109 protein-coding genes (2 of these 109 cut by a window edge) are annotated in these 113,433 nt (G+C 65.8%); 39 read left to right on the top strand and 70 right to left on the bottom strand.

The genetic code is table 11. The features are described from left to right. On the bottom strand, nt 1–579 hold the 5' portion of the coding sequence (locus E7T09_RS03575) for a bifunctional oligoribonuclease/PAP phosphatase NrnA (RefSeq protein WP_136387736.1). Its footprint begins 432 nt before the window's first position; the window shows 579 of its 1,011 coding nt (coding positions 1–579); the start codon lies at nt 577–579; its stop codon lies beyond the left edge, outside the window. A 74-nt stretch (nt 580–653) separates the two neighbouring features. On the opposite strand from E7T09_RS03575, the gene E7T09_RS03580 reads away from it, so the two are divergent. From E7T09_RS03580 to aceA, 3 genes are all read left to right on the top strand, one after another. After that, nucleotides 654–1,316, top strand: a complete 663-nt coding sequence (locus E7T09_RS03580) for a hypothetical protein (RefSeq protein ID WP_136387737.1) — start codon at nt 654–656, stop codon at nt 1,314–1,316. A 73-nt stretch (nt 1,317–1,389) separates the two neighbouring features. Then, nucleotides 1,390–2,007 (top strand): HAD family phosphatase, encoded by a 618-nt coding sequence (locus tag E7T09_RS03585; RefSeq protein WP_240741595.1) that lies wholly within the window; start codon nt 1,390–1,392, stop codon nt 2,005–2,007. A 230-nt stretch (nt 2,008–2,237) separates the two neighbouring features. Then, nucleotides 2,238–3,548 carry an isocitrate lyase gene (aceA, locus tag E7T09_RS03590; RefSeq protein ID WP_136387739.1) on the top strand — a complete coding sequence of 437 codons (1,311 nt, stop codon included), beginning with the start codon at nt 2,238–2,240 and terminating at the stop codon, nt 3,546–3,548. Between the two features lie 64 nt (nt 3,549–3,612). On the opposite strand, the gene cdd is transcribed toward aceA, so the two are convergent. Together cdd and E7T09_RS03600 are read right to left on the bottom strand one after the other, a co-directional pair. Further along, nucleotides 3,613–4,062, bottom strand: coding sequence for a cytidine deaminase (cdd, locus tag E7T09_RS03595; protein ID WP_136387740.1), 450 nt, complete (start codon nt 4,060–4,062; stop codon nt 3,613–3,615). Beyond that, the gene (locus E7T09_RS03600) at nt 4,059–5,393 is read right to left on the bottom strand and encodes a hemolysin family protein (RefSeq protein ID WP_136387741.1); all 1,335 of its coding nucleotides are present in this window, start codon (nt 5,391–5,393) and stop codon (nt 4,059–4,061) included. Before E7T09_RS03600 ends, cdd begins: the two co-directional genes overlap by 4 nt. A 314-nt stretch (nt 5,394–5,707) precedes the next feature. Between E7T09_RS03600 and E7T09_RS03605 the strand changes: the two genes are divergently transcribed. Beyond that, nucleotides 5,708–6,715 (top strand): MDR family oxidoreductase, encoded by a 1,008-nt coding sequence (locus E7T09_RS03605; RefSeq protein ID WP_136387742.1) that lies wholly within the window; start codon nt 5,708–5,710, stop codon nt 6,713–6,715. A 44-nt stretch (nt 6,716–6,759) separates the two neighbouring features. Here E7T09_RS03605 and E7T09_RS03610 read toward each other — a convergent pair whose 3' ends face one another. Continuing rightward, nucleotides 6,760–8,862, bottom strand: a complete 2,103-nt coding sequence (locus tag E7T09_RS03610; protein ID WP_136387743.1) for a S8 family serine peptidase — start codon at nt 8,860–8,862, stop codon at nt 6,760–6,762. A gap of 185 nt (nt 8,863–9,047) precedes the next feature. On the opposite strand from E7T09_RS03610, the gene E7T09_RS03615 reads away from it, so the two are divergent. Then, nucleotides 9,048–9,563 carry a metal-binding protein gene (locus tag E7T09_RS03615; protein ID WP_136387744.1) on the top strand — a complete coding sequence of 172 codons (516 nt, stop codon included), beginning with the start codon at nt 9,048–9,050 and terminating at the stop codon, nt 9,561–9,563. Between the two features lie 69 nt (nt 9,564–9,632). On the opposite strand, the gene E7T09_RS03620 is transcribed toward E7T09_RS03615, so the two are convergent. Beyond that, a complete protein-coding gene (locus E7T09_RS03620) occupies nt 9,633–10,370 on the bottom strand; it encodes a YkgJ family cysteine cluster protein (protein WP_136387745.1) in 738 nt (245 codons plus the stop codon). Nucleotides 10,371–10,404: 34 nt separating this feature from the next. Between E7T09_RS03620 and E7T09_RS03625 the strand changes: the two genes are divergently transcribed. From E7T09_RS03625 to E7T09_RS03650, 6 genes are all read left to right on the top strand, one after another. Further along, the gene (locus E7T09_RS03625; protein ID WP_240741596.1) at nt 10,405–11,412 is read left to right on the top strand and encodes an HD-GYP domain-containing protein; all 1,008 of its coding nucleotides are present in this window, start codon (nt 10,405–10,407) and stop codon (nt 11,410–11,412) included. 25 nt (nt 11,413–11,437) lie between these two features. Beyond that, on the top strand, nt 11,438–12,286 hold the full coding sequence (locus E7T09_RS03630; protein WP_136387746.1) for a phosphotransferase: 849 nt from the start codon (nt 11,438–11,440) through the stop codon (nt 12,284–12,286). A gap of 22 nt (nt 12,287–12,308) precedes the next feature. Continuing rightward, on the top strand, nt 12,309–12,932 hold the full coding sequence (upp, locus tag E7T09_RS03635; RefSeq protein WP_136387747.1) for a uracil phosphoribosyltransferase: 624 nt from the start codon (nt 12,309–12,311) through the stop codon (nt 12,930–12,932). Nucleotides 12,933–13,006: 74 nt separating this feature from the next. Then, nucleotides 13,007–14,155: an MraY family glycosyltransferase gene (locus E7T09_RS03640; RefSeq protein WP_136387748.1), complete on the top strand. Its 1,149-nt coding sequence runs from the start codon at nt 13,007–13,009 to the stop codon at nt 14,153–14,155. Beyond that, on the top strand, nt 14,152–15,288 hold the full coding sequence (wecB, locus tag E7T09_RS03645) for a non-hydrolyzing UDP-N-acetylglucosamine 2-epimerase (RefSeq protein ID WP_136387749.1): 1,137 nt from the start codon (nt 14,152–14,154) through the stop codon (nt 15,286–15,288). The genes E7T09_RS03640 and wecB overlap by 4 nt, the downstream gene beginning before the upstream one ends. 3 nt (nt 15,289–15,291) lie before the next feature. Beyond that, a complete protein-coding gene (locus tag E7T09_RS03650; RefSeq protein WP_136387750.1) occupies nt 15,292–16,212 on the top strand; it encodes a diacylglycerol kinase family protein in 921 nt (306 codons plus the stop codon). Between the two features lie 111 nt (nt 16,213–16,323). On the opposite strand, the gene asnS is transcribed toward E7T09_RS03650, so the two are convergent. The 5 genes from asnS to E7T09_RS03675 all read right to left on the bottom strand — a co-directional run bounded on the left by asnS (nt 16,324) and on the right by E7T09_RS03675 (nt 21,471). After that, complete coding sequence (gene asnS, locus E7T09_RS03655; protein WP_136387751.1) at nt 16,324–17,667, bottom strand: asparagine--tRNA ligase; 1,344 nt, start codon at nt 17,665–17,667, stop codon at nt 16,324–16,326. Between the two features lie 137 nt (nt 17,668–17,804). Further along, nucleotides 17,805–18,542 carry a triose-phosphate isomerase gene (gene tpiA, locus E7T09_RS03660; RefSeq protein WP_136387752.1) on the bottom strand — a complete coding sequence of 246 codons (738 nt, stop codon included), beginning with the start codon at nt 18,540–18,542 and terminating at the stop codon, nt 17,805–17,807. Continuing rightward, nucleotides 18,539–19,711 (bottom strand): phosphoglycerate kinase, encoded by a 1,173-nt coding sequence (gene pgk / locus E7T09_RS03665; protein WP_136387753.1) that lies wholly within the window; start codon nt 19,709–19,711, stop codon nt 18,539–18,541. Before pgk ends, tpiA begins: the two co-directional genes overlap by 4 nt. 78 nt (nt 19,712–19,789) lie before the next feature. Further along, on the bottom strand, nt 19,790–20,782 hold the full coding sequence (gap, locus tag E7T09_RS03670) for a type I glyceraldehyde-3-phosphate dehydrogenase (protein ID WP_136387754.1): 993 nt from the start codon (nt 20,780–20,782) through the stop codon (nt 19,790–19,792). Nucleotides 20,783–20,919: 137 nt separating this feature from the next. Next, nucleotides 20,920–21,471, bottom strand: a complete 552-nt coding sequence (locus tag E7T09_RS03675) for a YceI family protein (protein ID WP_136387755.1) — start codon at nt 21,469–21,471, stop codon at nt 20,920–20,922. Between the two features lie 161 nt (nt 21,472–21,632). Between E7T09_RS03675 and E7T09_RS03680 the strand changes: the two genes are divergently transcribed. Continuing rightward, the gene (locus tag E7T09_RS03680; RefSeq protein WP_136387756.1) at nt 21,633–23,045 is read left to right on the top strand and encodes an aspartate kinase; all 1,413 of its coding nucleotides are present in this window, start codon (nt 21,633–21,635) and stop codon (nt 23,043–23,045) included. A gap of 4 nt (nt 23,046–23,049) precedes the next feature. Here the strand turns inward: E7T09_RS03680 and E7T09_RS03685 are convergent, their stop codons facing one another. Continuing rightward, the gene (locus tag E7T09_RS03685) at nt 23,050–23,766 is read right to left on the bottom strand and encodes a phosphatase PAP2 family protein (RefSeq protein WP_136387757.1); all 717 of its coding nucleotides are present in this window, start codon (nt 23,764–23,766) and stop codon (nt 23,050–23,052) included. A 264-nt stretch (nt 23,767–24,030) separates the two neighbouring features. On the opposite strand from E7T09_RS03685, the gene E7T09_RS21795 reads away from it, so the two are divergent. Then, nucleotides 24,031–24,198 carry a hypothetical protein gene (locus tag E7T09_RS21795; RefSeq protein ID WP_168734679.1) on the top strand — a complete coding sequence of 56 codons (168 nt, stop codon included), beginning with the start codon at nt 24,031–24,033 and terminating at the stop codon, nt 24,196–24,198. 149 nt (nt 24,199–24,347) lie between these two features. On the opposite strand, the gene uvrC is transcribed toward E7T09_RS21795, so the two are convergent. The 6 genes from uvrC to E7T09_RS03715 all read right to left on the bottom strand — a co-directional run bounded on the left by uvrC (nt 24,348) and on the right by E7T09_RS03715 (nt 31,225). Next, nucleotides 24,348–26,201: an excinuclease ABC subunit UvrC gene (uvrC, locus tag E7T09_RS03690; RefSeq protein WP_136387758.1), complete on the bottom strand. Its 1,854-nt coding sequence runs from the start codon at nt 26,199–26,201 to the stop codon at nt 24,348–24,350. A 142-nt stretch (nt 26,202–26,343) separates the two neighbouring features. After that, the gene (locus tag E7T09_RS03695) at nt 26,344–27,549 is read right to left on the bottom strand and encodes a Gfo/Idh/MocA family protein (RefSeq protein ID WP_136387759.1); all 1,206 of its coding nucleotides are present in this window, start codon (nt 27,547–27,549) and stop codon (nt 26,344–26,346) included. Beyond that, on the bottom strand, nt 27,546–28,577 hold the full coding sequence (locus E7T09_RS03700; protein ID WP_370293680.1) for a dipeptide epimerase: 1,032 nt from the start codon (nt 28,575–28,577) through the stop codon (nt 27,546–27,548). The genes E7T09_RS03695 and E7T09_RS03700 overlap by 4 nt, the downstream gene beginning before the upstream one ends. Then, nucleotides 28,574–29,440: a C40 family peptidase gene (locus E7T09_RS03705; RefSeq protein ID WP_136387761.1), complete on the bottom strand. Its 867-nt coding sequence runs from the start codon at nt 29,438–29,440 to the stop codon at nt 28,574–28,576. The genes E7T09_RS03700 and E7T09_RS03705 overlap by 4 nt, the downstream gene beginning before the upstream one ends. 76 nt (nt 29,441–29,516) lie before the next feature. Continuing rightward, entirely contained in the window at nt 29,517–30,518 is a 1,002-nt protein-coding gene (locus E7T09_RS03710) for a dipeptidase (protein WP_136387762.1), read from the bottom strand. Next, a complete protein-coding gene (locus E7T09_RS03715; protein WP_136387763.1) occupies nt 30,515–31,225 on the bottom strand; it encodes an HAD family phosphatase in 711 nt (236 codons plus the stop codon). The genes E7T09_RS03710 and E7T09_RS03715 overlap by 4 nt, the downstream gene beginning before the upstream one ends. Before the next feature lie 187 nt (nt 31,226–31,412). Between E7T09_RS03715 and E7T09_RS03720 the strand changes: the two genes are divergently transcribed. Beyond that, the gene (locus E7T09_RS03720; protein WP_136387764.1) at nt 31,413–32,561 is read left to right on the top strand and encodes an alanine--glyoxylate aminotransferase family protein; all 1,149 of its coding nucleotides are present in this window, start codon (nt 31,413–31,415) and stop codon (nt 32,559–32,561) included. A 97-nt stretch (nt 32,562–32,658) separates the two neighbouring features. Here the strand turns inward: E7T09_RS03720 and E7T09_RS03725 are convergent, their stop codons facing one another. Next, nucleotides 32,659–33,363 carry a metallophosphoesterase gene (locus tag E7T09_RS03725; protein WP_136387765.1) on the bottom strand — a complete coding sequence of 235 codons (705 nt, stop codon included), beginning with the start codon at nt 33,361–33,363 and terminating at the stop codon, nt 32,659–32,661. Nucleotides 33,364–33,435: 72 nt separating this feature from the next. Between E7T09_RS03725 and lnt the strand changes: the two genes are divergently transcribed. Continuing rightward, nucleotides 33,436–34,902, top strand: coding sequence for an apolipoprotein N-acyltransferase (gene lnt, locus E7T09_RS03730; protein WP_240741597.1), 1,467 nt, complete (start codon nt 33,436–33,438; stop codon nt 34,900–34,902). A 6-nt stretch (nt 34,903–34,908) separates the two neighbouring features. Here lnt and E7T09_RS03735 read toward each other — a convergent pair whose 3' ends face one another. After that, nucleotides 34,909–35,877 (bottom strand): tyrosine-type recombinase/integrase, encoded by a 969-nt coding sequence (locus E7T09_RS03735; RefSeq protein WP_136387767.1) that lies wholly within the window; start codon nt 35,875–35,877, stop codon nt 34,909–34,911. A gap of 194 nt (nt 35,878–36,071) precedes the next feature. After that, the gene (locus tag E7T09_RS03740) at nt 36,072–37,064 is read right to left on the bottom strand and encodes a diacylglycerol kinase family protein (protein WP_370293682.1); all 993 of its coding nucleotides are present in this window, start codon (nt 37,062–37,064) and stop codon (nt 36,072–36,074) included. Nucleotides 37,065–37,101: 37 nt separating this feature from the next. On the opposite strand from E7T09_RS03740, the gene E7T09_RS03745 reads away from it, so the two are divergent. From E7T09_RS03745 to aspS, 3 genes are all read left to right on the top strand, one after another. Beyond that, complete coding sequence (locus E7T09_RS03745; protein ID WP_136387769.1) at nt 37,102–37,479, top strand: IPT/TIG domain-containing protein; 378 nt, start codon at nt 37,102–37,104, stop codon at nt 37,477–37,479. Between the two features lie 108 nt (nt 37,480–37,587). Continuing rightward, nucleotides 37,588–38,934, top strand: a complete 1,347-nt coding sequence (gene hisS, locus E7T09_RS03750; protein WP_136387770.1) for a histidine--tRNA ligase — start codon at nt 37,588–37,590, stop codon at nt 38,932–38,934. Then, nucleotides 38,931–40,664: an aspartate--tRNA ligase gene (gene aspS / locus E7T09_RS03755; protein ID WP_136387771.1), complete on the top strand. Its 1,734-nt coding sequence runs from the start codon at nt 38,931–38,933 to the stop codon at nt 40,662–40,664. The genes hisS and aspS overlap by 4 nt, the downstream gene beginning before the upstream one ends. 93 nt (nt 40,665–40,757) lie before the next feature. Here aspS and E7T09_RS03760 read toward each other — a convergent pair whose 3' ends face one another. The 7 genes from E7T09_RS03760 to rho form a co-directional block, all read right to left on the bottom strand. After that, on the bottom strand, nt 40,758–41,486 hold the full coding sequence (locus E7T09_RS03760) for an alpha/beta fold hydrolase (RefSeq protein ID WP_240741599.1): 729 nt from the start codon (nt 41,484–41,486) through the stop codon (nt 40,758–40,760). 11 nt (nt 41,487–41,497) lie between these two features. After that, nucleotides 41,498–42,247 (bottom strand): alpha/beta fold hydrolase, encoded by a 750-nt coding sequence (locus E7T09_RS03765; protein WP_136387773.1) that lies wholly within the window; start codon nt 42,245–42,247, stop codon nt 41,498–41,500. Between the two features lie 133 nt (nt 42,248–42,380). Next, a complete protein-coding gene (pdxT, locus tag E7T09_RS03770; protein ID WP_136387774.1) occupies nt 42,381–43,007 on the bottom strand; it encodes a pyridoxal 5'-phosphate synthase glutaminase subunit PdxT in 627 nt (208 codons plus the stop codon). Further along, nucleotides 43,008–43,898 carry a pyridoxal 5'-phosphate synthase lyase subunit PdxS gene (pdxS, locus tag E7T09_RS03775; protein WP_168734680.1) on the bottom strand — a complete coding sequence of 297 codons (891 nt, stop codon included), beginning with the start codon at nt 43,896–43,898 and terminating at the stop codon, nt 43,008–43,010. Between the two features lie 60 nt (nt 43,899–43,958). Next, the gene (locus E7T09_RS03780; RefSeq protein WP_136387776.1) at nt 43,959–44,369 is read right to left on the bottom strand and encodes a two-component system response regulator; all 411 of its coding nucleotides are present in this window, start codon (nt 44,367–44,369) and stop codon (nt 43,959–43,961) included. After that, nucleotides 44,366–45,772 carry a M23 family metallopeptidase gene (locus tag E7T09_RS03785; RefSeq protein WP_136387777.1) on the bottom strand — a complete coding sequence of 469 codons (1,407 nt, stop codon included), beginning with the start codon at nt 45,770–45,772 and terminating at the stop codon, nt 44,366–44,368. The genes E7T09_RS03780 and E7T09_RS03785 overlap by 4 nt, the downstream gene beginning before the upstream one ends. Before the next feature lie 28 nt (nt 45,773–45,800). Then, complete coding sequence (gene rho / locus E7T09_RS03790; protein WP_168734681.1) at nt 45,801–47,078, bottom strand: transcription termination factor Rho; 1,278 nt, start codon at nt 47,076–47,078, stop codon at nt 45,801–45,803. A 690-nt stretch (nt 47,079–47,768) separates the two neighbouring features. Between rho and ileS the strand changes: the two genes are divergently transcribed. Then, nucleotides 47,769–50,969, top strand: a complete 3,201-nt coding sequence (gene ileS / locus E7T09_RS03795; RefSeq protein ID WP_136387779.1) for an isoleucine--tRNA ligase — start codon at nt 47,769–47,771, stop codon at nt 50,967–50,969. 20 nt (nt 50,970–50,989) lie between these two features. Here the strand turns inward: ileS and E7T09_RS03800 are convergent, their stop codons facing one another. After that, complete coding sequence (locus E7T09_RS03800; RefSeq protein WP_136387780.1) at nt 50,990–51,832, bottom strand: DegV family protein; 843 nt, start codon at nt 51,830–51,832, stop codon at nt 50,990–50,992. Between the two features lie 209 nt (nt 51,833–52,041). Here E7T09_RS03800 and bshA point away from each other — a divergent pair, with 209 nt between their 5' ends. Further along, nucleotides 52,042–53,166 (top strand): N-acetyl-alpha-D-glucosaminyl L-malate synthase BshA, encoded by a 1,125-nt coding sequence (gene bshA / locus E7T09_RS03805; protein ID WP_168734682.1) that lies wholly within the window; start codon nt 52,042–52,044, stop codon nt 53,164–53,166. Nucleotides 53,167–53,286: 120 nt separating this feature from the next. On the opposite strand, the gene E7T09_RS03810 is transcribed toward bshA, so the two are convergent. From E7T09_RS03810 to sucC, 3 genes are all read right to left on the bottom strand, one after another. Further along, nucleotides 53,287–53,853, bottom strand: coding sequence for a hypothetical protein (locus tag E7T09_RS03810; protein WP_136387782.1), 567 nt, complete (start codon nt 53,851–53,853; stop codon nt 53,287–53,289). 125 nt (nt 53,854–53,978) lie between these two features. Further along, nucleotides 53,979–54,884: a succinate--CoA ligase subunit alpha gene (gene sucD / locus E7T09_RS03815; protein WP_136387783.1), complete on the bottom strand. Its 906-nt coding sequence runs from the start codon at nt 54,882–54,884 to the stop codon at nt 53,979–53,981. After that, nucleotides 54,884–56,047 carry an ADP-forming succinate--CoA ligase subunit beta gene (gene sucC, locus E7T09_RS03820; RefSeq protein WP_136387784.1) on the bottom strand — a complete coding sequence of 388 codons (1,164 nt, stop codon included), beginning with the start codon at nt 56,045–56,047 and terminating at the stop codon, nt 54,884–54,886. Before sucC ends, sucD begins: the two co-directional genes overlap by 1 nt. Nucleotides 56,048–56,247: 200 nt before the next feature. Between sucC and E7T09_RS03825 the strand changes: the two genes are divergently transcribed. The 3 genes from E7T09_RS03825 (at nt 56,248) to E7T09_RS03835 (ending at nt 58,426) form a co-directional block, all read left to right on the top strand. Continuing rightward, on the top strand, nt 56,248–57,297 hold the full coding sequence (locus E7T09_RS03825) for a Xaa-Pro peptidase family protein (protein WP_136387785.1): 1,050 nt from the start codon (nt 56,248–56,250) through the stop codon (nt 57,295–57,297). 2 nt (nt 57,298–57,299) lie between these two features. Continuing rightward, nucleotides 57,300–57,827 (top strand): RlpA-like double-psi beta-barrel domain-containing protein, encoded by a 528-nt coding sequence (locus tag E7T09_RS22510; RefSeq protein ID WP_136388468.1) that lies wholly within the window; start codon nt 57,300–57,302, stop codon nt 57,825–57,827. A gap of 131 nt (nt 57,828–57,958) precedes the next feature. Continuing rightward, nucleotides 57,959–58,426 carry a YbjN domain-containing protein gene (locus E7T09_RS03835; RefSeq protein WP_136387786.1) on the top strand — a complete coding sequence of 156 codons (468 nt, stop codon included), beginning with the start codon at nt 57,959–57,961 and terminating at the stop codon, nt 58,424–58,426. Nucleotides 58,427–58,564: 138 nt separating this feature from the next. On the opposite strand, the gene pepF is transcribed toward E7T09_RS03835, so the two are convergent. Further along, entirely contained in the window at nt 58,565–60,373 is a 1,809-nt protein-coding gene (gene pepF / locus E7T09_RS03840; RefSeq protein ID WP_136387787.1) for an oligoendopeptidase F, read from the bottom strand. A gap of 88 nt (nt 60,374–60,461) precedes the next feature. Between pepF and E7T09_RS03845 the strand changes: the two genes are divergently transcribed. Next, nucleotides 60,462–61,682: a sugar efflux transporter gene (locus E7T09_RS03845; protein WP_136387788.1), complete on the top strand. Its 1,221-nt coding sequence runs from the start codon at nt 60,462–60,464 to the stop codon at nt 61,680–61,682. A 140-nt stretch (nt 61,683–61,822) separates the two neighbouring features. Here E7T09_RS03845 and trpA read toward each other — a convergent pair whose 3' ends face one another. Genes trpA through E7T09_RS03875 form a run of 6 tightly spaced genes read right to left on the bottom strand, consistent with a single transcriptional unit; the run spans nt 61,823 to nt 66,323 of the window. Then, nucleotides 61,823–62,623: a tryptophan synthase subunit alpha gene (gene trpA / locus E7T09_RS03850; RefSeq protein ID WP_136387789.1), complete on the bottom strand. Its 801-nt coding sequence runs from the start codon at nt 62,621–62,623 to the stop codon at nt 61,823–61,825. Then, the gene (gene trpB / locus E7T09_RS03855) at nt 62,620–63,870 is read right to left on the bottom strand and encodes a tryptophan synthase subunit beta (protein WP_136387790.1); all 1,251 of its coding nucleotides are present in this window, start codon (nt 63,868–63,870) and stop codon (nt 62,620–62,622) included. Before trpB ends, trpA begins: the two co-directional genes overlap by 4 nt. 59 nt (nt 63,871–63,929) lie before the next feature. Continuing rightward, entirely contained in the window at nt 63,930–64,835 is a 906-nt protein-coding gene (gene gluQRS / locus E7T09_RS03860) for a tRNA glutamyl-Q(34) synthetase GluQRS (protein WP_136387791.1), read from the bottom strand. 49 nt (nt 64,836–64,884) lie between these two features. Further along, nucleotides 64,885–65,400: a hypothetical protein gene (locus E7T09_RS03865; RefSeq protein ID WP_136387792.1), complete on the bottom strand. Its 516-nt coding sequence runs from the start codon at nt 65,398–65,400 to the stop codon at nt 64,885–64,887. Further along, complete coding sequence (locus E7T09_RS03870; RefSeq protein WP_136387793.1) at nt 65,376–65,672, bottom strand: hypothetical protein; 297 nt, start codon at nt 65,670–65,672, stop codon at nt 65,376–65,378. Before E7T09_RS03870 ends, E7T09_RS03865 begins: the two co-directional genes overlap by 25 nt. A gap of 12 nt (nt 65,673–65,684) precedes the next feature. Beyond that, entirely contained in the window at nt 65,685–66,323 is a 639-nt protein-coding gene (locus tag E7T09_RS03875; RefSeq protein WP_136387794.1) for a ParA family protein, read from the bottom strand. 46 nt (nt 66,324–66,369) lie between these two features. On the opposite strand from E7T09_RS03875, the gene E7T09_RS03880 reads away from it, so the two are divergent. Both E7T09_RS03880 and E7T09_RS03885 read left to right on the top strand, forming a co-directional pair. Then, entirely contained in the window at nt 66,370–66,600 is a 231-nt protein-coding gene (locus E7T09_RS03880; protein WP_136387795.1) for a hypothetical protein, read from the top strand. 72 nt (nt 66,601–66,672) lie between these two features. After that, nucleotides 66,673–67,503: a PIG-L deacetylase family protein gene (locus E7T09_RS03885; protein WP_136387796.1), complete on the top strand. Its 831-nt coding sequence runs from the start codon at nt 66,673–66,675 to the stop codon at nt 67,501–67,503. A gap of 165 nt (nt 67,504–67,668) precedes the next feature. Here E7T09_RS03885 and E7T09_RS03890 read toward each other — a convergent pair whose 3' ends face one another. The 4 genes from E7T09_RS03890 to E7T09_RS03905 are packed head-to-tail and all read right to left on the bottom strand — an operon-like array spanning nt 67,669 to nt 71,736. Beyond that, a complete protein-coding gene (locus E7T09_RS03890) occupies nt 67,669–68,259 on the bottom strand; it encodes a transcriptional regulator (protein WP_136387797.1) in 591 nt (196 codons plus the stop codon). Beyond that, nucleotides 68,256–68,453 (bottom strand): hypothetical protein, encoded by a 198-nt coding sequence (locus E7T09_RS03895; RefSeq protein WP_136387798.1) that lies wholly within the window; start codon nt 68,451–68,453, stop codon nt 68,256–68,258. The genes E7T09_RS03890 and E7T09_RS03895 overlap by 4 nt, the downstream gene beginning before the upstream one ends. 13 nt (nt 68,454–68,466) lie before the next feature. Beyond that, complete coding sequence (locus E7T09_RS03900; RefSeq protein WP_168734683.1) at nt 68,467–68,865, bottom strand: DUF3208 domain-containing protein; 399 nt, start codon at nt 68,863–68,865, stop codon at nt 68,467–68,469. Nucleotides 68,866–68,880: 15 nt separating this feature from the next. After that, the gene (locus E7T09_RS03905; protein ID WP_136387800.1) at nt 68,881–71,736 is read right to left on the bottom strand and encodes a hypothetical protein; all 2,856 of its coding nucleotides are present in this window, start codon (nt 71,734–71,736) and stop codon (nt 68,881–68,883) included. 165 nt (nt 71,737–71,901) lie between these two features. On the opposite strand from E7T09_RS03905, the gene E7T09_RS03910 reads away from it, so the two are divergent. From E7T09_RS03910 to E7T09_RS03925, 4 genes are all read left to right on the top strand, one after another. Beyond that, on the top strand, nt 71,902–72,606 hold the full coding sequence (locus tag E7T09_RS03910; protein ID WP_136387801.1) for a tetratricopeptide repeat protein: 705 nt from the start codon (nt 71,902–71,904) through the stop codon (nt 72,604–72,606). Nucleotides 72,607–72,829: 223 nt separating this feature from the next. Next, entirely contained in the window at nt 72,830–73,711 is an 882-nt protein-coding gene (locus E7T09_RS03915) for a PhzF family phenazine biosynthesis isomerase (protein ID WP_136387802.1), read from the top strand. Between the two features lie 69 nt (nt 73,712–73,780). Continuing rightward, nucleotides 73,781–74,575: a Cof-type HAD-IIB family hydrolase gene (locus E7T09_RS03920; protein ID WP_136387803.1), complete on the top strand. Its 795-nt coding sequence runs from the start codon at nt 73,781–73,783 to the stop codon at nt 74,573–74,575. A gap of 63 nt (nt 74,576–74,638) precedes the next feature. After that, the gene (locus E7T09_RS03925; RefSeq protein WP_136387804.1) at nt 74,639–76,132 is read left to right on the top strand and encodes a S10 family peptidase; all 1,494 of its coding nucleotides are present in this window, start codon (nt 74,639–74,641) and stop codon (nt 76,130–76,132) included. 38 nt (nt 76,133–76,170) lie between these two features. On the opposite strand, the gene recQ is transcribed toward E7T09_RS03925, so the two are convergent. The 5 genes from recQ to E7T09_RS03950 all read right to left on the bottom strand — a co-directional run bounded on the left by recQ (nt 76,171) and on the right by E7T09_RS03950 (nt 83,398). Continuing rightward, nucleotides 76,171–78,366: a DNA helicase RecQ gene (gene recQ / locus E7T09_RS03930; RefSeq protein ID WP_136387805.1), complete on the bottom strand. Its 2,196-nt coding sequence runs from the start codon at nt 78,364–78,366 to the stop codon at nt 76,171–76,173. Nucleotides 78,367–78,424: 58 nt separating this feature from the next. Then, nucleotides 78,425–79,339, bottom strand: a complete 915-nt coding sequence (locus E7T09_RS03935; RefSeq protein WP_240741600.1) for a hypothetical protein — start codon at nt 79,337–79,339, stop codon at nt 78,425–78,427. Nucleotides 79,340–79,432: 93 nt separating this feature from the next. Beyond that, the gene (locus E7T09_RS03940; RefSeq protein WP_136387807.1) at nt 79,433–79,972 is read right to left on the bottom strand and encodes a GNAT family N-acetyltransferase; all 540 of its coding nucleotides are present in this window, start codon (nt 79,970–79,972) and stop codon (nt 79,433–79,435) included. A 248-nt stretch (nt 79,973–80,220) separates the two neighbouring features. Next, entirely contained in the window at nt 80,221–82,002 is a 1,782-nt protein-coding gene (gene typA, locus E7T09_RS03945) for a translational GTPase TypA (protein ID WP_136387808.1), read from the bottom strand. A 151-nt stretch (nt 82,003–82,153) separates the two neighbouring features. Next, complete coding sequence (locus E7T09_RS03950; protein ID WP_240741601.1) at nt 82,154–83,398, bottom strand: AI-2E family transporter; 1,245 nt, start codon at nt 83,396–83,398, stop codon at nt 82,154–82,156. Between the two features lie 176 nt (nt 83,399–83,574). Between E7T09_RS03950 and E7T09_RS03955 the strand changes: the two genes are divergently transcribed. Then, a complete protein-coding gene (locus E7T09_RS03955) occupies nt 83,575–84,360 on the top strand; it encodes a TerC family protein (RefSeq protein ID WP_240741602.1) in 786 nt (261 codons plus the stop codon). A gap of 128 nt (nt 84,361–84,488) precedes the next feature. Beyond that, nucleotides 84,489–86,135, top strand: a complete 1,647-nt coding sequence (locus E7T09_RS03960) for a methylmalonyl-CoA mutase family protein (RefSeq protein ID WP_136387810.1) — start codon at nt 84,489–84,491, stop codon at nt 86,133–86,135. A gap of 57 nt (nt 86,136–86,192) precedes the next feature. Here E7T09_RS03960 and glgC read toward each other — a convergent pair whose 3' ends face one another. Together glgC and miaA are read right to left on the bottom strand one after the other, a co-directional pair. Then, nucleotides 86,193–87,434: a glucose-1-phosphate adenylyltransferase gene (glgC, locus tag E7T09_RS03965; RefSeq protein WP_136387811.1), complete on the bottom strand. Its 1,242-nt coding sequence runs from the start codon at nt 87,432–87,434 to the stop codon at nt 86,193–86,195. A gap of 129 nt (nt 87,435–87,563) precedes the next feature. After that, the gene (gene miaA, locus E7T09_RS03970) at nt 87,564–88,475 is read right to left on the bottom strand and encodes a tRNA (adenosine(37)-N6)-dimethylallyltransferase MiaA (RefSeq protein ID WP_136388470.1); all 912 of its coding nucleotides are present in this window, start codon (nt 88,473–88,475) and stop codon (nt 87,564–87,566) included. Nucleotides 88,476–88,515: 40 nt separating this feature from the next. Between miaA and E7T09_RS03975 the strand changes: the two genes are divergently transcribed. From E7T09_RS03975 to E7T09_RS03990, 4 genes are all read left to right on the top strand, one after another. Beyond that, nucleotides 88,516–88,914, top strand: coding sequence for an Hsp20/alpha crystallin family protein (locus E7T09_RS03975; protein ID WP_136387812.1), 399 nt, complete (start codon nt 88,516–88,518; stop codon nt 88,912–88,914). A gap of 103 nt (nt 88,915–89,017) precedes the next feature. Then, nucleotides 89,018–89,221, top strand: coding sequence for a hypothetical protein (locus tag E7T09_RS03980; RefSeq protein WP_136387813.1), 204 nt, complete (start codon nt 89,018–89,020; stop codon nt 89,219–89,221). A gap of 465 nt (nt 89,222–89,686) precedes the next feature. Then, nucleotides 89,687–90,034, top strand: a complete 348-nt coding sequence (locus tag E7T09_RS03985) for a hypothetical protein (RefSeq protein WP_136387814.1) — start codon at nt 89,687–89,689, stop codon at nt 90,032–90,034. Nucleotides 90,035–90,090: 56 nt separating this feature from the next. Next, nucleotides 90,091–90,363, top strand: coding sequence for a hypothetical protein (locus tag E7T09_RS03990; RefSeq protein ID WP_136387815.1), 273 nt, complete (start codon nt 90,091–90,093; stop codon nt 90,361–90,363). A 67-nt stretch (nt 90,364–90,430) separates the two neighbouring features. On the opposite strand, the gene E7T09_RS03995 is transcribed toward E7T09_RS03990, so the two are convergent. Then, nucleotides 90,431–91,072, bottom strand: coding sequence for a hypothetical protein (locus tag E7T09_RS03995; protein WP_136387816.1), 642 nt, complete (start codon nt 91,070–91,072; stop codon nt 90,431–90,433). Nucleotides 91,073–91,335: 263 nt separating this feature from the next. Here E7T09_RS03995 and E7T09_RS04000 point away from each other — a divergent pair, with 263 nt between their 5' ends. Together E7T09_RS04000 and E7T09_RS04005 are read left to right on the top strand one after the other, a co-directional pair. Then, nucleotides 91,336–91,947, top strand: a complete 612-nt coding sequence (locus E7T09_RS04000; RefSeq protein ID WP_136387817.1) for an SOS response-associated peptidase — start codon at nt 91,336–91,338, stop codon at nt 91,945–91,947. Next, complete coding sequence (locus tag E7T09_RS04005) at nt 91,947–92,375, top strand: hypothetical protein (RefSeq protein ID WP_136387818.1); 429 nt, start codon at nt 91,947–91,949, stop codon at nt 92,373–92,375. The genes E7T09_RS04000 and E7T09_RS04005 overlap by 1 nt, the downstream gene beginning before the upstream one ends. A 24-nt stretch (nt 92,376–92,399) precedes the next feature. On the opposite strand, the gene E7T09_RS04010 is transcribed toward E7T09_RS04005, so the two are convergent. From E7T09_RS04010 to E7T09_RS04055, 10 genes are all read right to left on the bottom strand, one after another. Then, complete coding sequence (locus E7T09_RS04010; RefSeq protein ID WP_136387819.1) at nt 92,400–92,624, bottom strand: hypothetical protein; 225 nt, start codon at nt 92,622–92,624, stop codon at nt 92,400–92,402. Nucleotides 92,625–92,648: 24 nt separating this feature from the next. Then, nucleotides 92,649–93,239, bottom strand: a complete 591-nt coding sequence (locus E7T09_RS04015; protein ID WP_136387820.1) for an integrase repeat-containing protein — start codon at nt 93,237–93,239, stop codon at nt 92,649–92,651. A gap of 83 nt (nt 93,240–93,322) precedes the next feature. Continuing rightward, nucleotides 93,323–94,009, bottom strand: a complete 687-nt coding sequence (locus tag E7T09_RS04020) for a prepilin-type N-terminal cleavage/methylation domain-containing protein (RefSeq protein WP_136387821.1) — start codon at nt 94,007–94,009, stop codon at nt 93,323–93,325. Next, on the bottom strand, nt 94,006–94,452 hold the full coding sequence (locus E7T09_RS04025; RefSeq protein ID WP_136387822.1) for a type II secretion system protein: 447 nt from the start codon (nt 94,450–94,452) through the stop codon (nt 94,006–94,008). The genes E7T09_RS04020 and E7T09_RS04025 overlap by 4 nt, the downstream gene beginning before the upstream one ends. A gap of 3 nt (nt 94,453–94,455) precedes the next feature. Further along, on the bottom strand, nt 94,456–94,929 hold the full coding sequence (locus E7T09_RS04030; protein WP_136387823.1) for a Tfp pilus assembly protein FimT/FimU: 474 nt from the start codon (nt 94,927–94,929) through the stop codon (nt 94,456–94,458). Further along, nucleotides 94,929–96,464, bottom strand: a complete 1,536-nt coding sequence (locus tag E7T09_RS04035; protein ID WP_136387824.1) for a hypothetical protein — start codon at nt 96,462–96,464, stop codon at nt 94,929–94,931. Before E7T09_RS04035 ends, E7T09_RS04030 begins: the two co-directional genes overlap by 1 nt. Nucleotides 96,465–96,956: 492 nt before the next feature. Then, nucleotides 96,957–97,739, bottom strand: coding sequence for a hypothetical protein (locus E7T09_RS04040; protein ID WP_136387825.1), 783 nt, complete (start codon nt 97,737–97,739; stop codon nt 96,957–96,959). A 196-nt stretch (nt 97,740–97,935) separates the two neighbouring features. After that, nucleotides 97,936–98,664, bottom strand: a complete 729-nt coding sequence (locus tag E7T09_RS04045; protein WP_136387826.1) for a hypothetical protein — start codon at nt 98,662–98,664, stop codon at nt 97,936–97,938. 114 nt (nt 98,665–98,778) lie between these two features. After that, entirely contained in the window at nt 98,779–99,504 is a 726-nt protein-coding gene (locus E7T09_RS04050; protein WP_136387827.1) for a hypothetical protein, read from the bottom strand. Between the two features lie 159 nt (nt 99,505–99,663). After that, on the bottom strand, nt 99,664–101,622 hold the full coding sequence (locus E7T09_RS04055) for a choice-of-anchor L domain-containing protein (protein ID WP_136387828.1): 1,959 nt from the start codon (nt 101,620–101,622) through the stop codon (nt 99,664–99,666). Nucleotides 101,623–101,988: 366 nt separating this feature from the next. Here E7T09_RS04055 and E7T09_RS04060 point away from each other — a divergent pair, with 366 nt between their 5' ends. Further along, on the top strand, nt 101,989–102,654 hold the full coding sequence (locus E7T09_RS04060; protein ID WP_136387829.1) for a hypothetical protein: 666 nt from the start codon (nt 101,989–101,991) through the stop codon (nt 102,652–102,654). A gap of 93 nt (nt 102,655–102,747) precedes the next feature. Here E7T09_RS04060 and E7T09_RS04065 read toward each other — a convergent pair whose 3' ends face one another. From E7T09_RS04065 to E7T09_RS04110, 10 genes are all read right to left on the bottom strand, one after another. After that, nucleotides 102,748–103,173 (bottom strand): response regulator, encoded by a 426-nt coding sequence (locus E7T09_RS04065; RefSeq protein WP_136387830.1) that lies wholly within the window; start codon nt 103,171–103,173, stop codon nt 102,748–102,750. Nucleotides 103,174–103,194: 21 nt separating this feature from the next. Then, on the bottom strand, nt 103,195–103,431 hold the full coding sequence (locus tag E7T09_RS04070; RefSeq protein WP_136387831.1) for a hypothetical protein: 237 nt from the start codon (nt 103,429–103,431) through the stop codon (nt 103,195–103,197). 367 nt (nt 103,432–103,798) lie between these two features. After that, nucleotides 103,799–104,188 carry a hypothetical protein gene (locus E7T09_RS04075; RefSeq protein ID WP_136387832.1) on the bottom strand — a complete coding sequence of 130 codons (390 nt, stop codon included), beginning with the start codon at nt 104,186–104,188 and terminating at the stop codon, nt 103,799–103,801. Nucleotides 104,189–104,435: 247 nt separating this feature from the next. Next, nucleotides 104,436–107,135 carry an HYR domain-containing protein gene (locus E7T09_RS04080; protein ID WP_168734685.1) on the bottom strand — a complete coding sequence of 900 codons (2,700 nt, stop codon included), beginning with the start codon at nt 107,133–107,135 and terminating at the stop codon, nt 104,436–104,438. Between the two features lie 1,163 nt (nt 107,136–108,298). Beyond that, the gene (locus E7T09_RS04085; protein ID WP_136387834.1) at nt 108,299–108,694 is read right to left on the bottom strand and encodes a hypothetical protein; all 396 of its coding nucleotides are present in this window, start codon (nt 108,692–108,694) and stop codon (nt 108,299–108,301) included. Between the two features lie 26 nt (nt 108,695–108,720). Next, on the bottom strand, nt 108,721–109,434 hold the full coding sequence (locus E7T09_RS04090) for a hypothetical protein (RefSeq protein WP_136387835.1): 714 nt from the start codon (nt 109,432–109,434) through the stop codon (nt 108,721–108,723). Further along, complete coding sequence (locus E7T09_RS04095; protein ID WP_136387836.1) at nt 109,431–111,152, bottom strand: hypothetical protein; 1,722 nt, start codon at nt 111,150–111,152, stop codon at nt 109,431–109,433. The genes E7T09_RS04090 and E7T09_RS04095 overlap by 4 nt, the downstream gene beginning before the upstream one ends. Next, nucleotides 111,149–112,930 carry a hypothetical protein gene (locus E7T09_RS04100; protein WP_136387837.1) on the bottom strand — a complete coding sequence of 594 codons (1,782 nt, stop codon included), beginning with the start codon at nt 112,928–112,930 and terminating at the stop codon, nt 111,149–111,151. The genes E7T09_RS04095 and E7T09_RS04100 overlap by 4 nt, the downstream gene beginning before the upstream one ends. Further along, the gene (locus E7T09_RS04105; protein ID WP_136387838.1) at nt 112,914–113,234 is read right to left on the bottom strand and encodes a hypothetical protein; all 321 of its coding nucleotides are present in this window, start codon (nt 113,232–113,234) and stop codon (nt 112,914–112,916) included. Before E7T09_RS04105 ends, E7T09_RS04100 begins: the two co-directional genes overlap by 17 nt. A 154-nt stretch (nt 113,235–113,388) precedes the next feature. Next, nucleotides 113,389–113,433 carry the final stretch of a hypothetical protein gene (locus tag E7T09_RS04110; protein WP_136387839.1) on the bottom strand. Its footprint extends 480 nt past the window's final position, so the window shows 45 of its 525 coding nt (coding positions 481–525); its start codon lies off the right edge, out of view; the stop codon is at nt 113,389–113,391.

The raw sequence follows: 113,433 nt of genomic DNA on the forward strand, positions 1-113,433 counted from the left end.
GGCCAGCAGACGGCCCGCGCAGGTGAAGGTATCCGGCGTGACGCTGCTGAACCGGAAACTTCCCGTATCGGTGTTCAGCCCGAGCATCAACGGGGTGGCGATGCCCTCCGTCCATGGAATGTTCATGGCGTCGATCACGTCGGCGACAATCATCGCCGTGGCCGGGCGCGAGGGATCGACCACCAGGGCGGTGGCCGCCCGGCGGTTTGTACCGTGGTGGTCGATGTTCACGACAGGGCCAGCGAACTTAGAGAGTGGCGCTCCGGCGACCCGCACCGGATCGTTGTTGTCCACGTCCAGCACCACGACCATGGCCTCCGGCGGGAATGTGTCCAAGGAAGCACTGATCTCCGTGGGCCCGACCAGAAAGGCAAGGTACCGGGGCACGTCCATCGGGGCGACCACCTCTCGTCCGACCGAACGCAGGGCGCGGGCCAACCCCAGGACACTGCCCAGCGCGTCGCCATCCGGGTTTTCGTGGGCGAGGAGCACCAGCGGGCCAGTGTGTGCTCCGAGGGCGTCCGCCACGGCGCGGACGTCGGCGGAATAGGTGGCGCTGGAGGTGTTGCTGGCAGTCATCGTGCCGAGTATAGGGGCACTCCCCGACGGATCCTGTCGCAACTCACACCGCTGCCAGACGCTAGTCTTCGGAAGTGACGTTCACGCTCAACCTGGCAGGTCTCACCGACGAGGAGCTGCATGCTCTTCTCGGCGACGACCGGGCTCTGGCCGCCCTGCCGGACGTCAGTCGCGCCAGACTCAGTGGACGCCCGGTGCCCGGCCCCGAACTTCCGGATCGCCTTGTGTTCACTCCGCTCCACATGGATGTGCCGGGGTCGACGCCAGACCAGACCCGCGTGATCGCACAGTATGAGGCCGAGCTCGTCGGCCATGGTGCCACCGCGCTCCCCGGTATATGGCACCAGGAGACCACCTCTGTGTCCATGCAGCCGTATGGAATCAACGACGACACTGCGCTCCTGGTGCGCTGGAATGAACGGGATCCAGCGGCGGGTGTGGGACTGCACGTGCTCACGTGGCTGCGTGATCAGGCGAGTGGCAGCAGCGCCGTCCTGACGGTCAGTCGCTCGGCTGGGCTTGTCCCGGCACCGAGCGAGCTGATTGACGTGCACGTTCACCCCGGCGTATCGGGGGAGCGACTGCTGGAACTTCACGCGGGGCATGTCCTGCGTCATGGCCGAACCCGCCGGCTTTCGGCAGACGGAGCCTGGTGGGAGCCCTGGCAGGCGCTGTACGAGCTGAACCTCGTGACGTGGCAGAGACGGGGGCTGCTCCTCTCTCCAAGGATGGCCTGACCGCGCCACCGTATCTTGTGCCATCTGAACAGCGGCTGGATCGGTGTACTGGGATTCCACCAGAATGACCCCCATGAGCGATGGAACCAGGGGCACCCGGCATGTGGCATTCGACTGGGGCGGCGTCTTCACGGTAGGCACCTTCGATGGTCGCAGCACCCAGAATGTCGCCGACCGCACGGGCATCCCTGTGGAGCGCATCAGGGACAGCTACTTTCGCCATGTCAGACAACTGGAGGTGGGGGCCTGGACACTCCCGCACTTCTGGGAGGTCATTCAGGCAGAAACCGGCGTGTCGATGCCATACGAGGAGTTCGAGCCGCTGTACCTGGGCAGCATCCACGACAACGGCCCGATGTATGCCTCTCTGGCCGCTCTGCCTCCTCACGTTCACGTTGGCCTGCTGAGCAACAACTATCCCGTGGTGAGCGACCATCTCCGGAAGGATCCCAGGTTCGCGCGGTTTGACGCCCTGGTGTTCAGCAATGAACTCGGGCATAAGAAGCCCTCGCCGGAGAGCTTTGCTGCGCTGGCTGACGCGATGGGCCGGCCCGCCGAACACGTCGCGTTTGTCGACGATGTGCAGGAAAACATCGACGCGGCTGAACGCGCTGGATTTCACGGCCTGCTGTATCACCACGAGCGGCATGCCGAATTCGAAACTGACCTGAGCGCCTGGCTCGCTGGTTGAGCGCCTTAGAAGAACACGGCTGGAACTAAACACATTTTTATTTACAACTGGATATGATACGTTGCGCTGGACATCTGTGTACCTGAATAACTGGTGTACTTTCCTCTGTGGGAAGTACACCATCACTTTCGGTCGCCAACGGGCTGCACACTGCTCGTACCAGCCCAACCGCCTATCCCTTCATCCCTCGCACGGATGAGGACAGCCTCTCACACCCCCAGGAGACCACCATGACTCCAACGCCCCGCACCCCCGCCGAGATCCTGGAGAAGACCTGGCAAACCGAGGAACGCTGGCACGGCATTAAACGCAATTACTCCGCCGATGAGGTCGTGAAACTGCGGGGCAGCCTGCCGATCGAGCACACGCTCGCCAAGCATGGCGCGAATAAACTCTGGCGCTCCATGAAAGAGGAGCCGTTCGTGAATGCGCTCGGGGCCTTGACCGGCAACCAGGCCATGCAGCAGGTCAAGGCTGGACTCAAGGCCATTTACCTGAGCGGCTGGCAGGTCGCTGGCGACGCGAACAATGCGGGCCAGATGTACCCGGACCAGAGTCTGTACCCGGCCAGCAGCGTGCCCGACGTGGTCAAGCGGATCAACAATACCCTGCGCCGTGCGGATCAGATCCAGCACTCGGAGGGCCGGGCCGACATCGACTACATCGTGCCCATCGTGGCCGACGCCGAGGCGGGTTTCGGCGGGCCCCTGAACGCCTTCGAGCTGATGAAGGCCATGATCGAGGCGGGCGCGGCGGGCGTGCATTTCGAAGATCAGCTCGCCAGCGAGAAGAAGTGTGGTCATCTGGGCGGCAAGGTGCTCGTCCCGACCAGCCAGTTCATCCGGACCTTGAACGCCGCCCGCCTGGCTGCGGACGTGAGCGGCGTGCCCACGGTGTTGATTGCCCGAACCGACGCCGACGCGGCCAACCTGCTGACCAGTGATATCGACGAGAACGACCGGCCGTTCTGCACTGGTGACCGGACTCCTGAAGGCTTTTACTACGTCCGGCCAGGTATCGAGCAGGCCATCAGCCGTGCCCTGGCCTATGCGCCGTACGCCGACGTGATCTGGTGTGAGACGAGCATCCCCAATCTGGCCGACGCGCAGAGGTTTGCTGACGCTGTCCATGCAAAGTTCCCTGGAAAACTGCTCGCGTACAACTGCTCCCCGAGTTTCAACTGGAAGAAGAACCTCGATGACGAGACCATTGCGAAGTTCCAGGTGGAACTGGGCAGGATGGGCTACAAGTTCCAGTTCATCACCCTCGCCGGATTCCACAGCCTCAACCACAGCATGTTCGAACTCGCCTACGGCTACGCCCGGAACCAGATGAAATCCTTCGTGGATCTTCAGGAGAAGGAGTTCGCCGCGCAGGAGCGGGGCTTCACGGCCGTCAAGCACCAGCGCGAGGTCGGGACAGGATATTTCGATCTGGTCGCCCAGGCCGCCGGGGGAGGACAGAGCAGCACCACGGCCCTTGCCGGCAGCACCGAGGCCCAGCAGTTCGGGCACAAGGAACTGGCCGCCGCGCACGACTGAGCCGCACGGAAATGCTGAGAGGGAGAGCGATGCGGCTCTCCCTCTCAGTGTGTGCCCATTCGGTTCAGGGCGTGCCGACCTCATGGCCGTCGTCGCGTTGCTCGAGCCGGAACCCGTGCGGCAGGAAGTCCCTCACCAGCCCACTGACGATGTCGCCGTGCTGGTTCACGCAGACAACCCTCGCTTCGGGTGCAAACTCGAACAGCACCTGACGGCAGGCTCCACACGGACTGGCGGGCGGCGTGGCCTCGGAGTACACCACGACGTCCGTGAAGGAGCGCTGCCCGGCCGTGGCCATGGCCTGCACGGCGCTCTGCTCGGCACAGCGGCCCAGACCGTAACTGGCGTTCTCGACGTTCACCCCCTGAAAGACCTGTCCGTCGGTTGCGCGCAGGGCGGCCCCCACGTGAAAGCGGCTGTAGGGCGCATACGCGCGGACGAACGCCTGTTTTGCCAGGTCGAGCAGCTGTGGATCGGGCTGAAGGCCAAGGGCGTTATCGGATGTGCGGGTCATTCCTCGGCCACCTCGAGTTCTAAGGCGTCGTCTGTATGGGCGGAGTGTCGTTCGACCAGAACCCTCGTCACCCGGCGCTGGTCGGCCTCCTCCACGGTGAAGGCCCAGCCTGCCCGCGTGAAGGTCTGTCCAATCTCGGGAATGTCACCGAAGTGATCGGTCATGAAGCCGGCGAGCGTGTCGTATTCCGCGTCGCCATCCTCGATGTCGGTGCTCAGGCGCTCCTCCACCTGGTGGATGGTGAGGCTGGCGTCCATCAGGTAGCGGCCCTCGCCCAGCACCTCCACCTGCGGGAGTTCCTCCTCGTCCGTCTCGTCGTAGATCTCACCTACGATCTCCTCGAGGGCGTCCTCCAGCGTGACCAGACCAGTCGTGCCGCCGAACTCGTCCACGACGATGCTCAGGTGACTTTTCTTCTCGCGCATCTTGGCGAGCAGATCCTTGATCTTCATGCCTTCCGGAACGAAGAATACGGGCCGCATGATTTCCGAGATGGTCGTGTGGTCGAGCTGGTCGAGGTGCGCGAGCATGTCGCTGGTGTGCGCGATTCCCACGATGTTGTCCGCCGTGTCCTGATACACCGGCACACGGGAGTACGCGTGCTCGGTGTTCAGTTCCAGCAGCCGCCGCAGGGGTGACGCGCCGTCCACGACGATCATGTCCACGCGGGGCGTCATGATCTCGCGCACCGTCGTGTCGGACAGGTCGAACACGTTGTAGACCAGTTCCTTCTCGGAGTCCTCCAGCACGCCCTCCTGACTGGAGGCCGAGACGATCATGCGGATTTCCTCTTCCGAATACGCCGTGTGGTGCCCGGCCACGGCCTTGAGCCCGAACAGCCGCAGTACGCCGCCGCCCAGCGCGTTCAGTCCCATGATCACCGGACGGAAAATCGCGGTGAAGGCGATCAAGGGGCGCACCAGCGTCATGGACAGTTGCTCGCTGCGCTGCAAGGCCGCCGACTTCGGCACGAGTTCCCCCAGCACGATGTGGAAGGTCGTCGCCAGGATGAAGGCGATGGTGAATGCCAGGGGCCGCTGGTACACCTCGGGCAGGCCCCGGAGCAGCGGTTCGGCGAGATGTTCGATGGCCGGCTCGGAGACGAACCCGATCAGCAGGCTCATCATGGACACGCCCAGCTGCACCGCGGCGATATACAGGTCGAGCCGCCCGAGCACCTTCTGCACGGCCTTCGCCGTGGCGTTGCCTTCCTCGACCAGCTGGTCGATACGGGTGCGGCGTACACTGACCAGCGCGTACTCCACGGCCACGAAATAGCCGTTGAACAAGACCAGCACCAGCAGGGCCAGAATACCTATGTAGTCATTCATGAATGGGCGCGCTCCGTACTCGCGCCCCGGCCGTCCGCGTGGCACATGCTGCCCGCGCCCGCGTCAGCGGGATCGCGTCGGCGACCGGAAATAGTGACCGCCACAGCAAAAACGCCGCCCGCAGGCGGAGTTCACCGGGCGTTGTTGCAGAGCCAGAACTGGGAGGCTCCATAGCAGCACCGAGTGTAACACGTGAGAGTGGATGATTCGCCGCCCTGTTCCGGAGGAGGGGACATGAGGCCCTGGGCAAAGCGCGCTACCGTGCTCCTCAGAGCCAACCCGTGTGCAGCATCCCGAACCCAGGAGGTTCCCTCATGACGTCATCCGAGCGGCCCGAGACCTACCGCGCCCTGCGTGTCCTGAAAGACGATGCGGGCATCCACGCCGAGTTCCAGACCCTGCCGGTCGGTACCCTCCCCGAGGGAGACACGCTCGTCGCCGTCACGCATTCGAGCCTGAACTACAAGGACGGGCTGGCAGTGGCCGGGAAGCCCGGTGTGCTCCGCACGTATCCCATGACCCCCGGCATCGACCTCGCGGGCACCGTCCTGCAAGACGACACCGGCGCGTATGCGGCGGGCACGGCCGTGATTCTCACGGGCTGGGGCATCGGCGAACGACAGGATGGCGGATACGCGACCCTGGCCCGCGTAAGGTCCGGGTGGCTGGTGCCGGCCCCCGAGGGCACCGATGGCCAGTGGGCGATGGGCATCGGAACCGCCGGGTTCACCGCCATGCTCGCCGTGATGGCGCTCGAAGACCATGGCCTCACTCCAGGTGACGGCGAGGTGCTGGTCACGGGTGCGGCCGGAGGCGTAGGCAGTACCGCTGTCGCGCTGCTGGCCGCCGCCGGACACACCGTGGTGGCCAGCAGCGGCCGAACAGGGGAGACGGAGTACCTGAAGGCGCTGGGCGCGTCCACAGTGATCGGTCGTGACAACGTGAGCGGCCTCACGCGGCCACTGGAAAAGGAACGCTGGGCGGGCGTGGTGGATACGGTTGGTGGAGCCACCCTCGCCGCCGCCTACGCCTCCACCCGTACGCACGGCAGTCTGGCCGTATGTGGCCTGGCCGGGGGCAGTGCCCTCCAGACGACCGTGTTTCCGCTCATTCTGCGCGGCGTGAACCTTCTGGGGATCGACTCGGTGACCTGCCCCACCCCGCGCCGTCGGGCGGCCTGGGCCCGGCTCGCCCGCGACCTACCCGCCGACCGTCTTGCGAGCGTGACCCAGGTGCGCGGACTGAGCGAGGTGCCCGCCCTGGCGCCCGAGATTCTCGCGGGACGGATCCGAGGACGGACGGTGATCGACGTCACCCGCTGAGCGGGGTGTCCAACCGGATCTCTATCCGCGCCGAATGACCGACCTCACTTCGGGATCAGGTCGCCTACGTCGGCGGCCGGAGTGTCCGGCCCGAGCGTGACGGACTGCTCGGCCCGGGGTTCCGCCGTCTCCCCGTATACCCCGTTTCCATCGCGGTCACGGCCACCGATCACGCGGTAGGTGCCGCTCCCCAGATACGCCGAGAAGCGCCCCAGGGCGTCCAGTTTCGGCTGGAAGACCAGCCCGCGGGCGTCCTGAAGCCGCAGGCCCAGCGTGTCGCTCACGGCGGGCGCCCCGAGCGCCGCCGCCGCGTTGATCATGCCGTACCCGAACTGGTCGTCTCGGCCTGCTGCGCCCAGGTCGGTGGCCGTGGAGGTCAGTCGCGCCAGTGTGGCGGCGGCGCCGGAGGTCACGCCCTTGCTGAGCAGCAGCGCCGCCAGGGCCGAGACCTGGGGCGTGGCCTGACTCGTGCCGGCCTCGACCTCATAGTTCGGCAGGTTCTTCACGTAGTCCCAGCCGGTCGACACGATCGCGTCCACGAAGGGTTCCAAGGTGCCGTCGCCCTGCGGATCCCAGCGGACGCCGTTGTAGTACGTGGCGTCCTGGAAGTAGTCCGTGCCACCGGGCGCAGAGAGCTGCACCTGCGGGTAGGCGTTCGAATACGTGGCTCGGCGCGGCGCACTGCCACCCGAGAGCGTTACGCTGCCCACCGCCACGGCGCCCGGGCACGCGGCCGGGTAGTACGGCGTGGTGCCGTACCCGTTGCCGGACGCCACGAACACCAGGGAACCGGCCGCGACGGCGTCGGCCACGGCGTCGCACATCGGCTGCGCCTCGGTGGCGCTGATCTCACCGCCCAGACTGAGGTTGATGACCTGGGCCGGATGGGGATTGGCATACGCCTTGCCGTCGAGCGTCACGCTCTGGCCTGCCGCGTAGCGGACGGCGACCGCCACCTGGGCGATATCCGTGTTGCCCTCGGCATCGATGGCGCGGATCGGCAGGATCTTCACGGTCGCGGTGTTCGTCGCGCCGATCACACCCGTGTGGCTGCACGTGGCGCAGCCGGTGGTCGCGCCGTTGTCTCCCCAGCGGGCGGCAATGATCCCGGTCACGTGCGTGCCGTGGCTGCCCAGCGTGCGTCCGGGAGTCCGGGGATCGGTCGGGTCGGTGTCCGGGCCGTCACCGTCGCCGTTGCCGGTTTCCGAGGTGTCGACCGTGGCCTCCAGCACGTCCAGCGCGCCCTCACCGGCTGTCCACAGGCGGCCCTGCAAGTCCGGGTGGTCGTAGCGGACACCGCTGTCCACCACGGCGACCGTGACCGCCTTCGTGTACGGATGATCCTGCATGTCGCGCCACACGGCGGGGTAGCCCAGCAGGCGGTAGGCCCACTGGAGCGGCGCAAACTGATCGGTGGGTTCGACCGCTGCGGCCAGCGGGGTGGACGTAGCCTGGGTGCGCAGCACCGCGTTCTCTGTGACGCTCAGGACATCCGGATCGCGCTGGAGGACCGTGGTCGCCCTGGCAGGATCGCTGACCTGCACGACGGAACTGCGTGCGCCGAGTGGGCGGGCACGCTGCACCCCGATTCCGGCGGCCCTCAAGGTGACCGTGGCCCGTCGTTCCAGATCGCTGAAGATTCCCTGCGCCTGTAGGCCCGCCTCTGGAGGAGTCCGGTATGTGACGATCAGACCGTGAGACGCGTGCGCGTCAGCACTGGCCTGCGGCGGCGCGAGGCGAGTATCCACGCCTTGGACGGCAGCCGTGGCGAGCACCCGCCCGGTCAGCGTGTACTCGTCGGCCGTCACTGGCCAGCTGGTTTTCCCCGTCCGGCCACCGGGGTCTGTCCAGCTCACGGTCAGGGCGCCCGACAGGGTGGGCAAATCGGCGGCCAAAGGCGTGCCGACCGCGCGGTCGACCGTCACGTCGAAATCCACGTCGCCGGTGCCCGAGCTTGCGGAGAGGTTCACCCAGCTGGGCTTGGCCGTGATCGACCAGGAGCCCTTGTACCCGATCGAGACCGGAACCGTGATGTTCTTGCCGACCGGCACGGCGTACCGCCCCGGTCCGCCGGACGAGAACAGCTGACAGCCGCTGAGCAGCACGGTCAGGAAACCGGCAGTGACCGGCAAGGCGCATCGGAGCATTCTTCCAGCATGGAGGATTCAAACTGATGCCGGATGAACCTTACCCACAGCGACACCTGAAGGGGGGCGGGTACCGAGAGTGAGGCGCCGGCGCTGCCGGTTCCCACCCGTTCGAGCTGCCTCGGAGTGCCGTGAGGTGCGCTGGTTGCGGTGACACGCGGCTCCGGCGCTGGCACAATGTCCGGGTGCCGAGCGGCCGCGTTCACAACCTCATCAACATCGCGGCCTTCAGCGTGGTCTCTGGAGCGGCCCTGACCGCTTCACGACAGCACGTGGTCGTCATCACCCCAGCGCAGGCCCTGGCGTTCACGCTGGGATTCGCGGTCGGCACCTTCCTGCTCTCGCCGGACCTCGATCTGGCCGAGGGGAAAGTGGACAGCAAGCGGCACTGGGGCATCCTCGGCGTGCTGTGGGTGCCGTACGGCCTGCTGTTCAGCCACCGGGGCCTCTCGCACTCGTGGGTGCTGGGGCCGCTCACCCGGCTGGCGTATGTGGCCCTGATGACCGCGCTGATCGTGGGGCTCCTGCGGTACGTGGCGCCGGGCATTCCACTGCCGGGCGTGCCCGAGCCGGTGAGTCTGAAAGTCGTCCTGCCGGTCGTGGCGGGGTATTACCTGAGCCAGTGGCTTCACCTGATCGCCGACGGGGTTCGGCCGGATCACGGCATGAAGCGGAGCCTCCGCAAGGCGCGACGCCGGTAATCGGTGGGAACGTGACGCCAGCCGAGATGGTCACCGCCCGGTGACGGCAGCTTGCCTGTGTCCTGGCGGTCACCCGATCTCGAGCACCGTGGCGTGCGCCAGACCCCGCTGCTTCGCGGCGTTCCAGGCGATCCGGGCCTCGCCTGACCCGACCGCGTTCATGAAGGCCGCGTCGCCGGCCAGCGTGGTCAGCACCCAGAAGTCTCCCCAGACCTGGAGCCCCCAGCTGTCCTGCATGGCGCGGGCGGCTGCCGTCCAGACCGGCTCCGAGAGGTGCTCCAGGGGCGCGATGAAGTGCCATTCCCCGTCCGTGCCGGGCGTCCGCGCCACCTCGCGGTGGTATTGGGCGCGCTCGCGATCCGTCATGGCCTCCAGCGTGCCCACCGCGCAGTACACGGCGGGAAACGCACTGAACGTATCGCGGCAGCGTGTCGGCCGCACTTCATACGCCGTGCAGGCCCCAGTGGCCCGGTCGAGGAGGGGGCAGAAGCCGACCTCTGTGCGGTGCGTCAGCACGTACGCCTCGTCGGACGGGGCCGTGCGGGCGTTGGCGATTACCGCCCTGGCATGCTCGGCCATTCCTACGAGCTGCGCGGGAATCAGGGCGTCTCGCGTGACCAGGGCCTCGGCCAGGCTCACGCGCACGGGCATGTTGCAGCAGCCGGAACAGCCGGCCGCGCAGTACACCCGCCCACCTCGGGCGGCGTATCCGGCGAGCCATTCTCCCGCGCGCCGGCCGTACCGCGCGTAGGCCCGGATCACGGGTCGGGTCACCGTGTCGTGGCGGCCAGGGGGCGTGGTGGTCATGCTGCGCAGAGTAGCGTGCGTATACTGAACGCACGTGTTCGGACGCCGCCAGAAACCCCCTCCCCCGACGAGTCCATCCGAGCCCCGCGTGGGCCCGGTGGAGACGTACGACGCCACGCGTGTGCTGGCCGAACTGCTGGCCAAACCCACGCAGGAGGGTGTCCTGGAGGCTGCGCTCGTGCATGCGGCCCGGCTGCTCGGTGGAACCGTATCGGCGTACGCCATTGTCCGGCGGGGCCAGGATCGGGTGGGAGCCGTGCATGGGTACTCCAAGGCCCTCATGGGCCTCGCCCTGAGCGGACCGTGGTCGTCGCTGCGGACCCGGCTGCTCTCCACCGGATCGCACGAGCTGTACGAGCAGAATTCCCCGGAAATCCAGGCGCTGCTCACGGAGTGCGGGATGCACACGGTCGCGCTGTCGCTGGTTGTGCCGATCAGTGACCGGGGCCGGTACCTGGGGGCCATGGTCTTCGACCGCACCGGCACGGAGGGCGTCACGCCGACTGCGCAGGAGGCCGTGACCCACTGGGCCGCCGCGATCGCGCCCGTGCTCGGCATCCTCGACAGCCGGGAGGACTGGAAGCAGGCGGCCCGGCAGATCACCAGCGCCGTCGTCGAGGCCGTCGAGAGCCGAGAATTCGATGCTCTGGGGCACGCACAGCAGGTGGCGGCCATCAGCCTGAAGCTCGGCGCGCAGATCGGACTGGCCGACCGGGAACTCGAAGAACTGTGGTACGCCGCGACCATGCACGACATCGGCAAGATCCACGGCGAGGCGGGACACGCCCTGGTCGGCGCGAACTTCCTGCACGGTGTGGGGCACCTGTCCGAGGCCCAGCGCGCCATCCGGCACCACCACGAACGCTGGGATGGCCAGGGCGAGCCCGACAAGCTGACGGGCGAGGACATTCCTCTGTACGCCCGGATCGTCGCGGTGGCGAATGCCTATGTCCGCCTGGGCGGACTGGAACGCGTCCGGGCCCAGGCGGGGCGTGGACTGGATCAGCGGATCGTGTCCCAGCTGGAGAAACTCGACCTGTGAGCAAGCCGTCCGGTCGAGGCCCGGCATGTCCCGCTTGAACGTGCCTCCGGAGGCGGGTCGACCTGAACCCACGCCCCGCTTCCCGGAACTGGAGGCGCGCTACGGCGCGCTGGTGCCCATGGATTCCGGGATGCAGAGCCGTGTGTACGCGGCCCAGGCAGGCGAGGTCGTGGTGAAGGTCTACCGCAATCAGCGGGGTGACCACGCGCGCGAGGCCGAGAACCTGCGCCGTGCCGGCATGGGTGACTGGGTAGTGGATGTCGTGCAGCTCGACGGCATCGAGGCCCTCATCATGCGGCGCTTCCCGGGGCGGCCCCTGCGTACCGAGGACGTCCCCCACGCCCTGCCCAGCCTGCGCGCGGCCATGGACACCCTGCACCGGGACACGCGCGGCACCGTCGATCTGGCCAAGGTGGAGCAGCGCCTCCGCCGTTTCCGGAGCGCCCTGTCGGCCTTTCCGCTCGAAGACCTGTTTGCCGCCGTCGAAGGGCCGCTCGAGGCAGGACATCTGGTGCACGCCGCGTCGTTCTGCCACCTGGATCTGTGGCACGACAACATATTGATCTCGCCGGCCGGCGAGGTGCTGCTGATCGACTGGACGAAGGCCGGGTACGACGATCCGCTGCGCGACCTGGCGCTGCTCAAGACCGGCACGCTCGACCTGTTGCCCCCCGACGACGCCCTGAGCGCCGCCCTGTCGTTCCTACCGGGGGCCGAGCGGGCCACCCTAGCGCGCTACCGGGCGTATATCGCCATGACGACCCTGCATGACCTGTACTGGTTCCTGATGAACGAACCCTACGAGTTCGAGGCCCAGCGGGCGCGGAAGGTTCCGCGCGCCCGGCATGTCCTGGCCCGGCTGCCCGGGCATTAAACCCAGGCGGTATCGTGGGCGCATGGTTACCGTCGTCGCCCATCCGCTCGTGCAACACAAGCTCTCGATCATGCGTGATGAACAGACGGGCGTGAAGGAATTCCGCGAGCTGGCCGCAGAACTGAGCCTGTTGCTGGCCTACGAGGCCATGCGTGACCTGGAGACCGAACCGCACACCCTGAACACGCCGCTGGTCACCGGCGACTTCCCCATGCTGACCGGCAAGAAACTCGCGCTGGTCGCGATCCTTCGCGCGGGCCTGATCATGACGGACTCGATCGTGCAACTCGTGCCGGCGGCGAAGGTCGGTCACATCGGCCTGTACCGCGATCCGCAGACGCTGCAACCCGTCGCGTATTACAACAAGCTGCCTGCCGACATCGCGGAGCGGCGGGTCTTCCTGACCGATCCCATGCTCGCCACGGGCGGCAGCGCCAGCGCGGCCATCGCCAGCCTCAAGGCGGCGGGCGCGACCAGCATCAAGCTCATGAGCATCCTGGCTGCTCCCGAGGGGATCGCCGTGATCGAACGCGACCACCCGGACGTGGAGATCGTGGTGGCCGCCGTGGACTCGCACCTGAATGACCACGGGTACATCGTGCCGGGCCTGGGCGACGCGGGCGACCGCATCTACGGCACCAAGTGACCTGAGGCCCTGAATCGGGCTGCACCTTCCGCATGGCGCGGCGGGTCGGGCCAGCCCGTAGAATCCCTTCAGATATGGATTTTCTGCATGCGCTCGTCGCGCCGCTGGGGATCGCCGACCCGCTGGGCCGGGGGTTCCTGAGTGTCGTCCTGACCTTCGTGACCGCCTGGGTGTTCACCTGGCAGTTCATTCCGCGGCTGCGTGACTTCGCCGTGCAGGCGGGCTGGGCAGACCAGCCGAATGCCCGCAGACTGAACACGGAACCCCTCCCGAATGCCGGTGGACTGGCCATCTACGCGGGCTTTCTGGTCAGCGTGATCGTGGCCTGGGCGCTGAGGCCCATCGTGGTCGAGATCGTGAACATCCAGGTGCTCGCGATCCTGCTGGGCGCGTCGCTGCTGGTTCTGGTGGGCTTCATCGACGACCAGTTCGGGTTGTCCCCGGCCTTCCGGCTGCTGGTGCAGACGCTCGCGGCCGTGCTGCTCGTCGTCAACGGCCTGAAGATCGATTTCAACGCCATCCCCTTCCTGCCGGTGCTGCCGCCGGGCCTGAACGGCCCCCTGAGCACCCTGCTGACAATCCTGTGGATCGTGGGCCTCACGAACGCCGTGAACCTGATGGATGGCGTGGACGGTGTGGTGGGCGGCGTGGGCTTCGTGGTGAGTGCCGTCCTGCTCGCCACCGCCGCGCAGTTTCCGGACAGGGCGGCCGCCGTCGTGTTGCTGGCCGGTCTGGCCGGGGCCGCGTTGGGCTATCTGCGGCACAACTTCAACCCCAGCCGCATCATCATGGGCGATGCCGGGGCATACCTGTTCGGCTACACGCTCGCGGCTGTGAGCCTGCTCGGCACGCTGAAGTTCAGCGCCGGGGCCAGTCTGCTCGTGCCGCTGATCGTGCTGGCCCTCCCCGTGCTCGACACCACCCAGGTCGTGATCGGTCGCCTGGCGCGCGGAATCCGCAACCCCCTGGGCCACCCGGACAAGACCCACATCCACCACCGGGTGCTCGCCCGGACGTCGAGCGCCCGCCGCACGGCCGTGATCCTGTGGATCGTGGCCCTGCTGTGCGGCATGACCGGCATGGCGCTTCAGGGCGTGCATCTGCCCGTGATCCTCGCCACTGGGGTGGGCGTGGCGCTGTCGCTGTGGTTCGTGGCCTACCGACGCATGCGGGCCCTGAACCTGACCACCCCTACGTCCGACGCGAAGGAATCCGACCTATGACTGACCGCATCATCGTGCTGGCGTTCGGCACCCGCCCCGAGGCGACCAAGATGGCGCCCGTGTACCGCGCCATCGAGGCCACCACAGGACTGCGGCCCATGATCCTCTCGACCGGCCAGCAACGCCAGATGCTCGACGGCGCGCTGAACGTGTTCGGCCTCATCCCGGACAGGGATCTGAACGTCATGACCGACCGGCAGACCCTCGCGGGCCTCACCGCGCGCATCGTGCCCGAGGCCGGACGGACACTTCAAGAGATGGGGGCGGACATGGTGCTGGTGCACGGCGACACCAGCACGAGCTTCTGCGTGGCGCTGAGTGCCTTCTACGAGGGTATCCCCGTCGGCCACGTCGAAGCGGGCCTGCGTTCCGGCAGCCTGAAAGAGCCCTTCCCGGAGGAGGCCAACCGCCGACTGACCGGCGTGCTCTCCACGCTGGACTTCGCGCCGACGGCCGGTAGCAAGGCCAACCTGCTGCGTGAGGGTAAGGCCGCAGGCGGCATCTTCGTGACCGGTCAGACGGCGGTGGACGCCGTGCGTGAGGTCGCGGGCCGGGTGCCGCTGCGGCCCGAATGGCAGGCCCGCTTGGACGCCGGGCAGCGCCTGGTGACCGTCACCATGCACCGCCGCGAGAACCAGCCCACCATGCTCGAGATGGCCGCCGCCCTGGCCCGCGTGGCCGCCGCGCACCCGGACGCGCACTTCATCTACCCGGTGCACCTGTCGCCCGCCGTGCAGGAGGCCGTTCGCCCTGCCCTTGGCCCGGTGCCGAACTTCGAGCTGATCGATCCGCTGGACTACAGCGACATGGCCCCCCTGATGGCCGCGTCGGTGCTGCTCGCCACGGACAGCGGCGGCCTGCAGGAGGAAGGCGCAGCCCTGGGTGTGCCTGTGGCCGTCCTGCGGAATGTCACCGAGCGCCCGGAGGGGCTGGAGGCCGGTGTTCTGAAACTCGCCGGAACCGATCCCGAGCGGCTGGAGGCGGTGCTGAGCGGCCTGCTCTCGGATGCCTCGGCGCTGGACGCCATGCGTCGTGCCCGCAATCCCTACGGGGATGGGCTGGCCTCCGGCCGGATCGCTCAGGCCATCGCATGGCACTTCGGCCTCACCGAGCGCCCTGCTGACTGGAGCTGAGCCATGACCGTGGCCGCAGTCCCGCGCATGTATGCGGTCGTGCTCAACCCGCAGGCTGGAGGTGGAGCCGCCGCGCGCGCCTGGCCGTCTCTGCGCGTCGAACTGGAAGCGCGCGGTCTGCCCTATGTCCTGATTCAGGAACCGAGCGGCGAAGCCGCGTTGGCCCGCGTGAAGGCTCTGGAGGCCGACGTGGCCGTGCTCGCCGTGGGTGGAGACGGTACCGTTGGAGCGCTCCTGCCGGCCATCGTCGGGACTGGGCGGCCCCTGGGCATCCTGCCTCTGGGCACCGGGAACGACTTTGCCGGCATGCTCAGGCTCCGTCCCGGACAGCTTGGCCCGGCCCTCGACCGGCTGCGTTACGCCCCCCGCCTCGTGGATGCACTGGAAGTCACCATCGAGGCAGGTGAGCAGCAGGGTCGCCATGCGGTGCTGCTGAACGGCCTCGGCATGGGCTTCGATGCCCAGGTCGCCGCGACGATGGCCAGCGCTCCGTCCCGGTTGCAGGGCTTCTCCCGCTATGCGTGGGCCGCTCTCGTGACGGTGCGAGAACTGTCCCTGACGCCAGTCACCATCACGATGGATGGCGCCCTGCTCTATGACGGGCCGAGCGCCCTGGTGGCCGTCATGAACGGCACCCGCTACGGGGGAGGGTTCCAGATCAGCCCGGACAGCGACGTGCGGGACGGGTTGATCAACGTCCTGGCCAGCCGAAACGTGACGCGCCTGGGGATGATTGACCTGATGGGCCGTGTTCTACGGGGCCGGCACCTGAATCACCCACTCGTCCGTGCGGGCGTCGGTAAAGAGGTGGTGGTGTCCTGGGCTTCGCCCGTCGATCTACACCTGGACGGGGATCTGGCCGGGAAGGTTTTGCGCCTGCGCGCCCGCGTTTTGCCAGCATCGGTCACGCTGTTGAATGCCTGAAGAGGGAGCAGACAGGCCCATACCCTGAATTTCAATAACTGGATATGAATATTCTGATGTACCCGGAGGGCCGGAGGCGTGTGCCGCACCCCGGCCCAGTTCCTCATATCCTCAGGGCCGCATTCTGGTCAACATGCGCGGGAAGGGAATGGCCTCGCGGATGTGGTCGATTCCGGTGATCCACGCCACAACACGCTCCAACCCCATCCCGAAGCCGGCGTGCGGCACGCTGCCGATCCGGCGCAGATCCAGGTACCAATCGAACGCTTCCAGCGGCAAGCCCTCGTGCTCGATGCGGGATTTCAGCAGGTCGTAATCGTGGATGCGCTCGCTTCCACCGATGATCTCGCCGTAGCCGTCGGGCGCGATCATGTCGTCGCACAGCGCCACGCGCGGATCAGCCGGATCGGGCTGCATGTAGAACGCCTTGATGGCTGCCGGGTACTTCTCGATAATCACCGGTCGGTCGAAGTGATGTCCCAGGATCGTCTCGTGCGGCGCGCCCAGGTCGTCGCCCCATTCGACAGGCTGCACGTCGTCCTGCACGTTCGGGGGCAGGTCGCGGGCCTCGATGTGCTGCCGGACGATCTCCAGCGCTTCGGTGTACGTCACTCGCGGGTAATTCCCCTCGGCGGCTCCCCTCAGTTTGGTTTGATCCCGGCCCAGCAGTTCCAGTTCCGTCTGGCAGCCGTCCAGCACGCGCCGCACGATGAATGACACGAAGCGTTCCTGGAGATCCATGTTCGCGATGTGATTACTCGGCGCGACTTCCGGTTCGACCATCCAGAATTCCAGCAGGTGCCGGCGCGTCTTGCTCTTCTCGGCACGGAAGGTCGGCCCGAAGGTGTAGACCTTGCCGAACGCGAACGCGCCCGCCTCGGCATGAAGTTGTCCGGTCTGGCTCAGGTAGGCCTTGTCCTCGCCGAACAGGTCGATCTCGAATAGTTCGGTCGTTCCCTCGGCGGCGTTCGGTGTGAAGAACGGCGCATCGAACCGCACGAAGCCCTCGCCGTGGAAGAAGTCTACGATCGCCCGCTGGATCGCGTCCCGAACGCGCATGATGGCCCACGGGCGGCGGTGCCGCAGCCACACGTGCCGGTGATCCATCAGAAACTCGATGCCGTGTTCCTTGGGGGTGATCGGATACTCGCCGTGGTTCTCGCTGACGGGGGAGAGGTCACGCACCGCAAGTTCCACACCGCCGGGCGCACGGTTGTCGGCCCGCACTTCTCCTGTGATCGTGATCGCCTGCTCCTGCATCAGGCGTTTCGCGGCCTCGAAGACCTCCTCGGTCACGTCTCCCTTGAACACCGTGCCCTGCACGAAGCCGCTGCCGTCACGGAGTTTGAGGAAATGAATCTTGCCTTTTCCGCTCTTGTCGGTCAGCCAGGCATGCAGGGTCACGGTCTCGCCGACGTGCTGTCTGAGCTCGTGGATGGTGGTGTGGAGGGTCATCGGGCGCCAGTATAGGAGAGTGCCCGAAGGGAGAGAAATAAGGGGAAACAAAAAATTCACGAGCACGGAAAATTGTGAATATATTCACTAGACGGGGTTGCGGGATACCCCGCCAGTAGCGACGGGGCAGGAGTAGTTCAGGCGTCTTTGAGCGCGTCGTTCATGCCGAGCACGTCAGCGACTTTCAGGCTCGCGCCACCCACCAGGGCGCCGTTGATGTTCGGCTTCGCGCAGATGCTCGCGATGTTGTCCGGCTTCACGCTCCCGCCGTACAGCACGCGAATCTCCGACGACTTCTTGCCGTAGCGTTCCTCCAGTGCGGAGCGGATGGCCACGGCAAGTTCCTCGGCATCGTCTGCCGTGGCGGTCTTCCCGGTGCCGATCGCCCACACGGGTTCGTAGGCAATAACGACATCCGAACCGACGCCTTCTAGGCTGCCGTGCAACTGCGCCAGGGTGTAGGCGACCTGTTGGCCCTTCTCACGCACGTCGAGCTTTTCGCCCACACAGACGATGGGCAACAGACCATTCGCCTGCACCAGTTTCGCCTTGGCGGCCACCACGTTGTCTGTCTCGCCGTGGTAGTCGCGCCGCTCACTGTGCCCGACGACCACGTATTGCACGCCCACATCGGCGAGCATGGCGGCGCTGGTCTCGCCCGTGTACGCGCCGGACTCGTGTGCCGAGACATCCTGCGCGCCCAGACCCACGCCGGCAGGGAGGTTCGCGGCCAGGGTGGAGATCGTCACGAATGGGGCCATTACGGCCAGCTCCGCATTGCCTTCCTCGTAGCGCTCGCCCAGTTCCGCCGCCCAGCTGCGGGCCTCGCTGGGGGTCTTGTTCATCTTCCAGTTCAGGGCCAGGAGGTTCCTCATTTCATCGCCTCCACGCCCGGCAGCGCCTTGCCCTCCAGCAACTCCAGGCTCGCGCCGCCCCCGGTGCTGATGTGGCCCACGCGGTCTGCTTGGCCACTCTTGTTGATGGCACTGACCGAATCCCCGCCGCCGATCACGCTGTAGGTGTCCGGCCCGAGATCCGCCACTGCCTTCGCGATGGCGTTCGTGCCGCCCGCGAACTTCGCGAACTCGAACACGCCCATCGGGCCGTTCCAGAAGACCGTCTTCGCCCCCTTCAGGGCCGCGGTGAACGCCGCCTGGCTGTCCGGGCCGATGTCCATGCCCTCCCAGTCGTCCGGGATGGCGTTCGTGGGCACCACGCGCGTGTTCGCGTCGTTGCTGAAGGCGTCCCCGACGAGCGTGTCGGTGGGCAGCACGATCTTGCCCGCGTACTTGTCCAGCAGTTCACGCGCCTTGTCCAGGAAATCGTCCTCGTGGATGCTCTTGCCGATCTTGCCGCCCTGGGCCTTCACGAAGGTGTAGGCCATGCCGCCGCCGATCAGCATGCGGTCGACCGTGGGCAGCAGATTCTCGATGACCAGCAACTTGTCGCTGACCTTCGCCCCGCCAATGATCACCACATAGGGCCGCTCCGCGCCGTCCAGCAGCTTGCCCAGCGCGTCCACTTCCGTCTGGAGGAGGGTGCCCGCCGCGTGCGGCAGCTTCCCCGCCACGCCGCTGACCGACGAGTGCGCCCGGTGCGCGCTGCCGAAGGCGTCCAGCACGAAAGCGTCGCCCAGGCGCGCGAACTTCTCGTTCAGCTCCGGGTTGTTCTTCTCCTCACCGGCACTGAACCGCACGTTCTCCAGCAGGGCCACTGCACCCTCAGGGAGGGCCTGCACGGCGGCCAGGGTCTCGTCGCTGTCCGCCGTGCCACCGATAAAGGTCACGGGGCGGCCCAGCACCTTCTCCAGCACCGGCGCGACGGGACGCAGGCTGTACTTGTCCTCCGGGCCGTTCTTCGGGCGACCGAAATGGCTCAGCAGGATCACGTTCCGCGCTCCGGCATCCAGCAGCGCCCGGATCGTCGGCAGACTGGCCGTCACGCGCGTATCGTCCTGCACCACGCCCTCTTTCACGGGAACGTTGTAATCCACGCGCACCAGCACGCGCTTCCCCTTCACATCGAGTTGATTCAGGTTCTGCATGTGTCCTCCGTAGTAAAAAGTTGATGGTTGATAGGTGATGGCAACACCATCCGTCTATCAACCATCAACTGTCGGCGTTCAACCCTTGTCAGACACAAGTTGCGTCAGGTCGGCGATGCGGTTGCTGTAGCCCCACTCGTTGTCGTACCAGCTGAAGAACTTCACCAGGCTGCCCATCGCCATGGTCAGGCCGCCGTCGATGATCGCGCTGTGCGCGTTGCCGACGATGTCCTGAAGCACGATAGGATCCTCGGTGTACTCGATGATGCCCTTGTGGCTGCCGTCAGCGGCGTCCTTGAAGACCTTGTTGACCTCGGCCACGGTCACGTCGCGCTTCAGGATCACGACCACGTCACTGATCGAGCCGACAGGCGTGGGCACGCGCAGCGAGGTGCCGTCGAACTTGCCCTTCAGGGCCGGGTAGACCTGCGACACGGCCTTGGCGGCGCCGGTGCTGGTGGGAATGATGTTCACGGCGGCGGCGCGGGCACGGCGCAGATCGCTGTGCGGCAGATCCAGCACGCGCTGGTCGTTGGTGTAGCTGTGCACGGTCGTCATGATGGCCTTCTCGATGCCGAAGGCCTCGTCGAGCAGCTTCATGGGCGCGCCCAGGCTGTTCGTGGTGCAGCTGGCGTTGCTGATGATGTTGTGTTTGGCGGGATCGTAGTCCTGCTCGTTCACACCGAGCACGATGCTGATGTCCTCGTTCTTGGCGGGCGCGGTGATGATGACCTTTTTCGCGCCGCCTTCCAGGTGCTTGCTGGCCCCCTCGCGGCTGGTGAAGATCCCGGTGGACTCGATCACGATGTCCGCACCCAGCTCGCCCCACTTGATGTTGGCGGGGTCACGTTCTGCCAGGGCGTGGATCTTCTTGCCGTTCACCGTGAGGCTGTCTTCGTCGTATTCGACCGTGCCGTTGAAGCGGCCGGCGGTGCTGTCGTACTTCAGGAGGGTGGCGAGGGTCTTGTTGTCGGTCAGGTCGTTGATCGCGACCACCTCGACGCCGCGCGCTTCGAGAACCCGGAACACCAGACGACCGATGCGGCCAAAGCCGTTAATGCCTACTTTCATGTGTGCCTCCAGTCCTGGGGCCCTTCCACCGGTGGGAAAGCTCACCCCGCATGCTCCACTCTACGCCGAAAGGATGAATGGGTATTCGTGTCCTCTGGACACCAAGCTAGCCAGCCCGGCGCGTGTCAGAGAGCAGCTCAGCGGGGAGGGAGCAGCGTGAACGACACATTCACGGTCACGACATTGCTGGAGTTCGGGTAATTCACGCCGAAATCGTGCGGATTGAACTTAAACTGCGTGGCCACGTTGATCTGCCCACCGACCAGCGTGGCCTTGACCGGCGCATTGATGCTGAGGGTCGTGGCCTTCACAGTAAGCTTGCCGACCACCGTGGTCTCGAGCGTCACCCCCTCAATCAGCCGCCCGCCGGGGATGCCGTCCAGAACGAAGGTCGCGTTGGGATGATGGGCCGCGTCGAGGGCACGTTCACTGCGCGCATCGTTGTCTCGCAAGCCGATACCCGTGTTGAGGTTCACGACGGGAACCGTCACCGTGCCCTGTGATCCGGCCAGAGCCTCCGGGTCGAGGACGACGCTGGCCGTGACGCCGGGAATGGTGCCTCGCACCGTCACGAACAGCACCCGGTGCTCGAAGGTGGCCGTCCCGGCCTGCGCCGAGTAAAAGACTGGGACGGCAAGGGTCGAACTCAGGGTGCACAGGGCCAATAGAACGCGCAGGCGGGACGACATGGCTCAAGCATGGGGCCATGGGGTGAGAGGATGGACGTCTGGCAGGGGAGGAATGTGCAACCAATATAATCCGCACTTGCCTGATTAATCGTGAAAGTATTCACTAATCATTTGACCAGACCACGCGATCTGCTTGAATATCCGCCCGCCATACTGATTCCATGAGTGACACCCTTCTCGTCATGAAGTACGGCGGTACGAATATGCAGGATGCCCGCGCCATCCGTCACAGCGCGTCGCTGGCCGCCCGCAGCCTCCACGAAGGTGTGCGCGTGGTTGTGGTCGTGTCGGCCATGGCCGGTGTAACGAACCAGCTGCTCCAACTGGCCGACGCGGCGCAGTCCGGGGACATCGCCCGTGCCAATGACGAGATCGCCGCGATGCGCACCCGTCATTTCACGGCCGCGCAGGAGCTCGGCGCGGCCCCCGACAGCGACACGGTGCGTGAACTCCGGGAGATGCACGAGACCCTGCGGCAGGCCGTCTACGGCGTGTACCTCCTGCGCGAACTCACGCCCCGCAGCCGCGACCTGATCGTGGCGTTCGGCGAGAGGCTCTCCGCTCCGCTGATGGCCCTGGCCCTCGAGCAGCAGGGCCTGCGCGCCCATCATCTGACCGGCGGCGAGGCAGGCATCCTCACCGACATGCACTTCGGGAATGCCCGACCTCTGCCCGGCACCTACGCGCGCATCAAGGATCGCCTGAGCGGCCTGCTGAGCGCGGGCGTGACCCCGGTGGTCTCCGGGTTCATGGGGGAGACCGAGAAGGGCGCCATCACGACCCTGGGGCGCGGTGGCACGGATTTCAGCGCCACGATCATCGGCAAGGCGCTGGGGGCCACCGAGGTCTGGGGCTGGAAGGACGTGGACGGCGTGATGAGCGCCGATCCCCGGGTCGTCAAGGACGCCCGTAACATCGACGTCCTCAGCTACGGCGAGGTCATGGAACTCGCGTACTTCGGCGCGAAGGTGCTGCACCCCCTGGCGGTCACGCCCCTGCAGGACAGCGGTATTCCGCTGCGGCTCAAGAATTCCTCCGATCCGGATTTCGCCGGGACGCTCGTCCAGGCCCACCCGCGCGACGAGGCGGGGCACCCCGTCAAGGCCGTGACGGCCATCCGCAACGTCAGCATCATCAACGTGAGCGGCGCGGGCGTGCTCGGCATCCCAGAAGTCATCGCCAGCGTGTTCGACGCGATCGCCCGCGAGAACGTGACCCTGCTGATGGTGTCGCAGAGCTCCAGCATGAGCAACGTGTCGCTGGCGGTACAGACCGTGGATGCCGAGCGTACCCTGAACGCGCTGCGCGCCGGGGTGAGTCTGGAACTTCAGGTCGAGCAGCAGAACGACGTGGCCGTTCTGGCTATCGTGGGCAGCGGCATGCGCGGACAGAAAGGCGTATCGGCGCGTCTGTTCACGGCGCTTGCCGCACAGGACGTGAACATCCTCATGATCTCCCAGGGCAGCAGTGAGCTGAACATCAGCGTGGCCGTCGAGGCGGGCCATGTTGACGCCGCCACCCGCTCCGTCCACGCCGCCTTCAACCTGGGCACGCCAGTCAACGCGGCCGGCTGACCTCCTAGTTTCCCTCCGCTGACGTGGTCTGCGCTGGGCTCGCGGGTGGCACTGGTGTGGCCAGCACCGTCCAGCGCCGCCGCACCACCAGATACAGGCCGACCACCCACGCCACACTGAACAGGAAGCCCACCATGACATCCGTGGGGTAGTGCACGCCGAGGTAATTCCGGCTCACGCCGATCAGGACGGCCCAGGCCACGCCAAGCACCATCACCGGCCAGCCCCAGCGGCTCTTCCAGAACACCAGCCCGAGGGCGATTCCAAACGCTGCATTCGCCATGGTGTGACCGCTGGGGAACGAGTAGCCGGGTTCGATCAGCACAGCCACCAGCTGATCCGGTCGAGGCCGCTGGAAGGCCACCTTGGCCAGCACGTTGATAAGCGTCGCACCGGCTAGCGCCAGTACAAGAAACCACGCATGGGCGTGACTGCGGTATTTCGCAATCAGGGCTGCGACGATCACCGTGATGACGGGTAGCACGCCCACGCCGCCAATCACGGCCAGATCCCTCGCGATCCGGGTCAGGGCCGGGGTGCGGTGAGCGGCGTACCATGCGAGGATTGCCTGATCCCAGCGGTAGCCGCCTTCGCGGAAGATCTCATCCGTGAAGTGCGCCACTAGGATCAGGGGCAACAGAACCCCGAGCAGCACCAGCAGCACCAGCCGCCAGTGCAGGCGCAGCAGCGGAAAGAACACGGAGCGGATCTGCGCGGTCATGCCGCAATTACACACGACCGGCCCGTACGGGCACTTGGTGCTTCGTTCACGGTCTCGGGTGTGGCCCGGGTGCTGAGCGGTGAAGGCCGACCAGGACACCAACAACGCGCGGTCGGGCTGGCGTATGCCGGCTAAGCCACCCGGCTCACTGCATGCTCAGCCACCCCGCGCATGTGCTGGGGAGGGGGTCGGGAGCACCATGGGCACAGGAAGGAAGACCGAGCACGGATGCCACAGCGGCAGCGGCTTCACCCGGAGCAGACCATGAATTCCAACGCCCACCTGCACCTCGCCCAACAGCGTGCCGAACACCTCCGGCAGGAAGCCCGCCAGGATCACCTGGCCCGTCTGGCCCTGGCCGCCCGGCCCGCCGCTCCCGAACGGCCGGCCCACGACCTCCGGGCGCTGCTGGTTCGACTGCACCTCGCATGAGCACCCCCGCCTCCCAAACCACCGCCTGCGCTGATCCGCAGGCGGTTTTCAGTGGGCCGGGGTTGCTGGTTCAGACCTGGGGTTCCACGCTGGGGCACTCACGGGAGACGCGTATCAAGAGACGACCTGACTCCAGCCGACATTCAGGTTCACTCCGTGATCGGCGTTAGATTCGCTTCGCGCTGCGTCAGGAACGATTTCACGCTCTGGGCGGCGCGGCCCGTCATGCCCGGCACGGCCGCAATCTGATCCACGCTGGCCGATGCCAGATCCTCCAGGCTGGTGAAGTGCTCCAGCAGCGCGTCCCGCCGCTTCTGCCCGATGCCCGGCAGGTCGTCGAAGACGCTACGCAGCATTGTCTCGCCGCGCAGTTTGCGGTGGTACGTGACCGCGTACTGGTGCACCTCGTCGCGCACGCCGATCAACATGCGCAGCGCCGGGTGCGTGTGCGGCAGCAGCAGTTCACGATCCGTGCCGATCTCGGTGCCGCTGTCCAGCCACCACTGCGCTCCATGGCGACCGGGCAGGATCAGGCGCTCCTCACGCTTGGCCAGGCCGACCACCGGCACCTGCACCTCGGCTTCTTTCAAGGCGTCGAGCGCGGCGTTCACCTGACCGCGCCCCCCGTCAATCAGCAGCAGATCCGGAAGCGGCAACTTGTCCGACAGGCTGCCCGTGAACCGACGCACGATGGTCTGTTTCATGCTGGTGTAGTCGTCCGGATGGTCGAGGCCCTTCACCTTGAACCGGCGGTGCTCGCCCCGCCGGGCACGGCCGCCCTCGAAGACGACCATACCGGACACGATATTCGTGCCGAACAGGTTGCTGTTGTCATAGCCCTCGATCCGCCAGGGCCGGTCGGGCAGCGCCAGCACCTCCCGCAGGCTGTCCAGACCGGGATGGTCGCCCCGCCGCTCCAGCAGGGCCAGTTCGCTCTCCAGCCCGGTGCTCGCGTTTCGCTGCGCCATCTCGACGAGATCGACCTTGTCGCCGCGTTTCGGCGTCCTCATCTCGATCCTGCGGCCGGCTTTCTGGGACAGGAATTCGCTCCACAATGGCGCGTCCTCGAACCCCTCGGGCAGCAGGATCAGGGGCGGAACGTGGGTGGCCTGCGTGTAGTAGTCCTGAACGAATGCTTCCACGACTTCACCCAGGGTGCCGTCCTCCGCATTCGTGAGGAACCGTTTGTCGCGTCCCACGACCCGCCCGGCCCGCATCCGGAAGAGCTGTACCATGGCATATTCGCCCGCCTGCGCTACCCCGAGGAAATCGAGATCCGTTTCGTCGCTCACGAAGGCGTGCTGCTCGGTACCGAAGAGTTTCTCCACGGCCTGTACCCGGTCACGCAGGCGCGCGGCCTGCTCAAAATCCTGCCCCCTGGCCGCCTGCGCCATATCGACCTTCAGCCCGGCAATCACTGGCGCAGCCCGCCCCTCCAGCAGGGTTCGGACATCGTCTACGACGCGTCTGTACGCGTCTGGCTCAGCGCGATCCACGCATGGGCCCAGGCAGCGGCCCATGTGGAAGTTCAGGCAGGGACGGGCCTTCTTCTGCATGGGCAGGCCGCTGTTCTTGCGTAGCGGGAACATCGTGTCGATCAGGTGCTTCACCCGCCGAACCGCCGAGGCGTCCGGGTACGGGCCGTAGTACTGCGCGCCGTCCTTGATGACGCGGCGCGTGACGACCAGCATGGGGAAGGGCTCGTTCGTCAGTTTCAGGAACGGGTAATGCTTGTCGTCCTTGAGCAGCACGTTGTAGTGCGGACGGTGCTGCTTGATGAGGTTGGCTTCCAGGACGAGCGCCTCGACCTCGTTGCGCGCCGTGATGAATTCCAGCGTTTCCGCCAGAGCGGTGAATTTGCCGCTCTTGCCGCCTGCCTTGAAGTGCTGCATGACCCTAGAGCGCAGGTTGATTGCCTTGCCGATATAGATCGGTATGCCGCCCTTGCGGAAGATGTACACGCCTGGACTGGCGGGCAGCACGGGCAGGTCGTCGAGATGCACCCGGCCAGCATAGAGGAATACCTTGTGCAAGACGGGGTTTTGCAGCACCAAGCGGATCGAGAAGAACCTCAATGGGGCAATTATTTCACGATGGCGTAGAATCGTGAATTATTTCACTAATAGGTACTATAACCCCATCGTTTTATAGATTTACAACGGATCCATTCAGGCGAGCCCGTTCTGCCGCGAAGGCCATGCGATGCGAGTCGAGCGACACTGACAGGGGAGAGGGCCATGGCGCCTCGCCACGGAGGGCGCTCAGCCATGACGACACCAGGGCAATATCGCCGCCGCCATGGTTGCCGCTGGCTTCAACCGTCCAGGTGCGGCTGTGGCCAGTCCGGAACTCATGGTGCTCGAGTTCTCCGCGTTCCATGTGGCCACGCAGCTCGCCGAACGGCCCGACGAGTTTGAGGGTGCGGGTGTTGTCGTGGGTGAAGGCAGTGACCGTGAGCTGCGCGGTCAGGCCACCCTGGAACCCCACGGTGACCGCCTGGTGATCGACCACCGTGTTGCGTCCGGCATACACACACTCGCCGTAGGGACCGCTCGCGAGGGCCTCCTCCAGACTGTGGCCCCCGGCAACCAGCACCGTGACGGGCCAGCGATCCGTTGGTCGGCTGCGATAGAAGCGCCGGGCATCAAAGGGGCAGTCGGCCACCGGGCAGGTCACGCACCGATCCGATGCTCCAGCTGGCGCGTTTTCCGGGCGGAAGTGATTCAGGCCGCCCACACTGCTTACCGTGACGGGGGGGCTGCCCGCGTACCAGCGCAGAAGATCCAGATCATGGCAGGACTTCGCGAGCAGGAACGGGGCCGCCGGTGGACTCGCACGCCAGTTTCCCCGCACATAGGAGTGCGCATAATGCCAGTAGCCGACGTTCTCCGTCCAAATCATGCCGATCAGTGGCCCCAACACGTCGGAATCCACGACCCGGCGGATGTCCTGGAAGAACGGCGTGCTCCGGAGCACGTGGCAGACCGTGACCGTGCCGCTTGAGGCCGCTTCGGCCTGGAGGATCACGTCCAGTTCGGTTTCTTCCAGACAGATGGGTTTTTCCAGCAGGACGTGGTACCCAAGTTGCAGGGCCTGGAGACACGGCTCCACATGCAGATGATCGGGCGTGGCGATGACAACTGCATCCGCGACCTTGCCAGCGTTGAAGAACTCGTCCCAGTGCGCGAAGCACGCGCCATCCGGGACATCGAACCGCCGGGCGACTTCGGCCAGGCGATCCGGGCGGGGATCGACCAGCGCCACAATCTGGGCCCCCTGTTTCGTCAGGTGCGTGGCGTACACGTCCGCGCCCCGGTTCCCACACCCGATGACCGCGATCCGGGGCGTCATGCCCGCTCGACGCCCCAGCCGGGCTTCGTCGGCCGGGTGAGGTGCCCGGCTCGCCACTCCAGCCCCGTGAAAGGATCCTCCGCGAGCAGCAGGGCTCCATCCAGATCGGCCCAGTCGCACAGGCCCGCGAGGTGTGCGGCGGCGCTGATGCCGAGGCTGCTCTCGATCATGCAGCCCATCATCACGCTCAGACCGTGCGCGCGGGCCAGCCGCACGGCCCGCAACGCCTGGAGAGGCCCGCCGAGTTTCGCGAGTTTGAGGTTCACGCCGTCGAAGGCGCGGGTCAGGGCCAGCAGATCCGAGACATGGTGGAGGCTCTCGTCAGCCACCACCGGCATGGGCGCGCGCGCCCGCAGCTCCGCATGACCTTCGAGATCAGCCGCGGCGAGCGGCTGTTCCAGCAGTTCCACCTTGGCGGCATCAAGCACGCCCAGCATGCGGCGGGCGCGGGCGCGGGTCCACGCGGCGTTGGCATCCACCCGCAGGGTCACGTCCGGCACCTCCTCCCGCAGGGCTTCTAGAATGGCCTCGTCACGATCCGTGCCGAGCTTCACCTTTAGGATGCTGTATCCGCGTGCCACGGCCTCCCTGGCCTGGGCGCGCATGGACGGCAACTCGCCCAGCGACACGGTGTAACTGCTGTCCGGAATGGGGGAGGGCGTGAGGCCCAGCAGCCGCCACACGGGCTGGTTCACACTCCGCGCGCACCATTCCAGCGCAGCCATCTCCAGCGCGCACTTCACGCTCGGATGGTCGTGCGGCATCAACGCCGACAGCCGGGCCGTCAGCCCGTCCCACTCCCACGGATCCTGCACGGCCGGGGCGAGCAGCGGAAGGATGGCCTCGACGGTGCCGCGGGTCTCGCCGTAGAAGGCGTTCGGGGCCGCCTCGCCCCGCCCGACCTGTCCATCTAGATTCAGCGTGACGATGGTGCGCGGGTACACCAAATGCGTCCAGCGGGCGATGCCGAAGGGCTGCGCCGTGTGCAGCTCCAGCGTTTCCCAGCTCAGGTCGTGGGCTGTCGTCACGCCAGCCACCGGCCATACCCAGTCAGGCTGCCGGCCAGTCGCCGCCCGTAGTCGCCCTCGCCCAGCGTCTCGATGGTGACCCGCATGTGCGTCGCGTTCGTGTGGATCATGCGCCGTGCGTCTAGCATGAGGCCCACGTGACCGGGAAAGAACGCCAGGTCGCCGCGTGCCGGTTCTTCCACCGATGCCAGCGCGTGTGCCTGCTGATCCGCATCCCGTGGCAGGGCCCGGCCGACCGCGCCGTAGACAAGCTGCGTCAGGCCCGAACAGTCCAGGCCCCACGCGCTTCGGCCTCCCCACACGTAGGGCGCGTCCAGGAATCGCAGGGCCAGATCCACCGGATCGTGAACCTGCAGCGGCGTCAGCACGACCTCCTGAACCCACGCCTCACTGCCGTCGGGCAGGAGCACGGGCACCCAGTGCCGGTGGGCGTCCTCGACGATCTCACCGTCAGCCCGGCCCAGCAGACTGCCCAGACTCAGCTCGGCGCGGATGGGCTGACTCACCTTCGGCCCGGCGAACGCGTGACCCCGGAGCGCCGTCACCTTCAGGGTCGGCTGGGTACGAGCGGTCAATTCGTTCGCGCGTGCCCAGCCCAGGTACCGGTCGTGACCCGTCCGGGCACGCACCCAGCCGTCCGGGCCGTCCCAGAGCACCTCGACCGGCTCACCCGGGAGGGCCTCGGTCACCTGGGCCGCAGCGTGTTCAGGCGCCGCTTTCAGGGAGACGCGGGCATTCCCGGCCTGCATGGGCTGGGGGGCCACAAACGTCCACTCGGATTCCGTGAGGTGGTCGCGCAGGCTGTCCTCGGCCACCCGGTGGTGTTCGTCGTAGGCGTGCTGGCGGGGATCGAGCTCAGTCATGACGTTCACCAGGGTAGCGCGGACCGGGCTGAGGCGACTCCTCCGACGCTGACCACCGGTCGTGATGCCGGGACGTCTAGAGGTTCTCCTGCAGCCAGCGGGCCCAGTTTCCGCCCGCCACGCCCGCACGCGCCAAGGCAGGCAGGAGATCGAGCACCGAGGGGACATCCCGGTACGACTCGATCCCCAGCGGCGTCTTATCGGCGCCGAAGCCGCCGTCCATGTCGGTGCCCAGGGCCACGTGATCCCACCCGATCAATTCAGCGTAGTGCCGGGCGTGTTCGGCGAGGGCTTCCAGCGGCACCCGCTGGTGATCGGGGATACCGGCCCGCAGAAAGCGGCTGAGGTACACCAGGCCGATTACGCCGCCCGTCGTGGCGATGGCGCGGGCCATGTCGTCCGTGAGATGCCGGTTACCGGGCACGAGTGCGCGGGCGTTGCTGTGCGACGCGATCATGCGCGGCCCGAGGTCTCCAGCGTCCCAGAACGACGCGTCGTCCAGGTGGGAGGCGTCGAGCGTCACGCCGAGCTCCTGCATTGCCTTCACCAGGTCGCGTCCAGCGGGCGTGAGCGGCCCTGGCGCATCGGTGCCCCCAGCATACCGCGTGGCTCCCCAGGCCAGACCCACGATCTTCACGCCGCGCTCCACCCACCACGCGAGATCGTCCGGTGACCGCACGGGATCGGCTCCCTCCATCAGCAGCACCACGCCCAGTGGGGCCTCGGATTCCGCGATGTGGTGGGTCACCTCCGCGCCGCTGGTCAACAGACGGATCCATCCGGCGTCCTGCCAGCGGTGGTACTGGTCGAGCTGCGCCGTAGCCTGCGCGTGGGCACCCTCGGCATCCGTGTAGCCGCCCGGCATGGTCGGCGTCAGGGGTGCCGCGAAGAGGGTGCCCAGGCACACGCGAAGGCCAGCCTGCCGCAATTCAGGAAAGGTCACGGTCGCCAGCTGGTCGGGCACGGGATCGGCGGCCCGCAGCTGCCCCACCGTTCCCGTGAGGTCGCGGCCCAGGCCGGCGTTGAAGGCGAGATCGAGGTGACCATCGATCAGGAGTCGATTCGTGGGGTCGGTCATTGGCCCACAGCTTCCCAGCGTGCGTCCACGATGTCCAGCACCTCGGCCAGCGAGTGGATGGCGTCACCGTCCTGGCCGCTGAGATCAATCAGCCGGGCCTGCATTCCTACGGCGCGTGCTGCGGCGACGTTCTCGGCTTTGTCGTCGATGAACAGGATCTCCCTGGGTTCGACCCCGAGGGTGGCCGCCGCATGGTGATAGGCGCCCGGCTCCGGCTTGTGGATGCCGACCGCACACGTGGCGATGGCCACGTCGATCAGGTCCGCCAGCCCGACCGCGACCAGCGTCCGGTCGATGCTGGGCAGCGTGTTGCTCAGGACGCCGATCTTCAGCCCCCGGGTTCGCAGTGCCGAGAGTACATCCCGCGCACCAGAGACCGGTTTCATGTACGCCTCGTACGGGAACCGGGCCAGCCATTCCGGCGCAGCGTCGGCCGGGAGCTCCAGGCGCCGGGTCAACTCCCGACCGTACTCTGACCAGAAGGCCTCCTCTTCGCTCAGAGTCCGGAGGTGCCACCACGACGACTCGCGGTCAGGCGACGTGTGATCGGCCCAGACGGCGGCCAGGACATGCCCCACATGGCTGGCGTCCAAGCCGTAGCGTGAGGCGGCCCACCGTGCAGCGTCGCGGTACACCGCCTGGTCAGTGTAGGCGATGGTGTCATCCCGGTCGAAGAGCACGGCCCGGAGGCCTGAAAGCGCGGTCATATCCGCATGCTAGGAAATTTCCGTCACCCGTAAGCTCACTAACCTTCACCAAACTCCATGGATAGGCTCGCGCAATAATTATACATGTCTTGGCCATTTGACGCCACATAATCGCAGACATGAGCAAAATCGAGCCTATCTAAGCAATCGAATTGCTCTACCCATCTCAATGGGCTATGCTTGCCCCATGTTCGACGACCTGCACCTCGACCACATTCTCCTCACCCCTGGCCCCACGCCCATTCACCCGAGGGCACAACAGGCCATGATGCGCGGCATGCTCGGCCATATGGATCCCGAGGTCTTCGCCCTGAACCGCGAAATTCAGGATGACCTGCGCGTCATGTACGGCACGGAACCCGAAGCCTTCACCGCCGTGCTGGCCGGCACCGGCAGCCTGGGCATGGAAGCCGGGTTCGCGAACCTCGTGGAGCAGGGCGATGAGGTGCTCGTCTGCGCGAACGGTTCCTTCGGCCGCCGCATGGCCGAGATGGCCGCCCGCTACGGAGCCCGCGTCCGCCTCGTCACCGCCCACCTGGGCGAGGCCATCCGCCCGGAAGACGTCGCGGCCCACCTCGACGGCGTGCAGATGGTCGCCATCGTGCACGGGGAGACCAGCACCGGCGTCCTGAACCCGGTGCCCGAGATTGCCGAACTCGTGAAGGGCAGCGGCGCCCTGCTGACCGTGGACGCCGTGACGACTGCGGGAATGGAACCGTTCTGTATGGACGCCTGGAGCGTGGATTATGCGTACACGGGCGCCCAGAAGTGCCTGTCCGCGCCTCCCGGCCTCGCTCCCGTCGCGATCAGCGAGCGGGCATTTGCCCGGTACAGTGCGCGCCGCACGCCCACGCCTTTGTGGTACTGCGATTTCGAGGGCCTGCGGGATTACTGGGTCGAACACACCTACCACCACACGGTGCCCGTGAATCTGCACTACGCCTTCCATGCCGCCCTCCGCGCCGCTCTGGAAGAAGGCATGCCCGCCCGCCAGCAGCGCGTCCAGGAAGTCGGTACGGCCATCCTCGCCGCCCTGACTCCGCTGGGCTTCAGCCACTACGTGAAGCGTCCGGAAGATCGCCTGCCGACCGTGCTCGCCCTGCGACTCCCCGACGGCCTGGACGACGTGGCTGTCCGCAAGGCCCTGCGCCAGCGCGAGATCAGCGTCACCGGCGGTCTCGGCCCCACCGCGGGCGTGATCTGGAGACTCGGCCTGATGGGTGAGGCGGCCCGTCCCGCACCGTACCAGGCCCTGATGCGGGCCCTCGAGGACATCCTGGGCGAAACCGGACTGGTGCGCCGCTTCGACGAGTCGCTGGAAGCCGTCGTGGCCTGACCTCAGCCCCCGCACGTCGTGAACCGTCCCGACATCCACCCGTTCAGATGCCTGACGGGTGGATGTCCTTGTGCCGACGGTATGGCTGGCTCTGCCCTCAGCCCATGCGTCCGGTCTTGATCACATCCGCGATCACGGGCGGCAGGTTCCACGCCATGATGTCGAACGCACTCGACGCGAAATCATATGTGACCTTGTGGAGCGAGACTTTCGGTTTGCGCCCGATACAGTCCACGATCGCGACATCCGCGCCCGGCTCGTGATTCAGCGTGAGCCCGACGCTGCCCGGATCGACGTAGGTCGTTTCACCGATCGTCCGCACGAACGGCACGTGTGAGCCGCCCACCACGACCACCCGCGCGGCCAGACTGTCGGCCAGCGCTTCCAGTTCCCGCTCGTTCGCCATCAGATCCAGGCGGATCTCGGGGTCGTGCGGACTGCCGTGGAAATACCGCACCCGTCCGATCGGCGTGGTGATCCGGCCGCCGGGAGGCAGGCGGCGCAGGAAATCCATCTGATCCGGCGTCAGCATCTTCTTCGTCCAGACGAGCACCTGATCGGCCACACCTTTGCGGTCGTTGCGGTCGCCCAGGTCGATCGCGACCCGCATGTCGCTGGAACCCAGTCCCGTGGCCCAGCCCTCGCGTTTCACGAAGTCGATCACGGGGCCGGGGCTGGCGCCGTAGCCGACCAGGTCCCCCACGACCACCACCTGGTTGACGATATTGTCGGTCAGGAACCGTTTCACGGCAGTGAGTGCGTGAATGTTCCCGTGAATGTCACTGATGAAGGCCACTCTCAAGGTAGGCGCATCCTAGAGCATCCACGTCCACCTGACCGCGTCCTCACGGCCACACCCCCTATCATGGCGGGCGTGCCTGCCCTGAGCGCCCCCGTGACCGCCGCCCTGCTCGGCGTGCTGCTGGCCCTGTGCAGCGTTCCGCTGCCGTGGAGTGGCGTGGCGTTTCTTCCTCTGGCGGGCGTGCTGTGGTACGCCGCGCAGGGTCGGGAAGCGCAGCATGTCGCCTCACGGATCTTCTGGTCCGGCGTGGGGCTGTTCACGGTTCACCTGTGGTGGCTGACGACCTTCCTGAACAAACTGCTCGGCACCGGCACCGGCGCGCTCGCCCTCTTCCTGTTTCTCCTGGAAGGAGCGTTCCTGGCCGTCATGGCCTACCCGCTCGCCCGCTGGATCCGCGACCCGGCCGCGCGCACCTGGGCCCTCGCGGGCGGATGGGTGATCCTCGAGTGGCTGCGGTTCCTGGGCCCGCTGGCCTTCCCGTGGCCCACCCTGGGCTCGACGCTGCTGCCGACCGCCGCCATTCAGATCGCCGATCTAGGCGGCGTGCTCCTCGGGAGCGTCCTGGTCACGTTCACGGCCGCGAGTCTGGCCTCGTTCGCCCTGTCCCGGACGCCCTGGGGCAGAGGACGACCCCTCGTCCTCGCGGTCGTCGCCTGGGTGGTGGCGCTCGGCTATGGCCTGACCCGCACCGCCGGTGTCGGGCCCGTCCAACCGATGATGGTGCTGCGAACTCCCTTCGATTCCTTCGGGCGGGCCACGGGCTCCGTCAGTCCCGAGGAGCAGGAACGGCAGCAGCGCGTGGCCTCGCAGCAACGCCAGCCCGGCGAAGTCGTCGTGTGGAGTGAAACGGCCCTGACGGCACCCGGCCGGCCGGCGTTCCTGCCGGGCTTCATCGGCCCAGGCATCAGCGGCGTGGGGTCTGGGAGCAGCCAGCCGGAATTCAACGCTGTGGCCGCCATCGACGCCACGTCACATGCCACCAGCTGGAGCGACAAGAGCAAACTGGTGCCTTTCGGGGAGTATTTCCCCCTCTACCGGCCGCTGCACCCGCTGTACGCCATCATCGAGAACGCCATTCACATCCAGCTCGGCGGAGTCGAGGAAAGCGCCGATCCACGCCCCCTGTCGCTGAACGGTGTCCGCTACGGCGCGTACATCTGTTACGACTCCGTGTTCCCGGCGGTCGCCCGCACGCTCGTCCGGCAGGGCGCGCAGGTGCTCGTGAATCCCAGCAACGACGGCTGGTACGACGGCTGGGGTGTCCTCCAGCACTACAACATGGGCCGCATCCGTGCCATCGAGACCCGGCGCTGGCTGGTTCGCAGTGTCAACCGGGGCGTGGCGGGCAGCATCAACGACCTCGGACAGCCTGTGCGGATCGTGGGCGCAGGGGAGACCATGCAGGTGCTCCACGTCCGCCCGCACCTCCTGAACGGCACGACCCTCTACCTGCGCCTTGGCGACGCCCCCGCTCTGATCCTTGCGGCCCTGATGATCCTCTTCGGCCTGCGCGTCGACGCGCAGGCCCGGCGCTGGTGAGCGAGCCTACCGGAAGCCCTCGACCACATCGTTCAGGTCATCCTCGGGCACTTCCACGTAGCGCCGGGTGGTGTCCACCTGCTCGTGACCCAGGAATCCGGCCACGCGCGTGAAGTCCTTCGTGGCCGCATAGAGCTGCGTTCCCGCGTACTTCCGTCCGGCATGAAAGCCCCGGAATTCGTGGGAGACCCCAGCCCGGAGCGCGACCTTCTGCAGGCGTTCGTAGGCGCTGGAATACGCCCGGAACGAGATCACATGGCCGCTCGGCGCGGGAACGTCCTCCTTATGGGTGACCAAAGCTTCCTTCAAACGGGCACTCAAGGGCACGACCCGCGCCTTGTCGCCCTTGCCATGCGTGACGCGTAGGCGTCGGCCAGGAAGATCGAGATCGACCCATTGCACCGCCAGGGCTTCCGCGATCCGCAGGCCGCCGTGTGCCATGAGCAGCAGCAGCACCCGTTCTTGGGCGTCCGCCTCGGCCAGCATGGATTGAATGAAATCCGCACGGTATGGAGGATTCTTGACGATGCCCTTCGTCCGGTCTTTGGGCCGACGGACATCCGAGAACGGATCGGCATCTGTGGCGCCCGCCCAGCGCAGCGCCCGGTATAGGGCTGAGGCGGCAGCCACGCGGGCCATGACCGTGGCGGGTTTCAGTCCGGCGTCCGAGAGCGACGCTACGAACATGGAGGGTTCCCGGCGTCCTGGATGCAGCAGGTTCCAGGCGTGGGCCGCCGCGTGCTCGACAAGCACCTCGACACCCTTACGGTAGGCCCGCAGCGTATGCGGACTGAGGCGGACACCCGCGCTCGTATCGCTGGTCAGGAAGGCCTGGGTCAGGTTCCACAGGTCGGTGACGTCCTTGTCACGCGCGGCCACGGTCGCCCTCACACGCAGGGCCTCGTCGCTGAGGCCGGTGAAGGTGCGGGCCTGGCTCAGGCGGTCGCCGGTATAGGGTGTCAGCTCGCTAGACATCTGTTCCGATGATAACATGCCTTATCAACGGAGGTTGATCAGCTAGCTTAGACCCGAGGAATGGAGCCCGGTGGATGAACTCCAGGATCTGTACCCCTCGGGCGAATTCCGAGGCCCCTTCCTGGCCTTCCTGTGAGCTTGCCATAAAAAGAGCGCCCTGGACGATGAATCCAGGGCACCGGGAACGCAGATTGTCAGGTGGTGAGCTGTTCCACCGTGCTCGGCGTCAGGTACCGGACAGCTCCAGGAAGAATCCGGGCGGTGAACGGCGTGGTTTCCTCGTGCAGTTCGCCGTCGTACTGGAGCGGGAACGGTTCGGCGGAATGAACCGTCACTTCCTTGGCCTCGAGGGTTTCCAGATTGCCCTTGAACAGCGGATCGCCGAGGTTCAGTTTCGACCGTACGGAATCGATGATGTTCGGCACCAGGCGCAGGAGGTTGCCCGCCTGCATGAGGATCACCGTGAAGCGACCGTCGCTCGGACTGATGTCGGTGGTGATGGGCAGCCGGAAGTTGGCCATACCAAAATTCGCGACCATCACGCCGATGCCCTCGAACTCGCGGTGCTGGCCGTCGATGGTGAGCGTGAAGGTGGTCTTCTTCGGGTTGAGCTGCTTCATGGCGCTCATGACATATGCGAGCGCGCCGAACTTGTCCTTGAGTTCCTCGCTGTCCCGGATCATGGCGGCGTCGGCCCCGGCGCCGGTGAGCATGGCGAAGCCCTTCTTCTCGTCGCGCACCTCGACCTCGCCGAGATCCACACGAACCGAGTGACCGGTCGCCACCACCAGCGCGAGTTCGCGCGGTGTGGTTGGCAGATCGAGGTTCTGTGCGATCAGGTTCGCCGTTCCGGCCGGATAGGCCAGCAGAGGAACGTTCTTGTACCGGCTGGCGTACGACACGGAACTGACCGTGCCGTCACCACCGGCCGCCACGACCGCATGGAAGGATTCGATGTCCTGCACGTACTCACTCATGGGTTTGTCTGGGGTCAGTTCCCGTTCTGTCAGGTCTGCTCCGGCCTCGCGGAGAAGCCGGTTGAACTCGGGGAGACCGCTGTCGCCGTTCCCGCTCTTGGGGTTGAAGATCACGAGAATCCGCTTTCCGGTCATGGCAGGAATGGCGACCTGAGGTGCTGCTGGGGTGGCCGAACTTCCGGCGGTGGGGGGGGGCGTTTGACCGGTCATGTCAAAGGTCATTAGACTGCCGGTGGAGGCTGTTGCTATGCTGCGTTTCTTTGTTGCTCCTTTACTGTTCGCCGGGGTGCTCGCATCCTGTGCGCCACGCCAGCAGACCCAGACCGCCGAGCAGATGGTGACGGTCACCCCCATGCTCGTGAAGGTCTCAGAAGCAGGAGCCAGGGGCGGGAAAGTGACCATCCAGGGCCGGTTCCTGGGCGGCCCCGGCATCGGAAAGGTTCGTCTTGGCGCGAACGAGACCGGTCAGGGCGGCTTCGTCTTCCCAGCGTCGGCCGTCGTCTCCTGGACGGATACCGAGATCGTGCTGACGATTCCCTCCGACGCACCCGTGGGGGGAAGCTGGCTGTTCGTCGAGGTCGGCGGCAAGCAGTCCACAGGCCTGCCGTACAGCGTCAGCCAGTAACCGGCTCACTCCCTTCCGGAGGGCGGCCACGGCGCAAGTCGGGCCGCCCTCTCCCCTGCCGCGCCCCACGGACGGCCGCCCTGGCCTGCGCGGTACACTCCTTTGGTTATGGCGATTCAGCGGCCCAAGGGTACTCAGGACCACCTGCCGGATGGCAGTCCGAAACTCAGTCTCGATACGCGGGCAGCCGCCTTTCAGCATGTGCAGGACACAGCCCGGCAGGTTCTCACACGGGCTGGAGCGCAGTTCATCACCACCCCGGTCTTCGAGGAAGCAGACCTCGTTAAGCGCGGCGTGGGGGGCAGCACGGACATCGTCCGCAAGGAGATGTTCACCGTCTATTACTTCGGGGATCACGGCGGCTTCATCCTGCGCCCAGAGGGCACGGCCGGCATCGTCCGCGCGTACCTCCAGAACGGTCTCAAGCAGCTTCCCGCGCCCTTGAAACTCTGGACGCACGGCCCGATGTTCCGTGCGGAAAACGTCCAGAAGGGCCGCCTGAGACAGTTCCATCAGGTGGATTACGAGGTGCTCGGCAGCACCGATCCGCTGGTGGATGCCGAGGCGATCTTGCTGATGGTGGAGGTGGTGAAGGCCCTGGGCCTGACCGGCGTGCGCGTAAAACTGGGAAGTATCGGTGACCCCGCTGACCGGGACACTTACAACGCCTACCTGCGCGACCTGTTCGGCACGCACGTCGAGCGGTTGTCGGACGACTCGAAGGATCGGCTGGAACGCAATCCCATGCGGATTCTCGATTCCAAGAGTGCCGGGGATCAGGTGTTGATCGCGGAACTGGGCGTGAAGCCCATGCTGGACTTCCTCGGTAACGACGCGCGTGAGCACTTTCAGGCCGTGCAGAAGTACCTGGACGCCTGGGACGTGGCGTATGACGTCGACCCGAGCATCGTGCGCGGCCTGGACTACTACCGCCGGACGGCCTGGGAACTGCACCACGAGGGCGTTGGCGCGAAGTCGGCGCTGGGTGGCGGAGGGCGCTATGACGGTCTGGCTGAGCAGCTGGGCGGGCCGCTGGTACCGGGGATCGGCTGGGCCTTCGGTATCGAGCGGCTGCTCCTGGCCATGGAAGCCGAGGGGCTGGACATTCCAGGGCTGGGCGGGCCGCTGTTGTATGTGGTGGCGCTGGACGATGAGTTTGTGGGTCACGCGGCGACTGTGGCCATAACGGCCCGGCGTGTGGCGCGGGCCGAGTTCGCCTACCGTGCCGTGAAACCGGGGAATGCCTTCCGGGATGCGGAGAGGCGCGGGGTGCGGCTCGTCGCCCTGATCGGCTCAGACGAGGCACAGCAGAACGTACTGAGCATCAAGAACCTTGCCACGGGCGTTCAGACGACCGTCGCGACCCACGAACTGAACGCCTTCCTCTCGGAGCAGCTTGAACACACCGGTTCAGCCGTGGCGCCCAACTCGGCCGTCGCGCAGGAGAATGCATGAAACGCACCGCTTACATCGGCCAGCTCACGCCCACGCATGCTGGGCAGACTGTGACCCTGCAGGGCTGGGTGAACCGCCGGCGTGACCTGGGCGGCCTGATCTTCCTGGAACTCCGTGACCGCAGCGGGCTCGTGCAGGTGCAGGTGGAACCGGACTCTCTGGCCTTCGCGCAGGCGGATCAACTGCGGGCCGAGTATGTCGCCGAGATCGAGGGCGTGTATCAGGCGCGTCCGGAGGCGCAGCGCAAGGGTGGCAGCGCCGATTACGAGGTCATCGCTGGCCGGGTTCGGGTACTGAACACCGCGAAGACGCCGCCCTTCGAGCTGGACAGGGGCGACAGCGTGGCCGAGGATATTCGCCTGAAGTACCGCTACCTGGATCTGCGCCGTCCGGAAATGCAGCGTCACCTGCTGCTGCGCTCGGCGGCTGTGGCAGCCATCACGTCGTTTCTGGCGGGCGAGGGGTTCGTGCAGGTCGAGACGCCCATGCTCACGAAATCCACGCCGGAAGGTGCGCGGGATTTCCTGGTGCCCAGCCGCCTGAATCCTGGCGAGTTCTACGCGCTGCCGCAGTCGCCGCAGCTGTTCAAGCAGCTGCTGATGATCTCCGGAATGGATCGGTACTACCAGCTCGCCCGCTGTTTCCGGGACGAGGACCTGCGGGCAGACCGGCAGCCGGATTTCACGCAACTCGATATGGAACTGTCATTCGTTGACCAGGAGGACGTGCTGGAGCTGAACGAGCGGCTCATGGCGCACGTTTTCCGCGAGACCCTGGGCGTAGAGCTGTCTCTCCCCTTCCCACGCATGACTTACCACGACGCGATGGATCAGTACGGGTCGGACAAACCGGATCTGCGGTTTGACCTGGTCTTCCACGATGTGACCGACCTGTTCCGTGGCGGCGAGTTCAAGGCCTTTGCGGACGCTCCCTGCGTGAAGGCACTCGTGGCGCCGGAACTGACCCGCAAGCAGATCGACGAACTGGAACGCGTGGCGAAACAGAACGGAGCGCGTGGTCTGGCGTGGCTCAAGCGCGACGGCATGGCGTTCACGGGTGGAATCAGCAAGTTCGTGAGTGAGCAGGCAGATGCCCTCATGACCGCGACAGGTGTACCTGAAGGAGGCACGCTGCTGTTTAGCGCCGGCCCCTGGAAGACGGCTGTCTCTGCCCTCGGGGCTGTTCGCCTGGCCCTCCGCGACCTGTTCGACCTCGCGGCCACCGGCTCCGCCTACCACGTGTCGTGGGTCACAGATTTTCCTCAACTGGAGTTCGACGAGGACAGCAACACTTGGACGTACATGCATCACCCCTTCACCGCGCCGCACCCCGATGACGTGGCCCTCTTCGGCACCGAGCGTCAGGGCGAGATCCGCGCCCAGGCCTATGACCTGGTGCTGAACGGATTCGAGGTGGGCGGTGGCAGTATCCGCATTCACGACCCCGTGGTGCAGGGCCAGATGTTCCAGGCGATTGGGTTTACGCCGCAGCAGGCGCAGGAGAAATTCGGGTTCTTCCTTGATGCCCTGACGTATGGAACGCCGCCGCACGGTGGCATTGCCTGGGGATTCGACCGCCTGATCATGGTCATGACGGGTGCGTCCAGCATCCGCGAAGTGATCGCCTTCCCGAAGAACAACCGTGGCGTCGACCTAATGGCAGAGGCTCCCTCCCCTGTCGAACGAAGCCAGCTCGCGGACATTGGCCTGCATTTGATTGAAACAGACTGATGTAATGGAAGGGGCCGTAAGGCCTCTCCGATTACCGATTACCTAATAAGTGAAAGTATTCACGATTAAACCGGATCGTGAATGTTTGATCTCCTATGGTAGGTTTTTCAGGAAATCTATCGTGAATCGCGCCACAGCTCTCGGATGAGAATCGGTCAGAGCGTGGGTGCCACCCCTGATCTGCCGAACCACCGCATCTGGAATGGCCATCTGGATCTCCTGAACTGTCCACGACCGGATGACCGGATCGTTCAGGCCGTCCAGCAACAGAGTCGGTATGCTGACCTTTGCCAGCAAGGGCCCTGTGTCGTGGTACGACTGATCGTTGGCCAACAGCAGCATGCGCCGAACCCCACAGTGCCGGTAAGCCCGCAACCCCGGAATCAACAGCCCCAGACGTTCTCGCGGAAGATCGCGGCACAGGCGAAGGAGCTGCATGGGCACGCTGGGATTCTCAGGAATTCCTGTTGGGGCGCAGGCGACCAGGGCCGAGGCCAGACCCGGATACCGTGCGGCCAGATCGAACACGACCTCGCCGCCAAGCGAATGCCCGAATACGGCCGTGCCAGTCAGACCTGAGACCACGAGCCAGGCTGCCAGATGATCCGTGAGATCCTCGATGCACGCTGGAAACTGCTGCGTGCCCTCGCTGTAGCCGTGGCCGGGCGGATCATAGGTATAGACCCGGTGCGATCTGGCGAGTTCATTGGACACACGGTTATACATCCAGGAGGCACACCCGAGGCCGGGAACCAGTACCAGTGGTCTCCCCTGTCCCCGGACGATCGCGTGGGTCTTCAGGCCATGGACGTCCACGAACACAGATTTCGCCTTCAACGGGGCCGACCAATCGAACCGCTGGATTCAGCCAGGAACTCGAGCACCAGCCGGTTGAACGTGGTCGCGGCATCCACCATGACCACGTGCCCGGCACCGGCGATCACTTCCAGACGGGCATTCTGGAGGGTTCCGACCAGCAGTTCCCCAATGGTGAGTGGCACGAGGGCATCCCGTGCGCCCCAGATGACCAGAGTGGGAACAGTGATCGCCGGCAGGACATCCTGCACGCTGTCACGCAGCAGATCGCGGCTGCTGATCAGGAGGTTGCGCGGTCCGGCCCGCCAGGCGTCGCCCAGAATCTGGGGGAGGAACCGCTTGCGTCCCACCACCAGGGCACGCGGGAGCGCCAGCATGGACTGCCGGAATCGCCGCCGGAGCAGCCCGCTGGCGGAGGCCAGCACCAGCCGACTCACCCGCTGGGGCGCCAACGCGGCAACGTGCAGGCTGATATGCCCTCCCATCGAATGGCCGATGAGCGTGACGTGCTCCAGACCAGCGTGCTCCAGCCACGCGGCAATCAAGCGGGCGGCCGCTCGTACGCCGAGTGCCATCTGGCGGCGGGCACGTCCATACCCGACAAGGTCAACGACATGGACACGGTAGTTCTGGGCAAACACAGGGGTATTGTGCTGCCACCATTTCCCGGAACCACTCAGGCCATGAACGAGAACCAATGACGGCCCCGCTCCCTGGGTGGTGATGTGGAGTCTTGCCCCATCAAGTTCGAAATTCGTCAACTCCACAGCGCCTACACTATGCCGTTCGAGAAACGGGTGCCGTGCGCCCCAGCTGGGAGAGGCATATTGGTACAGAGGTAATGAAGACAGAGTAAGTGAAAGTATTCACGATTATACCGGCTCGTGAGATTTTTGTTGGCTATCGTATTTTTTCTCTACCGGCTAATGCCCCTTGATTGACCAACTCGAGAAAACGCCTGTGCAGGTGCCTATCCTCAGTCAGCTCAGGGTGGAAAGCACTACCCAGGACCCGATCTTGCTGTACTAGCACGGCCTGACCGGCAATCGAGGCGAGCACCTCGACCTGTGACCCCACCCGGACGAAGGCTGGAGCGCGGATAAACACGGCCTCGAGGGGAGCGTCAAATCCCTTCACATCAAGTTGGGTGGTAAAGGAATCCACCTGCCGCCCAAACGCATTGCGCTGCACCGTCACGTCCAATAGACCGAAGCTGCGCTGCCGCCCGCCATCCTGCGGTGGAGCGCCGAGGATGTCGGTGGCCAGCAGGATTGCTCCGGCACAGGTGCCCCACAGCACGCCGCCCGAGAAATGCAGCTCGCGAATTGGCTTCCACAGGTCGAAGCTGTCGAGCAGGCGACCCATGGTCGTGCTCTCCCCTCCAGGCAGCACCAGACCTTGCAGGCCCTCCAGATCGCCCGGTAGGCGCACCTCGCGGACGCTCGCTCCGAGGGCCTCAAAATGACGACGGTGCTCACGGAAGGCGCCCTGGAGAGCCAGAACGCCTACCCTGGGCTGCTCTCTCATCTACCAGCCACGGCTGGCAAGACGCTCAGTGGGAATCAGCTCATCGATGTTGATCCCGGTCATCGGTGCGCCCAGATCCTCGCTGATCTCGGCGAGCACGTCCGGATTCTGAAAGTGTGTCACGGCCTTGACGATCGCCTGTGCCCGGCGTTCCGGATTGTCGCTCTTGAAGATGCCGCTGCCGACAAAGACGCCGTCGAGGCCCAGCACCATCATCAGTGCCGCGTCGGCCGGCGTGGCGACTCCGCCCGCCGCGAAGTTCACCACGGGCAACTTCCCGTGCGCGTGCACATACCGCACGAGTTCATAGGGGGCCTGCAGGTCGCGGGCGACGGTCATGAGTTCCTCGGCAGGCCGGGCCTGAACAGTGCGGATGTCACCCAACACCGCGCGGGCATGCCGGACGGCCTCGACCACATTGCCGGTGCCGGCTTCCCCCTTGGTGCGGATCATGCTGGCGCCTTCCCCCACCCGGCGCAGGGCCTCTCCGAGGTTCTTCGCGCCGCACACGAAAGGCACCTTGAACTCCGACTTCAGGATGTGGAACTGCTCGTCGGCCGGCGTGAGCACTTCAGATTCATCGATGAAATCCACGCCGAGGGCCTGCAGGATCTGGGCCTCGACGATGTGACCGATCCGCACCTTGGCCATCACGGGAATGGTCACGGCCGCGATGATTTCCTTGATCATCTTGGGGTCGCTCATGCGGGCGACGCCCCCATCCTGGCGGATATCGGCAGGTACCCGCTCCAGCGCCATGACAGCGGTCGCGCCGGCGGCCTCGGCGATCCGAGCCTGATCGGCCGTGACGACGTCCATGATGACGCCGCCCTTGAACATCTCGGCAAAGCCCTGCTTCAGTTGGGGAGTTCCAGTGGTGGCGTCGCTCATGCCCCCACCATACGCATACCCTGACCCCATCGGTAGGGTCAGAGTCAGGACTCTATGGGGTCAGTCTTCTTGGGAGGTCTGCCTGCGCGTAGCCCAGGTGCGGTCGATCACCACCATCAATTCAGATGGCCGGAAGGGTTTGAGCAGGTAATCCACCACGACGTCGCTTCCAAACTCCGGCATGCTGTCAGGACGGTTCAAGCCGGACAGGAACACGATCGGAGGCAACGGATGAACGGTGCTTTGAAGCTGCCGCACCGTCTCGAACCCGTCCCACGGTGTCATGAGGACGTCCATGATGATCACGTCCACACTCTGACATTCGAGCACGGCCAGCGCCTGTGGCCCACCCGACGCGGTACACACCTGGTATCCCTGCATGGTCAGGGTCAGATCCAGCAGTTCCAGAATCTGCTCCTCATCGTCCACAACGAGCAGACGGAGTCCCGTGGCCTCAGGCTCGGACGTCATGGCAGTAGGGCGAGCGGGTCGACCGGCTGGCCACCCAGGCGCACCTCGAAATGCAGGTGCGGCCCCGTACAGATCCCGGAACAGCCTACGTACCCGAGGAGCTGACCCTGTGACACCCGCTGGCCCACGACGACCGCCGCGCGGCTCATGTGACCGTAGATGATGGTGCTGTTGCCGCTGACCATGAACACGTTCAGGCCGAAATCGCCGTACCCGCTCTTGGTCACCTCGCCGTCCAGGGCGGCGTAGATCGGGGAGCCATAAGGAGCGGCAAGATCCACACCCCCGTGGAATACCTCGCGGTGGAAGGCGATATCGCGATCCCCGAACCGGCTGGTGATCCGGTACGAGCGCATGGGCCACGCGAGCCCGAGGGCGCCCGTCGAAGCGCGCTGGACCACGGCCCGCGCTTCGGTGGCGCGTGGCGCAGCGGCCGGGCGGGCGGCAGCCACTCTGGCCTCGTCCCTCGCCCGCTGCCGGGCGGCTGCCTGCGCGGCCTCAAACTGAACCTGCTGCTCGTAGGCCTTGATCTTGGCCTGCCGTTCCGCCGATTTCTGCCAGGCCAGGTACCGGTCGTACTGCTCCTGTCTCGCCGCGGCCTCCTGCTGCTTCTGCTGGAGCTGCTCCTGCTTCCACGCAAGGAACCGTTCGAACTTCAGCTGCTGCGCGTAGGCGACCGCCGCGCGCTTCTCCGCTTCCCGCTGAGCAAGCAACTGCTGCTGGAAGCCGACCGCCTGCACGCCCGGCAGGAGCAGCTGATCCCCGACCCTCATGTCGGTGGGCAGCACGCCATTGGCACGGGCGGTCTCGGCGAGATCTGCACCGTAACCGGCGATCAACGACAGCGCGGACTGCCCCGGCTTGATACGCACCAGCACGCCCCGCTCGCGGGTCGGAATATTAAGCACCTCGCCGATATGCACGAGGTCGAGGCTACTGCGATCCAGGTTCACGCCCAGCAGATCCACGATCTTGAGGCCAAAGCTCCCGGCGATGCCGGCCAGCGTATCGCCGGCCCGCACCCGGTACTTCCGGACAGATTCGGGATAAAGCGGCACCCGGGCGGCCTCAGGCGTCACGAGTTTCAGCTGAGCCAGTCGGGCATGGGCACCGGCCGCCACCGGCAGCAGGCGCACGCCGGTCTGATCCATGCCGTAGCGGCGACCCACCTGGATGGCGGATTCCTTCGACGGAATGACCACGGTCAACAGCCGCTCGGACTGGAGCGGCGCAAGCGTCACGTCCGGCGCAGCCTGCACCAGTTGGCCTGGATCTTCCAGATGGAGCGGCACACGCAGTCCGGCCAGCGATTGTTCCTGGGAGGACTGGGCGGCCGCAGCCGGGATGAGCAGGGCGGCCACGAGGGCCAGAGTGCGGGGGGACAACTGAGGAGAACGGAACAAGTGCAACTCCGGGAGTAAGGGCGGAAACTCAGCCGCCCGCGAGACCTTGCAGGAATTCGACGTTGTTGCGGGTCTTGCCCATCCGCGAGAGCAGCATTTCCATCGCGTCGGCCGGATCCATGTCGCTGATCACTTTACGCAGCAGCCACATCTTCTTCAGTACTTCCGGCTGGAGCAGCAGCTCCTCGCGGCGTGTCCCGGACTTCAGGATGTCGAGCGCTGGGAAGATGCGGCGTTCCTCCAGACGGCGGGACAACACGAGTTCCGCGTTGCCGGTGCCCTTGAACTCCTCGAAGATCACGTCGTCCATGCGGCTGCCTGTTTCGACCAGGGCCGTGGCGAGGATGGTCAGGCTGCCGCCCTCCCGGATGTTGCGCGCGGCCCCCAGGAAGCGCTTGGGCCAGTGCAGCGCGTTGGAGTCCAGACCGCCGGAGAGGGTACGGCCAGTCGGGGGCGTGACCAGGTTGTTGGCCCGCGCGAGGCGCGTGATGGAGTCCAGCAGGATGACGACGTGCCCGCCCTCCTCGACGATCCGGCGGGCGCGTTCGTGCACGAACTCCGCGACGCGCACATGATGCTGCGGGGGCTCGTCGAAGGTGCTGGCCACCACCTGCGCGCCCTGCACGCTCTCGCGGAAGTCCGTGACTTCCTCGGGGCGTTCGTCGACCAGCAGCACCATGACGGTCACGTCGGGGTAGTTCTTGGTGATGGAGTTGGCGATGTTCTTCAGCAGGGTCGTCTTCCCGGCCTTCGGCGGCGCGACGATCAGCGCACGCTGCCCCCGGCCGATGGGCACCAGCAGGTCCACCACGCGCAGGCTGAGGCCGTCGCCCATCGCCGGATCTTCGAGCACCAGCTGGGCTTCCGGGAAGGTCGGGGTCAGGTCGTCGAACTTGGGGCGCTTGCGGGCCGCCTCGGGATCGAGCCCGTTCACGGCCTCCACCTGGATCAGCGAGCCGTAGCGTTCATTCTCGCGCGCCTTGCGGGCCCGGCCGATCACGGCGTCCCCGGTGCGCAGGTGGTACTGCTTGATGACGCCTGCCGTGACCAGCACCGAGCGCGAATGCTGGTCGAGCAAATCTGCCTGGAGGAATCCGTACCCGTCCGGGCTGACTTCCAGGTAGCCCTGCGCCAGCAGCTGGTTCTCGGCATCGGCCTGGTGCTGCATGATCGCCAGGGCCAGGGCGTCCTTCTTCAGCTTGCGGTAGTTCTCGATGCCGTAGCCGGCCGCGATCAGGTGCAGTTCCGGCAGGATCTTCTGTTGCAGTTCATGGAAGGGAAGGGTGGGCGGTGCCGTGTCGTTCACAGTGCGTTCGCCTCCAGCTGGAGCCGCGTGCAGGGCAGGGAACTGGCCCTCCGACAGGGATGGTGCGAGTGCGAGGAACGATCCATGATGGTCTCCTGAGTAGGCGCAAGGGACGGACGAACCCGTCCGTACCCTGAACCACTGGTAGCGAACAGTGAAGCATGACGGGGCCTAATGTTCCAAGCATAAACCGCCAGAGGGGCTCCGTGTGCATGGCCGTTACAGAGGGGATGGATCCGCGTCCCGCTCAGGCATCCGCCGGTCATTGACCGCCCGTGCCAGCGGGCCTAACATACGGCAACCTCCACTCACGGAGGTGAATGACAGCACAGGCGACCGTGAGGACAGTAGGACGGGCCGAGCAGCAGCAGCGAACCGGGGACGGTGGAAGCCCGGAGCCAGCCGCCCGATACCGAAGATCACCTCCCGCGCCGACGGAAGAACCGCCCCCGGATGACCGGGCCAGCGCAGTAGACCCGCCCGTACGCCCCGCGACAGAGGGCCCTGCAACGAGGCCCGGCACACCATGAACGGGCGAAGTTGGGTGGTACCACGCACAGCCATGACCGGCGACGCGTCCCAGCACATGCTGAGGCGCGTCGTTTTTCGTTCTCGCGGGCGGAGCCGAACCGCACCCTATGCGCACCGTGAACCAGCCCTCCCCCACCTGGCCCCGAGTCAAGGAGAAGCATGACCACTTCAGATAACACCCAGATGTTCCGGCCCGTCGAGTCCAATCCCAGCTTTCCCCGCCTGGAGGAGGCGCTGCTGCGCTGGTGGCAGGAGAAGCAGATCTTCCAGCGGTCGCTGGAGCAGACGGCGGACGGCACCCCTTACACCTTCTACGAGGGGCCTCCTACCGCGAACGGGATGCCCGGGATCCACCACGTGGAGAGCCGATCCCTGAAGGACCTCTTTCCCCGGTTCAAGACCATGCAGGGGTACTACGTGGCGCGCAAGGCCGGCTGGGATACGCACGGCCTGCCGGTCGAGATCGCCGTGGAGAAGAAGCTGGGCCTGAACTCCAAGCGTGAGGTCGAGGCGTACGGCATCGATAAGTTCAACGCGCAGTGCCGCGAGACGGTGTTCGAGTACGAGCAGGAGTGGCGGCGCTTCACGGAGCGCATGGCGTACTGGGTGAACCTGGACGAACCGTACATGACGCTGCACCCGAACTACATCGAGAGCGTGTGGTGGAGCGTCAAGGAGCTGGACACCAAGGGCCTGCTGTACAAGGGCTTCCGGGTGGCCCCGTACTGCCCGAAGGACGGCACGACCCTGTCGAACGCCGAGGTCAGCGACGGCTACAAGGACATCCAGGATCCGAGCATCTACGTGACCTTCACCCTGCGTGACCCGGCTGCCCTGGGCCTGGAGGCAGGAGCAGCATTCCTCGTGTGGACGACGACGCCCTGGACGCTGCCCTACAACGTGGGTGTGGCCCTGCACCCGGACTTCGAGTACGTGGCCGCGAAGGACAAGGACGGCCGGACGCTGATCCTGGCGCGGTCGCTGCTGACCGAGGTGCTGGGCGAGGCCGCCGAGGTCGTGAAGGCGTTCCGGGGCACCGAGCTGGAGCGCGTGGCGTACGAGCCACCCTTCACTGAGGCCTATGACGCCGAAGGTGAGGGAAAGACGGTGTGGATCAGCGGCCTGGACACCTACGTCTCGGATTCGGACGGCACCGGCATCGTGCACACGGCGCCGGCTTTCGGGGAGGACGACATGCGGCTGGCCCGGAACTACGGCCTGCCGGTGATCGTGGGCGTGGACGAGACCGGCAAGCACCGCTTCGGCCCCTGGCAGGGCGTGTTCTTCCGCGATGCGAACAGCGACATCGTCCGGGATCTGCGCGCGCGCGGGGTCATGTGGCGCGAGAAGAACTTCGTGCACTCGTACCCGCACTGCTGGCGCTGCGGCACGCCACTGATGTACTACGCGACCGAGAGCTGGTACCTGAACAACACGCGCCTCAAGGGCCGCCTGATCGAACTGAACCAGACCATCGACTGGCACCCGGCGCACATCAAGAACGGACGCTACGGCGGGTGGCTGGAGAACCTGATCGACTGGAACCTGAGCCGCAACCGCTACTGGGGCACGCCGCTGCCCGTGTGGGAGGCCGAGGACGGCGAGTACCGCGTGATCGGTTCCTTCGCGGAGCTGGCGGAACTGAGCGGGCGGTCTGATATCGCCGGCCCGGACTTCGATCCGCACCGGCCCTTCGTGGACGACGTGACCTTCGAGCAGGGCGGCAAGACCTTCCGGCGCGTCCCGTACGTAATGGACGTGTGGTACGACTCGGGGTCGATGCCCTTCGCGCAGCACCATTACCCCTTCGAGAACCGGGAGGTCTTCGAGCGGGGCGGCTTCCCCGCCGATTACATCGCAGAGGCCATCGACCAGACGCGCGGGTGGTTCAACTCGCTGCACCAGATCGGCACCATGGTCTTCGACTCGGTGGCCTTCAAGTCCGTGATCTGCGCCGGGCACTTCCTGGACGAGAAGGGCCAGAAGATGAGCAAGTCCAAGGGCAACGTCCTGAACCCCTGGGAAGTGTTCGACCTGTACGGCGCGGACGCCGCGCGCTGGTACACGTACGTGTCCGCGCCGCCCGAACTGTCCCGTCGGGTGGGGCTGAACACCATCGGGGAGTCGTTCCGGTCGTACTTCCTGACGCTCTGGAACACCTACGCGTTCTTTGTGCTGTACGCGAACCTGGACAGGCCGGATCTGCAGGCGGCCCCGCCGGTCGAGGAGCGGCCGGAGGTCGACCGCTGGCTGCTCGCGAAGGTGCAGGCGCTGATCACGACGGTCACCGACGCCCTGAACGTCTACGATCCCACCGCGTCCAGCCGCGCTCTTCAGGAGTTCGTGGTCGAGGATCTCAGCAACTGGTACGTGCGCCGCAACCGCCGCCGCTTCTGGACGGGCGACGGCCGGGTGGACGTGAGCGCCTACGCGACCCTCCACTACGCGCTCATCACGGTCACGCAGCTCACCGCTCCGTTCACGCCGTTCCTGGCCGAGACGCTGTACCAGAATCTGGTGAGGTCGGTGACGCCCGACGCGCCGGAAAGTGTCCATCTCGGGTCGTGGCCAGTCGTCGACGAGACGCTGGGTGCCTCCACGCTGGTGGGTGAAATGGACGCGGTGTTGCGGGTGGTGAGCCTGGGCCGCGCGGTGCGGGGGCAGACAGGCCTGCGGCAGCGGCAGCCGTTGCCTAAGGTCATGCTGAGGGCCCGCACGGTGGAGCAGACGGCGGCGCTCGGACGCTTCACGGATCAGATCAAGGAAGAGCTGAACGTCAAGGACGTCGAACTCCTCGATCAGTACGCGGATCTCGTGAGCTATCAGTTGCGTCCGAATCTGCCGCTGCTGGGCAAGAAGTTTGGGAAGGCCGTGCCACAGGTGCGAGCCGCCCTTCTGGCCGCCGATGCCAGCGAGGTCGCCCGCGCCGTGAGGGACGGGAAGTTCTTCGAGGTCGTGGCCCCCACCGGCGAGCGGTTCGAACTCGGGTCGGACGAGGTGCTCGTGGACGCGAAGTCACCGGACGGATACGCCGCCATGGAGGAAGCCGGCTACCTGGTGGCCTTCGACACCACCCTGACGCGCGAACTGGAGCTGGAAGGCCTCGCCCGCGATCTCGTGCGCGGCGTGCAGGAGGGCCGCAAGCAGGCGGGCTTCCAGGTCTCGGATCGCATCACCCTGCACCTCGACGTGACCGGTGACGCCCTCGCCGCAGCCGAGGCGTGGCAGGAGTACCTGATGTCGGAAACGCTGGCCGAGACGCTGGTATTCGGAACGGCCGACGGCCACCGCGCCGAAGTCGAGGGTGGCGCTGCGTACCTGGAACGGGTGGAACGCGACGGATCAGTCAGCGAAGCGTAGGCGGAGTTCCGGTCGGGCCGTTATCCCACCGGGCAGGCCATGAACCCGAAAGTGCCCGGTCCGACGTGCGCGCCGATGACCGGGCCGATCAGCTGGACGCGGCCCTTGCGGACATTCAGGCCGCTGGAGGTGACGGCCGTTCGCAGGGCGGAGATGCGGCCCGTGTCGCGCCCAGCGTGGGCGATTGTGACGCTGATCGCCTCATGCCCGAAGCGTTCCCGGAGTTTTTCCAGCATGTCGTGATGCGCCTCATCGGCCTTGATGCGGCGCACGGCCTTGAGTTCGCCATCGCTGAACTGAAGGATGGGCCGCACGCCCAGCATGTTCGCCATGAACTCCTGCGCCCGGCCGATCCGGCCCCCACGGCGCAGGTATTCCAGCGAGGGAACACTGAACTCGGCCGACATCGTGCGGCGCACCCGCTCCACGGCCTCGGTCACGTCGGTGGGCCGGCCGCCCGCGTTCACGCTGTGCTGGGCCGCCATCACAGCCTCGGCCAGCGGCGTGGAGGCCAGGCCGCTGTCGATCACGTGAATGCGGTGTCCGCCGTCCATGTCCTGTGCCGCCTGCCGGGCCCGTGCAACTGTATCGGACAGCTTGCCGGAGAGGTGGATGGACACGACCTCATCGTGCGTGCGGAGCAATTCATGGTACTTCGCCGTGAATACCTCGGTCTCGACGGGAGCCGTGGTGGCCATTCCGCCGGTTTTCATGTGGTCATACACCGCATCGGGATCGACGTCTTGCCAGTCGAACAGGCTGCGTTCCCGCAGGTTGACCGTCAGGGGCACGATATGGATGCCGAGCTGACGAGCGTGTTCCGGCGGCAGGTCACAGGTCGAGTCCGTGAGGATGGCGATCACAAGGAAAGTGTGATGTGTAGATCCTGATCTGTCGGTGAGATTTTCCTGTTCTTCATGGATGGATCTTCATGAATGAGCAAGCAGCCCAGAATGACAGAGTGGGCACAGGCTGACGAAATACCGGCAGTTCGACCGCTATACTCCGCACCCATGCACGTTCTCATCACCCACATCGGGAGTCATCAGTCAGCTCCGACCTGGAATGGACTGTGAAGGTCGCCGTCCTGTGTCACGCCAGTGCCGGAGGTTCCGGCGTGGTGGCCACGGAACTTGGGCTGATGGTCGCCCGGGCGGGTCACGAGGTGCATTTCGTGGGCACTGCACAACCGTTCCGGCTGTCCGGCCACGGCGGCATGCGCGGCCCATATTTCCACCAAGTAAGTTCCTTCGCCTACGCCCTCTTTGAGCAGCCGTACCCGGAACTGGCCGCCGCGAACACCCTCACGGAAGTCATCCTCGAACATGACATCCAGCTGTCGCATGCGCACTACGCGATTCCACATGCTACCGCAGCCATCCATGCCAAGGCCATCACCGGCCGGTCGCGGGTGATGACCACTCTTCACGGAACTGACGTCACGCTCGTCGGCGCGGAACCCGCCTTCCGGCATACGACCCGGCACGCGATCGAACGCAGCAACCATGTCACTGCCGTCTCGACATTCCTGGCCGACCAGACGCGCGAGGTCTTTGGCGTCGACCGTGAAATCGAGGTCATTCACAACTTCGTTGACGGCGACCGCTTCACCCGGATTACCGATCCGGCCGTTCGCGCCCGCTTCGCTCATCCGGACGAGGCGCTGCTGGTTCACGTCAGCAACTTCCGACCGGTCAAACGCACCGAGGACGTGGTGGAGGTCTTTGCGCGAGTGGCCAGTGAGATGCCCGCCCGTCTGCTGATGGTCGGAGACGGCCCTGATCGGCCGCGGGCCTTCGAACTCGCCCGACAGCTCGGCGTGATTGGCCGCACGCACTTCCTGGGCTCCTTCCCCGATGTCGAGACGGTGCTCGGGATCAGCGACCTCTTCCTCCTGCCAAGCTCCAAGGAGAGTTTCGGTCTGGCCGCGTTGGAAGCCATGAGCTGTGAGGTTCCGGTCGTCGCAGCGCGGGCTGGTGGAATTCCGGAGGTCGTCGACGACGGGCTGACGGGCGTCCTCTGCCCGGTCGGAGACGTGGACGGCATGGCGCACGGTGCCCTGCGGATCCTGCGGGATCGGGACATGTACACCACCATGGGCCGCGCGGCACGAGAAGCCGCACTGACACGCTTCCATCCGCATCGGATCGTGCCCCAATATCTTGCGGCATACGGACGCACAATTGGGAACACGTAATTCCTTAGTTGTGAGCCTAAGCAACAGAGGGGTCACAGTCCCATCATATCCAGTTATTGAGATTATCCTTCAGACAACGAAATTGTTTCTGGCATTCAGTGATGCCCGAAATGGCTTACCTCAGCGACGCATTCGGATCGTCACCGGCTGGTCGCCGGTGAAGGCTCGCACGGTCACACCTCGTCCGACGTCGATCAGGAACGCGTTCCAGCCACGTTTTAGGGACGCCTGGTATCCCCGGTTGGCCGTCACCAAGACGTCTCCACTAACCCAGGTGACGAACAGCGTCGCGTTGCCCGCGGAGGGTGGCACCTCCCGCATGGTCTCCCCGTCATCGTAGTGACCGTTGGCATTCTGATCGCGGTAGGCGAAGAACTTGAGTTCAGCCGCCTGAACGGGGGTGCTCACGGTGACCGGGTCGATCACGCCGGGCCAGGAGATGTTCTGCGGCGTGAGGCTGACCTGGGCGCGGGCAGGCGGCACCGTCTCGGGCACCTGCAACTGAAAGCGGCCATTCTGCACCGGCACACTCACGAACTCCTGTAAGGGCTGCCCGTACGGAGTCACCACGAAGCCCCCGATGCGGGTGTCTGGGCCCACGCCATCGGCCGTGCCCGCCACGGTCAGGGCTGCACCGTGACCGGCGGCCAGGGCAAGCAGGACGGGCAGGGAGTGGGAGGGCTTCATAGCTTCAGTCTACGCAGGCAGCTGACGCGCTTGTGATGCGGGCGCCTGTCTTAGCCTTTTCACGGCGCACATGAAGCGGGGGAACGAGGCCCCCTGGCCACGCTCCCCCGCTTCATTCGAACCGCTTATTGGCCGAGTGCTTTTTTCACCAGGTCGATGATTTCCGGCATGGTGTCCGCGACCGGAACGTTAGCGGCCTGGAACGCCGCGAGCTTGCTCTCGGGAGTGCCCACATCGCCCATGATGATTGCGCCCGCGTGGCCCATGCGTTTGCCCTTGGGCGCGCTGCGGCCGCTGATGAAGGCCACGACGGGCTTCTTCATGCTGGACTTGATGTACTCGGCGGCGGCTTCCTCGTCCGCACCACCGATCTCACCGATCACGACAACCGCGTCGGTGTCGGGGTCAGCCTCGAACAGGGGCAGCACGTCCGCGAAGGTCGTGCCGATCACCGGGTCGCCGCCGATACCGACGGTGGTGCTGGTGCCCATGCCCGCATCGTTCAGCAGCTTCGCGGCCTCGTACGTCAGGGTGCCGCTGCGGCTGATCAGGCCGATCCGGCCCGGCTTGGCGTAGATCTTGTTCGGCATGATGCCGACCTTCGCCTCGCCGTTCGTGACCAGGCCAGGGCAATTGCCCCCGATCAGGCGCACGCCCTCGCCGCCGTGGGCGCGGCTGTGCTCGTCCAACGACCGGACTTCCTGCACGGCGCGCATCATGTCGATGGTCGGCACACCCTCGGTGATCAGGATGACCAGGGGAATGCCCGCGTGGGCCGCTTCCAGCACGGCATCGGCCGCGCCCGCCGGGGGCACGAAGATGATCGACACATTCGCGCCGGTCGCGGCCTTCGCCTCGGCGACCGAGTTGAAGATCGGCCAGCCCTCGAAATCCATGCCGCCCTTGCCCGGCGTGACGCCCGCGACGACCTGCGTGCCGAATTCCTTCATGGCGCGCGAGTGGCTGGCGCCCTCACGGCCGGTCATGCCCTGCACGATGACCTTGCTGTTCTTGTCGACGAGAATGCCCATTACTTGCTCCCCTGGCTGACGGCGTTGGCTTCCTTGGCCGCTTCGTCGGCCGCCTCGAACATGGTCGCGTACATCTGGATCAGGGGGCTGTTCACTTCGGCGAGCAGCGCCTTGGCCTCGTCCTCGGCCGTACCCGCGATGCGCATGCGCACGGGCTTGGTCAGGATACCGTCCTTCAGGGCCTGGATGACGCCCTTGGCCACCTCGTCGGCGCGGGTGATACCGCCGAAGATGTTGATGAAGATCGCCTTGACGTCGCTGTCCTTGCTGACCAGCTTGATGGCGTTGTAGACGATCTCCGCCTTGGCGCCACCGCCGATGTCGAGGAAGTTGGCGGGTTTCGCCCCTGCGCGGTTTACGACGTCCAGCGAGGTCATGACGATGCCCGCACCGTTGCCCAGCACGCCCACGTTGCCGTCGAGTTTCACGTACGCGAACCCGTACTTGCTCGCCTCGATCTCCAGCGGGTGTTCGGCTTCCAGCTCCCGCCAGTCGGCCAGATCCTTGTGCCGGTACATGGCGTTGTCGTCGACCTCGAACTTGGTGTCGAGCGCGACCGGCACGCCGTCCGGCCCGACGAACAGCGGGTTGATTTCGACGAGCACCGCGTCGCGCGCGAAGGCGGCCTCGCTCATCTTGACCATCATGTCCGCGATCTTGTTCAGGTTGCCCTTGAACCCGGCCTTGATGGCCACGTCGCGCGCCTCGTAGGGACGCAGGCCCGTGACTGGGTCGACGCGGTGGCGGATGATCTTCTCGGGGGTGGCGGCGGCGACTTCCTCGATCTCCATGCCGCCCTCGGCGGAGGCCATCAGGGTGAAGCTCTGCACGTTACGGTCCACGATCATGCCGACGTAGTACTCGGTGCCCGCGTCGATATCCACGGCGCGCGTGACCAGCACCTTGTTCACGGTGAGGCCCTTGATGTCCATGCCGAGGATCTTCTCGCCGTTCTCGAAGGCCTTGTCCTCGGTGGGGCTGAATTTCACGCCGCCCGCCTTGCCCCGGCCGCCCACGTGCACCTGGGCCTTGACCACGACCGGCTGGCCGTACTCGCGCGCAATGGAGCGCACCTCGTCGGGCGTCCGCGCGACCTTGCCGTCCTGGACGTTCACGCCGAACTGACGCAGGATATCCTTGCCCTGATACTCGTGAAGTTTCACGCCTGATGCCTCCTTGGGGTGAGGGTCGCCGCGCGACCACTGCTGTACTTTCCCGAAGAATGAGTATAAGCGGGTCGCGCATTGCTGGCCCCCGCTTGTCCCTGTACCGGGAACAGACGCCTGCGGCGTCTCCCCTGCCCTGTGCGGTCGGTGCGCCCGGTCAGGACGGTGAATGGGGTGGCGTGTTACCGTTGCGTGCAATGACAACACTGGACGAGTTGCAGGGCGCACTGCGCCGCGCCGGGGTGGATGCCCTGTGGATCAGCGATCCTTCCAACGTGCGGGCCATCACGGGCTTCACGTCGGGCAAGGACGGCAAGGTGCTCGTGACGCCGGATGGAGCCACGCTCTACACGGATGCGCGGTACACGGTGCAGGCGGCGGGCGAGTCGAGCGTGCCGCAGTTCATCGCCCGGCCGCCCGACACCTACCTGCACGCCGCCCCGGCACTCAAAGGCCTTCGCGTGGGCTTCGAGGCCGATCACCTGACGGTGGTCCTGCTGGACGACCTGCGGGATCACTGGCCGGATTCGACGCTGGTGCCCGTGCGCGGTCTCGTGCAGGGCTTCCGGCTTCGCAAGGACGAGCGCGAGCTGGACGCCATCCGGGAAGCGCAGCGGATCGCGGACGCCGCCTTCACGCAGGTGCGGCCCCTGATCCGCCCCGGCGTGACCGAGCTGGAAATCGCGCTGGAACTGGAACTCGCCATGCGCCGCGCTGGCGCCCAGAGCGCCTTCGAGATCATCGTGGCGAGCGGGCCGAACGGAGCCAAGCCACACGGCGTGGCCTCCTCGCGGGTCATCGGGCACAACGAACTCGTCACGGTGGACATGGGCGCGCAGGTGAACGGGTACCACAGCGACATGACGAGAACGGTGGCCGTAGGCGATCCGTCCGCCGAGTTGCGCCGCCTCTACCGCGCGGTGCTGGAGGCCGAGGAAGCGGCGGTGGCCGCCGTCGGGCCGGGCGTGCGCGCCGCCGACCTCGACCATCTGGCCCGCGACCTGCTGACCGGACACGGCCTCGGCGTGTACTTCGCGCACTCGCTGGGGCATGGAGTCGGGCTGGACGTCCACGAGGGGCCGGGCCTGCGGGGCACGAGTGAGGACGTGCTGGAACCGGGCATGGTCATCACCATCGAACCCGGCGTGTATATCCCCGAGGTCGGCGGCGTGAGGATCGAGGATCTGGTGCTGGTTACCGAGACGGGCCATGAGGTGCTGAGCCAGTCGGAGAAAGAGGTTCTGTGACCATGTGGGGCTGGAGTCGGGCCGCCGCCCTGATCGGCGCCGCCTTACTCGGGACAGCGGGTGCCGCCCGGGTCTACCGGGTTCAGCCGGGCGACACGCTGTGGTCGCTCGCCCGAGCAAACGGCACGACCGTGCAGGCGCTGCTCGACCTGAATCCCCGCCCGGACTCGACGTTGCGGCTGAATGAAGTGATCTTGCTGCCGGACAGGGAGGGTACAGGTACGCCAGCCGCTCAGCCGTCAGGAGCATCCACACAGTTCCCGGGGCAGGTCGGGCAGGCCGTGTATTACCCCGGCCGTCCCGACCCGAGGACGACCATGACTGCCGCGCACCTGACGCTTCCCAGGGGCACGTGGGTTCGGGTGACCCACCGCGTGACCGGCCGGAGCGTGGACGTGCTGATCAACGACCGGGGGCCGTTCGGGATGCCGTCGAGGATCATCGACCTGTCCGAAGCGGCGGCGGCCCAGCTGGGGATCATCGGCGAGGGCGTGGCCCCCGTGACGGTGGTCATCCTGTCCAGGCCCTGAAGGTCGGCCCACGTGAACGTGAAGATGCCGGTCAAGGGGGCCGGGAGCGGGCGGTGTTAGAATCTTCCGGGTTTCAATCCACACACAGCTTCAACCTGATGTGTATCACCCCACCGAGGAGGATGGTTTAAATGACGATGGACACGGCACTCCTGACGCTGGATACGCTGGCGAAGTACCTGAAAGAGAAGGAAGTCCAGCTGGACATGGAAGACAACAACGGCCAGCGGTTCATCCGCATGGGCTGGCGCTTCGAGATGGGCGACGCGGCCGTGCTGGTCAGCGTGAACGACGGCCCGAACAACACCAGCCGCCTGGAGATCACCTGCGTGACCCAGAAGCAGTACAACGGCCGCCGCAACGAGGTCGTGAACATGCTCAACGACCGCAACCGCGAGCGGGCCTTCGCGCGCAGCATTGACGCCGACGGCAACGTCTGGCTGGAATACGTGGGCTTCTACCCCACCCTGGCCGAGATGCCCCAGGAAACCTTCGACACGCTGTTCGGCGGCGTCCTGATGCACTTCCAGGACGACTACGGCACGCTGGAAGGCGTGTCTCCGGCCGGCGGGATGCAGGTTCAGCAGCCCCAGGCCTGAACCCAGCGCAATGGGCGGGTCGATCCCGCCCATTCTCTCGCCACGTTAAGTGAATCATTTCACGATCAGCGAAATCGTGAAATGATTGTCGCCCCCATCGGCTCCTCAAGTGCGTCTACGTCTTCACCCCTCCACCATTCACCGCTGGGCCAGCAATTCCTCCAATCGATCCACATACCTGGCCAGTGTGCGGAACGTTGCCTCGACCGGTGCGGCGCTCAACATGTCCACCCCCGCTTCTTTCAGGGCGTCGATGGGATCGAGGCTGCCGCCGGACTCCAGGAAACGCACGTAATTCGTGCGCGCGGCGACCGGATCGTGGTCGAACTGTTCCAGCAGCTGGTGGGCCGCGCTGATCCCGGTCGCGTACTGGTAGGCATAGAAATTGGCGTACAGGTGGGTCGAGAACTGGGCCCACATGATGCCGCTGCGCTCGCGATCCATGGTCACACCCTCGCCATACCCCTGCTGAAGGAGACCGGCGGTCAGATCGATCAGTTCAGGAGCGCTGAGTGTTCCCCGCGCCTCGATGCGGCGGTAACACTCCAGTTCGAAGGCCGCAAGGGTGGGCATGATGAAGAAGTAGCGGTGGAAATTTGAAAGCGCCTCCTCAATGATCTGCACCTCAAACTCGGTATCGCCGGCGGCGCGGGCCTGCCGCAGCAGATGCTGGCGCACCATGGCCTGGTTGAAATTGCTGGCGACTTCGGCGTGGAAGAGGGTGTAGCGCGGCACGCTGTACGGGTGGGCGCGGCTTGACAGGAGCGAATGCATGGAGTGCCCGATCTCGTGTGCCAGGGTGGAGTAGGAATTCATGGTGCCGTTCCAGGTCATGAAGATGAACGGCTTGACCCGGCCTCCCCCGTTCGAGTACGCGCCCTGACGTTTGCCGTCGTTCTCGGCGTAATCCACCCAGCGGCCGGTGGTCAGACCCTCGCGCATCTCACGCACGTAGTCGTCGCCCAGCGGAGCCATGCCCTCGGCGATCCATTCGACCGCCTGGGGATAGGACACCTCGCGGCTGGGCACCAGCGCGGCCTTCACATCGAATTCGCGCAGTTCTGGCAGCTTCAGCCAATCCCGCCGGACGCGCCAATAGCGGTGCCACGTGGGTGTGTTCGAGCGGTAGGTGTCGAGCAGCGTGGTGACGACCTGCGTCGGGATGGCATCGGGCGCGAGACTGGCCGTGATGGTGTCCGGGTACCTCCGCGCGCGCGCCAGGAACACGCTCTGACGGACGTTCGTGGCGTACATGGCGGCCTGGGCGTGCCGGACGGCCAGATGGGCGTCGGCATACTGTTCCCAGGCCTCCCGCCGGATCTCGCGGTCGGCCGAGGCCGTCAGGCGATCCACGTTGCCCTGGGTAACGGACTCGCCGCCGGCCGTGCCGAAGCGCAGATCCATGTTCGCGAGGGCCGGGTGAATGCCACGCTCGCTGGCGAAGGGGGCCTGCACCGCGCCAAGCAGGGCTTCGATCTCGGCCGACCGGACGTGCGGGCGGTTGCGCAGCATGCGCTCCAGGCGCACGCGCTGGTCAGCGAAGTCAGGGCGGGCCAGCCAGCCCGCCAGGGTGGCCTCCGGAATGGCCAGCAGTTCCGGCTGGGCAAACGCAGTGACGCTTCCCAGCTGGGCCAGCAGGCCGTTGGCCCGGTCCCTGCGTGCCCCGGCCACGGCGTCGCGGCCATCCACACTGGCCGTCATGGAGGCATACGACGCAAACCGCTGCATCCGGAGTTGCACGGCGTCCGCGTCCGTGAGGTAGGCCAGCAGCGCTTCAGGCGTTTTGGCGAGCTGCCCACGGTGGCGATCCAGGGCGTCGATGTCGGTGGGCAGACGATCTCCCTCGGCCTCCCAGTCGGCGGGCGTAGCATAGAGCGCCTCGATATCCCAGGTCTGTTCTTGCGGGACGTCGGCACGGGCAGGCAGGGCCTTCACAGCGGCAGTCATACCTGAGGCTAGCACTCGCCTCACGTTTTCTGAATTGATTCAGAAGGCGGCGGGTGTAAGCTCAGGTCAGCATGACCGGACGGTACCCATGACGACGAGCACCCAGCCCCAGACCGCCTTCCTTCCCACCCTTCTCCAGCTGCCGGGATTTGCCGGACTCGCCGCCTCCGTCTTCTTCCTGGGCTTCGGCGTGTCGCTCGCCGGGCCGTTCATGGCTCTGTACGGTGTGAACCACATCGGCATGACGCCGTTGCAACTCGGGGTTTTCCTGACCCTGAACGCGGTGAGTGCCGTGCTGCTCAGCACCCGTCTGGCGCGCTCGTCCGACCGGCTCACCAACCGCCGCCCCCTGGTGCTGTTCACGCTGGCCATGGCCGCTGCGGGGCAGTTCGGCCTGGCTCTGGCCCACGCCTACGCGGCCGTGCTCGTCATCGGGATGCTGCTGATGGGCCTGGGGGCTGCCGCCTTTCCGCAGCTGTTCGCGTACGCCCGCACACAGATGAGCGGCGCGCCGATCGACATTGCCGAGCGCGGGCAGACCGTGTTGCGATCGATGTTCTCGCTCGCGTTTGTGGTCGGCCCTGGCCTGGGGGCCGCCGCCCTGGCGCGCTTCGACTTCGCGGGCGTATTCCTCCTGTCCGGCCTGTGCCTGCTGCTCGCCGCCACACCCGTGCTGCTCAGCCGCAGCATCGGCATCAAGGCCACGCCCACCGGCCATACGGTCACGGAGCCCCGCAGCACGGCCCCCACCCGGCCGCTGGCGCTGGTGTCGCTGGCGTTCGTGTTGTACGGCATGAGCATGCTGATGGCCATGAGCATGTTCCCGCTGTTCGTCACGCAGACCCTGCACGGCACGACCGCGCAGGTCGGAATGCTGGTCAGCATCTGCGCCCTGCTGGAAATCCCGTTCATGCTGGGGCTGGTCATGCTGCGCCGCCTGCCGAGCGTCGAGTGGCTGGTCAAGGGCGCGATGGGCCTGTTCGTGCTCCACTTCGCCCTGATCTACCTCGCCCATGGCATGCCCATGCTGATCGCCACGCAGGTCGTCCGGTCGCTGGTGCTGGCGATCCTCGCCGGACTGGGCATGACCTACTTCCAGCAGCTGATGCCCGGCCGGGTCAGCGCCGCCACGACACTGTTCTCCAACACCATGAACGTCGGCGGCATGCTCTCCGGCATCGTCTCCGGGGCCATCGCCCAGGCCTTCGGCTACCGGGACGTGTATATCGTGTGCGCCGTCCTGACCTTCGCAGCCTGGGCCGTGATGCAGGTGATCACACGGCCCTCCCGCACCGCACAGACGGCCTGAGCTGGCAGGGAGCAAGCTCCGTGCCAGACGCGATGAGCCCTCCTTACCGTAGTCCTCTACGTCACAAGTCCTCGATAATGACTGACGCCCACATCGACAAAGCGGTGTGGGCGTAAAACGCGGTCTTCAGGCTCTGTGGTTCAGCGCTGGCAGCCGGCAGCAATGGCCCCGGCGAGCGCTCGGAGATCCTGTCCCTTCTGCACCGCGTCGATGAAGGCGCTGCCGACGACCACGCCGTCCGCGACGCGGGCGATCTCGCTGGCCGTGGCCGCGTCCTTGACGCCGAAGCCCACCGCGACGGGCACCCGGGCGTACTTCCGCGCCAGGGCGAGCATGGCGGGTACCTCGCCCAGCGCGGAGCCCTCGCGGGTGCCGGTCACCCCCGTCACGCTCACGGCGTACAGGAAGCCCGTGCAGGCTCGGGCCACGAGTTCCACGCGGGCGGGGGTGCTGGTGGGCGCGATCAGGAAGGTGACGGCGAGACCGTACTCGGCGGCCAGATCGGCGATCTCCAAGTCTTGATCCGGCGGCAGATCTGGGAGGATCAGGCCGTCCACGCCCGCTTCGGCGGCCAGCCGCATGAATTCGCGCGGCCCGACCGCGTAGATAGGATTCACGTAGGTCATGACGACGATGGGCGTGTCGTGCCGCTGGCGCAGGTCGGCGATCAGTTGCAGGGTGCGCCGGGTGCTCGTGCCGCCCGCCAGGGCCTGCTCGCTGGCCCGCTGGACAGTGGGGCCGTCCCCCAACGGATCGGAGTACGGAATGCCCACTTCCATCAGGTCGGCGTGCTCCAGCAGGGCGTCCGCCACGGCCGGGAACGCCTCGGCGGTGGGGTACCCGGCGGTCATGAAGGGAATGAAGGCGGCGCGGTTCTCGGCGGCCGCTCGGGCGAAGGCGGCATGCAGGCGGGCCACGCCACGGCTCTGCAGGGCGGTCATGCGAGCACCTCCGGTGCGGGAGCGTCCTGGTGAACCTGGAGCAGGCGGGCGACCTCGGCCACGTCCTTGTCGCCGCGCCCTGAGAGGTTCACGACGATCACCTGATCCGGGCGCATGGTGCCCGCGAGCTGCACGGCGTAATAGATCGCGTGCGCGCTTTCCAGGGCCGGAATGATGCCCTCCAGACGCGTGCACAGTTGCAGGCCCTCGAGTGCCTGGGCATCGGTGACGGGCACGTACTCCGCGACGCCGGTCGTGGCGTACTGGCAATGTTCCGGCCCGATGCCGGGGTAGTCGAGGCCCGCGCTGATGGAGTGCGGCGGGACGATCTGACCCTCGTCGTCGTTCAGCAGGTACATCATCGAGCCGTGCAGGACGCCGACGCGGCCCCCGGCGACGCTGGCGGCATGGCGTCCGGTCTCGACGCCCTCACCGGCGGCCTCGGTGCCGATCAGGCGGGGGCGCTGGCCGTCGGGCAGATAGGCGTAGGGCGCGAAGATGCCGATGGCATTGCTGCCCCCACCGACACAGGCCACGATGGCGTCTGGTGTGTCGCGCCCCTCAACGGCCTGGAGCTGCCACTTGGTTTCCTCGCCGATGACGGACTGGAAGTCCCGCACCATGGCCGGGTAGGGGTGCGGACCGACCACGCTGCCCAGGATGTAGAAGGTGTCACGCACGTTGGTGACCCAGTCGCGGATGGCCTCGTTCGTGGCGTCCTTGAGGGTGCTGGTGCCAGACGTGACCTCGCGGACTTCGGCGCCCAGGAGCTGCATGCGGAACACGTTCAGAGCCTGCCGCCGGATGTCCTCGGCGCCCATGTACACCACACAGTTCAGGCCCAGCAGGGCGGCGGCCGTGGCACTGGCCACCCCGTGCTGGCCGGCCCCGGTCTCGGCAATCACGCGCTTCTTGCCCATCCGGACGGCCAGCAGCGCCTGCGCGAGGCAGTTGTTGATCTTGTGCGCGCCCGTGTAGTTGAAGTCCTCGCGCTTGAGGTAGATCTTCGCGCCGCCCCCATGCTCGGTGAGCCGCTGGGCGAGGTACAGCGGGCTGGGGCGGTTCACGTAGTCGCGCAGCAGGCGGTCGAGGTCATTCAGGAAGGCGGGGTCGCGTTTGGCCGCCGCATAGGCGGCTTCGAGTTCGTCCAGGGCCGGAATGAGGGTTTCCGGGACGTAGCGTCCGCCGAAGCGGCCGTAGCGCCCACGTTCATCCGGCATCGGATAGTCAGGCAGGTGAAGGGTCATTGGAACTCCAGCGTAGGAGCCTTCGTTACACCCGGTACATAAAAACTTAGACAACTGGTCTAAGTTTGTGTGCCCGCTACGCTTATCGGCGCGCCACACCATGCCCTCCAGAATGGGATGAGATCGTGCGGCGTGATCTCGTCGGGCACGTCCCAGCCGAGGCTGCGGGCCAGAGCTGCCACCACCCCTCCGGCCGTTCGACTGGACTCCCGCAGGTCTCTGACGCCAGGAGCGCCGTTCCGCTTGGCTAGACGCTGCCCTTCGAAATCCTTCATGAGGGGCAGGTGCCTGTATGTAAGCGCGGGGTAGCCCAAGGCCTTTTGTAAGGCGACCTGCCGTGGCGTGGCTGTCCACAGATCCTCGCCGCGCACCACGTCTGTCACGCCCATCAGGGCGTCGTCCACCACGACCGCCAGGTGATACGCGTACACTCCGTCGTTCCGGCGCAATACCAGATCCCCGACCTCATTCGAGAGGCACTGGCAGAGCGTCCACTCCCGGAGGGCGTCGTGGACACACACGGTGATGGCTGGTACCCGCCAGCGCACCGCCGCCGGGCGTCCCGGATGGAACGGCACCCCACGGCACGTCCCCGGATACACCGGTTCTTCCCCGTGCGGTGCCCCGGCGCTGTCCTCGATGGCCGCCAGCACCTCGCGGCGCGTGCAGGTACATGGGTAGGTGTCCAGGCGACCCAGGGCGTCGGCATAGACGTCCAGCCGCTCGGACTGGAGATATTCTTCGTTCCAGTCAAGTCCCAGCCACTCCAGATCACGTCGGGTCACGTCGTAGGCCCAAGCCCGCACCCGGCTGGTATCAAGATCCTCGAAGCGCAGGAGATGACGACCTCCGCCCGCCCGCGAGTGCAGCCACGCGAGCAGGGCCGTGCGGGCATTCCCCAGGTGCATGGCGCCTGTAGGACTGGGCGCGAACCTCCCCACCACTGTTCCCCCGGTCTCCGGCATGTGGTCAGGGTAGTGCATGTCTTTCTGCGGCCAGGGTTCGAAGTTCACCCTACTTCAGTTCGTCCCACACGGCCAGGAGGACGCCGATCACCAGCGCCACAAAGGCGAGAAAGGCAATAGCGCTGCCCAGTGGGGCCGCCATGTTCAGCGCGTTCGCGGCGCCCAGCAGCTGCCACCAGTCGTGCGTGTCCGGATCGCCAGTAATCAGATCGAGGTTCCGCGTCGGCGCGTCCCGGACGTACGTGGCCACACCCATCAGCGACTGGCCCGCCCACAGGGTCATCAGCCCGGCCGCGTATCGGTCGCGGCGCTGCAGGAATGCGGCCGCGCAGCCCAGCGGCACCAGCACCTGCATGAGGCTGCCGCCCAGCAGCATGACCGTCTCGCCAAGCACACTGAAGATCACGTGCCCCGCCTCGTGAAAGACGAGATCCACATGGTCGAGCAGGCTCCCAGAGAGCGGGTGCAGCACGCCGGGCACCGTGACCAGCAGGGCCACGGCGAGGCCCACCCACCGGCCCCAGCGACGAACCGCCGGATTCAGCGCGTCCTCGCCCGCAGCCACGCGAGCAGCAGATCCTCGACCAGCTCGCTCACGCTCTCCCCACCATCCCGTTTCACCTCGCGCCAGACTGCCCGGACGGTCTCCTGCCGGACATACACCCGGGAGACCTGCTCGGAGGATGGCGGAGCGGTCGGATCCACCCGGATGGTCACGGGGCCGACTTCAGCAGCGCGAGTTTTCGCCGCCTTCCTCTCGGCCTTCTTTGCCTTCTTGTCCCGCTTCCGCCCGGACTTCTTGCCGGTGCGCGGCTCCAGGTAATCGAATCGGGTCATGGAGCCCTCACGTCAGATCAGTTCCTGCGCGAGGGTGACCACGTCCGCCCATGCGCTCTGGGCGCGTGGATCGCGGACATCGCGGGCCAGCAGGCCCAGTTCCGCCGCCTTGGTGTAGGCCGCGTACTGCCGGATGACGGTGTTGCACACGCGCATCCCAGCGTCCCGGAGTTCCTCGCGCACCTCCTCCGCCGCGTTGCCCACGGGCGGCACCCGGCACAGCACCACCCGCAGGTTCTGGGCGGCCGGCCCCTGACCGTCGAGATAATCGACGAGTTCACGTGTCGCCTCGCCTTCCAGGGCACTCACTCCGCTGGGCACCAGCAGCAGATCGGCGCGTTCAGCGAGCGCCCGGAGTTCCTTGCGCTTGGGCCGCCCCTCGGTATCGATGACAATCACGTCGCTGGCCGCGAGCACCTTGGGCTTCGCGCCGTCCGGGTCGAGCACCGGGAACCCCAGGCCCCCATGCTTGGCCCCGCGCTCGGCCCAGCGGATCGAGCTGCCCACCCGGCCATCCTCATCGACCAGCACGACCTTCAGTCCCCGCTCTGTCAGCGCTCCGGCGAGGTGCACGGCAAGCGTACTCTTGCCCACACCGCCCTTCTCGGACGTGATCGCCAGAATGCGTGGGCCCCCCACAGCCTTCCCCATGGGCCCGAGCGTAGCAGAGTGTGTCCAGGGGCCGCATCATGGCGGCATGACCGACGCCGACCGGCTCTCGACCCTGCTCGCCTCGGAACCCTACTGGACCGCTCACGCACTCAAAACGCAGGGCAGCCGCTTTCACCGTGCGCTCGGCGACGCCCTGGACGCCGCCGACGCTGTGAACCGCCGCAAGCTGTACCAGACCTGGACGGCTGAATTCTGGGACTTCTACGGGCGTGGCCTCCGCCTGCAGGCCGGTGAAGCTCCACCGTCGTTCGGGTAAGAGAATAATGCTCTGCTGGGCCACAGGCGTGGGTCGCAGTGTGCAGGGAACAGCGTGTCCTACACTGCACCGATGACTGCTGCCCCTCCCACCCTGCTGGCCGTGTTCGCCCACCCCGATGACGAGGCATTCAGCGTCGGCGGCACCCTCACGCACTACGCCCGCAAGGGAGTCCGCATCGTGCTGGTCTGCGCCACACGCGGCGAGGCCGGGAAGATCACGGTGCCCGGCATGACGGTCGACGACCTGGGCGCCCAGCGGGAACAGGAACTCCGCGCCGCCTGCGAGGCCCTGGAAATCCCGCCACCCGTCTTCCTCGACTTTCACGACTCGGGCCGCTACGAGCGCACCCGCCACGACGATCCCCTGGCCCTGATGAACCTGACGCCCCTGGAGATCGAGACGAAGGTGAAAGCCGTCATCGACGAGGTGCGGCCGCAGGTCATCGTGACCTTCGATCCGCACGGAGGGTACGGGCACATCGACCACCTCAAGATCCACCGGGCCACCGTGGCGGCCTTCTTCAGCTCCGGTCAACTGGAGGGAGGCGGCCCGCAACGTCTGTACTACACGGCCATGACCACCGAGGCCGCGCAGGGCCTGTCGCGCCTGGGCCGTGACCTGGATCCCATGCTCTACGGCGTGTCCGACGACACGGTCGCCGTGAGCATTCCCGTGGCGGCCTACGCCGAGAACAAGAAGGCTGCACTGGCCGCCCACGGCACGCAGATGGGCGAGGAGAGCATCCTGGGCCGCATGACGCCCGAGGAGCGTGCCCAGATGGAGCGCATGCGCTTGGGCCAGGAACGCTTCAGCATCGGCGGGACGCGTACCGCCCTTGCGAACTACCCGTTACGTGGCCTCTTCGACGGCGTGCCTGGGTGCGAGGAACTGGACGACTGATCGGCGGCCTTGTTGCTGAGCTTCGACCCAGAAGGCCGCGCCTCAACGCGGGTCGAGTCGGCTGGTGGGTACTGGACAGATCACTCTGACCGGGTTCAAGAAGCGGCGCTCCTGAAGGGCCCACTTGCTGGAAGAAGCTTCCAACGCCGTTTCACCTGCTGACCTTCAGACCGGCATCGAGGGATAGGTCAGTCGTTGGACGGCCAACTGCGCGACTTCTGCTCCCCATACGGCTGAAGCCACATGAACCGCCGCCTCGAGGGCTGGGAAGCCGCCGGGGGTCGTACACAGGGTGCCATCAGTCACGGTCTGTCCTGCAAAGACGTCCGCGACGCCATAGCCCCACATCGTATCGGCCAGATCGGCCGGGCCGCCCACCAATCGCCCGGTTAGGGTACCGGCCTCACCCGGCAGCAGCAGGCCACTGCCGCTCGCGCCGGTGGGCAGCGCCGCATGTGTGCTCAGGAACAACCGGAGCAGCGGGTCACGGGCCGCCTTCGCCGCGCCAGGCCCACCCGGGATCAGCAGGGCCACAGGTTCGGGCAGGGCGGCGTACAGGACGTGTGGGGTGCTGACCAAGCCGCCTGCTGTAACGATACTGGCCCGCGAGCGGTTCACCGTGAGCGTCGCGCCCCCGCCGCCGCACAGCCGGCAGAGGGTGACCATGATTCCCAGTTCCAGTTCACTGACGCCGGCGTATACAGGAATGGCCACGACAGGGCCCGTTCGGGAATTCTCCGCCAGGCTGGCGGTCATTCCGGAGTGAGCCGGCGCAGGTGGTACGTGCGCCGCGCCACCGGCGGCCCGACGTCCCCCGTCTGGGTCAGCAGGGTCACGGCCTCGTCGCTGAGCCGTTCCACACGCAGCAGGTAGGCGCGGGTTGCCTCGAGCGTATCGAATCGACGGGGGTGCGGATCCCCCTCGACGCGCAGGTCGAGCCAACGGATCATGAGACCAGCACGCTCACAGCTCCCGCAGGTCTTCCCACAGCTGCCAGCCCACACCATCGGGCGTGCCGTCCAGCAGCGGACTCAGGGCCTCGCTGGCAGCGGTGGCGTCGCCGTGCAGGGCGTCGTTGCTGGGACGCTCGTCGTACACGCGCAACACGGTGAACTGGTAGAAGGTCTGGCTGGCCGTCGGTTCGCCATTCTCGAAGAACGCGAAGGGCGGCTGAACCTGATCCCACAGAACGTGCGCACCCTCCTGATCGGCGGCAGTCTGCGCGGGCAGGTCGAGCTCGCGCGGCAGGAAATGCTCCAGGTCGACGTCGGCCTCCTCAGGGTGCCAGACGTAGCCCTGCAACAATCGGACGGCAGCGCGGCCACGCGTGGGCGGGTCGGTGGAACTCACGCCGCTCAGCATACCCGTTCGGCGTGATCAGGTCGGCTTGGGCGACCACATGGCCACCCGCAGGGCATCGGACGGCCGCAGGTGACCGTTGATCTGGTCTGGTAAAAACGCGTGGACGATCTGGCGGGCCTCTGGACATGCGGCTTCCAGGGCCAGGGCCGTCTCGCGCCAGATCCCCGCCCGGAACGGCTGGAGGGCCGGTTCCTGCACCATTTCCCGCACCCAGCTCAGCGTTTTAAGTCCGTCGCTGATCGTCGCGCGGGCTTCCAGGGCCACGAGTTGCGCCATGAGGCCCGGATCGGGCTGGGCGAGGGCGTCGGTTCCCTGCACACGCCGGAGCAGCACGTGCGCGCGGTTGATCTCGGCCAGGGCGTCGCCGGGTTGGCCCTGGCGCAGCAGGGTCTCGGCCCGCTGGGCACGCGCCTGGGCTTCCTCGTACGGATGTGTGGCCAGACCCAGGGCCACGTCGCAGGACCCCAGGGCGGCACGGGCATCCGGATCGGCCAGGGCGCGGCTGAGGTGCATGTCGAAGGTCAGGATCGACTCCCGGTCGGTGCTGCCGGTCGTCTCCCCGATCAGCTCATCCAGCAGGTGTCGGGCGTGCTGAAGGTCTGGATGGTCGTGCGTGGGGCCGCTCAACGGCTGGAGGTACGGCACTCCCAGCCCCCGCGTGAGGGAGGCCAGCGCCAGCCTGTAGCGGGTGCGGCGCTCCCGGTAGCGGGTCTCGGCGGGCCGGGCATCGCTGCGGCCCAGCAGATCCAGCGCCTGCATCCCCTGCACGAGTGCTTCATCCGGTCGCCCCAGGGCCAGCAGGATGGGCAGGCCCTCGGACAACAGGCGCGCGCGGGAAATACTGTCGGCCCGGCGGCGCTCCTCATACGGCACGAGGGCCAGGGCCTGCTCGAGCTGCCCTGCCGCCCTGGCCGGATAGCCCAGACGCCGGAGGGCCGTGGCGCTGCGGGCCAGCACGCGGGCGGTCTCCTCGTCGGCCCCTCCAGCCGCGACCAGACGTGCGGCCGCGTCGAGGAGGGCATCTAGCGCCGCCTGGGGCTGACCCACGCGCAGGCGCAGGTCGCCCTCCTGGTAGCGGGCCCGTGCGGACAGGAGCGGGCTGCTCGCTGGCACCGCCCGAAGCTCCCGCATGGCCTCGTCCCAGCGGCCCGCGTCCTTGGCGATCAACCCCCGCCACAGCTGGGCACGTGGGCCGCCGACCGCGGTGCGGGGATCGGCGGCTGCCCGCGTGGCGGCCGCCAGGTCGCCCTGCCAGCGGGCCAGGGCGGCCTCTACCAGCAGGGCGTCAGCCTGGGCAGCGACACTCCACGGATCGGCGGCGTCCATCAACGACACGTCGGGGTGCTCCAGCTGACGGCGCGCGGATTCCATGCCGCCGCCCTCCAGGCTGCTCTCGGCGAGCTTGACACGGGCCCACGCGCGCACCGGATCGCGAGGGGACTCGAGCAGGGTGAACAGGGCGTCCCGCAGGCGGGGCTCACTGTATTCACCCCGGCCCGCATGGTGGGTCACGACAGCCCGGGCCAGCCGTTCCCGGTGGGTGAGACTGGTCGCCCGCCGGATCAGGGGCCACAGGGGCGGCAGGTAGCGGGCATCGTCCGGATGATCCTGAATGGCGGTGGTCAGGGCGGGCCAGTCGCTCAGCTGGGCAAGGGCGGCCAGCCGGTAACGGGTGAGGCTGGCATCATTGATCGCGGCGATCCGCTCATACACGGCCCTCGTGGCGGCGCGTGGAGTGGTGGCCCACGCGGCCCGCAGCACCGGAGTGGACAGGGAGCCGCCGTCGTCGGTGCGGCGCAGGAGGGCCCGCGCATGGGGCGGAAGCGCCTGCGCGCCCATGCCCAGAGCCGCGTGCAGGAGCGGCTCTGGCCATGGGGCGTCCGGTTCGCCCAGCATGACGCCATCCAGGGCAGCAGCCGCCTCGACCAGCCGACGGGTGTCGGGATCGGAGCGGAGGTTACCCGCGTCCGTGTCGCCGGAGCGCAGACGGACCAGCAGTGCGAGGCGATCCAGGTGTCGGCCGGTCTCCCGCACCAGCACGTCTGCTTCGGTCTGGGTCACGCCCAGGCTCCCCATAAGATATACGCGCGCCTCGGCCGTCGTCGGGGGTCGCAGGTCGATGACCTCGACCGGCGTGTTCTCCAGGCCACGTCTCGACTCGCTGGCGAGCAGGATGGAAACGCCAGCACGCACACACGCGAACAGGGTGGTCGACGCCCAGGCAGCCGGACTGAGCTGCGTTCCATCGGGGGCACGGGGCGGCTGACCCGCGAAGGTGAGGTCGTCCGTGACCCGCACCAGCACCGCCCCGGAATCGGGGAGGACGGCGCGCAGTGCATCGACCTGGGCCTGCGCCTGAACCGCGTACGACGCACCTGGACTCGCGTCGAAGGGCAGGAGCTGCGACGCGTCTCCTGTCAGGCCGAGCCGGGTCACTGGAATTCCACGTTCGACCAGCGCCTCCTCGACCTTGTCGAGCAGCACCGTCTTCCCTGCCCCGGGCCGGCCGGTCACAATCAGACGCGGGGCGCGGCCCGCACGGACACCGGCCAGGAACTGCTTGTAGGCCCGCTTCTTCGAGCGTCCCAGCAGGTGAAGTTCATCGGGCAGACCTGGAGGTGCAGCGGGCTGATCGTGACCGGGCAAGACAGAGCCTACCTCCAACGCCAGGTCGCTGAAAATCTGGTGCAGGACAGTCTTGTCGGCCGCTGTTCCGATGTCACGGTAGACGATGTTGCGCAGCGCCGCCGGGTTCGCTCCCCGCGCCTTCATCTCCGCCTCCAGCCAGCGCAGACTCCCCCGCTGCTGACGTCCGGAGGCCGGAGGCGGCAGGCGGCGGCGCAGATCGGCCAGCACGTTCTTCCAGTCCATGCTGTGCCGAGACTAACACCCCCGAGCCGGCGGCAAGGCTCCTGAACCGCGTCCAGAACAACCGACGGTTGCCGTGCCTGACGATTCCATCAGGTTTCGCAGGAGTGGTGGCATGTATACTTCGCCTCAGCTTTCACAGTCCACAGTCCCGCCGGAGGAGTTCCTATGCGCACCATTGCCCTGTCCCTTGCCCTTGCCCTGACCGTTTCCTCCTCTGCCCAGAGCCAGTCGGCCGCCCAGGCCCTGTACGACCAGGGCAAGTGGCAGGAAGCCGCCACTGCTGCCGCCGCCCTAAACACCAGCGCGGGCCTGGCACTGGCCGCCCAGGCCACCACCGGCGGCGCGAGCCTGGCTCCGGACAACCAGAAGAAAGCCCTCTTCAGCAAAGCGCAGGACTACGCCAAGGCCGCGATCGCCAAGGATCCGAACAACGCCAATGCGTATTTCGAACTGGCGCGCGCCCAGGGCCGCCTCGCTCAGTTCGTGGGCGTGTTCCAGAGCCTGGGCCTCGCCAAGGACATGAAGGGCAACCTCGACAAGACGATCGAGTTGAACCCAAAGCTGGCCGGTGCCTACGTCGCCCTGGGCCTGTGGAACGCCAATCTGGACTCGGGCGGCATCAAGGGTGCCATCGCCGTCCAGGCGACCGGCGCCAACCGCTCGCAGGTTGTTCCGAACTTCGAGAAGGCCATCACTCTGGAGCCGAACACGGCCATCCACAAGATCGAGTACGCCAACGCGCTGCTGCTCCAGGGCAAGAAGGCCGAGGCTGCCGCGCTGCTCGAAAAAGCGATCGCCCTGCCCGCCAACACCTTCTGGGAGAAGCGTGACCTGGAAGCGGCCAAGGCGACGCTCGCAAAACTGCGCTGAAGCACACTTCATAACCACGGGGCGGCCAGAACTTTCGGCTGCCCTGTGTTGTACGAGGTCGGCGGAACCGATGGAGAGTACAAACAACCCCTGGCCCGCGAGCTACCTGGGCTTCGACTCGGATGGGTTTGGAGCACCAACTTTTTGCTTGAGTTGCTTCCTGATGTGCAGAATCTGCACCAAATCCATCTGAGTTCCGCCTGACTTGCATTACAGTGACCGTATGATCGCGTACAGCGAAGTCTGGGCCTTCACGGAGACGCCCGGTCAGGGGAACCGGGCGGGCGTGGTGCTGGACGCTGCCGAACTCAGCGACGCTGACATGCAGGCGCTGGCCACCTTTCTGGAGGCGCCGGAAACGGTGTTTGTGATCCGAATAGGCGACGGCCGGGTGCGTGTTCGCTACTTCACGCCCACGCAGGAAGTGGAGTTCTGCGGACACGCCACCGTCGCCCTGGGGCTGATGCTCGCGCAGGCCGGACACTGGGAGGGCGAGGCCCTGGAACTGGAGACCCTGTCGGGTCGGGTGCCACTGCGACTGGTCAGCGAGGCCGGGGTGCCTGCCCAGGTGTGGATGCGCCATAGACGCCATGAGTCCCGGCTGTTGCCGCCCAGCCTGCGGGCACGTCTGGCCGACGCGCTGGGTATCAGCGACCGCATGATTCACCGGGGCCTGCCGATGGCGGTGGCCACCAGCGGGCTGTGGTCGGCCTTCGTGCCCCTGCTGGACGCCGTAATCCTGGACGCCCTGGAACCGGACTTTCCGGCCATCGAGGCGCTCTGTTTGGAACTGGGCGTCAGTTCGATCTACGCCTACACGCCGATGGGCGTCAACCGCTTCGCGTCACGGGATTTCGCGCCGCTGCTGGGCATCCCGGAAGATCCCGTCACGGGCAGCGCAGCCGGGGCCCTGATGGGCCTGCTGGCCTCGCACGGTCGGCTGCCCGTTCGGGCGAACCGGGCTGTGGGTGTGGTCTATCAGGGTCACACGCTGGGGACTCCCGGCGAGGTCGAGGTGGAAGTCGAACTGGAGGACACGCGGGTGGTGGCGGTGCATGTGGGTGGCTGCGCCGTACTCGACCGGGAAGGACTGTGGCGCCCCTGAGCGGCCCAGCGGCCGAGCTGTCCATGTTCTGAAGTCGGAACCGTTGGCCCGCCGCCTAGACTGGCCGGGATGCTTGGACTGATCTGTGTGGACGTAGACGGCACCCTGGTGGGCAGCGGGAATGTCGTTCGAGATGACGTGTGGGCGGCGCTGGCGGACGCCCGGGCGCGGGGCGTCCGAATTGCGCTGTGCTCCGGCCGACCGGCGCTCGGGAATGCGCTGGCGTACGCGTTGAGGCTCGACGGGGACGGCTGGCACGTCTTCCAGAATGGCGCGAGCATCGTGAACGTTGGCTCGCACGAGAGTCTCTCGGAACCCATGCCCGACGGGTCGGTCGCGTCGCTGCTGGGCCATGCCCACGCCGTGAACCGGCTGCTCGAGGTCTACACCGACACAGAATTCGCCATCTCGCAACCGGGAATTCTGGCCGAGCGACATGCTGCTCTGCTGGGCCTGCCGTATGAACCCCGCTCGCCAGAATCGCTGGATGGAACGGTCGTGCGCGCGCAGTGGGTGGTGCCCCTCGCCGAACAGGAGCAGGTGATGGCCGAGCCGCACGACGGCCTGGCCCTGCATCCGGCGGGAAGTCCGGCCATGCCGGACACCATGTTCATCTCGATCACGAAGGCAGGCATCGGGAAGGGCGTCGCGATTCGCAAGGTCGCGCAGCGGTACGGGCTGGACATGGAACGCGTGATGATGGTCGGAGACGGTGAAAACGATATCGCGGCCATGAACGTCGTGGGCCACCCGGTGGCCATGGGCAATGCCGTGGCCGCCGCCGTTTCGGCCTCACGGTACCGGGTCGGCCATGTGGACGCCGGTGGCCTGCGTGAAGCGGTCGAGCTGGCCCTCACGCTGTAGGCCGAGTACTGGTTTCCTTGCGAAGACAGCAGCAACCTGTCTGGCCCGCACTATGGTTGGGCCATGAGCGACGGCGAGCACCGGGGCAGCGAGAAGGACGCGATTCAGGACAAGCGGCACCAAGAGCCGCCAGCCGACGAAGTGGTCGTGACCCGGCATACGGTCACTGTCAGTGGACAGACCCTGGCCTACACCGTCACCACGGGAACGGTGGTTCTGAGTGAGGAAGCCCATGGCAAGGACGGCGAATCCGAGGGAGTCCGGCCACGGGCGCGGGTGTTCTTCGTAGCTTACGCGCTGGACGGTGACCACGATCCGCGCACCCGGCCGGTCACCTTCTCGTTCAACGGCGGGCCGGGCAGTTCCAGCGTGTGGCTGCACCTGGGTCTGCTTGGACCGCGCCGGGTGGTCATGGGCGACGCCGGTGCGCTGACCGGACCGCCCTACGACCTCACCGACAACGACTTCACGCTGCTGTCGGATTCCGATTTGGTCTTCATCGACCCGGTCAGCACCGGGTATTCCCGCGTGACGGATGGCGAGAAACCCGGCGACTTCCACGGCTTCAAGCGCGACATCGAATCGGTGGGGGACTTTATCCGCCTGTGGGTCAGCCGCGCCGGACGTTGGCTGAGCCCCAAGTTCCTGATCGGGGAGAGTTACGGCACGACCCGCGCCGCCGGCCTGAGCGGCTACCTGCAACAGCGGCACGGGCTGTTCCTGAACGGGATCATGCTGGTCAGTTCGATCCTGGATTTCTCCACGGTGGATTTCACGCCGGGCCACGACCTGACATACGTGGTTCATCTTCCGACCCAGGTGGCAACGGCGTGGTACCACGGCGCGCTGGGCACTGGGCGCTCGCTTCCAGAGGTTCTGGCCGAAGCGGAAGCGTTCGCCGACGGAAAGTACGCCTCAGCCCTGCACCTGGGCGCCCGGCTGGCTCCAGAGCAGCGTCAGGAGGTCGCCGAGACCTACGCGCGGCTGAGCGGCCTGAGCGTGGAGTTCATCCTGCGGTCGGATCTGCGGATCACGCTCGCGCGCTTCTGCAAGGAACTGCTGCGCGACCGCGACCTGACGGTCGGACGGCTGGACAGCCGGTTCACCGGGCTGGACCGCGATTCCGGCGGCTCCGAAGTCAGTTACGACCCGAGCATGAGCGCCATCCTGGGGCCGTACTCGGCCGCCATGAACCACTACGTCCGGGCAGAACTGGCCTTCGAGTCCGACCTGCCCTACGAGATCCTCACGGGCCGCGTGCGCCCCTGGAGTTACAAGGAATTCGAGAACCGCCACGTGCGCGTCTCAGACACGCTGCGGGAAGCCATGCACCACAACCAGCACCTGAAGGTGCTCGTGGCCTCGGGCTACTACGATTTCGCAACGCCCTACCACGCGACGCGGCACACCCTGGATCACCTGGCCCTGCATTCCAGCCTCCGGGGCAACGTCCGCGAGACCTTCTACGAGGCGGGCCACATGATGTACGTGCACCTGCCGAGCCTCGAACGCCTGTCAGGTGATCTGCGTGACTTCCTCGCCTGGGCGCGCGAGTGAGCCCGTACTGAAGGAGTCAGGTGCGGTCAGCAGCCCATTCAGCGGTCAAGGACGGCGTTGATCGCCTCGATGATCCGGTCGCCATAGGCCTCAATGCGCTTCGGCCCCAGGCCGGGCAGTCCCTGAAGATGCGCGACCGAGCGTGGCTGACGGGCCGCCAGGGTCTCCAGCGCGGCGTTCGGGAAGATCACGAAGGCGCTGAGGCCCGTCTCTCGGGCCAACGTCTTGCGGAGGTCGCGCAGGGCGTCGGCGACCGCTGGATCGGGTTCCGAAGTCGTGGGTACATCAATTAGAGGCGCGGGCGGCGCCGCCGGCCGGGGTTTGAGCAGGCCCAGCACGGCGGTGTTGCTGCGTGCCCCGAGTTCCATGGGGGTGGGCGGGCGCGATGGCCGAACCATGCCATCCGAGTGATCGCGCACGATCCCGAGCACCTCGTCCCCGAAGTCGGCAAGTTTGCGCTGCCCCACGCCGCTGACCGTACCGAGCGTGGCAAGACTGCCAGGCCGCAGCTCCGCGATGCCCTTCAGGGAAGCGTCGGTGAAGATCACGTAGGGCGGCACGGCCAGTTCGCGGGCCTTCCCCAGCCGCCACGCGCGCAGGGCCTCGAACAGCGGCTGGTCGTGGGCGTCCACCGGCGCCCGTCCGGCCGTGCTCCGCGTACGCTCGCGTTCGCGCTTCGTGACATGGGGCACCAGCGTGTCCTCCCGCAGGGCCAGGGTCGTCTCGCCTTTGAGCAGAGCGCGGGCCTTGCCGGTCGCGCTGAGGCCGTGGTGTTCCCCCGCCGCGAGGTAGCCCAGGCTCACGAGCTGCCGGATCACACTGCGCCACGTCTTCTCGTCATGGGCCGCGCCGACGCCGAAGGTGGGCAGGGTGTGGTGGTTCATGGCGAGGACCTTCTCGGTGGAATGGCCCAGCAGGATGTCGGTCAGGTGGGCCGCCCCGAAGCGGTTGCCGCTGCGGATCGCGGCGGACAGGGCCATCTGCGCCTCACGGGTCATGTCACGAACCTGCGGCGGGTTCAGGCATACGTCGCAGTTCCCGCAGGGCAACGGGTAGTCCTCGCCGAAGTACGCGAGGAGCATCTGCCTGCGGCAGGTGGCCGCCTCGCAGTACGTGAGCAGCGCGTCGAGTTTCCCGGCCTCCACGCGCTTGACCTCCTCGGGGGCGTCGCTGGAGGCGAGCATTCGGCGCACGTTGACCACGTCCGCGAGGCCGTACACCATCCACGCCGTGCTCGGCAGACCGTCACGGCCCGCCCGGCCCGTTTCCTGGTAGTAGCCTTCCATGCTCTTGGGCAGATCCAGATGGGCCACGAAGCGAACATTCGGCTTGTCGATGCCCATGCCGAAAGCCACCGTGGCGCACACGATCAGGCCCTCCTCGTTCAGGAACCGTTCCTGGGCCGTGCTGCGCTCCCTGGGCGAGAGGCCCGCGTGGTACGGCACGGCGTCGATGCCCTGCGCGACCAGCCACTTCGCGGTCTCCTCGACGGACTTGCGGGACAGGCAGTACACGATCCCGGCGTCTCCCCGGTGCTCGGAGACGATGAAATCCAGCAGCTGGGTCTTGGGGCCTTCCTTGTTCGCCACGCGGTACTGGATGTTCGGCCGGTCGAAGCTGGAGATGAACTGGGGCGCGCCGTGCAGTTCCAGCACATTCAGGATGTCGGCGCGGGTGCGGTCGTCGGCGGTGGCGGTCAGCGCAACTCGCGGAATGTCCGGGAAGCGCTCGGGCAGAACGCGGAGGCCTTGATACTCCGGCCGGAAATCGTGTCCCCACTGCGAGACGCAGTGCGCCTCGTCGATGGCGAACAGGCCGACGTCCACCCGTTCCAGCAGCTCCAGCGTGCGCGGCAGCAGCAGCCGCTCCGGCGCGACGTACAGCAGATCCAGTGAACCGGCCATGAGCGCGGCCTCGACCTCCCGCGTTTCCTGAAGCGACAGGCTGGAGTTCAGGAACGCGGCGCGGACGCCGAGCTGGCGCAGGGTATCCACCTGATCCTTCATCAGGGCGATCAGCGGGGACACGACGATACCGACGCCGGGCCGCAGCAGGCTGGGCAGCTGGTAGCACAGGCTCTTGCCGCCGCCCGTGGGCATGAGCACCAGGGCATTGCCGCCCTCCACGACTGTCCGGACGATTTCGCCCTGCACGCCGCGGAAGGCGTCATAGCCCCACACCTGTTTCAGGAGGCCCAGGGCGCGCGGCAGGGGATCGGCGGGAGCGGTCGTCATCACCGCCAAGGATAGCGCGGATGGTCTCCAGCGTTCTGTGCAGAGCGTAACGTGAGGCTCAGACGTCCAGTTCCTTCTTCACCTTCCCAAATTTCTCTCGCAGGAACCGCTGGTTGGTCAGGAGTTCCTGCCCCCCCGCCCTGAGGGTGGAATCGAGAATGTCCTGCACCGCGTCCAGCAGCAGATCGAGCTGCTCGTGCAACAAATCGCGGCCGGTCTTGTCCCCCTCGATGGGCATCACGTCCGCGCGGGTGCGCGGCAGGTTCAGGTACGCGCGGACGGACGCCGGTGCGTACTCGTCGCGGATGGCACGGGCCACGTACGCGCCCTCGGCCCCCTCCTGGCCGATGGCCTTCAGGTGGGCCAGCGCCTCGGCCGTGCGGAGATCCAGCGCGACCAGCTGCGCGCGGATATCGCCGGGCAGCCGGTCGTCGAGTTGCAGGGCCGTGAAGGCGTCCACCGCCCTCGGAGGTGGCGTGCTGCTGCCCTGGACAGCCGCTCCGACCGGCACGGCCACCGGCTGGGGGGCCGTGGTCAGGGGCAGGCCGCCTGCCCGTTCGGGCAGGGCCTGAACAGGCGCTGGAGCCTCCAGTTCAGCCTGGTTGGCGCTCCTGGCCCCACTGGACATCAGCAGCACAAAGACCCAAATGACGGACATCACCGCCAGCGGGAAGATCACCCAGCCTGCCCCCAGCACCATGAACACCACGGCAGACAACAGCACCGCCCCCAGGGCGCGGCGTTCATCCACCCGACCGCGGAATCCGCGCAGGCCGAAAGCGCCTAACAGCATGCCCGCCGCCGGATGCACCACCCAGCCAGCGCCGAGGACAGCCAGCAAGGCGATGATCGCCGCCGCGCGCAGCACCAGGGCGGCCTGCTTGCCCTGCCGGGAGTACAGCACGGAAGCGAAATGGGCCAGAGCAAATCCAGCGGCCGGGTGGACGATCCAGGCAATGGCGTCTGGGAGCACGTGAAGCTCCGGAATCATAAGTGGCGACCAGCATCACGGCGTGGGGAAACGACCATATACGTACTACGGTGCCACACCGGGGCACGTTCCGGATCAGCCGTGTGGCGTGCGGTTCCCCAGGTCGAGTTGCAGGAACACCAGATCCAGCCAGCGGCCGAACTTGTGCCCGACCTGACGGAAGTGCGCGACCCGCTCGAATCCCAGCCGCTCGTGGAAGGCGAGACTGCCGGTGTTGTCGGCATCCACCCCGCCGATCAGGGTATGCAGGCCGCGGGCGCAAGCATCGTCGATCAGCGTGAGCAGCAGCGCGCGACCCTGGCCCTGGCCCCGGCAGTCGTCGCGGACATACACGGAATGTTCGGCGGTGAAGCGGTAGCCGGGCTTCTCACGGAACGGGCCGTAGGTGGCCCAGCCCGTCACGTCCTCACCCTGCTGCGCGACGATGACGGGCCAGCCAGCCTCAACCTTGTGATCGAACCATGCCAGCCGGGACTCCAGGCTCACGGGTTCCAAGTCGTAGGAGGCAGTGGTATGCAATACCGCATGGTTGTAGATCTCCAGGATGTCGGGCACGTCCTTACGGGTGGCCGCACGGATGGACAGATTATCGCCGGAGGTGCTGGGCGTGATCATGCTCTCACCGTAGACCACGTCTACAGCACGTTCAAGGCCGACAAAGCATGTCATGACACGTCTTAAACGCCCGCATCAGAGAAACCATTTATCATATCTAATTCCGTATTCAGCAGACGGTTAGTTGCATTTGGAAACGCTCCGTACAGATGCGATTTGACCGGCGCATTCGCTTAGACCAGCAAAGAAGAACATTTGAAACGAAAATGGCCGGAAGCAGAGGCTCCGGCCATTCGTGTCGAGTGTGGTTACTTGCGGAAGCTGGGGTTCAGGATCTTTTTGCGCAGTCGAATGCTGTGCGGCGTGAGTTCCACCAGTTCATCCTCGCTGATGTACTCCAGGGCGTCTTCCAGGCTCAGCTTACGCGGCGGGATCAGCGTCAGGGCGTCATCGGCGCCGCTGGAGCGGACGTTCGTGAGCTTCTTGTTCTTGCAGACGTTCACGTTCATGTCCTGCTCGCGGGCGTTCTCCCCGACGATCATGCCGATGTACACTTCCGCACCCGCATCGATGAAGAAGTTGCCGCGATCCTGGAGTTTCCAGATCGAGTAGGCGAAGGCGGGACCGTCTTCCATGCTGACCAGCGAGCCGTTCTGGCGGCTCTTGATCTCGCCGGCCCACGGAGCGTACCCGTCGAAGATATGGCTCATGATGCCTTCGCCCTGCGTCATGGTCAGGAACTGGGTGCGGAAGCCGAACAGGGCGCGGCTGGGAATCTTGAATTCCACGCGCACGCGGCTGCCCATGGGTTCCATGTTCACCATCTGGCCCTTGCGGCTGCCCAGCACGCCGATCACGGCGCTCGACAGGTTCTCGGGCATGTCCAGCACCAGGTGCTCGATGGGCTCGTGCTTCTCGCCGTCGATGTCGCGGATGATGACCTGCGGCGCACCGACCTGCACCTCGTAGCCCTCACGGCGCATGGTCTCCAGCAGGATCGAGAGGTGGAGTTCTCCGCGTCCGGAGACCTTGAACTCGTCGGGGCGGATTTCCTCGACCTTCAGCGACACGTTGGTCATGACCTCGCGCTTCAGGCGGTCGTTCAGGTGGCGGGACGTGACGTACTTGCCGTCCTTGCCCGCGAACGGGCTGGTGTTCGGCTGGAAGATCATGCTCACGGTGGGTTCGTCCACGGTGATGATGGGCAGGGCCTCGGGATCGGCCAGGTCGGCGACGGTCTCCCCGATCTGCGCGTCTTCGATGCCGGCCATGGCGACGATGTCGCCGGCACTGACCTGATCGACCTCGATCCGCCGCAGACCCATGTGCGTGAAGGGCTGCACCACGCGGGACTTGGTCATGGTGCCGTCCTTGTGGATCAGCTGCACGAAGTCGCCCTTCTTCACCGTGCCGCGCTGGATGCGGCCCAGCACGATGCGGCCCAGGTACTCGTTGTAATCGAGGTTCGTGACGAGCATCTGGAAGGGGGCTTCCAGGTCGACGGGCGGGGCAGGAATGTGCTCCAGCACCATGTCGAACAGCTCGTGCATGTCGTCCTGGGGCTTGTCGAGATCCTTGTACGCCTTGCCTTCGCGGGCAACGGCGTACAGGATCGGGAAGTCAAGCTGGTCGTCGTTCGCACCGAGTTCGGCCATCAGGTCGAAGGTGAGGTTCACGACTTCTTCCGGGCGGGCATCGTTGCGGTCGATCTTGTTGATGACCACGATGGGTTTGAGGCCCAGTTCAATGGCCTTGCGCAGCACGAAGCGCGTCTGGGGCATGGGGCCCTCGGCCGCGTCCACCAGCACCAGACAGCCGTTCACCATGCCCAGCACGCGCTCGACCTCGCCGCCGAAGTCCGCGTGGCCGGGCGTGTCGACGATGTTGATCTTGATGCCGTGGTACTCCACGGCCGTGTTCTTCGCGAGGATGGTGATGCCGCGTTCCTTTTCGAGATCGTTGCTGTCCATGGCGCGTTCGGTGATTTCCTCACCGTGCTTGAGTTCGAGGGTCTGGCGCAGCAGGGCGTCCACCAGGGTGGTCTTGCCGTGGTCGACGTGTGCAATGATGGCGATGTTCCGGTATTCCATAAGTTCAGCTCCTGTGGAGCATTCAGCTTTCAATAAAGCGCGCTGGGCACGGCGCTCTTAGCCAACTGCTCACGTGTAGGCACGAAAAAGCCCGCCACTCGTGCTCCGGGGCGGGACACCCAAACATGAATTCTAGCAGATGACAGCCGTGTCAGCTCTGTGTCGGCCCGGCGGAGGTGTCGGCAGGTTCGAGGACAGCCTCGAGGTCGAGTTCACCGCGTTCGAGCTGAGTGGCCAGTTCAGCGTCCCGCGCCTCGGTTTCGGCCTTGAGGGCGGCGGCCCTGACCTCGCCCTCCCGGTCGAGCTGATCCTCGACCACGCCGCTGATCAGGGCCATGGCGACCGCGTCGGGAATATCCGGGGCGTCGCACAGGTAAAAGTGCTGGTACAGGGCCTTGATGACGATCAGGAAGGGAACGGTGAGGAAAGCGCCTGTGAGGCCGAACACGCCACCGAACAGTACGACGCCCACCGTGACCGACAGCGGATGCAACTGTCCTGCTCCGCCCACCGGGAACGGCGCGAGCACAAAGCCCTCGAGTTGCTGGAACACCAGTACGAAGACCAGCACCAGCAGCGCCTTCTGCGGATCTTCGGCCAGCGTGAACAGCACCGGGGGCAGCGTGGCCACGATCGGCCCGATGGTTGGCACGAGTTCACCCAGCGCCGCGAGGATGCCGAACACCAGCCAGTTCTTCACGCCCAGCACGAAAAAGCCGGCGGCGGTGATCGAGCCGGTGGCGACCATGATTAGCAGCGTGGCGCGGCCCCACGCGCCCATCTGCTTGAGCACCTGCGCGAGCGCCCGCGTGGCCTTCAGCCGGTGGGGGGGCGGCACGGCGCCCAGGACACCGTTCACCAGCGGCACTGGGTTGCCCAGCACGAAGACCACCATGACCAGGGTCACCAGTGCGGTCGCCAGACCTCCGGCAACCAGCGCGAGAACGCTGGGCAGCATGCCCGTAAGCTTCTTCGTCAACGCGCCTGCCTGCTGGCCGAGTTGCCCGACCGCACTGTCGGGCACGACCTTGTCCACGTCCGGATGGCGGTCGAGCCAGCGGTTCACGCTCTGTTCGATGTGGCCCAGATCCAGTGGCGCGCCGGAATTCAGGCCGCTGAGCTGCTTCACGATGGGCGGTACCGCCACATAGGTCAGGCCCGCCAGGACAGCCACGACCAGGAGCACGGTGACCGTGCCTGCCACGGCGCGCGGCATCCAGCGCTCCATCCAGCGGGCCAGCGGATTGAGCGCGGTGGCCAGGATGATCGCCAGCGTGATGGCCAGCAGCGAGGGGGCGACCTGGCTGAAGAACAGCAGGAGCAGCAGCACCCCGATGACCGTAAGGGCGACCGGCTGGAGGTTGATGATCTGTATGGACGCGGAAGGACGACTCACGTTCGAAGTCCTGAACCCCACCGCTGCCGCGAGTGCCCTGTCATGTGCCCACCAGTGTACGGACTGGCCCGTGGTCACGCTGCCCCCGGCGGCGGGAGCCCATTCCACGGCCAGGCCTGAAGCCGCGTTCACCCGCGCCTTGGTTCGCGGGAGCCAGGATGCCCTACCGTGAGCGAATGGCCGACTTCCTGCACGTGCTGAGCACCCCGGCCGGGTGGGTCGGCATCCTGAGCCTCACGCTGCTGGAACTCGTGCTGGGCATTGACAACATCGTGTTCATCACGCTGCTGGCGTCGCGTCTGCCGACGGGTCAACAGGCCCTGGCCCGCACGCTCGGCCTGGCCCTGGCCGTGATCACGCGGGTGGGGCTGCTGACCGGGATCTCGTGGCTGACCCGGCTGTCCGAGCCGCTGTTCAGCGTCTTGGGGCACGACGTGAGCGTGCACGACATCGTCCTGGTCGCGGGCGGCCTGTTCCTGATGGTCAAGAGCACACAGGAACTGTCGCGCATGGCGGCCGACCCGCTGGGAACGCAGCAGACGCAGGTGCAGGAGGCGTCGCTGCTGGGCGTGATCGTGCAGATTCCGCTGGTCGACATCGTGTTCAGTCTGGATTCGGTGGTCACGGCCATCGGCGTGAGCGGGGTGCTGCCGGTCATGATCTCGGCGGTGATCCTGGCCGTGGTCATCATGATTATCGCGAGCGGGCCGATCAGCCGCTACCTTGACTCGCACCCCCCGCTGAAACTGCTGGCGGCCGCGTTCCTGCTGCTGGTCGGCTCGAACCTCGTGGGCGAGGCCTTCGGGGTGGGTGTGCCGAGCGGCTACCTGTACTTCACGATGCTGTTCGCAGGCATCGTGATGCTGTTCACCGTGCGGGCGGCGCGGACGGTGCGGGCGCAGTACGTGGAGCAGGCGCGCGCCGAGGCCCACAAGGAGAACGCGCCGTACGGTGACGGGTAACGGATGCCGCGGATCGGGCGACCCACCACTCGCCAGGGAACCCTGGGACGTCACATCGTGGTCTGCTACCCTGAGCGAACCTAACGAGCGTTTGTTCCCATCGTCTCCCCCCACCCGGAGGTCAGCCCATGAAGTCCAAGAACGAGTGGATGCAGAGCGTCTATAGCCCCGCCGCGCAGAAGTTCCCGGAGCGGAAGTACAACTACAAGAACCTCTCGGACATGGAACCCGATCCGATCTACACGGCCGACGATCTGCGGGACTGGGACGCCGCGCGCGACCTGGGCTATCCCGGTGAATTTCCGTTCACGCGCGGCGTGCAGCCCAGCGTGTACCGGGGCAAGCTGTGGACGATGCGGATGTTCGCGGGCTTCGGCAGCGCCGAACAGACCAACGGTCGCTTCCACGCGCTGCTGCGGGCCGGGCAGACTGGCCTCTCGACCGCCTTCGACCTGCCCACCCTGATGGGCTACGACTCGGATCATCCTTTCAGCAAGGGTGAAGTTGGCAAGTGCGGCGTGGCCGTGTCGTCGCTGGCCGACATGGAGGTGCTGTTCCAGGGCATCGACCCGACCGCCGTGACGACGTCCATGACCATCAACTCTCCAGCGAACGCCATCTGGGCCATGTACATCGCCAACGCGCAGAAGCAGGGCAAGGATCTCGCGCAGGTCGGCGGCACCATCCAGAACGACATCCTCAAGGAATTCATCGCGCAGAAGGAGTTCATCTACCCGCCCGCGCCGAGCGTAAAACTGGTGATCGACACCTTCGAGTGGGGCCCGAAGGTGGTGCCGCGCTGGAATTTCATCTCGGTCAGCGGCTACCACATCCGCGAGGCCGGGGCGACCGGCGTGCAGGAACTCGCGTTTACCCTGGCCGACGGCTTCCATTACGTGGAGAAGGCGCTGGAGCGCGGCCTGGACATCGACGAGTTCGCACCGCGCATCTCCTTTTTCTGGGATATCCACAACGATTTCTTCGAGGAGATCGCCAAGCTCCGCGCCGCGCGCCGCATCTGGGCGCGGCAGATGCGTGACCGGTACGGCGCGAAGAACCCGAAATCCTGGATGCTCCGCACGCACTCCCAGACCGCCGGCGTGAGCCTGCCCGCCCAGCAGCCGCTGAACAACATCGCGCGGGTGGCCATCCAGGCGCTCGCAGCCGTGCTAGGCGGCACGCAGAGCCTGCATACCGACGCCTTCGACGAGGCGCTGGCTCTGCCGACCGAGGAGGCCGCGACCATCGCCCTGCGCACGCAGCAGATCATCGCCTACGAGACCGGCGTGGCCGGCGTCGTCGATCCGCTGGCCGGGAGCTACTACGTCGAGAAGCTCACGGACGACATCGAGGCCGCCGCGATGGGATACATCGAGCAGATCCGCGCGATGGGCGGCGTGGAGGCCGGTATCGACTCGGGCTTCTTTCAGCTGGAGATGGCCGAGGCCGCCTACCGCTACCAGCGCGAGGTGGAGACCTCAGACCGGATCGTCGTGGGCGTGAACGACTTCGTGCAGGACGCCGTGCAGGTACCCATCCAGCTCATCGACCCTCAGGTCGAGCGGATACAGGACGCGCGGCTGGCACAGGTTCGGCGGGAACGGGATCCGGCCCGCAGCGCGGCGGCCCTGGCCGCCCTGCGCGACACGGCCGTGACCGGCGCGAACTCGATGCCCGCCTTCCTGGAATGCGCCCACGCCTACGTGACACTGGGCGAACAGATGGATGTCCTCAAGGGCGTGTACGGCATCTACACCGAGCCCGTGCTGGTGTAACGGCAGACGACGGGGCCACCACGGCATCGCCGGGCGGCCCCTGAGCATTGCATCAGGTCAGAAGGAGTAGCTCTTCGGCACGACCACGACGCCCTTGTCGGTGATGGTGAAGCCACGGGCGCGATCCTCGTCGACGTTCTGGCCGATCTTCGTGCCGGGCGGAATGGTGACGTTCTTGTCGATGATGGCGTTCTTGATGTGCGAGTTGCGTCCGACCTCCACGTCGTCGAACAGCACGCTGCTCTCGACCAGCGAGTACGAATGGGTCCGCACGGCGCGGCCCAGCACCGAATCGCGCACCGTGCCCCCGCTGATGATGGTGCCCCCGGCCATGATGGTGTTGAACGCCTGGCCCTTGCGGCCCTCGGTCTCGTGCACGAACTTGGCGGGTGGGCTGAACTCGCTGCTGGTGCGCAGCACCCATTCCGGGTTGTACAGGTCGAACTCGGGGTTCACGCTCACCAGATCCATGTTCGCCGCGTAATAGGCGTCCAGCGTTCCTACGTCGCGCCAGTAGGTGTTAGGCCCGGTCTGGCCCGGCACCGGGTTGCGATGGTAATCGTAGGCCTGGACGGTGTAACCATCGGCCAGGGCGCGGGGAATTACGTCGCCGCCGAAATCGAAGCCTTCCTCGCCGCCCGCCATGTTCGTCTCGAGCAGTTCCTCCAGGGCGCGGCGCGAGAAGATGTAGTTGCCCATGCTGGTCAGGCTCATGCCGGGCTGCCCCGGAATGCTGGGCGGATCCTTGGGCTTCTCCAGAAAGTCCGTGACCTTCCAGCGTTCATCGACGTGCATGATCCCGAACTGGTGCGCCTCCGACTGCGGCATGGGGTATGCGGCAATGGTCAGGTCGGCGCGCGTGTCAATGTGGTGCTGCAGCATGTGCTCGACGTTCATCTTGTAGATGTGGTCGCCGCTGAAAATCGCCACATAGTCCGAGTCGTGGTTGTCGATCAGGTGCAGGTTCTGGTACACGGCATCGGCGGTGCCGCGGTACCAGACCGGGCCGAGTTCCTCGAAGCGGTACATCTGGGCGGGCACCAGCGTGATGAAGTAGTCGCTGAGGAAGGTGCCGAAGCGCCAGCCACGCTGGATGTGCTCGGTGAGGCTCTGGGCCTTGTACTGCGTGAGCACGTAGATGGAAAAGATGCCCGAGTTGATGAAGTTGTTGATGGCGAAGTCGATGATGCGGTACTTGCTGCCGAACGGGACGGCCGGCTTGCTGCGCTTCTGCGTCAGCGGCGCGAGCCGTGAGCCCTGCCCGCCCGCGAGAATCATGCCCAGGACACGTGGTTTCATCAGTTCCCCCCAACGAAAGAAGGCGTATGCGTCTGGCGTGGTGCGCCGGATGCGATGTGTACGTGCATTCACTCTACCGTGATCCTGCCGACGCCGCCCCATGCCACGTTGAGACAAATCTGAGGCTTTCTAGACCAACAGTGAGTGCAGCTGCCGCGCGGCGTCCTCCGGAGTCTCCAGGGCGGCGCCAAGCTGCGTGCGGAGGAAGGTCGCCTGCCGTTTCACATACTGGCGGGTGGCCAGCGAGATGCTCGCCTCGGCCTCTTCCAGGCGGCGTGTGCCGCGCTGCACCGCCAGGGCCTCGCGGTACCCGAGGGCCTGCCACACGGTGGGCTGTGGCAGGCCCTCAGGATCGACCCTGGCCGCCAGCCACGCGGCCTCTTCGGGCCACCCGCCACGCAGCATGGCGCGGGTGCGCTGCCCGATCCGTTCTGCCGCCTCCTCGACAGGACGGGCGAAGGCCACGACCTCATAGGCGAACGCGGGTGGATGCAGCGGGAAGTGGCCGGGCAGCCGGCCGGTGCTCCGCAGCAGCTCCAGCGCCCGGACAACGCGGCGTGGATTGCGTTCCATCCGCCGTTCCTCGGCGGGATCGACCGCCGCGATCTGGGCGAGCAGGGCGTCGAGCCCCACCGTGGCAAGGTCGGCCTCGACGGCAGCCCGCACCTCCGGGTCGGACGGTGGCGTCGAGGGCAGCCCGCGAATCAGCGCCCGCAGGTAGAAGCCCGTTCCGCCCACCACCAGCGGAATTCCGTCCCGCCGCAGAATCTCGGCGATCATGCGTTCGGCATCGGCCACGAACCGCGCCACGTCGTAGGGCTCGGTCACCTCGACCACGTCCAACAGGTGATGGGGCACGCCCTGGCGCTCGTCCGGACTGGGCTTGGCCGTCCCGACGTCCAGCCCCCGGTACACGGTGAATGCGTCAGCGGCGATGATCTCGACCCTCGGCCCACCTGCCAGGGCAGCCGCCACGGCCAGAGCGCTCTTGCCCGAGGCAGTCGGCGCGGTCAGGATGGGAATACGCGGCACAGGCGGCATTCTACGGACATCCACGTGCGGCGGATGCTAGCGTGAAGGCATGAACGAGCCGGTACTCGCCCGACTGCAACAGCTGATGACCCTGCGCGAGGAAGTGGAGACCCTGGGGCCGGGCGGCCCGTGGATCCCGACGGCCGACTGGACAGACGAGGATACCCACCTGGCCCTGCACCTGGACGTTCCCGGCGTGGGGGCCGACAGCCTGGAACTGCTGGAGGAGGGGCATTCGGTGACGGTGGCCGGGGAGCGTTCCGCCCTGAACCGTCTGCTGGGAGGCGACCGCCCCGCCGGCACCTTCCGGCGCACCCTCACCTTTCCCCAGGAGGTGATCCCGCAGACCGGAACGGCACAGCTGGCCAATGGCGTGCTGACCGTGCGGTTTCAGAAACGTCACCCGACCATCGACGTCCACGCCGAAGATCTGGACTCGGAAGGCTGAGGCGACGGGCGTGGAGGGAACGGCGTCCGTTGATGCTGGCCACTCCGGCTCAAGTGTGGCTTCCCGCTCCGCGCCGATTTCTCGAACAGGGTATTCTGATGGGATGTCGACACTTCGTAGAATTGAACAGATCGGGGCGTCGATGGTCGACAGCACCATCCAGGCCATTCACATCCGCAAGAGCGATCCCAAACCCCCCGAGGCGAGCCTGGCCGAGATCGTGGGGCACCCTGGCACGTACCGGATCGGCAAGACGTACTTCGACAACCAGGGTCACCGGTGTGTCAAGGTCACGCGCCTGCACTGACCGGCGACAGCGTGAATACGAAAACCCCGCCTGAGGCGGGGTTTTTCATGGTGGGCGGTATAGGATTTGAACCTACGACAGCTCGCTTGTAAGGTGGACGTGACCCTCTTCCCTGCTCTCCCCTCTCAGCCCGCCTTGTGCCGCCCAGTCGCGTTCTGGACGGCGTTCTGCGTGGCCTTCAATCCGTCTCGTACCTGGTCAATCCGGGTGAATCCGTTCCCGGTTACGCACGAGCTTACGCACGCGCCCACAGTCACAGTCCTGTGCGAACTGCCGCCCTGGCCTGCTCGTCTGAATTGCGTCCATGAGGTGCCCGGTCGTCCAGTACCCTGGCACATGATCCCGCGCCTCGCTCTGTTGGCTCTTGTCCTGCCCATCCTCTCCGGCTGCGGCCTCGAAGCCTGCACCACCTCTTAATTTTGTATTCCTGTTGGCATCGAGTCCGAGTACCAGCCGACTGGCCACATGGTGGTGTCAGCAGATCAGTCAGATCCCATCGTGATCCCGGCGGGCGAGACCCGCACCGTCACCCTGGTCATCGATCGCAGCGGCTTCCCAGCCGCCGATCCGGTGTATCTGCGCTCTGTGACAAAGGATGCGATCGACGGTGACCCAGCCCTGTTCGCCCGCACGGAGTTCACAGTGGTGCGCGGCTCGACCCAGCCGGTGACGGCAGAGACCACCACGGTGTCCGTGACAGTGCCGACAGGTACTCCAGCCAGGCGCTATGACGCGACCATTGGGATCCGCCGGGTAGCGTCCAAGTATGCGAGCACGTTGGGCACCATCACGATCCACGTTGATGTGCCCTGAGGTAGCCAGGTCAGATCGTCACAGTCCTGTGCGAACTGCCGCCCTAGCATTCCGTCATGACCGTACTTCGGCCTGTGCTTCTGCTGATTGTCCCTGGAGGCTGGGACGTCGTGCCGGAAGCGGTGGCCGAGTTGCGCCGCTGCCTCGCGGATGACTATGGGGGCACCCTCATGCTGCGTCAGGCCACCACCCTGCTGCGGTCGCCGCTGATGCACTACTGCGGGTACTGGGAGCCGGGCGTGATGCCGTTCGCGCGCCGAGACGTGCCGCCCAGGGTGCAGGATGCCTTCATCGATTTGGCCTGGGCGGAACTGGACGAGGTGGGGTGAGTCATCCCGGCCGATCGGTGGGCCGTGGAGTGAACCTCAGGTTGAGCCGAGATCACGTCCGCTGCGTTCAGGGAGTCGGTGGGAGAACGCTCAGGGTACCGGCCGTGGCGTATGCCGTGTATGACACGGGCAGGGCCACATCACTCGCGCTGAAGGTCGTGGCGCCATCCGCATCCATGCCATAGGTCAGGAGATGCAGATTCCAACCGGCGTGGTAACTCACACGAACGGTGTTCTTGTAGATGTCGATCCCGCCTTTGGCATTGGGGTATTTGCAGGTCTGCACGTTGGTGATGCTGAATGGCCCATTGGCGTACTCGAACACATAGATACTGTCGGTTTTGGACGCCGGCACCGTCGATGGACGCACCAGGAGGCGACTGCCGTCTTCGGCTCCGCCGACGAGCTTGAACTCCAGGTGGTTGCTGAGCTTCAGTGTGCTGACGTCGGTGAACTCAAAGGTGCCACTGCATTCAGTTGGGGGCACCGGTGTGGGGACACTTTCCAGGGTGGACTCAAGGGCGGTCGCGTCCACGGTGAGCTTGAAGCTCAGATCTGAACCGATGGTGGCGGTGCCCAGCGGGGTGGAGACCGGCTTGCCTTGGGCATCATAGGTGGACGACTGCAGCACCATCTGCTGCCCGGCTGCCACGCTGTTATCGACGCCCGCTTCGGCCAGCGTGACTGTCCCACTCAGGATCAGGGACAACGGGTCGCCCTTCGGCTGGGTCACTGGAGGGGGGACGACGGGCGCCACTGGGGGCGTGACGGGTGATCCACTGCATGAGGCCAGCAGAAGGGACAGAGCAATGGCAGAAGCGAGGAAGATGCTGGTCGGATGGGGTCGCAAAGACATGTGCTGGGCACTGTAACGCCCTTCCCCGCAGCGCGTTGCCTCACTTACGCGCCCCCCGTTGGGTGACTTCAATCATGTCACGTGACATGCTCGCCTGACCTGCGTACCATGGAGCCATGTGCGGGCGAGCAGACGACAACTTCGGCCCCATCGGCTGGCAGACGCTGAGCGAACTGTTTGGGCCGCTGCGCTGGTCGATGGAGTTCATGCGGGACGAGGTGCGGCCGACGCATCAACTCAAGTTCGTGCGCCGCGCTGCTGGGGGCTTTGAAGCTCCGTACGGGCGCTGGGGCCTGGTGCCGCATGGCATGGGGCTCGACGAGGCGAAGAAGTTCGCGACCTTCAACGCCCGGATTGAGAGCCTGCACGAGAAGCCTATGTTCAAGGGCGCGTTCCACTCGCAGCGCTGCGTGATCCCGTTGGCTGGGTTCTGGGAATGGCCGACCAGTGCGGGGGTGAAGACCAAGGTGCGGATCGCCCGGAAGGACAGCAAGCCACTGCTGGTCGCGGGCCTCTGGAACTGCGTTCAGACCCCGGACGGCCCGCTGGAATCCTGCACCATCATCACGCGACCGCCCACGCCGGATCTGATCGACGTGCACGACCGGATGCCAGCGCTGCTGCTGAGCAAGGACATCGATGTGTGGCTGGACGGTGGGCCGCATGAGGCCCGCGGCGTGGCCTTGACCAGCTGGCAGCCCCGCATTCTGCAGGTCACCCAAGCCTGATGGGCCGTGACCGGATTCGGCCTGGCAGCCCCGAGCATGCGCAGCTCGAAGCCGTGCAGCGGGTACGAGCCCTGGAGCTTAACAACGCCCGGAAGCAGCGCGCGATGCTGGAGCACGAGCTGCTGACCGCCCTCGCGGCAGGAGGGGACGCGGCGTACGCCCTGTGGCAGGCCCGGCGCGTGGAGCTGGTGGCTGCCGGGCTGGTTGGTGCAGATGTCGTGATCACTCCGAGCGCCTGGACGCCACAGCCGCCCCCTCCCCCGTTTCAGGAACCCCTGCCGCCCACACCCACATCGGTCGAGGCAGCGCGGATCGCGGCCGAACTGCTGACCGAGCGGCCACGGATGACCCGAGAGGATCATGTGGCACTAGGTACGTTCATTGCGCGGCTGCGGCTTCTGCACCAAGAACTGGGCTGGGAGGAGTGAACAGTGGACGCCTGTACGATCCGCTCACCAGCCAAGCAGTCCCACGAATGCAACCAATCCTGCCGGCAGTGCGACCAGCCAGCGCCAAGGCAGAGCCCAGCCCTTCTTTTCCAGCTGACCAGCGACTGCCCATGCAATGCCATAGGAGATCAACAAAGCCATTACCGGGCCGTGGTGACCCACATAGAACGCGAGGATGCCAAGGGCCAGCAGTCCCGCCAGCACGGGGGGGAGCAGGCGGGAGGTCATAGAGCCAACTCTACGTTGTGCCTTTCAATCCGACGAGGGCGGCTGTGTTGGGGCACGTTTTCGCCCTCTCCGGGTTGACGTGCCGAGGAATGCTGGCCAGCCCAGCCACTCGTCACGGTAGGTCTTCTGGGGCCAGGCGGGCAGGCCGGGATGCGCTGCAGAAGCAGCGTAGTAGGCCCGCGAGGTCGTCCACCCCTGCGTCTGGGCAAGAGCAGATGCCTCGCCGTAAGAGAGGCGCGCGTGGGCTGAGGTGAACCGTCGGTTCGGGCCGGTGCCGAAGGCACTGCGCCAGCCCGGCCAGTCCGGGTAGTACTCACTGGGATTCCCCGGCAGACCAGGGGCTTCCCGGAATCGTCTCACGTACTCCGTGGAGGTGGCGATTCCTAGGCGGCGCACCGTCTCGATGAACGTGTCCAGCGGCACGAAAGGTCCTTCGCGGCGGCGGTGGGTGCCGAGGAATTCGGGCCAACCGGGCCAGTTCGGGTAATGCACCTGCGGATTGCTGGGAAGACCGGGCACGCGTGCGTACCCTTTCCGGTAGCTCGCGAAGGTGGTAAAGCCAGCCTGACGTGCCGCCTGGGACGCCTCGTCCAGAGCGAGGAACTTCGGGGACATACGCGGAGCATAGAGCAGTGCTCTTCACCCCCTCGCGCTGAAACAGTCGATGGTCACTGTTCCGAACGCCCATACAGTGGGGCTCAATAGATGTTGCGGGCGGTCGCGATGGTCGTGACGGGGTTGGCCGCCACCGTCTGACCGACAATATTCTGCTGTGGCGTCAGGGTCAGGGTCACCCGCCGGTATTTCATCGTGCTGGATGCGGTATAGGTGAATGATCCTGCGCCGAGGTAATCACTCACCACCCGGAGCGTTTCCTGGGTGGTCACGGCTGCCGCCGGATCCAGCACGTTCACACATGCGCTGAACTGCATTAGCACCTTTTGGTTCGTATTGAGGCCGTCGGTAGCGACGGTCGACCATTCGGATCCGGTGGTGACGTTGCTGCGGGTCGTGAGGTAATACACCACGTACTCGTAATTTTCTGTGGCGCCAGTGCAGCGGGTTCCAACAGATTTGCCGGCATAGAGCGCGAGCACGTCTGCTCCTGCTTTGGTCACGGCCGGAGATCCAGTGGTCGGTGCACCAACCGCCAGCGTGGACAGGTAAGGCGTCGCGCCTGGAGCGACAATGTACAGGGCGCGGCGCACGTCGTCCGCGACCACGTTCGCCCCTTGCTGAACGTGGTTGATACCGCCAGACGTCGTCACTGACGCGGTGGAGACCTTGTTGGTGCTTTGCAGGAATTGCGACGCGACCAGCAGAATCAACGTGGCGAGCACCGACACGATCAACAGCTCGACCAGGGTAAACCCATTGGCTCTCATCGCTTGTAGATCTCCGTGCCGTTCACGAAGCTGCTGCCACTCCCGGTGGGCGCATACGTCAACGCCAAATTCATGAGGGTGGCGGACGCTGAGGCGGTGTAGGGCGTCTGGGACGTTTTAGTCCACGTGGTGGAGCTTTTCGCTGCGAAGGTTGGCGACGTCATGTCCACCTCCGTGATCGTCAGGCTCCAGGTGTACCCCGTGACGTCGGTCGGCACAGGGAACGCCGCAGGATTGGCGCTGCCGAAGTTTGCGGTCGTGCGCCAGTACTCCGTGGCGGTCTCGAAAAACGCCTGCGCGGCCTGGTTGGCTTTCAAGCGATCTGTCGAGACCTTATTGGTCGACAGCGACGCGGTCACCGATGACGAGATCGCAATCACGACCGCGAAAATGGCGATCGAAATGAGGACTTCGATGAGTGTCATGCCCTGGGTGGTCTTCATACCTTAGTTCCGCACCACTTTCAGGAGGGCTGACGGCCCGAGTGCGTACACCGAACGGCTGACACCATTGCGGGTGATCACGAGTTTGATGTCTGCAAAGGCTGGAGGCACGGCGTTGTTGACAAATCCGCCGAACGGCGCACTGGCCTTGATGACCGTTGATGTCGTCAGGCAATCCGGGCGGCAGGTCAGGCCAATGCTTGTGACGTCAAGTGGTGGGGTCTTCGAAAAGGACACACCGCCCTGTGACAGATCAATGGTCTTGGCAACGGCGTCGAGAGTGAATGTGACGTCCTGATTCGTCGTTCTAACCTTAGATGACGCTTTCTCCAGGAGCCGACCGACTTCAGCAGCGACTGCATCGGCCCGACTGGTGTTGATCCACTTGAGGTAGTTCGCACTTCCGATGGTCGCAAGGATGCCGACGATCGCCAGCACAACGAGGAGTTCCAGGAGTGAGAAGCCGGCTGCTCTCATCAGTTGCCCTGATCTTCTTTCCACGAGTTCAGAAGGTCACCCATGGTCGGAAGGGAGGACGAGTCGAGGGCCGCCCTCATGTTGGGAAGAAGACTCGACAGGATGTTTGCGTCGTAGCAGACTTTGGCGTCGGTCGATCCGCAGTACCCCACCTTCGCGGTGCCTGCGAGCGAGGCAGGTGGATTGGTTGCGTCTGACTTGGTACCGGTCTCGATAATGACCCCGCCCGCGAATGAACCGGCGCTCCCATTGATCTGAACCGACTGGTCGTTTCCGATGATGTACAACAGGCCCTTGAAGCCGCCACTGTTGAGGTTGATGGTGATGCAGCTCGGATTGTTGGCGGCGCAATTGATCGCCGGCACGTTCACCACGAGGATGCGCGGCGTATCACAGGGCGTCAGGCTGAGCTGACCCCCGTTTAAACTGGTGGGTTCGAGCCATTGCACCTTGCTGTCCGTGGAGCCAGAAGGGCACAGATCGCTGGTGGTAATCGCTTTGGTCAGCGTGCTGTCCGCGAGGTCGCCCCTGAACTTGGTTTTCGATTCACCGAACGTGGCATCAAACAGTTTTGAGGGATCGGTGGAAAGGTAGCCACACGTGTAGACGGTGCAGCTCGACCCAGCCTGCCCTTTGGCATCAGGGGACGACAGGTAGCTCAGGATGGCGGGCACTTCCGTGGTGACAGCCAGTTTGGCGGGGCTCGACAGAGGCACCGGTTGGGCTGTGACCGTGGTTTTCTTGCCGCTAGTGGTGGCAACATTGATGATTTCGTTGACCGCGCTCAATTCGACCGCACCCGTCGCGGTGTCAACCTTCGTGACCTTGTACAGGGCGTCACCCTTGTAGTAGTTGGGATCCGTGGCCGGATCCGGAGCATAGGTAACGTTGTCGCCCACCTTGGGGAGGGTGGCCAGCGGCCACGTCACCGCATAGACGGCCGGGCTGGAGGGGGACACGCAGTTGCCTCCGCTCGACTCTGCGCAGGTGACCACACTGCCTGTTCCCACAGCGCCTGTGGTTCCAACGATGTTGGCGCCCCCGCTGACTGTGCTTCCTCCGGTCGTGGCGAGGGCACCCGCCGTCGCGTCTTTGAGGGTACTCGCCGTGATGAGGTAGGACAGGAGGATGGTGCGCTTGCCGCCGGTACCTCCGGATCCAACTGATTTCAATTCCACAGTTGAACTGCCTTTGGTACTTGCCGTGACAATAAATGTGCCGCCGGCGACCGTGCCTTTGGATGTGGCCAGATTTCCCGTGCCGTTCAGACGATCGGCGAGGTCAGCCGCCACATCATTGGTCAGCGAATCCCGATAGAGCTTTCCAGTCGAGGCCAGACCGTACTTGGCCACCGTCTGGGTGGGCGTGATCAGCGCGGAGATCTTGGCCATTGCCCGCTCAAGACCTGCGTTCGCGGCGTAGAACGCCGGTATTTTTTGTGCCTCGGCGGTGACGGTCTGCCGGGCGGAAAGAGCAAAGGTGGAGGCAACGACCAGAATCACGCCGATGAGCACAGCCATCGCGAGCACGGTCACCAGGACAAACCCTTGTGTTGTCGATCGGCCCCTGTGCATATGGTTCCCCCTTCGGCTCATCCAGCACAATGCGCGGTTTTTCACGTTTTTGCCACACCCACTTGGGGTGAGAAAGATGTTAAGAAGCAGTATGAGCCTCCATCAATCTCACACCCGCACTGAGTTCACACCCAGTAACAGGCAGGCCCCATCACCCTTCAACAGCTGGAGGGTAAGGATTCAATCGCGTGCGAAACGCTACAGCGATCTCGGAAGGAAGTTCCCCTGAAAGGTGTATACCCCATTCCCGTGGGCATGGATGTGAGCTGCCGTCACTCCCACACACTCAGCGTCAGCCAGGGCGGGGCGATCGACTGGGACGGAATGATGCCGCAGGAGGACCGATTCTCGCCTGACTCAGGACTCAACCAGGAGAGGACGCAGCTGAATCCAGTCAGACCAACAGCAGGACGAACCCCCACCAGATGCAGGTGGGGGTTCAGGGCACGAGGATTACCGGAACTGGAAGAACGTCGGCACCATCGCCGTGGACGCCTTCACCGCCTGGGTGTTGACGGGCGGCGCGGGGAAGCCCCCCAGGATGAAACTCTCGGGCAGCGTTTCATCCTTGGCCGTGGTCGTGACCTTCGAGCCGGTGCCGGAGGTCGTGAAGGAGTGGAAGTTCCAGCCCTTGTGATACGAGATCTTCGCAACCGTGGTGATCGTGGTCGTCGTGCCGTCGCCATTCTGGAACGTGCAGGTCTCGTTCATGTCGATCGTGGCTGGACCGTTGGCGTAATCGAAGCTGTACCCCGTCGTCAGCGTCAGCGTCGGCGTGCCCGCCGGCCGAAGGGACAGGAAGACCTTGGTGATGGCCTTGCTTTCAGCGGAGAACACGATCTCGGGGATGATCTTGAACTTGGAGATGTCGCTGTACGTTCTCGGACCCGTGCAGCCGGGCTGCTGGGGACTGATCGTCGGCGTCTGGAGTTGAGCGTCCAGCTGGGCCTGCGTGGTGGTCAGCGTGAAGGTGTTGTCCGCCTGAATGGTAGTGGACGCCAGCGGGGTCTGGACCAGCCCCGTCTGATCGGAGTAGGAGTTCGAAAGCATGGTGAGCGTGCCGCCGGCCGCGTCGGTTTCCTTGTACCCGGCTTCGCTGACTTTTACAGTGCCACTGAGGGACAGGGACAGCGGATCGCCGCCTTTTGCAGGGGGATCCACGGTGACGGGGGTGGTGGTGCAGGCGGTGATCGCCAGACCGAGCATGAGAGTGGGCAGCATGAGGTGGAGTTTCACAGCGTGGAGCCTACTGGAGCGGGCTGCGCTGCGATGCCGCACATCACGCACCTCCCTGATGGGGAGGGTAGACACTACTGGGGAGCGGATCCCCCGTCAGGCCACAGAGGGTTCCTAGCCGTTGAGGCCCTATACAATCGCTCCCTCACTCGGCATCAGCCAGGGCGGGAACGCTCTAACGCACGCGATTCCTCACTCAGGGCGTGACGGTGTAATCCGCCGCGCCCCCCGTCACGGCAACATCCCACGTGTCGCGTGTGTGATCCGTGCCCACCACGTCTTGTTCGCGAAGCACATTCCACCCCGCCTTCAGGTCCACGTCGATCTTCAGCGTCTCCGACGAATTCTGAAACTCCAACTCGCACTCCCGCTCGCCCTTCACCGTGACATCGTGATCCACATGCACCAGAAGGCCCGTTCGCAGGAAACCTACCTTCCCGCCTGCAAGTAAGGCTGGAAGCACTTCCGTATACGTGCGTGGTGGACTCCATTGGGCCGTCATCTGGCCCGTGTACTTCGCAGCCGCGGTGTAGAAGACCGGCACGCTGTATGTCGCGTCGTTGCTCACCGTGACCGTGTTGACCGTGCAATGCCTGGGATTAACGAGTGGGTCGATCTCCTCTGGCAAGGCCAGGATCGGGCCTGTATGTGAGCGTGGCGGAGGCGTGGCGGGCAGCCTCAGCCGGACCTGCTGGCGGGGCAGCATTTCCCCGTAGCTCTCTCCCGTCAGGTTTTGTTCGGTGTAGATTTCTGCGCCCATCTTGGTGTAAGGATCGGCCGGGCCCGTGATGGTCACGGCGGTCCCCAGGGCCGCCGGGTGCGGGCCGTAGTCGAGGGTGGCTGGCGCCTCCGGGTAGGGATAGTCCCGGCCGAGTTGGCATGCCGAGAGCACCAGCGGAATGAGCAGCAGGGAAAGACGTCGCATGCCCGGACTGTACTGTGGGGCCGCCCGCGATCCTGCCGCACATGATGACGAACCGCCCCGCTCCCAGCACAGGCCGGGGCGGGGCGGTCAGACTGAGTGGTGATTTTCAGGGCCTCACGGCTGGGTGATCACCCGACCGTTGTTCAGGGTCACTGCGATCCTTGGTACGAGAGGGTTACTGGCATCGATAGAGCAGTTCGTCACGTAATCCGGGCGCGTGACCGGCACCGTGGTCACGCAGGGCCCTGACTTCAACTTGCCGTCAAGGGCATCGATCATGGCCGCTGTTTTCACCTGACGCGCGTACGCCTTGCCGCCTGTCTCGAAGGCCCGAGTCCGTGCGCCCATCAGGTTAGGGATAAGGATGGCGCTGAGAATGCCGACCTGGAGAACGAATCCCAGAACAATGTGGCCGCCGATCAGCACCCATTTCAATGTGTTATCGATCGGCTTCCCGATGGATCCACGCGCAAACTCAGCGGCGTAAGTGTTGCGGTAGTGCACCATCGTGCCGATCGCGATGAGCAGTGAGACCAAGCTCACCAGCGACCCGACTCCGGGCGTGGCCACCATGAGCAGGCCGGTGACGACACCGCTAGCCAGGGCGATGCCAATCCACCCAAAATGCCAGCCGATCCGGTTGATGTACGTGAACCCGCTGCCCAGGAAGAAGAAATTCAGGAAGAAGCCGAGCCAGTAGTTCGGCTCCTTGACCGGTGTAGCGGACGGAGTGGTTCCCGGTCGCGGGTCTTCCGGCCAGTGGGACGCGGCTCCCTTCTGGGCGCGATAGCGCTCCTCGGCTTCAATACGGCCTTTGGCTTCATTGTTGAGATCTGTCATGGAACACTCATGTTAGGTGAGATCGCTTCGCTCCGTTGCTGCACTTGAGTGGCGCGAAGTCTTGCTCCTTCAAGTCCAGCCAGATTGAGCAACGAAAGGAAACCCAAACAGAAAAAGCCCCACCCCAGCATCAGCCAGGGCGGGGCGGTAAAGAGGTGCTCAGCGGAAGTTGAACAGGGCCTTGTGCACCGAACCGTCATTCAGCGTGACGGTCAACAGGCGGCAGGTGTTCGCCCAGGCCTTATCGGTCTTCCAGACGTAGTTGTACATCTTGCTGCCCGGATCGTAGGACAGGCTGCTGCCGCCCGCCGTCACCGTCTGCTCGATGTCATCCACCGGTGCCGTCTGGTTGCACGGCACCAGCGCGGAGGTGGGCGAACCGGCTGCGAAGATGTTCAGGCCGTAGTTTCCACCCAGAGAGAATTTGATCGGAATCGCCTGGCCCGCCTTGACGGTGTTCACCATCGGCAGGTTGTCCACCGGCTGGAAAAAGCCCGCGAACGGGTACTGCACGCTGTATGAGACGGTGGTGGTCTGGGTGTTGCCAGAGGTGTCCTTGGCCGTGACCGTGAACGTCTTGATGCCAAAGGTCGCGGTGTCGATGGGGATGCCGCTCGGCACCGTCCCGACGCAGCTGGCCAGCGCCGTCTCATCCGCGCAGCTGTAGGACGAGGCCACCACCTGGTTCAGGCTGTAGACCGCGCCGTTCGTAGGCGTCACCAGCGAGATCGTCGGCTTGATGCTGTCCACGACCTTATACGTCACGGTCGTGGTCTGCTCGTTCCCACTCGTGTCCTTGGCCGTGACCGTGAAGGTCTTCGGGCCGAGGGTCGACGTGTCGATGGACGCGCCGCTATCCACCGTACCGGTGCACGAGGCGATCCCCACCGTGTCCGTGCAGGTGTACTGCGCCTTGACGATCTGGTTAGGCGCGTATGTGGCGCCGTCCACTGGCGTGGTCAGCGTGATGGTCGGCTTGGTGGTATCGACGACCTTGACGGTGAACTGGCCGCTCGCGGTCAGGCCGCCGCTGTCGGCGACGCTGCACTTGACGGTGACCGTCTGGCCCAAGGCCACGCTCAGCGGGGTGGTCTGGTCGCACTTGACCTTCGGAGTGAGGTCGCCGTCCTGCACGTCCGACGCGGTAACGGTAAAGGGCACGCTCAGCGGATTCGGGCCGGTCGCCTCGACAGTCTGATCCGCAGGCAATGTCAGGACGGGGCCGTTGGGGTTGGTGGTGCTGAAACTGCCCGCCTGAATCATGACCCAGGAGTTGAGCGCGTTATCCCCCATATCCGCGATGGCGAGCTTGGCGTGGTTCACCACACCAGGGTTCACCTTGGCACTGCACGTCAGCACCGTGGTCAGACCGTCAGCCTGGGTTTCGTTGGTGAGGGGACCACTGACGGTGTTATTGCGGAACAGCGCCGGGTTCTTGGTCGTGTTGATGGTATTGACGGTGACAGGCACGGGGGCGGGGGGGCTGCCGGTGAAGCCGGGCACCATGGCGCAGTTGACGCCGTTAATGTAGAAGCCGAACGCGTCGTTGTACTCGGTCTTGACCCACTCCAGGTACTCTTCGGACGCGAAGACGTAACTGAAGTACACGAGGTCTTTGGTGGGCACGAAGTCGAACTGCAGCACCGAAGCGTCGTAACTCGCGCCAGGATCTGGGGCACCGGCAAGTTGGGCGGACGTTTTGGCCAGGGCCAGCAGGTCACTGTCGCCTGCAGTGTTGTAGCTGTCTGACGCCCCGACGAGTGGGCTTGCCTGCGTGGGTGCGTTGAGGTTGTTGGGGCCCACCACCGAGGCCGCGCTGCCGGAACTGAGGATGACGCCCTTGTCGAACAGGAAGGCAGCGGTACCACCGGTGAAGGTGCCCGAGGCGGCGGGGGCACCGGTGAGTGTGGCGTTGCTGACGGTCACACCGGCGCCGACCAGGGTGTTGGCCAGGGTGGTGGCGTTGGCAGGGTTTGAGGCCGTTGAGGGCGTGACGACGATGCTGCCAGTGGATTGGGCGTGGAGCGCGCCTGCGGTGAGGTGGACGGCCGCGCGCTGCTGGGCGGCAGAGAGGGGCTGTGCAGGTTGCTGGCTGCAGGCGGCGAGCGTGAGTGACAACAGAGCAAGAATGGGTGTGACCTTCAACTGGTACCCCCCGGTACGATGAGAGACGAGATGTCGTCCACCCACGCGTGGCATGGGTGAAACCAAGATCCTGAGCTGCTCCTGGGTTTGAGGAGAGGCTAATGTTGAGCTCATGGAATAAGTGGTCATTCGCACACTTTTTCTGGTGATGTACTGAAATGCAGATCACAGTAATTAACACACAAAGTGCCTTGAGACACTAAAACCAGAAAACGCCCCACCCCCAGCCGCAAGCAGAGCGGGGCGCACTGGCGCGCCGCCTCATCAATCCTTCACCAACTGCACGCCTGCTGGAGGTGCGGCACCCCCCACACGACGTCCACCCTAACGTGAGAAAGTATGAACATCCTGCCTCTCAGCGTCGGTGCCGCCCTCGTCCTCTCCCTCGGCCTGGTCGCCTGTGGAACCTCCACCACCGGCCTCCCTTCACCGGATCCCGCCGGCCTGACCAACAAAGTCAGCGGCACCATTTCAGACTGGACATACGGCGCGGGCACTATCGAAGCGCAGGCCCGACCCACACCGAGCGACGCGTCGACCTACGTCAAGCTCTCCTCGGCCACCGTGAACGCTGACGGCACCTTCAGCCTCACCCTGCCTACGGTGGACGCCGTGACGCCCTACCTCAATACGTTCCAGCAGACCCCACGCACGGGGTGCACCGGCGTCTTCACGCAGAGCGTGAAGACCGCCCGCCAGTTCAGCATCAACACCTATGCCCTGAAGAAATCCGATGGCTCCGTTATCGGCTATCTGGTTGAGAACAACCCGGACGCGGGCACCACCCGGAAAGTCGGGGATTATTACATCACTCACTTTTACGCGGATCAGGCCTTTACAGCCACGGGGACGTTGGATTGCCCGGACAGCAAGATCACGCTCAGCCTGAATCTGAAACAGGGCTGGAACACGGCCGTGACCACAACGAACGCGGTGAGCACCGATGGCAAGGCAACGGCCGTGACCATCCGGACGGTGGCCAAGCTGCCAGTCACGAAGTTCTGAAGACGACCGACTGAGACGACAAACCGCCCCGCTCCCGGCACAGGCCAGGGCGGGGCGGTTTGGCTGCTCCTCTAGATGTGACCTTCAAGCGCCTCAGTCAGCGGCCTGACGCGCCACCTGACACCGCCGCCAGTACCGCACGAAATCCTCCACCTCCCTCAGAAAAGACGGGAAGCTCGTCTCCTTGACCAGGTACGAACTCGCGAACAGGCTGTACGCCAGCTCGACATCCGCCGGATTGGTCGACGTCGACAGCATCACCACCGGCATGTTCTGCAAAATGGGGTCACTTTTGATGGTTCGCAGCACTTCGAACCCGCTCATCAGGGGCATGTTGACATCCAGCACCACGACGTCCGGACGCTCGGCATGTGGATCGCGCAGACACGCCAGGGCCGCCGCGCCGCTCTGCCGGGTGGTGAGGGACACGTGGTTCGCGTACTCACTGAAGGCCTCGCGGGCCAGATCCAGATCGACCGGATTGTCATCGACCAGCAGAACCCGCAGGGAGGGAGGCATACGTGCGGTGATGATAGGGGGTCAGGGTTCACCTGTGGCGGCGTCACCGTGGATCAGGTGCTGCTCGACGATCTGGATCTGCTGGGCGAGGGTCATCACGACCTGCTGAATGACCTCCCCGGTGCCGAGGCGCACGGCCGCAGTGAAGGCGGTCTGGGCCTCCAGCCAATCCGCCTGCAACTGTTCGAGGATGACCAGCAGGTCATCGCGGTTCGTGGGGAGCGTACCTTGCCACCGCTCGAGCTCCTCCGTATCCATAGCTGAGTGTAGGGAGCGCCGGCGCCTACCACGAGCTCCATGAAGTAACGCTCCACCTAACTCTAAGAGGGTTGGAAGTCGCGCTGGACATCGCCGCTGGGCTTGCCGAGAAAACGCCCCGCCTCCGACACGAGGCCGGGGGCAGGGCGGTGTTTGGTCAGAGATGTCCGATAGCTCCAGAAACGCGTTCAGCCGTCAAGCAGAGGCGATCAGGCCATATACGGACGGGATTACGGCCTTCACGGTGAGCACCCAGGTGGGACACACCCTTGGGTTTGAGCAATCATCTCGCACGAGACGTGAACACCGCGGTGGTCAGGAAGTCAACGCCAGTCGTGAATGCCCAAGGGGCTGGAATTGCTGGAGTTTACCCTCGCGAGCCCGGAGGTGATGCCGGGTTCGTCTGGGGAGAGGAATTGACGACCCGCAGGCCACCATCCAACCAGGCCTGAAAGGCGACCCAACCGTCGTCGCTCAGCGTGGTGGTGGCTGTACCCTTGCGGCTCACGATCCATGGGCGTTGGGATACCTCGTCCGGCACGCCCTCCAGGTGGTAATCTCCCGGCTCAAGAGGTGGCGCGAGGGATACGGTTACGTGGTGGGTGAACGTTTCTTCTTCGAAGCGCCGCCGCATCCGCTCTTCTCGACTGTAGTCCTCCCCAGAAATTCCAAAAGCCAAGAACAATCCGCTCCGGTCGAAGAACGGCCTGGGTTTCCTGAACTGATGCTGCGCCAAGGTAATCCTTACGGCAGTCATTCCAACAGCATACTCGCCGTAACGCTGCGAAAAGCCCACCAGCACCACATCCAGCGCCGCAACACCAGGCCGCAGGGGCGAGCATTTGGCGCAAGTCGTCCGTTACCTGATCAGCGCGAGCGGCACTGGGAGGCCATTCCCCATGTCCCCCAAGACCCTGTGCATCCTGGATGCTGAGCGCCGACCGGATCCCAAGCCAAAATCCCCGCCCCAGCATCAGCCAGGGCGGGGCGCACGTGAAGCGGGTTTACTTGAACTTGAAGTAGGCGAACTGGCTGGTTCCGTCTCTAAGGGTTACTGTCAGCTTGCGGCAGGTTCCAGACCAGCTGGGGTCGGTCTTCCACACGTAGATGTACTGACCGCCGCCGGAGTACGACAGGCTCGAACCCCCCGCCGTCACCGTCTGCTCGACGTCATCCACGGGTGCCGTGCCACAGGTGTTCCCCACCGAGCTGGGCGAGTTCAGCGCGAAGATGTCCAGGCCCTGGTTCCCGCCCAGGCTGAACTTCACCGGGATCGCGCTGCCCGCCTTCACACTGTTCAGCACGCCGTTCATGTCGATCGGCTGATAGAACCCGTCGAAGGCATACCGGACGGTCACGGTGAAGGTACCGGTGGCCTGGTTCCCTGCGGCGTCCTTGGCCGTGCAGGTCACGGTGTTGACCCCCACGTTGAACGTCGAGCCGCTGGGCGGGGTGCACGTCACCGGGGCCGGTCCGCTGACGGCGTCGTTAGCGGTGGCGGTGAAGTTCACGATCGCCTGTCCGTTGGCGGCGGTGTTCGTGACGATGTTCGCGGGCAGGCTCAGCACCGGCGGTACGGTGTCACGCACATTCACTGCAAAGGTCTTCGAGGCGCTATTACCCCGCGAGTCGGCGCTCTTGCAGGTCACGGTGGTCGAGCCGATGGGGAAGGTCGAACCGCTGGCCGGCGTGCAGGTAACCGTCCGAGCGCCGTCGACGAGATCGCTGGCCGTCGGGGTGACGTAGGTGACGACTGCGCCGGAGGCGTTGGCTGCGTTCACTGTGATGTCGGCCGGGACACCCGTGATGGCCGGCGCGGTCGTGTCCTGTACGGTGACACTGAACGTACTTGGTGGGCTCATGTTGCCGCTGGCGTCCTTGGCCGTGCAGGCGACCGAGGTGGTTCCCAGCGCGAAGGTGGTTCCGCTCGCGGGCAGACAGGTCACGGTCGGGGAGCCATCAACTGCGTCGGAGGCAGCCGGAGCAGTGTAGGTGACGGCCGCACCCGCCGGGCCGGTGGCTTCAGCAGTGATGCCAGCGTGGGCCCCCAGGGTGGGCGCGGTCGAGTCCTTCACAGTGACGGTGAAGCTACCCGTGGAGGTGTTGCTCGCCGTATCGGTGGCATTGCAGTTGACCGTGGTCGTGCCAAGCGCGAACGTGCTACCGCTGTTCGGGGTGCAGTTCACGGGACGCGAACCACTCACGAGGTCGTTCGCGGTGGCCGTGAAGGAGACGTTCGCGCCGCTGGCATTGGCGGCCTCAACGGTCAAGGGCGAGGGTAGGGAGAGCACGGGTTTGGTCGTGTCCTGAACCGTCACGGTGAAGCTACCAGTCCCCTTGTTCCCGGCTGCGTCCGTGGCACTGCAGTTCACAGTGGTCGCGCCAAGCGCGAAGGTGCTGCCACTAGCCGGGTCGCATGTGGCCGTCAGAGTGCCATCTACAATGTCGGTCGCAGAGGCACTGAAGGTCGCAATGGCGCCGCTGGGGCCCGTCGCTTCCAGGGTCTGGTTGGCCGGCACGGTCACGACGGGCTTGGTCTTGTCCTGGACGGTCACGGTGAAGGTGCCAGTGGCCTTGTTGTTGTGGGCATCTGTAGCACTGCAGGTCACGCTCGTGTCACCCAGCGCGAAGGTGCTGCCGCTGGCTGGGGTGCAGGTGACCGTCAAGGTGCCATCCACGATGTCCGTCGCCGTCGCCGTGAAGGTCACAGCTGCGCCCGCGGCGCTGGTGGCTTCCTTCACGATGGTCGCGGGGAGCGTGAGGGTCGGCTTCGTGGTGTCCGTGACGGTCACCACGAACGACGCGTCACTGTGGTTGCCCCTCGCGTCCGTGGCCGTGCAGGTCACGGTGTGAACCGCGACGCTCAGCGTGGTACCGCTGGCCGGATCACACGACACCGACGGGGTGGGATCCACGGCGTCGTTCGCGCTGGGGGCCGTGAAGGTGACGGCCGCGCCATTCGGGCCAGTGGCTTCGATGGCGAAGGCTGCCGGGACGTTGCTCAGGACAGGGGGCGTCGTGTCGGCCACGGTGACTGTGAAGGTGCCGGTCGACTTGGTGCCGTTTGAGTCGGTCGCGGAGCAGGTGACGGTGGTCTGGCCGAGCGCGAAGGTGCTGTTGCTGGGAGGCGTGCAGGTGATATCGGGCGCCGTGGCGTCCTCGGCATCGGTGGCGGTGGCCGAGTAGGTGACGATCGCGCCTGTAGCGGAGGTGGCCTCGACGGTGATGGGGGCCGGCAGGTGGAGGGTGGGCGCCGTGTTGGCCGGGACGTTCACCGTGAAGCTGTACGGCGCGGCGCCGAGTCCGGAGGTGTCATGAGCGGTGAGGGCGAGGACGAAGCTCTTGCCGGCGTCGGCCTGGGTAGGTGTCCAGTTCACCGTGCAGGTGGTGGTGCCGGCTGTCGAGGTGCAAGCGTCGAGGGTGGCCCCGGCTGGGAAGCCGAGTTCGTCAATGTCGACAGCCGCATTGCCGGACACGAAGTCAGGATCGACGGCCTGCACCTGCTGGGTGAAGGCGTGGCCCACCGGGGCGGTAAAGACCTGACCATTGGTGGGGAAGGGGGAGGTCACGGTAAAGACGGGGGGCGTGCCGGTGACGATGCGGATCAGGAAATCGACCGGCGTCGTGGCGAGGATCGTTCCGGGGGCACTGCCCAGGCGTTCTTCGATGATGACCTGGGTGGCGTACATGGTGCCGACCGGCACATGGGTTCCAAGGGTCGTATTGGGAAGCGAGTAAATACCAGCAGCTGTGATAGTGCCAGGGAGGGTTCCGGATATTCCACTCTCGGCTACAGTGGCCAAGCGGTAGGTCAGGACATGGTCGGGGTCAGGATCGGCAGCGGGGACAGAGAAAGTGCATGTAGCATTCACAGCGCAGTCCACGATCGGCTGGACGGTGCTCACGGGGTTCCCGGTGTTGCCGTTGTTGAGGTTCACGACAGCGTCGACCTCATACGAATCGTTCAGCGTGGTGTCGGCCGTATCGATGCGGCAGCACGCGGAAAAAATCGCAGTGTAGGGGCCTGTGGCCGGGTATGTATGGGCGATGCCATCAGTGACGGTTACTGGCGACGTATTCACTGCAGTAATCGCAGTGGCATACAGAAGGTCATTAGTGGCGTCAACGGCCTCGACCCGACCGATGACGTCCCCGGGCCGGACTGTATTTGCGGGGTCGCCATACCTGAAGCTCCCAGCCGTACGCACGTCCATGGAGATGTAGTCGCCGACACCAGCCATTCCGCCGGCGCCGGTACACGAGACGGTTGTTGTTCCCAAAGCATTCCAGCAGCCATCGCCCCGGTTGGCTCCAGAGTTGGCGAAGTAGGAACGACGGAACCCACCCTTGAGTGTGAACAGTACCGACGTGGTTCCGGTCTTGGTGTAGCTCAGGTTGTCGTAGCGGCCGTGACTCAATGCGGTGAGGCGGGCGGAGGGTGTGCTGGCAACGGCCGCGGGTGGCGCGGCGGCGTGAGGGGTGGCCGCCTGCTGACAGCCGACCAGGCTGAGCAAGGCGGCGACGAAGGGCACCAGGTACAGCTTCATCATCTCGACTCCAGCGGACATGGGTCAACCACTCCCGCGGGCGGGGTGTCCGTGGGCATTCAGGTTGAAGGCGACATTACGAATCTCACACCTCTTCTCATTAAGCAACAAGTGCACACGTGACAATTGATACAGTCGCGTACTGGGCAGTAAATGAAGAATCGCGTCTTGGAAGGCATTTTTGATTTTTAAAGTACTGCCGATGGATTGGTAACAAACGATCACAAAACATGAACCCCACCTGAAGGCGAGATTATGAATGTCGCCCCGCCCTGACTGATGCCGAAGGAGGGGCGGTTTATTTCAGCTGAAGCCGTCCGTTACCTGATCAGCGCCAGCGGCACTGGGACGCCGTTCCCCAGGTACCCGAAGCCCTGCGCGTCCTTGATGCTGGGCGCCGGGCCGTTGGCCAGGAACACCAGGTCGTCGGTGCCGCCCGGTTCCACATCCTTCGAGGTGCAGATCCAAGAGATGTCCTTAGTCACTCCGGGATCCGGCAGGCACATCTCCCCCACGCCAGGCTTGATGTCCACACCGTCCACCGTGACCTCGGGGCCCTGCTTCCGGGTCGTGTCACCGGTCAGGGTGCCGTCCGCGGGGTTGTGCACGATCACGGTCAGGCCGGAGAGGGTCAGATGCGGCACCTTCAGGGCGGTCGCCCCGGTGCTGCCCAGGCCCCCAGTGCTCTGGGTCGGTGCACAGGCGGCGAGGGTCAAGGCAGACAGGAGCAGGATGATTCGCTTTATGCGGCACCTCCGAGGTACTTGCCCTTCAGGTCGAGGACGATGCGGCTGATCATCGCGAGATGCTCAGTATCGAGCTGCGGGTTGCCATCGAACAGGTCAGGCGCGATTGGCGCGAGTTTCAGGGCCACCTCGAACACTTGCGCGGCGCCCACTGGAAGGCCGGCGTTCTGCAGCAGGGTCTTGATGAAGCCCTCCAGGATCGGATTGGCCAGCAGGCTCCCCGCCACAGCGGTGACGCCGCCGGGCAGGCCGAGAAAGGGCTGGGCCTGGAAGCCGGGCAGCCGGCTCGGGTCGAGCTGTGGGAGTCCAGCGGACACCCCAGCCACCTGCGCGCCCTTGATGGCCGCCGCGACCTGCGCCAGATACGCACCGTTGGCCTGTAGGAAGGCCACCAGTGCCATGAACAGCGCCGTGGGCCACGGCACGCTGCCACGCGTCGCCCAGGCCTGCCAGAGGTTCACGCCGATCACGACCAGCAGCGACAGGCCCGCGCTCACGGCCACGGTGGTCACGCCGGTGGTGTTCCCCAGGCGCTTCACGATGGCCGTCAGGGGCTTCACCAGCAGGCCGGACAGCAGCGAGATCAGCAGGGTGGCGACCGGCACGTAAGCGGTCGGCACACCGGGCAGGACGTCTTGCGCGAAGGCAAACGACAGAAGTAGACCGCCCAGCAGGGCGGTCAGGAACAGCGGCGTGCGGTATCGGTTCATGGGGTACCTCCAGAGAGTTCGTCAGCGCGTGCGGGGCGCAGGAACCAGCGGCCGTCATTGAAGGCCATGACCACTGGGAACGGCAGGACGAGGCGGGTGCCGGCGATCGGCTTGAACACGCCGTCCAGCCCGGCGATCAGCACCGGATCTTTAGGCGAGGCCTCCGGTGTAGGGACGGGCGGGGCCAGGCGGGCGCGCAGCTCGCGCATCACGGCCAGCACGCCGGGGCGGGTGTCCGGTTGGTGCACCGGGGTACGCGTGCCGTTCGGGCCGGGGAGCGTGCCGTGAATCCACAGCTGTACGCCGCCCTGCGGGTCGTTGCTGACGTACGGGGAGCGCTCTAGGGTGCCGTAGTCCGGGGCCGGCTGCCACCAGTCAGGCGCCCGGGCAGCGTCCTCGGGCGTGATGTCGTACTCCCGCATGGCCACCTGTGCCCAGGCTGGGCCGAACAGGGCCGCCAGCTTCGTGTGCCCTTCCGCCCGCCGGAGGAACGCGGTGGCGTCGTCGAGCTGGTACGGGGTCGCCGGCGGCGTGAACTTCACCCACGCCTGGGCGGGGATGCCGCGCAGAGCCAGGTGCAGGTTCATGCCGAACTCCAGCTGCCGCGCAATGGTCTGCTGGAGGGCAATCGCCTGGGCATGCACGATGGGCAGCGTCACCTGCGCCAGGGCCTGGGTGGTGTGCTCCATCTCCCCGCGCAGGAACGGCAGGGTCTTGAGCCCCGACCACACACGCTTCTGATTGCCCTTGGTAATTTCCGGGGCGCCAGCAGCTGTCTGCGTGAGGGGCACCACCGTGATGTCCGTCTTGTCGGGGCCGATGTAGACCCCGCTCTCGGCGCTGCTGACGATGGTGTCCGCCACCTCCGCGAAGAACGCGGAGACGGCGTCCGCATAGCCGGGATCGTCCTCGCTGGCCAGGCCAAGTTCCTGAGGCGTCGGAATCGGTACCTTGGCGTGCACCAGGGCGCTGCGGGCCATCAGGTTGATGACGCGCTGTTCAGCCCCCAGCAGCTGGCGCTTGCGGTCTAGGGCGAACAAGGCCGCGATGAACAGCGGCACGCCGTGCGGACTGCGGCCAGTGGTACGCGCGGCCGCATAGAGGTACGTCCTCGGGTTCAGGGTGATCGCGCCGCCCACAGCGGCCTGCTCGTGGATGAGGGCCTGGGTGGCTGGGTCACGCCGGATCCGGATCTCCTCGGCAGGAATAACTGCCACGCCCGCCACGCCGCGGCGGCTGCGCTCGGGGTACCACTCGCAGGAACTGGCACCAGCGAGGGTGAGTTCCGCGACCTGATTGGCGATCAGGCCGGTCAGGCCCCCACCTTCCGGGTACAGGCCAAGTGCCCACGCGTCGAGCTCCTGCTGGGCCTGCTTGCTCGCCCGGTTGCCGCCTGTGTAGTCGATGGTGTACCCAGCACCGCACAGGGCCTGCAGGTCACTGAGGCTGCCCGCGACGTCGTCGTCACTCTCGGCCAGGGCGCGGAGTACCAGGACAAGGCGACGGCGGCTGTCATTCGGGTAGCCGACGAGCTGCTCCTCGAAGTAACTCAGCAGCCCGGCATAGTCGGTGGGATCTCGGCTCACCCGGGCGTTCGGGTCGCGGAGCAGGCGGGCGCGCACGGTGCTGGCCGCCGCCTGCGCGACGTTCTGCAGGTGACCGTGCGTTGTCGTCGGTGCGCGATTGAAGAGCCCCTTGAGGACATCGGTAAGGTTCACGGTGACCTCCGGCGGATGCCGCCACGGAACGCGGCGCGTGTGGCTGTCGCGCTCGGCTCACCAGCCTTCACGAACAGACGTTCAGGGGCGAGGGCCAGCACGGCGCCGTCCCCGTCGTCGGGCGACTGCCCCGTGTGGCGTTTCTTGAAGGCCTTCTTCTGCTCGAGCTTGCGCACATCCTGGTCGCCCACCGTCACGTACCCATACCGCCGGTCCGTGAGATCGCGCCGCAGGGCGCCGCCGGCGACTTCGATGCGCGTGACGCTGAGCACCTCGTCCGCCAGGGCGTACATCTCGGTGACCAGATCCCGGTACTGGCTCTCGTCTCTGGGTTTCCCGCCGAACTGCACTTCGTGCACCGTGCAGCCCTGGGGGAAGAGGGTGCGCAGATCCTCGCGTTTGCGCAAGGCGTCCACGATCCCGCCGCCGTACCCGCCGCTGCCGTCCACGCGGATGTTCGCCCTGGTCGCACCACGCGCGGCCGCCCGTTGCAGGGCCTGGACAGCCTCCTGCACGTACCGGTCCGTGCGGCTGAACGCGTCGGCCTCCTGCGCGCCCTGGATGGCGGTCTCGAAGCGCAGGCGCCGGGCCTGATCCGTGTACAGCGTGCCGGCGTCGTCGCCGTAGCGCCCACAGTCGATACCGAGGTTCACGACCTTCGGGTCGGCCCCCTCGACGTCGCGCTTCAGGCAGGCGTCGTAACGGCCGCCACTGATCAGGGTGTCGCCCATGCCACCGGATGGTGGAACGCCGAGTGCGCCGTACAGGAAGCCGCGCTTCGGGGCGAACACCGTGCCGGGCGGGTGGAACCCGTCACCGCTGGCCTTCTGGACGGCCCAGGGCAGGGTGAAGGTATGCCGGGTCTCGTCCATGGCGGGCACGACCTCGCAGCCGAAGGTCTTGTGATCCTCGATCCAGTCGTTGAAGGTGCCGCGCGACGTGCCGCCGGGCACCTCGGAGGTGCCGTCCCAGACGTTCGGGAAGCCCAGCAGGGACAGGCGGAACACCAGGGCGCGCGGGTGGAGCTTCATGGCCTGGAATTCGGAGTTGTCGGTCTTCGGGTTGGCAAGCAGCAGCCAGATCCGCACGCGGTTGCCGGTCAGCTGGCGCTTGATGCCGTCGAACATGAAGTTCGGGACGCCCTCGGCCTCGTCGAAGACCACGAGTTGCATGTCGTTGTGCTGGCCCTGGGCGCGCTCGGTGCCCTGGCCGCCGGCGTCGGAGGTCGTCATGCCGAGGGCGAAGTGATCGCCGGATCGTTCGGCGAGGTTCTTCTTCGGCAGCAGGCCGGGCATGACGTCGCGGCCTCGACCGCGTGCGGCCGTCACGTGCGTGCGGATGTCCTTCCACAGCAGGCGCGTGACCTGGAAGTCGGTGGGAGCGGTCGTGATGATCACGGACGGGTTGAACACCCGGTAGAACCACGCGACCACCGGCGCCTCGATGCCGTACGTCTTCCCCACGCCGTGCGGAGCCTCGACCACGAAGATGAACGGCACGTCGTCCTCGCCCGCGAGCTGGCGGGTGACGCTGTCCTGGATGGCTGCGAGGATCTCGTGCTGGCCGGGGTAGCCGTTCACGCCATGCCAGGGGGTCATGCCCAGGATGCACGAGCAGAAGCCCAGGAGGTCGCCCTGGTACTTGTTCCACTTCTCCTGCTCGGTCTGGGCGGGGGCCGCGTCGGGCAGGCGGCCCTGAGCGCGCAGGCGCTTGCGGGCGAGGGCCTGCAGGACGACCTGCCGGGTCATCCACGGCGGCGGGCTAGAGACTCGCGTCATCGTCGTCCTCGGGGGGCAGCATGGCCGCCAGGCGCCACAGATCCCGCTCGTCGAGCTTTTCCAGGTCGTCGGGCGAGCGGATGGCCCCGATGCGGATCTTCAGTTCATCCATGCCGGCGGCCTTCACCTTCAGATCCGTGCCGATCTTCGCGAAGCGGGCAATGTCGATAGGTTCGAGCTTATCCGGCTTGAGGTGGGCGGCGCCGCGCACGCTGATGTCCACCAGCAGGTCGCCGAGGCTGCCGAGCGTGCTCCTGACCTCGGTCTTGACGTCAGTGTCCAGAGCGCGCAATTTGGTGCTCACTTGGTGACGGTATTCGGCGCGGAGGTCAGCCCAATCTTCGCGACTGCTGCGGGCTTTGATGGCGTCGTTGCTCGGGTACCCGGGTTTGTCACTCAGGATCTTCAGGGTGAGCGAGTCGTCACCACGGATGTACTCGCGCCGGATGACATTCCAGTCATGCCGACTTGGGCGACCCGGAGCCTGTGCGGCCGCGCTGCTT

This window comes from Deinococcus sp. KSM4-11 (assembly GCF_004801415.1).
Lineage (GTDB): Bacteria > Deinococcota > Deinococci > Deinococcales > Deinococcaceae > Deinococcus.

Excerpts from the sequence above, each read along its gene's own strand:
- E7T09_RS03680 (WP_136387756.1), top strand. The coding sequence starts at position 21,633 with ATGAGTGACACCCTTCTCGTCATGAAGTACGGCGGTACGAATATGCAG.
- E7T09_RS03915 (WP_136387802.1), top strand. The coding sequence starts at position 72,830 with ATGATCGCGTACAGCGAAGTCTGGGCCTTCACGGAGACGCCCGGTCAG.
- tpiA (WP_136387752.1), bottom strand. The coding sequence starts at position 18,542 with ATGAGGAACCTCCTGGCCCTGAACTGGAAGATGAACAAGACCCCCAGC.
- E7T09_RS04060 (WP_136387829.1), top strand. The coding sequence starts at position 101,989 with ATGAACATCCTGCCTCTCAGCGTCGGTGCCGCCCTCGTCCTCTCCCTC.
- E7T09_RS03955 (WP_240741602.1), top strand. The coding sequence starts at position 83,575 with ATGGCCGACTTCCTGCACGTGCTGAGCACCCCGGCCGGGTGGGTCGGC.
- typA (WP_136387808.1), bottom strand. The coding sequence starts at position 82,002 with ATGGAATACCGGAACATCGCCATCATTGCACACGTCGACCACGGCAAG.
- E7T09_RS04100 (WP_136387837.1), bottom strand. The coding sequence starts at position 112,930 with ATGACGCGAGTCTCTAGCCCGCCGCCGTGGATGACCCGGCAGGTCGTC.
- miaA (WP_136388470.1), bottom strand. The coding sequence starts at position 88,475 with ATGCCGCCTGTGCCGCGTATTCCCATCCTGACCGCGCCGACTGCCTCG.
- E7T09_RS04020 (WP_136387821.1), bottom strand. The coding sequence starts at position 94,009 with ATGAGAGCCAATGGGTTTACCCTGGTCGAGCTGTTGATCGTGTCGGTG.
- pgk (WP_136387753.1), bottom strand. The coding sequence starts at position 19,711 with ATGCAGAACCTGAATCAACTCGATGTGAAGGGGAAGCGCGTGCTGGTG.
- E7T09_RS03695 (WP_136387759.1), bottom strand. The coding sequence starts at position 27,549 with ATGACGCCCCGGATCGCGGTCATCGGGTGTGGGAACCGGGGCGCGGAC.
- E7T09_RS21795 (WP_168734679.1), top strand. The coding sequence starts at position 24,031 with ATGAATTCCAACGCCCACCTGCACCTCGCCCAACAGCGTGCCGAACAC.
- E7T09_RS03715 (WP_136387763.1), bottom strand. The coding sequence starts at position 31,225 with ATGACCGCGCTTTCAGGCCTCCGGGCCGTGCTCTTCGACCGGGATGAC.
- E7T09_RS03825 (WP_136387785.1), top strand. The coding sequence starts at position 56,248 with ATGACAACACTGGACGAGTTGCAGGGCGCACTGCGCCGCGCCGGGGTG.
- E7T09_RS03610 (WP_136387743.1), bottom strand. The coding sequence starts at position 8,862 with ATGCTCCGATGCGCCTTGCCGGTCACTGCCGGTTTCCTGACCGTGCTG.
- E7T09_RS03740 (WP_370293682.1), bottom strand. The coding sequence starts at position 37,064 with ATGACCGGTCAAACGCCCCCCCCCACCGCCGGAAGTTCGGCCACCCCA.
- E7T09_RS03675 (WP_136387755.1), bottom strand. The coding sequence starts at position 21,471 with ATGTCGTCCCGCCTGCGCGTTCTATTGGCCCTGTGCACCCTGAGTTCG.
- pepF (WP_136387787.1), bottom strand. The coding sequence starts at position 60,373 with ATGACTGCCGCTGTGAAGGCCCTGCCTGCCCGTGCCGACGTCCCGCAA.
- E7T09_RS03980 (WP_136387813.1), top strand. The coding sequence starts at position 89,018 with ATGTCGACACTTCGTAGAATTGAACAGATCGGGGCGTCGATGGTCGAC.
- E7T09_RS03845 (WP_136387788.1), top strand. The coding sequence starts at position 60,462 with ATGACGACGAGCACCCAGCCCCAGACCGCCTTCCTTCCCACCCTTCTC.
- E7T09_RS03910 (WP_136387801.1), top strand. The coding sequence starts at position 71,902 with ATGCGCACCATTGCCCTGTCCCTTGCCCTTGCCCTGACCGTTTCCTCC.
- E7T09_RS03640 (WP_136387748.1), top strand. The coding sequence starts at position 13,007 with ATGGATTTTCTGCATGCGCTCGTCGCGCCGCTGGGGATCGCCGACCCG.
- aspS (WP_136387771.1), top strand. The coding sequence starts at position 38,931 with ATGAAACGCACCGCTTACATCGGCCAGCTCACGCCCACGCATGCTGGG.
- gluQRS (WP_136387791.1), bottom strand. The coding sequence starts at position 64,835 with ATGCCGGAGACCGGGGGAACAGTGGTGGGGAGGTTCGCGCCCAGTCCT.
- E7T09_RS03880 (WP_136387795.1), top strand. The coding sequence starts at position 66,370 with ATGACCGACGCCGACCGGCTCTCGACCCTGCTCGCCTCGGAACCCTAC.
- E7T09_RS03620 (WP_136387745.1), bottom strand. The coding sequence starts at position 10,370 with ATGACCACCACGCCCCCTGGCCGCCACGACACGGTGACCCGACCCGTG.
- trpB (WP_136387790.1), bottom strand. The coding sequence starts at position 63,870 with ATGACCCTTCACCTGCCTGACTATCCGATGCCGGATGAACGTGGGCGC.
- E7T09_RS04065 (WP_136387830.1), bottom strand. The coding sequence starts at position 103,173 with ATGCCTCCCTCCCTGCGGGTTCTGCTGGTCGATGACAATCCGGTCGAT.
- E7T09_RS03975 (WP_136387812.1), top strand. The coding sequence starts at position 88,516 with ATGAACGAGCCGGTACTCGCCCGACTGCAACAGCTGATGACCCTGCGC.
- upp (WP_136387747.1), top strand. The coding sequence starts at position 12,309 with ATGGTTACCGTCGTCGCCCATCCGCTCGTGCAACACAAGCTCTCGATC.
- aceA (WP_136387739.1), top strand. The coding sequence starts at position 2,238 with ATGACTCCAACGCCCCGCACCCCCGCCGAGATCCTGGAGAAGACCTGG.
- E7T09_RS04025 (WP_136387822.1), bottom strand. The coding sequence starts at position 94,452 with ATGAAGACCACCCAGGGCATGACACTCATCGAAGTCCTCATTTCGATC.
- E7T09_RS22510 (WP_136388468.1), top strand. The coding sequence starts at position 57,300 with ATGTGGGGCTGGAGTCGGGCCGCCGCCCTGATCGGCGCCGCCTTACTC.
- E7T09_RS03600 (WP_136387741.1), bottom strand. The coding sequence starts at position 5,393 with ATGAATGACTACATAGGTATTCTGGCCCTGCTGGTGCTGGTCTTGTTC.
- sucD (WP_136387783.1), bottom strand. The coding sequence starts at position 54,884 with ATGGGCATTCTCGTCGACAAGAACAGCAAGGTCATCGTGCAGGGCATG.
- E7T09_RS04030 (WP_136387823.1), bottom strand. The coding sequence starts at position 94,929 with ATGAGAGCAGCCGGCTTCTCACTCCTGGAACTCCTCGTTGTGCTGGCG.
- E7T09_RS04090 (WP_136387835.1), bottom strand. The coding sequence starts at position 109,434 with ATGAACCGATACCGCACGCCGCTGTTCCTGACCGCCCTGCTGGGCGGT.
- E7T09_RS03895 (WP_136387798.1), bottom strand. The coding sequence starts at position 68,453 with ATGATCCGTTGGCTCGACCTGCGCGTCGAGGGGGATCCGCACCCCCGT.
- E7T09_RS04015 (WP_136387820.1), bottom strand. The coding sequence starts at position 93,239 with ATGTCCCCGAAGTTCCTCGCTCTGGACGAGGCGTCCCAGGCGGCACGT.
- cdd (WP_136387740.1), bottom strand. The coding sequence starts at position 4,062 with ATGACCCGCACATCCGATAACGCCCTTGGCCTTCAGCCCGATCCACAG.
- E7T09_RS03705 (WP_136387761.1), bottom strand. The coding sequence starts at position 29,440 with ATGACTGAGCTCGATCCCCGCCAGCACGCCTACGACGAACACCACCGG.
- wecB (WP_136387749.1), top strand. The coding sequence starts at position 14,152 with ATGACTGACCGCATCATCGTGCTGGCGTTCGGCACCCGCCCCGAGGCG.
- E7T09_RS03870 (WP_136387793.1), bottom strand. The coding sequence starts at position 65,672 with ATGACCCGATTCGATTACCTGGAGCCGCGCACCGGCAAGAAGTCCGGG.
- E7T09_RS03900 (WP_168734683.1), bottom strand. The coding sequence starts at position 68,865 with ATGCTGAGCGGCGTGAGTTCCACCGACCCGCCCACGCGTGGCCGCGCT.
- E7T09_RS03985 (WP_136387814.1), top strand. The coding sequence starts at position 89,687 with ATGGTGGTGTCAGCAGATCAGTCAGATCCCATCGTGATCCCGGCGGGC.
- E7T09_RS03905 (WP_136387800.1), bottom strand. The coding sequence starts at position 71,736 with ATGGACTGGAAGAACGTGCTGGCCGATCTGCGCCGCCGCCTGCCGCCT.
- E7T09_RS03585 (WP_240741595.1), top strand. The coding sequence starts at position 1,390 with ATGAGCGATGGAACCAGGGGCACCCGGCATGTGGCATTCGACTGGGGC.
- E7T09_RS04010 (WP_136387819.1), bottom strand. The coding sequence starts at position 92,624 with ATGACCTCCCGCCTGCTCCCCCCCGTGCTGGCGGGACTGCTGGCCCTT.
- E7T09_RS03780 (WP_136387776.1), bottom strand. The coding sequence starts at position 44,369 with ATGACGTCCGAGCCTGAGGCCACGGGACTCCGTCTGCTCGTTGTGGAC.
- asnS (WP_136387751.1), bottom strand. The coding sequence starts at position 17,667 with ATGACCCTCCACACCACCATCCACGAGCTCAGACAGCACGTCGGCGAG.
- E7T09_RS03885 (WP_136387796.1), top strand. The coding sequence starts at position 66,673 with ATGACTGCTGCCCCTCCCACCCTGCTGGCCGTGTTCGCCCACCCCGAT.
- E7T09_RS03890 (WP_136387797.1), bottom strand. The coding sequence starts at position 68,259 with ATGACCGCCAGCCTGGCGGAGAATTCCCGAACGGGCCCTGTCGTGGCC.
- E7T09_RS03720 (WP_136387764.1), top strand. The coding sequence starts at position 31,413 with ATGTTCGACGACCTGCACCTCGACCACATTCTCCTCACCCCTGGCCCC.
- E7T09_RS03940 (WP_136387807.1), bottom strand. The coding sequence starts at position 79,972 with ATGATCACGCCCAGCACCTCCGGCGATAATCTGTCCATCCGTGCGGCC.
- E7T09_RS03875 (WP_136387794.1), bottom strand. The coding sequence starts at position 66,323 with ATGGGGAAGGCTGTGGGGGGCCCACGCATTCTGGCGATCACGTCCGAG.
- E7T09_RS03605 (WP_136387742.1), top strand. The coding sequence starts at position 5,708 with ATGACGTCATCCGAGCGGCCCGAGACCTACCGCGCCCTGCGTGTCCTG.
- ileS (WP_136387779.1), top strand. The coding sequence starts at position 47,769 with ATGACCACTTCAGATAACACCCAGATGTTCCGGCCCGTCGAGTCCAAT.
- E7T09_RS04000 (WP_136387817.1), top strand. The coding sequence starts at position 91,336 with ATGTGCGGGCGAGCAGACGACAACTTCGGCCCCATCGGCTGGCAGACG.
- trpA (WP_136387789.1), bottom strand. The coding sequence starts at position 62,623 with ATGACCGCCCTGCAGAGCCGTGGCGTGGCCCGCCTGCATGCCGCCTTC.
- glgC (WP_136387811.1), bottom strand. The coding sequence starts at position 87,434 with ATGAAACCACGTGTCCTGGGCATGATTCTCGCGGGCGGGCAGGGCTCA.
- E7T09_RS03745 (WP_136387769.1), top strand. The coding sequence starts at position 37,102 with ATGCTGCGTTTCTTTGTTGCTCCTTTACTGTTCGCCGGGGTGCTCGCA.
- E7T09_RS04070 (WP_136387831.1), bottom strand. The coding sequence starts at position 103,431 with ATGGATACGGAGGAGCTCGAGCGGTGGCAAGGTACGCTCCCCACGAAC.
- E7T09_RS03960 (WP_136387810.1), top strand. The coding sequence starts at position 84,489 with ATGAAGTCCAAGAACGAGTGGATGCAGAGCGTCTATAGCCCCGCCGCG.
- E7T09_RS03990 (WP_136387815.1), top strand. The coding sequence starts at position 90,091 with ATGACCGTACTTCGGCCTGTGCTTCTGCTGATTGTCCCTGGAGGCTGG.
- E7T09_RS03630 (WP_136387746.1), top strand. The coding sequence starts at position 11,438 with ATGTCCCGCTTGAACGTGCCTCCGGAGGCGGGTCGACCTGAACCCACG.
- E7T09_RS04045 (WP_136387826.1), bottom strand. The coding sequence starts at position 98,664 with ATGCGACGTCTTTCCCTGCTGCTCATTCCGCTGGTGCTCTCGGCATGC.
- E7T09_RS03710 (WP_136387762.1), bottom strand. The coding sequence starts at position 30,518 with ATGACCGACCCCACGAATCGACTCCTGATCGATGGTCACCTCGATCTC.
- E7T09_RS03925 (WP_136387804.1), top strand. The coding sequence starts at position 74,639 with ATGAGCGACGGCGAGCACCGGGGCAGCGAGAAGGACGCGATTCAGGAC.
- E7T09_RS03735 (WP_136387767.1), bottom strand. The coding sequence starts at position 35,877 with ATGTCTAGCGAGCTGACACCCTATACCGGCGACCGCCTGAGCCAGGCC.
- E7T09_RS03685 (WP_136387757.1), bottom strand. The coding sequence starts at position 23,766 with ATGACCGCGCAGATCCGCTCCGTGTTCTTTCCGCTGCTGCGCCTGCAC.
- hisS (WP_136387770.1), top strand. The coding sequence starts at position 37,588 with ATGGCGATTCAGCGGCCCAAGGGTACTCAGGACCACCTGCCGGATGGC.
- pdxT (WP_136387774.1), bottom strand. The coding sequence starts at position 43,007 with ATGAGAGAGCAGCCCAGGGTAGGCGTTCTGGCTCTCCAGGGCGCCTTC.
- E7T09_RS04075 (WP_136387832.1), bottom strand. The coding sequence starts at position 104,188 with ATGACTGCCGTAAGGATTACCTTGGCGCAGCATCAGTTCAGGAAACCC.
- E7T09_RS03835 (WP_136387786.1), top strand. The coding sequence starts at position 57,959 with ATGACGATGGACACGGCACTCCTGACGCTGGATACGCTGGCGAAGTAC.
- E7T09_RS03920 (WP_136387803.1), top strand. The coding sequence starts at position 73,781 with ATGCTTGGACTGATCTGTGTGGACGTAGACGGCACCCTGGTGGGCAGC.
- E7T09_RS03650 (WP_136387750.1), top strand. The coding sequence starts at position 15,292 with ATGACCGTGGCCGCAGTCCCGCGCATGTATGCGGTCGTGCTCAACCCG.
- pdxS (WP_168734680.1), bottom strand. The coding sequence starts at position 43,898 with ATGAGCGACGCCACCACTGGAACTCCCCAACTGAAGCAGGGCTTTGCC.
- E7T09_RS04050 (WP_136387827.1), bottom strand. The coding sequence starts at position 99,504 with ATGACAGATCTCAACAATGAAGCCAAAGGCCGTATTGAAGCCGAGGAG.
- gap (WP_136387754.1), bottom strand. The coding sequence starts at position 20,782 with ATGAAAGTAGGCATTAACGGCTTTGGCCGCATCGGTCGTCTGGTGTTC.
- E7T09_RS04005 (WP_136387818.1), top strand. The coding sequence starts at position 91,947 with ATGGGCCGTGACCGGATTCGGCCTGGCAGCCCCGAGCATGCGCAGCTC.
- E7T09_RS03810 (WP_136387782.1), bottom strand. The coding sequence starts at position 53,853 with ATGAAGCCCTCCCACTCCCTGCCCGTCCTGCTTGCCCTGGCCGCCGGT.
- recQ (WP_136387805.1), bottom strand. The coding sequence starts at position 78,366 with ATGACGACCGCTCCCGCCGATCCCCTGCCGCGCGCCCTGGGCCTCCTG.